The sequence below is a fragment of the Oceanobacillus sp. B139/18 genome, assembly GCF_055524595.1.
The window spans coordinates 173,014-288,356 of record NZ_JBVFXI010000005.1; the positions used below are offsets into that span (position 1 = coordinate 173,014).

The window sequence follows — 115,343 nt, forward strand, 5'->3', positions numbered from 1 at the left end:
CGAGCCCTTCCCATAAATGATACGCACAGAGAACAGAGGACTTATTAAACTGGAATTCGCGGACAATTTCGCTGATTTCCTTATCCCCTTCAAACAAGAAATCAAAGGACCAGTCTTGCGTTTCTGCCCATTTCCGGAATGCCTGCATCTCTTCTTCCGAGCGGAATAAAATGAGACTGTGCCCTTCATTCTCCTGAAGCTGGGTGGCAATCCCGAGGTATTTTTCTGCTTCCTCCGAATACCCATGTTCTTTTATGGTACGAACTTCCTCATAATCAAATGGGGATTCAACAGAAAAGAAGTCATATGCATCCACCCCCAGACTCTTCGCAATATATGAAAAATCTCCATTTTGAGAGAGTGTTGCTGAGGAGAAAATAAATGGAATGTTTTTCTGAAATACTTCTTCCCGAAGCACCTCCTCTACCAGTCTCGGCATGATAACCAGACTGCTTTGGTCGCCGTCCTCTTCCAACCAGTAAACTCCCTCATCATCCTTTAAGAAAATTGATAAACCATACGTGAAAAATTCCAAGTACTCTTCAATAATTTTTGTATGGTATGCATCCATGGTGAACAATTCCGCATCAAAAACTAGCTGTTCTAACAGCTCTTGAACCATCTTCTCTAATTGAACTGCCATTTCACGCATTTTCGTATCTGTTGGAATTTCAAGTCGATTGGAGCCTTCTACACGCACAGCTATTTCTGAAATATAATCAAACCAGTCATCATGCAGCGCCATGATATCTTCGGCTAATTGCAGTGATTCTTCCCGCACATCCTGCCCTTGATAGCCAGTTAAGACATTGGTGATATTCTGATAGTTGAAGCGGTAGGTCAATCCTTTTTGGGCTGAAAACTCTAATAAATGCCCTTCATCAAAAACAACCGCACTGGCTTCCGGAAGCAATGGCAGCTGCCCTTCCCTGATTCTTGATTCTTTCGTCCAGACATGCTCCATATAAAAATCATGCGAGCAGATAATCAAATCTTTTGCATGGCGGTAATAATCACGATGCAATGTCTGCGCACTGCGATGTCTAAAATCACAAGTCGCACACTGCTTCAACGGGTCCCAGCCAATCTGTTCCCATTGCTTATCCGAAAGCCATGGATAATCTTTCCTGTCTCCATAAGGATAAAAAGACTGCATCGAGACACCTTGATCGAACACAAAGTCCGGAACAGAGTCATGTACATCAAGAATTTCTTCATCCTCTGTATATTCGGACAACGGATCCAGCTTCTTCATGCACAAATAGTTTTCGCGTGCTTTTGCCAAACGGACGTCTACCTCTAAGCCCAGCGCTTTTTCCAGCTTATCAATATCTCCGCCCTCTTTGACCAGCTGCTCAATCAATGTTTCATCCGCACAGGAAATAATCACAGGCTTTCTCTGATAGCGGGCATAACAAATGGCATATAAGAGATACACGATTGTCTTCCCCGTACCAACTCCTGCTTCTGCAAAAATGGTCTTTTTATGCTTAAAAGCCTGTTCCAGCTGAAACGCCATATAAATCTGTTCATCACGCAGCTCAAAGCCTTGTTCTGGTAAAATATCATAAAAAACATCGCCGATATAATCTCCCAGGCGATCAAAAAAATGCTCATTTTTTGCTACAGTAAATGGGATTGAATTCATTCCTGCCATAGGCAACTCCTTTTCTTTTCTATATCTATGAAAACGAAACTTCATTCAACGGGAGTTATATTTCCCTCCCATAGAATGATTGGTTAAACTTATTGAATAAAAAGCACTCTTAATCGTACCATTATTTCTAAAACTCTAGCAAGCTATTCATTCCGGGCGAAATAATTTAATTTTTTTGAATAAATTATCCTTTTCTCAATTGCAAACTGCTGCCTCAATCTTAATGACATCGCCTTCATAATTTGTTACGCTAGTAAACGAAAGAGAGATTGTTTCAAAATGTCGAAAGTGGAGAACATTTGGAGCTGAACGCGGTTATTTTTAAATGAAAATGCATTCATATTTTACTACCGTTTATCTGGCAGTATAACTTCGATTGCTTTAGGAGTTTTTAGGGAAGCGGCTGCTCGGTCATATCCCCGGGTGCATACCCTTGTGTTACTATCTGCGTTTTGTTGGAGTGATTTATCGCATCATTTTGATGGGGGCGCGTCATCACCGTACCATTCTGTCGGAACATTTCATTTCCTGCAGAGAATCACCCGTAAAAACTCCCGCCGAATGACGTTTCGTTTTATATTTCTTCACAATTTAAATAAGGGGTGTACACAATGAAAAGAGTTGTTCTTGTTGGAGGTGGATACGGCGGTATCAAGACGCTGCTCGGCCTTCTCAGCCAAACATTAGCCGATGATATACATATCACTGTTATCGACCGTAATCCATTTCGCTCGCTAAAAACAGAGTTCTATGCGATTGCTGCAGGAACTTCAGCCGATCATGATGTTCGTGTTGATTTTCCAGCTGATTCCCGGGTGAACTATATTTTTCGGGAAATCATAAAAATCGATACGGAAAATAAACAAATTATTATTCAAGATGAAGATTCCATTGTTCCTTATGATTATTTAATTATCGGCTTAGGCTGTGAAGACAATTACCATGGAATCCCGGGGGCAGCAGAATTCACAGAAAGCGTTCAAACCTTTGCAAAAGCCAGAAAAGCAGGAGTGGCAATAGGAAATTTGAAAGCTTATGGAAAAGTATCTGTTATCGGTGCAGGATTAAGCGGGATTGAGGTGGCTTCAGAAATCCGGGAAAGCCGGCCAGACTTAAACATCCGTCTGCTTGACCGCGGTAATACGGTATTAAAACCACTGGACAGCAAAATTCAATCCTATGTACAAAAATGGCTGACAGAAAACAATGTCGATGTGATACATAATTCAACGGTAGAATATGTAGAACAAGACGGCGTTTGCAATAATGGCGTTTGTTATTTAAATGATGTGACCATCTGGACAGCAGGTGTACAGCCGAATTGGCTTGTACGTGAACTTCCATACAGCAAGGATAATCACGGAAAAGTCGTTGTCAATGATTTTTATCAGGTTCCTGAGGATCCATCTGTGTATGTGCTGGGAGATTGCGCATCCAGTGAACACTCGCCAAGTGCACAGCTGGCCGGCCTGCAGGGAGAACAAATTGCAGAAATTCTGCTTGCTATTTTAAATGAAAAACAGCCGAAAAAACCAAAACCTATTAAACTTAAAGGAACCTTGGGCTCCTTAGGCAAGTCAGATGGTTTTGGAAATATGGCCAAGAAGCCAATGACAGGCTTATTGCCAAGACTCGCAAAATCAGGCGTATTATGGTTAAGTAAACGCCATTAAATAAAAAAATGCCGGGCAAGGTAAAACAGCCCGGCATTTTTCTATTTATTAAACTCCGCCAGCATCTCTTCAATGGCTTTGGCAACACCATCCTGCTCATTTGTCACCGTCTCGTATTGGCATAACTGCTTAATTTTATCTGCAGCATTACCCATCGCGACTCCGCGGCCAGCCATTTCTAACATGCTTGCATCATTCCAATTATCTCCGATTGACATCACATCCTGCATAGACCAGCCGCTGTCTTCTATATACTTTTGAATGGCTAATCCTTTTTGGGCTTTAGGATGATTAAATTCCAGATTCGTCTCTCCGGAAGATGTAATTACAGCCCCTGTCTCATCACGAAGCTTTCTTTTTGCGCCCTCCAGCTGACTCTCCTCAAAAGCAAAAGAAAGGATTTTATAAACTTCCGTATCCTCATCCTTCACTGCTAACTGCAGATTTTCAATAAAAGAAACCTCTTCTAATTGAAACCGCTGCTCTACCATTTCACGCATTTCCCTCTCAGATATATTCGGATGAGTTGTGTGCAGGATATCCATGAGGATATCTAAAAAGTGTTCCCGGCTTTCAGAAAGGACGCCTTTATCTGTAAATAATTCTACATACATCCCCAGTTTGCTGCATTCATCGACAATACGTGCAGCTGCCTGTTTATCCATTGGAATACTATTGATTACTTTTCCATTTTCCTGATAGGTTACTGCGCCATTCAAGCTGATAATGGGACAATTAATCCCGGCAGCTTGAAGCGGCGTATTCGCTGCCTGATAGGACCTGCCTGTTGCAGCAATAAATTCCACGCCTTTATCCATTGCTTTTTTTACTGCTTGTGCATTCGCTTCACTGATTACGCCATTTTCATTAAGCAAGGTTCCATCCATATCTGATGCAATTAATTTCATAATACATTACCGCCTTTACGACATTAGAAAAACTTGAATCTATTGTATTTTTTTTGCGTAAAATAAAGGAACCCATCTGCTGACTCTATGGGCTCCAATCATTTTACTTCTCGTATATACTATACCTTATTTACATCAGATGATTCCAATAATTGCTCTGCCTTTTCAATTTGGTCTAATACACTGTTTTTGGCTGTTCCGCCTGCAGCAGCTCTTGCATTAACCACTGTCTCCGGCTTCAGCGCTTCAAATATATCTTCTTCCACCACATCGGAATATTGTTTGAATTCCGCTAAGCTCAAATCCAGCAGATACTTGCTGGCTTGAATACAGTTTAAAACCACCTGGCCAACAACCGCATGCGATTCACGGAAGGTGAGTCCCTTATTCACCAAATAATCAGCCAGATCCGTCGCGTTGGAATAATCATTCGAAACCGCCTTATACATGCTTTCTTTATTTACTTCCATGGATGCAATCATTCCGGCAAAGAGCTGTAAAGCGCCCTTCAGCGTTTCATGGGAATCAAACATCCCCTCTTTGTCCTCCTGCATGTCTTTATTATATGCGAGAGGCAAGCCTTTTAACGTCGTCAGCATTCCAATCAGATTGCCGTAAAGACGACCTGTCTTGCCGCGGACAAGCTCTGCCACATCTGGATTTTTCTTTTGCGGCATCATGCTGCTTCCCGTTGTATACGAATCATCCAGCTCGACAAAATTAAATTCGGCACTGGACCACTGCACGAGTTCTTCACAAAGACGTGATAAATGCGTACCGATCAACGAGCCATTGGACAGGAATTCGACCACAAAATCACGATCACTGACAGCATCCAGGCTATTTTCACAAATTCCGTCAAAATCAAGCTGCTCTGCTACAAAAGCACGATCAATCGGAAAAGTTGTGCCTGCCAGTGCCCCTGCACCTAATGGCGATTTATTCACACGCTTCAAGCTGTCCTCCAGACGCTCCACATCACGCTGAAACATAAATACGTATGCCATCATATGATGGGCAAATAAAACCGGCTGCGCACGCTGCAGGTGCGTATATCCCGGCATAATGACATCAATGTTTGCCTTCGCCTGCCCGATAAGCGCCTGCTGAACTGATTTCACGAGCACAATCAGCTCAGATACCGCTTCTCTTGCATACAGCCGCATATCCAACGCTACCTGATCGTTTCTGCTGCGCCCAGTATGAAGCTTTCCTCCTACTGGACCAATTTCTTCAATCAGCAGTCTCTCGACATTCATATGGATATCTTCATCTGCTTCTGATAATTCAGCTTCTCCAGCCTCAATTTTGGACAGAACCTTTTTCAATCCTTCGGTAATCTGCTCTGCGTCCTCTGCCGGTATAATATCGCATTTCTTCAGCATTGCAACGTGAGCCAGACTGCCTTTCACATCATATTTCGCTAACTTCTGGTCAAAACGAATCGACGAGGTATACTCGTCGACTAGTTCATTCGTTGGTTTTGTAAATCTTCCACCCCATAATTTCACGGATTAACAGCTTCCTTTACCTCTAGTTTTACTTTCTCAATCGATTTATTTCCTTGAGGGCCGTTGACAGAGGCATGTACCTGCGTCGGCAGTCCCCATAGCTTAATAAATCCTAGTGCTGCATCATGGTCAAAAGCATCAGCTTTGTTATAGGTTGCTAAGTCAAAGTCATATAAGGAATTTGCAGATTCTCTTCCGACAACTTGTGCATGCCCTTTGTACAGCTTCACTTTTACTGTACCAGAAACATGCTCCTGTGTCTTCTCAATAAAGGCCTGCAAGGCTTCTGTCAACGGGGAATACCATAAGCCGTAATAAACTGCCTGTGACAGCTTCTGCTCTACTACCGGTTTAAATTCCGCTACTTCACGAGGTAAAGTTAATGCTTCCAATTCCTGATGTGCATTAATCAACGTCATTGCTGCCGGAGCTTCATAAATTTCTCTTGATTTGATACCTACTAAACGATTCTCCACATGGTCGATTCTGCCAACACCATGTTTACCGGCAATTTCATTTAGTGTTAGAATCAATTCATCTAAATCCAGTTTTTGACCGTCTAATGAGACCGGCTTCCCTTGTTCAAACGTAATCTGCACCGTTTGCGCTTCATCTGGTGCATCCTCTGGTTCTTGGGTTAAATCATATGCATCCTTTGGCGCTTCTGCCCATGGATCCTCTAAAATGCCGCATTCATTACTTCTTCCCCATAGATTCTGGTCAATACTGTATGGACTGTCCTTTTTAATTGGAACCGGAATATTATGCTCTAATGCATATTCAATTTCTTCCTCTCTCGACATTGCCCATTCACGAACTGGCGCAACAATCTTTAATTCAGGGTTTAGCGCTGTAAAGGCAACGTCAAAACGAACCTGGTCATTTCCTTTTCCAGTACAGCCATGCGCTACAGCCACTGCACCTTCTTCTTCAGCGATATCCACCAATATTTTTGCGATCAATGGGCGCGATAATGCCGAAATTAATGGATATTTCCCTTCATAAAGCAAGTTGGCCTTCAATGCCGGCAATACATATTCCTCTGAATAAAGCTTTTTCGCATCAATCACATATGATTTGATAGCACCTACGTCCAATGCTTTTTGCTTCACGAAGTCCAAGTCTTTTCCTTCCCCAACATCCAACGCTACTGCAATCACATCATAATTATATTTATCCTGTAACCATTTCACCGCTACAGATGTATCTAATCCTCCAGAATAAGCTAAAACGATCTTGTCTTTTGCCACTTAAAAAATCCCCTCTCGTAAATGTGCTGTTATCGAATTATTATGCATCATTATGTATAATAATGCAAGAGGTATTTTAAAATTTTTTTATTTTTTTGAGGAATTCCGCTTTTATCCAGTCAAGACACGTAATTTCTAGGTTTTTTATTCGTTTCTGGTAACATAAATAATGGGATAAATGAGCGTTTGTATAGAAAAAGTATCCTTTTGTGTGGAAATGATTATGTATATTTTTTTCACACAAAAAAGACGCTCTTTCTAGAAAAGAACGCCTTTTTTCCACGCTGTTACGGAAAACCATCCGGGAAATTCCCGAAAGCTACAGCTTTATTCTATATTTTCCCTACCGCATCATGAATAGAGTCTACTCCAGTAATTAAATCAAAGCCTTTTTGATACGTATTTTCAGCTTCAAGTGCTTCCACAATGACGGCTGCTACATCTTCACGCGGAATGCTGCCCCGCTCCAAATTTTCTCCTGCCAGAACTTTTCCTGTACCTGGTTCATTCTGTAATCCGCCTGGACGGACGATGGTATAATCAAGTCCGCTTTGTACCAATGTTTCATCCGCAAAATGTTTTGCCACCATATATGGCTTAATTGGACTGTCTGCCCAGCTGTCCCGGTTATTCGCCTGGAATGCACTCACCATCACAAATCGGTTCACATTGGCTTTTTTCGCAGCTTCAATCGATTTTACTGCACCGTCTAAATCAATGAGCAATGTTTTATCCGGGCCGGTCTTTCCGCCGGAGCCAGCTGTAAATACCACTGCATCTACATCTTTGATAGCACTTTCTAAATCTGAAATACTACCTTCTAAATCCGCTAGAACAGCAGGAATACCTCTATCTTCTAATTCTTTTTTCTGTCCTTCTTTGCGAACCATGGCTGTCACCTCATGCTGTTCATTTGCATGCAGCTGGTTCACCAGATGCTTTCCAATCTGTCCGTTCGCTCCAATGACAAATACCTTCATTTCTCACAACTCCTTTTAATCATTCTTTATATTATCATGTTCCCTTGTATAAAATATCCAAACACGGATTTGTACTTTGAATTTTATTAAGGTTAGGAAGTTATTATGGCTATCATAATTACTATAAAGAGAAGAATGGCTAACATTATTTCGATTGCTCCGTATCGCTTTTTATTTTGATTTATTTTCATGATTCCTTCTATCAATCCTAGAATAGCTAAACCTATGAATACGATTAGGGGCACAATAAGAGATGTTTCTCCATCAGAGTTAAAATTAATCATTAAACTGGAGAATGCAAGAACAATAAAAACGATCCAAGTAATGTACATTCCTCTTGTAATAGAATCCATTTTTATAAAAACCCCCTTTAGCTCATGATTACTCATCGTCTAAAAAGGCTTTTCTATGCTACTATTCTTTACCTTTTTGAGCGGAGAAATAAACATCTACAGATTATAGGCGGTGCTTACAAAACCAAAGAATCAGGTTTTCTCTTTTGTATGAAGGGAAGAATGGTTATATATGAAATTAACTCTAGCAACAGGGGATGGTAACGGTGTCTTCCGCTAAAAAAATTTTTATTGCAAGCGCATTTATTTACTTTTTCATATCTATTTTACATGTGTTCTACTCAACCATTTGGATATATTCCATCAATCTATTGGCTTTAACTGTTTTTATCATTTTATTGTTATTCACCTATACCAGTTTCACGAACAGAAGGTATGTCCATCTGTTTGTAGCCTTGGTTATTCTTGTACCGCCCGCATTTAAAATCATTTATCAATTTATTTCTTAATTCAAGTCTGGCGATAAAAATCCGATATGCTTCTATCATAAAAAAACACTGTCACTTAACACTAAACTCAAATTCTAAAATAAAAAGAATGACCCGGAAAGCCATTCTCTAACGATGTCTTATTCACTTATCCAAATCGTCCAGAAATATAGTCCCCTGTACGCTGATCTGTCGGGTTATTGAAAATGTGGTCAGTTTTATCATATTCAATGATTTCCCCATTTAAGAAAAATGCCGTCTTATCAGAAATACGGGCTGCCTGCTGCATGTTATGCGTCACGATAACAATCGCGTAATCCTTCTTCAATTCCTGTACAAGCTCTTCGATGCGTAAGGTTGATTTTGGATCCAGCGCCGAGGTCGGCTCATCCATTAAAATCACGTTGGGTTCCACTGCCAAACAGCGGGCAATACATAAACGCTGCTGCTGTCCGCCTGATAACCCGTATGCATTATCACCCAGACGGTCCTTTAACTCATCCCAGATAAATGCGCCGCGCAGACTGTTCTCCACAATTTCATCAAGGACCTTCTTATTTTTAATGCCGTGGATTTTAGGTCCATAAGCAATATTTTCATAGATTGATTTCGGAAACGGATTTGCTTTTTGAAAAACCATTCCGACCTGTGTACGCAAATCCTCTACACGAAAGGATTTATCTAAAATATTTTTCCCTTTATACGTTATCTGACCGGATGTTTTCACAATGGGAACCAGTTCCACCATCCGGTTCAATGTTTTCAAATACGTCGATTTCCCACAGCCAGAGGGGCCGATAATCGCTGTCACTTCTTTTTCTTTGATATCCATATTTATATTTTTTAAAGCATGTGTTTCCCCGTACCATAGGTTTAACCCTTTTGTATCATAAACGACCTCTTTTGGCACTTCCGGTTCATATCTTTCATTGGGGTTTCTTACAAGCTTTAAATTAATTTGTTTCTCCATTACCGTACTCATAGAATAATCTCCTCTCTTTATTTAACCAATTTAATTCCGTAATCTCCCATTAGTAGCGCTGCTGAAACTTATTCCGAATCAAAATAGCGATAGAGTTTAGTAAGAACAGTAAAATCAATAACACGATAATCGTTGCTGCTGCCAGATTTGCATATTCTGCTACAAGGGAGGAATCAATCGTCCAATAATAAACTTGCATCGGCAATGCCGTAAATGTATCAAAAACACCGGACGGAAACGGGATTAACAATGCAGGTATACCAAGAACAGTTAACGGAGCTGTTTCTCCAATTGCGCGTGATAATGCTAAAATTGCTCCCGTTAAAATACCAGGTAATGCCGCTGGTAAAATAATACGGCGCACTGTCTGCCATTTTGTTGCTCCCATGCCGTAGGATGCTTCACTAAGCTGTCCCGGCACTGCCCGCAGTGCTTCCTGTGCTGCCACAATAACAATCGGAAGTACAAGCAATGCTAAGGTTAATCCGCCTGCTAAGATAACATTGCCAAATTCGAGAGTACGGACAAATAACGTCAGACCTAACAATCCATACACAATCGACGGGACGCCTGCTAAGTTAGAAATATTTGTTGCAATAAAGGACTGAAGCTTGCCCTTCTTTGCATAAAGCTCCAGATAAATGGCTGTTCCTACCCCGATAATCATAGTTACCGGAATAACTACCACCATCAGCCACGCTGTTCCTAAAATAGCTCCCATAATCCCTGCTCTGCTTGCGTCTGTGGATAGGTGATTCATCAGAAAATCGATATTGATATATTCGATTCCCTGCGTAAAAATACGAACGAGCAATACAGCCAGCACAATCAGACCGAATAATGTGGAGGCAAAGAACAGACCTTTAAAGCCAGTATTTTTTCGTACACGGGATGACATACATTTCTCAACAAGCACTGCATCCATATATCTCGTAGCCATCTTAGTACTCCTCTCTAAACTTACGTGAAATATATTTTGCTAATAGATTCATCATTAACGTAAAAACAAATAAGGTTAATGCAACGGCATAAAGACTATAATAAATAGTCGTTCCTGCTGCCGCTTCCCCGCCTGCTACCTCTACAATATAAGCAGTCATCGTCTGCATCGACCCAGTAATATCAAACGAGAAATTCTTGGAGCTTCCACTGGCAATAGCTACAATCATCGTTTCCCCTATTGCCCGGGAAATACCAAGAACAAAGGAAGCAATAATCCCTGACAGTGCTGCTGGAATAACTACTTTAAATGTTGTCTCAAGTTTTGTTGAGCCAAGTGCTAGCGCTCCTTCTCTCATCGAGTTTGGAACAGAAGACATGGCATCTTCTGATAACGAAGCAATCATCGGAATAATCATGACGCCCATAATGATTCCCGGGCTAAGAATATTGGTTGCTTCAATAGATGGAAAAATCATTCTTAGTAAAGGCGTTACAAATGTAAAGGCGAAAAATCCGTAAACAATTGTCGGTACGCCGGCTAAAATCTCTAATAACGGCTTCAGCACTCTCCGAACATGATCAGGCGCGTATTCACTTAAATAGATTGCCGACATCATCCCGATTGGCCCCGCTACCAGCATTGCTATCACTGTTGAGATAATGGTTCCGTTTAACAACGGCAGTAATCCAAATTCAGGATTTTGGCTTAACGGTTTTAACACAGTCCCTGTAAGAAAATCAAGAATTGGGACATTCCGAAAAAACGCAACCGATTCAGCAAACAGCGTATAAATTATCCCAACTGTGGTAAGAACCGATATCGAAGCAATAATTAATAATAGAGTTGGTATGAACCGTTCTAATTGATTAAAAAATTTGCGCTTCTGTTTTTGTTGTTCAATCATTTTACTAACCGACATGCGGTTCTTATTATTTGCAGCCATGATGCTAGAGCCACCTTCCATTTCTTAAAATAAGAGGAAGATGAGAGGTGTTTTTACACACCGCTCATCCGTCTTCTTGTCTTATTCGATTCCTTCTAACTCTTCCAGCTGTGACTGGATTTCTTCATCTGGAATCGGTGCAAAGCCTGTCTCGCCAGCTACATTATTTGTATTTTCTAAAACGTATTTTGCATAGTCAAGCACTTCCGGTTTTTCCTGTGCTTGATTTACATTCAGGTACGTAAATACTGGACGTGTATAGTCTGCATAAGGTCCGTCCTCTGCAATCGTATCTAGAGATGGTTCAACCGCTCCGTCACCAAAGTCAATAGATACAGCGTTGATCGCATCTTGATTACTTTGATAATATCCAAATCCAAAGAATCCAATAGCGTTCTTATCTTCTGAAACCAATGTCACTAATGTCGAGTAATCTTGTTGAAGATCAATTCCACCTACTAAATCTTGTTCTTCTAAAATCTCTTCGTAAAAGAATTCATATGTTCCATGATTTTCATTTGGACCGTACGTTTGAATGTCTTCATTTGGCCAAGAGTCATCAATATCTGACCACTTCGTATATTCACCAAGGAAAATTCCTTGTACCTGCTCTGGTGTTAACTCTGTCGCCCAATCATTATCTGGATGCGTCACAATCGTTAAACCGTCTAATGCAACCTTCAATTCTTGCACTTCCATGCCTAATTCATCTGCTTTTGCCTGTTCTTCCTCTTTTATTTCCCGGGAAGCATCATTGAAGTCCGTTCCATTTTCCACTAAGAATTTTTCAAAACCTGCGCTTGTCCCGGCACGGCTAACCTCTACTGAAACGCCCTGCTGCTCATTTATCATATAATCTTCAGCTAATCTCGCCATTAATGGGTACACCGTACCTGAACCATCAATTGCTACATTACCTGATAATTCTTCACTGCTGCCAGATTCAGAATCACTTGCACTATCTGCATCGCCTGAACCGCATGCTGCCAAGAAAATTAAAATAGAAACAAAAAAGAATAAAGTAAACCGTCTAAAGCTCATTAAAGTGCCCCCTTAAATTTATCTGCATAATAGTTACTGGACATTTCTCCTCTGTCCTCACTTTGAAGTATAGAGAAGAATTATTAATATAGTTTGCTGTTAATGTAAAGAGTATGTAAATTTAAGTTTTTTACTTTAAGAGGGCTATGATTGCGGTACTTTGGAAAAACAAGATAATCCGCCGAGTGGTTTCCCCTTCTCAAGCTTGTCCTATTTCATTAAGAAAAGAATCATTTCCTTCTCTATCTTATTCTATGCACAGATGATCTATTTAGCATTCAAATTTGAAAACTGCCGAAATAGATGATTCCTTTAACAAGCCAGACCTGTTATTTCGACTTTTATCATTTTTCTAAAAATACTTGCTTTTTATATTTCGATTATTTATAATGACATTAATTCGCATAGGTTATTTATGAAAAGCGTGGAAGAGGAAAAGTAAGATTCAACTATTTTTTCACAGAGAACTTCGGCAGCTGAAAAGAAGTAAAAATACGAATCTGAACAATGGCCTCTGAGCTTCGTGCTGAAAATATCGATCGATATGAGTAGGTTCCGACGAGATTTGGTACTCGTTATCAATACCACAGTATCAAAGCTTCTTGCTTTCGTACTTGATGAGGCTGTATGTGTGAGCATACAGTAAAATAAGGTGGTACCACGTATATTCCAACCACGTCCTTATCGTTTATTCGATATGGGCGTGGTTTTTTAATTCCTTAAAAACCAACTGCTCATCGACGAAAATGCAAGCAACACAAAGAGGAGTTTCAAAAGTCCAGCAAAAATGACACAGCGAATTTTTATCGAATTTTTGAGCACATATTATTAAGGAGGAATTTAAAATGGGAAGAAATTTAGTCATTCAAACAGATTTTGGTCTTAGCGACGGAGCAGTCAGTGCCATGTATGGGGTAGCACTTTCTGTAGATTCCAAGCTCCGGGTATTCGACCTGACACACGATATCCCGCAATATAATATTTGGGAAGGCTCCTATCGCCTCTATCAAACGTTACCATATTGGCCAGAGGAAACAGTTTTTATCTCTGTAGTTGATCCAGGAGTTGGTACTGCAAGGCTGAGCGTCGTCGTTAAAACGGTGAATAACCAATATATTGTGACGCCGGATAATGGAACACTTACCCATATTAAAAAGGACATCGGCATTAAGGAAGCCAGAATCATCGATGAGAAAACAAACCGTTTACCTCGCTCAGGGGAATCCTATACGTTTCATGGACGTGACGTTTATGCCTATACAGGAGCAAGATTAGCATCAAATACCATTACCTTTGAAGAAGTCGGAGCCCCTGTTGATGTAAACGATATTGTTGAATTAACAAAACCGGAAGCTTATATAGAAGAAGATATCGTCTACGGTAATATTGATATATTAGATATTCGCTTCGGCAATCTATGGACCAACATCAGCAGAGAGTTGTTTCAAGAAATTAATGTGGCTCACGGAGATGCTTTCGAAGTCACTATCGCCAATAACCGCCAGCAGGTATATAAAAATATCATGACATACCGGCATTCCTTTGCCGAAATTCGCCTCGGAGAGCCTTTGCTGTATGTGAATTCGTTGGATAATTTAGGCGTTGCGATTAACCAGGGCTCCTTTGCCAATGCGTATCACGTAGAAACTGGGCCCCATTGGCAAATTATTATTCGCAAAGCACCGAAAATAAGCTGATTGGTATTTAATAAAATAAGAACATATCATTTAAAGGGGGAATTGGGAATTGAAGAGAAATGGGTTATCTATTAAAACAATTGTAGCAATTGGAATTGGTTCAGCAGTATTTGTTATTTTAGGGCGCTTTGCAGCCATTCCAACCGGGATACCAAATACAACCATTGAAACCGCATATGCCTTTTTAGCTTTAATGAGCGTCGTTTTTGGCCCTATTGCCGGAGGACTGATTGGTTTAATCGGTCACGCCTTAAAGGATGCCGTATTTTATGGTTCTATTTGGTGGAGCTGGGTGTTTGTATCGGTATTTATCGGCTTTTTTATCGGCTTATTCACTAGAAAAATCGATATAGAGTCAGGAATATTTGCCTCCAGACAAATCATTCAGTTCAATGTGGTACAAGCAGGTGTACAAGCGATAGGCTGGTTCTTGATTGCTCCAGCTTTAGACATATTGATTTATGCAGAGCCTGCAAATAAAGTATTTGTACAAGGCGCTTTCGCCGGTATTGCCAATATTATAACCACCGGCATTCTTGGTACGATTCTAATCGCATCTTATGCAAAAACCAAAAGTCAAAGCGGGAGTCTTACCAAAGAATAGTATCTGTTGCCGTTATCTGATTTCTGAGAACAGCAGATACTTTAAGGGAGATAAACATGAAACAGCCTATTATCCAGTTTGAAAATGTTACATTTAAATATCGAAGCCAACAGGAACCTACGTTAAAAAATATTGATTTAACCATTCATCAAGGAGAAAAAATATTAATTGCAGGCCCTTCTGGTTCTGGAAAAAGCACACTAGCTCATTGCCTCAATGGGCTGGTGCCTTTCTCGTATAAAGGGGAGATGACAGGAAGCTTGAAAATCCAAGGACAGGAAACAAAAGAGCTCGATATCTTTTCGTTATCCAAAATGGTTGGCACGGTATTGCAGGATCCTGACGGACAATTTATCGGCTTATCTGTCGGCGAGGATATTGCTTTCTCTTTAGAAAATAATGTTACTCCGCATGACACCATGATGAAAAGGGTAGCCGATGTCTCACGCCTTGTAGATATGGATGAATACTTAGATGCTTCTATCCATGCTCTTTCCGGCGGACAAAAGCAGCGGGTCTCTCTCGCTGGAGTCATGGTGGATGACGTAGATATTCTCCTTTTTGATGAACCATTGGCCAATTTGGACCCTGCTACAGGGAGACATGCCATAGATTTAATTGATCAGATTCAAAAGGAGACAAATACGACGGTCGTTATCATTGAGCATCGTTTAGAGGATGTATTATACCGGAATGTGGACAGAATTATCGTTGTTAATGACGGAGAGATTGTAAATGATTCCTCTCCCAATGTATTGCTTGCCTCCGATGCGTTACAGAGAAATAACATTCGAGAGCCCTTATACATCAAAGCATTAAAATACGCGGGTTGTCTCCTCACTCCGCAGCATGGCTTAGCACACTTGAATACATTGCAAACAGAGGCATTCAAAGACAAGCTTTTACATTGGTTTGAGCAATCTCCGCCCGCAAAAAAGAGAACGCTGACACATCCTGTTTTGCAGCTGGAGGACGTCTCCTTCACATATAGTGGCAAGGAAAATAACATTAAAAAGGTATCCTTTTCCATTGATAAGGGAGAAATGGTAAGCATTGTCGGTAAAAATGGTGCAGGTAAATCAACTTTATCCAAATTAATTTGCGGATTTGAAAAAAATAACCAAGGAAAAATCATCTATCACGAAAAGGATATTACCGGAGACACTATCTATCAGCGTGCTGAACGGATCGGCATGGTGATGCAAAATCCAAATCAAATGATCTCAAAGCATATGATTTATGACGAAGTAGCCTTAGGCCTTGTTATGAAGGGAACTTATTCCGAAGAAGAAATAAGAGAGAGGGTAGAAAACACATTAAAAATATGCGGTCTGTATCCTTTTCGAAATTGGCCGATCTCCGCGTTAAGCTTTGGGCAGAAAAAGAGGGTAACCATCGCTTCTATTTTAGTGCTGAAGCCAGAAATAATTATTCTGGACGAGCCTACTGCCGGGCAGGATTTCTATCACTATACGGAGATGATGGAATTCCTGGCAGATTTAAACGCCCAAGGTATTACCATTATGATGATTACACATGACATGCATTTAATGCTGGAATATACGCAAAGGGCGATTGTCATAGCAGATGGCAAAGTAACTGCAGATGATTCACCTATAAATATCTTAACCAATGAAGCGATTGTGGCGGAAGCTAATTTAAAAGAAACGTCCTTATTTGATTTAGCAGTTCTTACCGGTATTGAGGAACCGGTCGAGTTTGTATCCAGGTTTATTGCCTTCGACAGGGAGGTACGCAAAGCATGGCCGTAGAAATGTTATCTTATATCGAAAAGGAATCCCCTGTCCATCGATTATCAGGGGTCACTAAATTGATTATTTTTATCATGTGGTCCTCCGCTGCAATGCTCACTTATGATACAAGGATTCTATTATTTTTATTCATTATAAGCATGACCATATTCATTGTTTCAAAGGTTCATATCCGGGACATCGCCTTTGTATTAATCTTTATTTTAATCTTTTTACTGTTGAATAATATCGCTATTTACCTGTTTTCACCTCAGGAAGGTGTCCGGATCTATGGTACCAATCATGTACTTTTTGAAATAGCCGGGCGTTATAATATGACACTGGAGCAAATCTTTTATCAATTTAATATTACATTAAAATATTTTGTCGTTATTCCGGCTGCGTTACTATTTATCGTCACTACCCATCCGAGTGAATTCGCTGCTTCTCTCCACCGGATTGGAATCAATTATAAAATCGCTTATTCTGTCTCCTTGGCACTCCGGTATATTCCAGATATCCAACGGGACTTCCGTACTATTGCCCAAGCTCAGCAGGCCCGCGGGATTGATTTATCAAAAAATGAAAAATTAGCTAAGCGGATCAAAAATGCAGGAGCTATTATTCTTCCTTTAATCCTATCCAGTTTGGACAGAATTGAAGTAATCAGTAACGCTATGGAGTTAAGAGGATTTGGGAAAAATAAAAAAAGAACCTGGTACAGCATCAAGCCTTTTAAACGGGCAGATTATATCACGATAGCTGTTGGAGCAGTCATTTTGACCGTATCGTTGATAATCACCTTTCATGATGGCAGCAGGTTTTATAATCCATTTTTGTAACAGAATGAAAAAGGATGCGATGTTCCAGTGAATGGAAATCACATCCTTTTTGTCATACCGTATAACGTTCTTTTTCCTGTAATTCCATGTTCCCATCTGTCATTTGATAGACTTTATCACAATCCTCAATCAGTCGGGTATCATGTGTTACAACGATTGTTGCTGTTTGCTTTTCTTCTGTAATTTCTTTTAACATACGCATCACTTCAAATGCACGGTCAGAGTCAAGTGACGCCGTCGGTTCATCTGCTAAAATAAGACTTGGGTTGGTATAGAGTGCTTTAGCAATCGCTACCCGCTGCCTCTCTCCGCCAGATAAGTCTTTTGGGAAGCTGCGAAGCAAATGATCAATGCCTAACGACTGATAGAGCGCTTCGGATTCTGCTTTAGACATATTCCCTTTCTTTACCTTATCCAGCAGCTGCATCTGCTGTCCAACGTTTAAATAAGGAACCAGATTCGATGCCTGCAAAACAAAGCCGACTTCTTTCAGCCTTAACGCTGCACGCTTTTTTTCCTTTAAATCAGTCAAAGCTGTGCCGTTCATCCTGACTTCTCCCGCTGTGGGTGTCTGCAGCCCTCCGGCGATACTTAAAAACGTACTTTTTCCGGAACCAGAGGGGCCAATAACTGCAACTAATTCGCCTTGTTGCGCCTCAAAATTCGTTTCTTTCATTGCTTCTACTTTTGTTCTGCCAGATCCAAAGGTTTTCTGCACCTTTTTCAATTCTAAAATAGCCATATTCCCTTAACCTCCTATCGCCCGTAATGGGTCAATTCGCACAATGGTCTGTACAGAAATAAATGCTCCAATGACGGATACGGCAATCAGAATCATTCCATAGACCAGCATTTCAATGTAATTAAAGGCTACCGGTACAGCTGCCGGCAGGAATAATCCTGTAACTACAGCAAGAACCAGCCCAATCATCACCCCAGCTAAAGAAAGTAAAAATGTCTGCGCTACAACAGAGCCGGCCAAGTATTGGGAGGATATTCCCTGAGCCTTCATCACCCCGAAAATACTTATCTTCTGAATAGTAAGCACGTAGAGAAAAATCGCCAGGACCACAGCTGAAATAACAAACAGGAAGTATATCATTAATGTCAGCGTCAAGTTCTGCTCTGTATAACCAGGCAGATTCTCTATAAACGTTTCTGTATCAACCACCTGCAATGCTTCATCTGCTTCCACACTGTCTAAGTTATCTGTACGAATAACAAAGGCATTCACTGCATCGTTATCCCCTTCAGCCATTTCCCCATATTGCAATGTTTCCAGCGTATTTAAGTCTGTGAACAGCACTGGCGCTGCATTAAATCTGGCTTTATCCGTAAAGCCAGTGATTTCCAACGTCTCCTCTGTGGAAGATAAGGAAATCTCATCACCAATTTCAAAGCCGTCTTCTTTTAATGTATCATCCGCTATTACTTCTCCCTCATCCGCGAATGCGTTTCCTTCTGTCACATTTGGCATGATAAAGGACGCTTCATCTACAGCAAAGATAAATACATTTTCTTTTTTATCCCCATGACTCGCTATTGCGCTGAGCTGAGATAATTCGGTATATTCATCCACTCCGGCCCCGTCAAAATCATCCGCAGACACGATGGATTGCTGCAGACGTAAATCGGATTCCTCTGTTAGAATAACACCGTCTGCTTCCCATTTATCAACAGCCTCCCGATTAAGCTGCTCCAGTCCATTGGCCAGACCGGATAAAAAGAATACAAGATAAGAAATAAGTACCAGCACACCTATAACTAAGGTGAAACGCAGCTTGTTGTTCTTTATTTCATTCCAAGCTAAAAACATTCCTTCACTTCCCTTGATTTTATTACAAACACCTTTTCTTATTCCCCTTTTAGAGAATGTTTAACCCGGCATCTCAAGCGGTCAATTTGTATCATCTGTTAATTCCCTCAAATAACCGATAATTTCCTCCTTTTCTTGCGCATCCGGTTCTTCATATAATAACTGCTCAGCAAACTCCCAAATATCCTCCAGCCTTCTTCTTAACTGGTAAAAAGCAAGAGCATCTTGATTGATATGATAACTTTCATGATGCTGAAGGTAGACTTCCATAAACTGCTTCCAATAAGGCTTTTCTGTCAGAAACATCATATCTGCTTCAGGAGGAGCCAGTTTCAGTCCTTCCCAATCTATTAATAATAGCTTCTCCCCCTGCATCAAATTCCAATGATGCAAATCTGTATGACATAAGACCATATCGAAGGAAGCAGATTTCAGCTTTTCTGAAAGTTCTTTTATGCTGCTGATCCATGCAGCTATTTTTTCCCGATTTTCACGAAAAAGGGCATGTAGCTCCCCCGGGATATGTTTTTCATTGAAATGAATGACCTCTTCCAATTCTTCTAAAAAAGGCACGTCAAAGTCCTCCTTCAGAGCTTTCGTTGGAAAAGGGATTTCCTTCCCAAATGAGTGGAGTGCGGCTATTATATGTGCAAATTCTGATACCTGCTGCTTGGTTAAGCCTTGTTCACCAATGGTTTCCCCATCAATAAAAGGATACAGCAAATAACTATTTTCTGTGTCTTCACATTGATACTTCCCTTCCTTTGTCTGTAGCGGAACAGGAATTTTTCCTTTTAAATCACTGTTATATGCTAACCACTCCACAATGGGAGCATACTGGTCAATCCACGCGGTCAACTTTGGCGTAGAAGCACGTCTCTTTTCATATACCTTCAAAAAATAAGCAGCATCCTCCGCCTTTATTTCAAAGGCAAGGGACGCCCATCCTCCCTGTTTGGATTGTACGTGAACAGGATGGACTCCATACGCTTCCTGTAATATTGCAGTAAACGGATTCACTGCGATTCCCCCTTCCCTAAAAAGCTTGAATCCTACTGTAAATTCAAAAATGGCCGTTCTTTATTAATCCGGTCAAAAAACATGATGCCATTCAGGTGATCCATTTCATGCTGTACTAAGATAGAGCTATATCCCTTAAAGGTATATGTATGCTCCTCTCCCTCTGTATCAAAGGCCTGCACCTTTATTCTCTCATAACGCGGCACGTGTCCAGATACTTCCCTGTTTACAGACAGGCATCCTTCCCCTTCCGGAAGATAGATTATATTTGCAGCATGGCTGATCAATTTGGGGTTAATCAGCTTTAATTCCATTGTTTCCTCCTTTTCTGTCTGATATCGTATGACAAACATGCTTTTATTGATGCCAACTTGATTTGCTGAAAGCCCTGCTCCCGGCCTCAGCTGATATTTCTTTGCTATCTCAGGATCCTGACTGTTTTTCAAATACGTCATCATGCATTCCAGCTCTGTTTTCGTTTCCTCCGAAACAGGGAGAGATACAGGGTCTAACTGTTTTCTCAAAATAGAATCCCCCTCTTTTTTAATATCTTTCATCGTTACACGGTAGTCTTTATGAAATTTTGTCATACATAAACACCTCTTCTACATTTTTATCAAGCGCTCTGGATATTTTAAATGCCAGTTCTAACGTCGGATCGTATTTATCATTTTCCACACAGTTAATGGTTTGCCTGGAAACACCGCAAAGCTTAGACAGTTTTTCTTGTGTCATATTCGATTGCTTCCGTAATGTTTTAATCTTATTCTTCACCAACTAAGCTCCTTTTTGTCAAAAGTATTTGACAAAATTGTAGCATGGAATTCCTATAAATGTCCAAAAAGTTGGACAGGTTGAAATACGCACTCCCTTTTGGTACATACTAAAATAAGAAGGTTATGGGTGACTTTTTGTTTTATTGCAATGTAACTGATTGGGACTGGGACTGCGATTACCAATGTTGTCAGGTTAATGAATTTTCTTAAATACTCAACTTTCGCACCTAAGAATAAGCAAATATTTCTTGCTATTCCAAGATGAACATGTTCTTCATTACCATGCTTGCATTTTGGTGAAATATCCGGCCTTTTTGGAATTGATGATGGTGCATAGCTCCGCTCCGGCCAACCACTTCGCTTTCCATGGGGACGGCTTCAGCTAACTTGAAAAGAAAACCGCTTTTCAAGTGGATCTTCAGCTCGCCCTGTTCCCATAGGAGTCTGCGTGGTTGGCCTGCGCTCTGATAGGATTCTACAGCGAATGAAAGAAATAAGATTTTAATGAGCTGAAGGAAATAGCAACTTTCGTCTGAACAACCCAATCATGACAGCATGAATATGAAATACAGGGAATAGCATTTATGCTCAGAAAGTAATCTTGACGGAACATTTTACCATACAGCATGAAAAAGATGTTCTATCTGATTAAACATCTATTTGGTGAGTTGTTTTTTCACGTATAGAATATCCTACTAGCGGAGGCGGACCGTTTTGACTCCTGAGGGATCAGCACCATCTGAAGATCCACTTTTGCCAAGTGCTCTTCTTGGCAAAAGTTAGCTGAAGAGCGTGCCCCTAGGCAGACTAAGGCCGCAACGTCCTGTTGCAACGTCTGCACTAGTACGTCCTGTACGTCGGAAAGCAAAACGGTCCGCCGCAGCGGTCGCATTAACCTGACATCATTGCTGCGATTACTCGCCCCATCGAAGGTCTTTTGTATGATGCCCGCTTCAAGCATAGAGAGAAACTGAAAATTCTAAGCAGGAGAACCAACAGCCAATAACGGCCCGGTTGGTTTAATTAACATTTCGCAGGGAATGAAAAGGCCCCCGCGGAATGAAGCTTCCCTTTATTCCCCGAAATTTTGTGATGTTGTATGTATCTCCTTCTTATTAAAAGTGTTATCATAGTATATGTTTTCGGAAATACGAATAGGACAATCCTATTTTTGGAGTGATTATATTGAAGGCATGGTTAAAAAATCGGACCAGGACCGAATATATTACCGTCTGTCTATTACTAATCGGTTTTATCGCATCGATGATATTTATCAATAACAATTATGATTTATATGATAGAACGATTGTTCACATTACCGATGTTCAAGAAATAAATAGAGAAGATCAGCCAGATGAGCATGGCAATCAAGATGAAAAAGTCACCCAGCATATCGTTGGAGAAGTAAAAAATGGTTCAGATAAAGGAGAAATAACTGAATTTGATAATGAATATGTCCAGTCCCTGGCATTGGACTATGAGTTATCTGCAGGCGATGAAATCTTTCTTGCTCAAGACGGAGAAGCAACAGGGGATATTAAACGGGACAAATATTTCGTGTTTGTCGCATGGATATTCCTGATTATTTTATTAGCAGTCGGAAAATCCAGAGGTGCTCTATCCGCACTGAGTTTGTTTGTCAATGCAGCTATTTTGTCATTTGCATTAGATATTTATATACAGAATCCAAGCATCAGTCTTTCTGTTATTACTGCAATCAGTATTATTATTTTCACCATTCTCTCCTTATTGATGGCGACAGGATTTAACGAAAAAACCTATACAGCTATTTTAGCTACATTAATAGGGACCGTAATTTCATTGGTGATTGCTTATGCAGCACTGCATTTCACTGGCGAACAAGGACTGCGCTATGAAGAAATGGCCTTTTTAACCAGGAACCCGGAAACCATCTTTATGGCAGGGTTACTAATCGGTTCCTTAGGAGCTGTAATGGATGTAGCCATTACATTATCAGCTTCCATGTTTGAAATGTATGAGAAAAATAACCGGATTGATTTAAAAACATTAAAAAAAGCAGGTTACGAAGTCGGGAAAGATATCATGGGCACCATGACCAATATTTTATTTTTTGCCTATGTCAGCGGGTCCCTTCCCATGCTGTTAATCTATTTTAAAAATGCAGCACCGTTCGGCTTTACCATATCAATGAACCTTTCCCTTGAATTAACACGTGCTTTAGTCGGCGGAATTGGGATTGTATTGACCATTCCGATTGCCATCTATATTTCCATTTTCTTTATCCGGAGAAAGCAGGCGAAATTATGAATGTACTTGTATTACTGGCAATCATATTATTTGCATTAATGGCTTGGGTCGGCGGTATGAAGGGCGTACGCTCTTTTATTGCCCTCTTTATCAATTTTATCATTGTGCTTATGGCTGTATTCGTCATGAATGACCCGTCCGGGAATCCAATTATTATTACGCTTATTGCATGTGGTTTCATCAGTGCTGTCAGCTTGTTCTTCATCAACCGGGTAAATAATAAAACGATGCTTGCTTTCTTATCTACGATTGCAACAATGGTTATTTTAATCTTTTTCATTATTATTTTAACCGAACAATCCATGATTTATGGACTTGGGGAAGAAGAATCTGGAGAAATCACAGCTTTCAATGTGCATATTGGATTAAATTTCATTCAAATTGCTACAGCTGTGATTATTATGAGCACGATTGGGGCGATTGTAGATACTGCCATTTCAATCACCTCTCCGATGCGTGAAATCCACGACCAGAATCCGGAAATTTCCAGAAAGAATCTATTCTTCGCCGGCATTCGTATTGGCCGTGATATTCTAGGTACAAGCACAAACACGCTATTCTTCGCCTTTTTCGGAGGGTATATGGGGCTGCTAATCTGGTTTAAGGATTTAGATTACTCTCTTGGCCAAATTATAAATGCCAAAGTGTTCAATGATGAAATGCTTGGAATCCTTATTTCGGGCCTTGGCATCGCTCTGGTTATTCCGATTGCTTCTCTGATGAGTGCATATTATTTGAAGAAGCAGAAAAAGGACATCGCGTTGGATGAGCAGAAATAGGTAAAAGCAGCCTTACGCTGTTTATGTTTAGAAATAAGCCCGAATGATTCCGCTTGGAATACATTCGGGTTTTTATCTACAATATAAAAACGTCCATTACATCATTAAACTTAATGATTGTAAAATCCTTTTGACCCAGCTTATCAACTATAGCTATGTGCTCGTCTTGATAGTTAATGCTGTCTATATATCCTTTTATATGATGAACATGACAATCCTGATAGCATTTCACTTCAATAAGCAAATTATCTTTATGTGCGATAATTAATTGAAAGCAATTCTGCTTCCGTTGCCGCTCATTTAACATTGTTTTTTCTTTCGTATTCCTTTCTTCCTGTACACCAATATTCAAGCCCCGACGCTCCTTTTTACACACCCTATGGATAAAATATTTTCTATCTTAAAGCTGCGCACCTGTTTTTTATAGTAACAATAAGCAAGAATCCTTTTATCATCTATACCTACGACGCGAATAACACGCTGCGTTACATTGTTATGGCGGTCGATATAATAGATCATGATTTTTTCCTTTTTATCCAGAGAATGATGAAGTAATCCAATCATATTTATTCCTCCAAATAAGAACTTTTGTTCTGAACATTTGTTCTTATTATATCAAAAAATAAGAAAGAGTAAACATGAAATAAATGGATGAATGTGTTTTAAAAGAAACGAGCGATAATCCGTTCAAGTATTTGGATTTTGGGACCAAAAATGGTGCTGATTAACATAATTAGCCCGCCAGCTCCCTTGCATCAAGCTATATTTGACTTTTCTCATATTTCATATTAAAATGTATCCACAGTTACATAAGAACTCTTATTGAGAGTGGCGGAGGGACTGGCCCGATGAAGCCCGGCAACCTTTCTAGAACTCGTTCTAAAAAAGGTGCTAAATCCTGCAAAGTGCATAATGTGCTTTGGAAAATAAGAGAGGACGTTTCGTAAATGAACTTATTCAACCTCTCTAGAACAAAATAGAGAGGTTTTTTATGTAGCATTTAAACACATGTAAAAGGGGTTATCTTACCATGCAAACAGTTACTGTAAAGGGATCGCCCAGCCATTATCAAATCGGTGAAGGTTCTCTGGAATACCTGATAGAAAATCTGAATGACTTGCGGGTGAAGCGGATTGCTGTAGTTGCCGGGCGTACTGCTTGGGAAAAAGCAAAACCATATCTTCCTTCTGCATTGCTGGATCAAATAGAGGAAAAAGATATACATACTGCAGATGGGCATTGCACCGTGGAACGAACTGACAGACTGGCCTCGATTTATGAAGAACAGCAAATAGATGCTGTCATCGGCATCGGCGGGGGAACAGCTCTGGATATTGCCAAAGCAGCGGCTGCCAATGCGCAAATAAAAAGTATCTTAATCCCAACGATTGCCGCCACCTGCGCAGCTTGGACGCCATTAAGCGTCTTTTATCAGGAAGATGGTGCTCATTCTCATTACACTGAGTTTCCTGAATCTAATACACTCGTAGTGGTAGAACCAGCAATTATTGCAGAAGCTCCTGTAAAATACTTAAAAGCAGGCATTGGCGATACGTTAGCCAAATTCTATGAAGCTCGCTCTCTAGTTGAAGCCTTCTACCCTGAAGGCACGCTTCCAGTCTGGCTGCAAATATCTCAATTCGCCGCTCGTGCCTGCAAGGATATTTTGCTGGATGACAGTGAAGCAGCAATCCAAGCTTGTGAGAGTAACCAAGTCACTGATGCTCTTATTCGTGTTATCGAAGCAATTATCGCAACAGGCGGTATGGTTGGCGGCTTCGGCGGAAAAGCTGGACGAATTGCAGGTGCGCATTCCATTCATAATGGGTTAACTGCTGCCCCGCAGATTGCCGATTCACTTCACGGGGAAATTGTATCCTACGGCATTTTAGCTCAGCTTGCTATCGAACAGGATAAAAACGAGCTTACGAAGCTATTAGCTTACTATGATACATGGGGCTTCCCGACAAAATTAGCAGACTTCTCCATACATACGGATGATCAGGAGCTGCTGGAAACCATTGCGAAAAAAGTGACACGGGAAGAAGAATCCATTCATTTGATGAAAGAAGAAATTAATGCAAATACCGTTATCGACGCATTTTTACAACTTGAGAGTGTTACTAAATAAAAAAAGAAAGTAGGAAAATCATCATGAAAAAGAAATATTTACTTCTTATTACAGCTTTATTATTCGTTTTCCTCGCTGCTTGCGGAGGAGATGAGGAAGAGAGCGGTTCAGATTTACTTGAAGACGGCGTATTGACAGTAGGTGTAACAGCCGGTCCACATGAAGAAATTGTTGAAAAAATAGCTGAAATTGCAGCAGAAGACGATTTAGAAATTAAAACAGTTGTTTTTAGTGATTATGTGATGCCAAACGTTTCACTGGATGAAGGTGAAATTGACATCAGCAGCTTCCAGACAGAGCCTTTTATGGACAGCATGGTGGAAGAAAGAGGCTTGGATATTGTGAAGGTAGCAGATACCGTTACTTTCCCGATGGGAGTTTATTCCGAATCGGTTGATTCTCTGGAGGACCTTCCTGATGGCGCAACATTAGGGCTCCCTGGCGACCCTACAAACAGCGGACGTGCTTTATTATTATTTGAACAAGCTGGTCTTATCACATTAGAAGAAGGCTTGGGTGTAAATGCAACCGTAAATGATGTAATTGACAATCCGAAAGACCTTGAATTACTGGAATTAGACTCTGCACAAATTCCAAGACAGCTTGGCGAAGTTGATGCAGCAGCAATCAATTCAAACTTTGCAATTGAAGCAGGGCTTTCACCCAATGATGATTCGCTCTTTATCGAGCAGGATTCTACATTCGTTAACTTGATTGCAGCTCGTACAGAAAACCAAGATGATGAAGTCGTTCAGCAATTTATTGATATTTACCATACAGACGAAGTGAAAGAATTTATTGAAGAAAACTTTGATGGCTCTGTTGTTCCAGGCTGGTAAATCTTTATTTTCAGGTAATATACTCAGACTACGATACTTAAAGGAGAAAACAGCATCATGAGAATACAGAAAAAGATATATGTACTTGCATTTATTGCTCTGTTCAGCCTGGTACTTGCCGCCTGTGCCAGTGAACCAGATGACAATGCATCCTCTGACAGCAATACGACAGAGGGAGGATCGCAGGGCGGCGATTTAATTATTACCACACCAGCCGATGCTGTATCGCTTGACCCGGCAGCATCCAATGATACTCCGTCCAGTGATGTACAAAGAAATATCTTTGAAACGCTTGTTACCCAGGACGAGAATATGGAAAATCAGCCTTTGCTGGCAGAGGAGTGGGAACAAATTGATGATACGACATGGGAATTCAAGCTTCGTCAAGATGTGACCTTCCATGACGGCTCTGATTTTAATGCGGACGTTGTAAAGGCAAATATTGACCGTACGCTTGACCCAGAGGTTGGTTCTCCACGGGCAATCATGTACAATATGATTTCCGAGGTAGAAGTTATTGACGATTATACGGTTCATTTTAAAACAGAATATCCTTTTGCAGCGTTACCGGCACACCTTGCTCATCCCGGCGGTGTGATGATTTCAAAAGACCAGATTGAAGAAGACTATGCCGCAATGGAAGATGGCGAAGAGGCAGGTACTGTCATCAGTGCAAACCCGCAAGGCACCGGCCCTTTCAAATACGAAGAATGGAAGCCAGGGCAGCAGGTACGCTTAGTTAACAATGAAGAGTATTGGGGCGAACCGGCACTGCTCGATTCCGTAACTTTCAAAGTAGTTACAGAAGATCTGACCCGTGTCGCAGAATTAGAGACTGGTGCTTCTCAAATCGCTAATTCCCTTAGTCCGTCAGATGTAGCTCAAATTGAAAATTCCGATCATTTATCAGTGCAGTCTCAGGACAGCCTGGCATTATCGTATTTAGGTTTTAACATGGACAAGGAACCGTTTGATGATGAACGTGTCCGTCAGGCAATTGCAAAAGCCATTAATAAAGAGGAAATTCTTTCCGGAATCTATGACGATGTCGGGATCCCCGCACACACACCGATTGCGCCAAGTGTATTCGGATACAGTGAAGATATAGAGGATCACGAATATAATCTGGAAGAGGCCAAAGAGTTACTTGCTGAAGCAGGCTATGAAAATGGGTTTTCTACCACGATTTGGACAAATGATGACCGTCAGCGCATCGATACAGCAACAACAATCCAAGCACAGCTGAAGGAAATTGGTATCAATGCGGAAGTAAGAACGGTGGAATGGGGAACAATGCTGGAACAGACTGCCAACGGGGAACATGATATGTTTGTCTTTGGCTGGACCACTGTTACCGGTGATGCGGACAACGGGCTATATCCTTTATTCCATTCAGATAATTTAGGCGAACCAGGAAATCGCACCTTCACAGAAGATGAAGAACTCGACGATTTATTAGATCAAGCCCGCCAGGAAAGTGATCCAGATGAACGATTAGAGCTTTACCGCCAAACCCAGGAATTACTTGCGGAAATCACGCCAATGGTTTATATCCATCACCAGCAATATTTGTTAGGTGTCGATGACAGCGTAAAAGGGCTGACACAGTCTCCGACACAGCTGTTAAATTTAAAAGATGTTTCTATTGAAGAATAAAGAATCTCCCCTTGTCTATGATGGACAAGGGGAGTTTTTTATTGAATGCTGTTAACAAAGGATTACAGCAGTATTCAGCTTTGTATGTACAAACAATACATAACAGCCTCCCTATCTTCAACGGAAGCCTCTATCTCTTCCGATGTTAAAAATAGGTTTGAAAAAAGGTTTTCTGTTTATATATCTAGAATTTGTTATCTAAGCATTTTTTTACTATGATGGAACTAAACATGTCTGAAGATTTTTATTTTAACAAGCGAAGGGAATGTACCCATTTTGATACTTTATCGTTTACCCATATTAATTCTGACGACTGGAATTGTTTATATATTTATTTCACCATCTGAGCCATTAGCATTTAGTATTTTCTTCAAGGTGATTCCAATGGTGCTGATTCTGATTTATGCTTTTGAAAAATCGCTGCCAAAACGAAAGTCCACGCATTATTGGATTATTGGCGGTATCAGCTTGTGCTTGATTGGGGATGCGACGCTGCAGTGGTTTTTCATCGGCTTGACCGCGTTTTTTATCGGACATGTACTATATATCGTTGGATTTTTAAAAGAATGGCGTTTTTCTTTGCCAAGAAGTCTTTCTGCGGTTCCGCTTATTCTTTTTGCTGCTTGGATTGGCTATCAGCTTGTGAGTAATCTTCAAACTAACGGGGAGACAGGTTTCATCTTTCCTGTCATTGCCTATATCGGAATTATCACGCTTATGGCGTTCACAGCAATCATGACAGGAAATCGCTGGGCTATTCTCGGCAGCCTTCTATTTATTATTTCTGACAGTGTTCTTGCGTGGAATATGTTTATCACCGGCTTTACAGGAGCTCATGAAGTCATTATGCTTACGTATTATGGTGCTCAATTTCTTATCGCCCAAAGCTTGTTTACCATTGATTCGAAGCAAAAAGGAATGGCTTGGTAATCGCTAAGTCTTCTTTTCACCCTCTGGGCATAAGTGCGACTTTAGCTCTGTCTACGCCTGTCGGCTTGCCAATCGCTAAGTCTTCTTTAAAGGAGATGAGCTCGAGGGCGACGGAAAACGGAGTATATTTCTAGGGCCTAAGATTACTCACCCCATGAAACCCGTTGGAGTGACTAGCTCCAACTATTTCTTATTTCTTAAATAAAGAAAAGCCCTCTTAAGAAAACAATTTTTCAGTAAGAGGGCTTTTCTTATATAAGCGACGTTAGCTCTGGGTGCTTCTGCATGAGATCTACATAATGAATCAAATCATCTGACAGCTTATTTAAGCGGTCAATGACGTTTTGATTCGAGATTACATAGTTTGTATAATCTTTTTCTTCAACAAATACATACTTCGGAATCACCCATGCGTGCATATAGTGAAGAATCGGCTTCAAATGCTGCTCGGGTACTAAATAATGCTTTGTTGTTCCTGCTGTTGCAATAATAGCAACCACTTTATTCCGAAATGCATCCATTGGCAGAAGGTCGAACAGATTTTTTAATGTTCCTGGAATAGATGCTTGGAAAACAGGCATTCCAAGCAAAATGCCATCAGCCTGCATGATTTTTTCTAATAAGATTTTCGTGTCGCCTGTATAATCTTTATAAGAACGTCCGTCACTAAAAACCATGTCATAATCCTTCAAATCTAACATCTCTGCTTCTACCCCGGTATGTTCTTTTTCAATATATTTCAATGCATGGTCCACAGCGACTCTTGTTTTTGAGCCAATCGTGGAGCCGGAAATTCCAACTATCTTCACGGAGCATCCTCCTATATGGTGGTCTTATTCTGTATTCAGAAGTTTCGATTTTTAGATTCTCTCGTCCGTCTATTCATATATATGAATATGTATTTACGCTGTTTCCTGCTCTGCAAAGACTCGCCTCAAAAGAAGCACGTTTCTGCATTTGGAGAACCTGTAAATATAGGAATGAGAATGTTTCTCAAAACAGTTATTACCTGTATTATACCTAGTTAACTAACAGAAATACAATAAGATGCTTACCCATAGAGGCCTTCCTGAATTGCAGCGCTTCATTCGAGATGCCATTGATATTTTTTTAAATCAACATATCCGATGGAACTCACCAGGACACCTTCTGCTTCCAGACGTGTGCGCTGCTCCCAATTTCCCTCTTCATTCGGAATAGCTAATTGCCCCTTTGCATTGATCACACGATGCCAGGGCAATTGATGCTTTTTGCTCATGGAATGGAGCACGCGGACAACCTGTCTTGCGGCTCTCGAATTGCCAGCTTCTCTTGCTATTTGACCGTAAGTCATTACTTTTCCAGACGGGATCTCCCGTATTATTTTAATAACTTCTTCCGTAAAAGGTGTCATCCTTTATCATTCCTGTTCCACATTATTATTTCACGTATTTTCTCGGTACCCGTTTGCCAATTAAACAAACCGTTTCATAATGAATGGTCTGCATTTGCTCTGCGACAATACCTAAAGAAATATAGCCCTCACTCGGCTCGCCAAAAATGGTAACAATATCATTCTCATGAACGCCATCTACATCGGACACATCCACCATGGTCTGATCCATACAAATGCGTCCGACAATCAGGCATTCCTTCCCGCGAACGGTCACATGTCCTTGATTGGATAAAAGACGTGAAAAGCCATCGGCATAACCAATCGGCAGGGTTGCAACCTTTGTTTTTTTCGTTGTTGTATAGGTTCTGCCATAGCTGATAGATTGTCCAGCCCGAACATTTTTAATGTAAACCGGCTTTGTTTTTAAGCTCATCACCTGTTTTAATGGCAGGATTTCTTTGAGGTGCGGTTCAGGATAAAGCCCATACAAGCTGACTCCGACGCGTACCATATCCAGATGCATTTCTGGATAGGCAATGGTCCCCGCACTATTACAGCAATGTTTGATTGGAATCTGACAGCCTTTTGCTTCTACTGCCTGATAAATTTTCTGGAAGCTTTCAAATTGCTGATACGTATAAGCACTGGATTCTCCATTGTCGGCTTCCGCAAAATGCGTAAAGATTCCTTCCAGTTCTATTTCTTCCCGGTCTAATGCGCGGCATAAATCCAAAGCTTCTTCTGCGGTACGGACACCGATACGAGTCATTCCGGTATCCACTTTGATATGGACTTTTGCTGTTTTCTGTAAGGTATCTGCAGCCTGACAGATGGCTTCGATTGTCTCTTCTGAATAGACAGTCAGCGTGACATCTTGTTCTACTGCTTTATGAACGGCATGAGCTGGCGTATAGCCCAATAATAATATCGGTGCAGTAATTCCTGCTTCTCTCAAAGACAGCGCTTCATCTAAGATTGCTACTCCAAGACAGTCCGCCCCATTTGCCAGCGCCTCTTCTGCAATCGGCACAGCTCCATGCCCGTATCCATCTGCCTTCACCACTGCCATAAACCGCGCTCCTTCACGGATATGCTGTTTAAATTGTTGTACATTAAACGCTAATGCTTGTAAGGATACTTCTGCCCAAGTATCACGAAAACTGGTTGTTATCATGTGTTTCCCACCTTGTCTAACATCATCATTTTTATTTTTTCGGTCTATTTTTCAGATTAATATAATACATCATATCCATTTTAGCACTTCCATTCTGTGTTGGATAGTTATACTCAGCCTGCTTGACAGACATAGTGAAAGCACGTTTATCTAAAAAGTGCGAGAAGGCAGCATTGAAATATCTTTCCCAATTGCCTTTATTTCTTTACACTAAATATAAATATACGTATGATTCCTATTGTCAGGGAAAACTATTTTATCGATGGAGGTTGAGAACATGAAACAAATCTTTCTGGCGCTGATTGGAACCATTTTATGTGCTCTGGCAACGACCATATTCGCCATGCCAAACCAAATTGCAGATGGAGGCATTCTAGGTATTGCACTTTTACTCTTTTATTCTCTCGGATGGTCGCCCGGGATTGTTACGATGGTTGCTTTTGTCCTATTACAACTCGTCAGTTTTAAATTTCTTCCTAAAAGCATCGTGATAAAAACAATGGTTAATGTCCCTCTTCTATCCTTGTTTATCTTTTTAACGGAAAATATCGTAACACAGCCTCTGGGTGATTCTCTGGTAGCCGCTATTTTTGCAGGCCTCACAATGGGAATCGGGTTTGGTTTGATTATCCAAGCGGGCAGCTCCATTGGAGGTACTTCGACAATAGCTCGTCTGCTCGCACAGCGCTATGAATGGAATGTCGTACTAACCACCTTCATCATGGACGCCGTTATCGTATTAGCCGGGGTTTTCATTATTGGCCCGCTTTACACACTATATACCATTATTGCTTTATCCATAGGGAAGGTCGCCAGCGACTATGTGATTGGCGGTTTTGATTCTAAGAAAGCAGTCACGATTATTTCACCGGAATTTAAAAAAATAGCTCATCAGATTAATACAGTCATGGCGTCTAGTGCAACTTTTATCAATGGCTCTGGATCCTATACAGATCGCCAGCATTATATCCTTTATATTATCGTACCCAGTTACCGCCTCTTAACACTTAAACGAATTATCAGGGAAATCGATTCCAGTTCATTTATCGTTGTCCATAACGTGAAGGATGTATCTGGCGGCACTTTCTTTGCTCCGACGACAGAAGATGAAGCAGCCTTTACCGGATTTGAGGAAGAAGCAATTATTCCTGAACCGGAGGAGGTTTCATCGGATAATACTGCCGATAAAACAGATGTTTGATGATGTACCAATAAAGAAGTGAGCTGCTTCTTAGAAAACAGCTCACTTCTTTATTGTTTCTTTAGAGGACTCTGAGTCCGTGCGGCGGACAACATTCCACTTGCTCCCAAATAATTGAATACTTTTTTCTACCTTTTTTATCACTTCATCTGCTCTTTCATAAATAATGCCCCGCAAATCATGGACCTGCCGTATTAATTTTTCAAGCCATGCTTCCTGCTTATCGAGCCTTTCATGAAGAACAGCCAGTTCCTCTTTTCTTTGATTATCCATTTCATCCAACTTATTTCCTTGTTCTTCCACTTTTTTCTTCACTGCTTCACTTACTTCATCTATTTTTTCAAGCTTAACCTGAATCAATGCCTGGTTGGCTTTGAAGCCATCTTCCTCTTCTTTTGCACTTTCTTGAGCAGCAATAATTTGATTGAGCTGCTTGTTTTCCTTCTTTATATTTTTATCAAGTACATCTAATCGGTTGAATACCTTCTCCTGCATCTGCTGCTGATCTTTTTCATTTTTGTCCATTTCCTTCAAACGTTTCGCAATACGCTCCAATTGCTGATTTTTAGCAAAGGTATCACGCTGCAGCTGCTGCAATACTTCCACAGATTCCCTCTGCATTTCCAACTGTTTTTGTTCTCTTTCACTTGCATATTCATAAACAAACGTTTCTTGATTAGACGAAGCTCCTTTTATATCTTCTGCATAAATATGCTTCTCCTGGTTCAGATATACCATTCACATCACCTCTAGAATCAGCTTATGCACAAAGTAAAAAATAGGACGAATTTTGGTTATCTGCCTAATTGGATAGATGAAAAAAACCTAAGCGGTTTAGTCACTCAGGTTTTATTCTTTATTGCTATTTATATTTTGGTAAAGATACCTCACTCCGGGGAATTCGAGCTGAGGCTTTGTGAGCAGGAGAAGCAACCCGAAGAAAGTGTCTCGCAAAGCTTCGAGCTGTTTCGTTAATTTCTCTAATTTCGATGGGTGGTACTATGTGTTCGAGCTTTAAACGCATCGATAAATTGTTCAGGTGAAGATTTTATAATGTAGGCGTAAACTCCTTTAAGCGTGTGTAAATAAAGCATTCCCTTTGTTTGGTTTCCAGTAAGGCGATACGAAATATCCATTACATTCTCAATTGGAAATTCCCTGTATCTTGTAACGATTTTATCTGCATAAAGATACATATAACGCTGCTCTTCTGTATCCTTTTGTTCTAATGCACTTACTTGACGGACTACTTTTACATACGGTTGTTTGGCAATAAATTGCATTGTCTCCTCCGTTAGTTCAGCTTAAACTTTATATCCCTAAGGGCGGTAAAAAGCGCTTTTGAACATTTTTTTATGGATTAGTTTTCTGCAACGCGCAAATGATTCTTTCTCCATTGCAGCCATTGGCTTTCTCTCGTTTTACGCGGTAAGAACTGACGGATATCCTCTTCATGATATCCTACCTGCAAACGTTTGGCATCGACCATAATCGGGCTTCGTAAAAGACGCGGGTATTCCTGAATAATTTCCAACAGCTCTTGCAGTGGCAATGCTTCAATATCAAGGTCTAAATCTTTATAAATCTTAGAGCGTGTGGAAATGATTTCATCTGTACCTTCCACCGTCATCCGAAGAATATTTTGTAATTCATTTACGGTCAGAGGTTCTCTGATTACATTGCGTTCTGTATATTCAATTCCGTTTTTCATAAACCATTGTTTTGCTTTTCTTGTTGATGAACATGCTGCACCATAAATTGTAACTGTCATTAATCATACCCCATTTATATATAGTTTCTTTCTTCTTACCATCAGAAAAGTTCTATACTTACCTGTCAGCACTTGATAAACCTTTGCTTAACAGATCCATTTCAATACGAAAATTCTCTAGAGCTTCTTCACGAGAAAGATTCCTGGATAGCTGATCCACAATATTTCGAAATGTAACAGACGTTAAAATCTGCATAACATGGAAAAACTCTTGTTTACTATCAATATTCAGTTTATTAAAATCAACTAAATCTTTTACTTGATTCATTGCATCTACTTCATTATGCTTTCCTAGGAATAACTCTGTAAATGAATCCTCCACTTCATGTGTCACATTCAATACGGCATTCTTTAAAAACTGCAAATGCTTCTCTTCTGACAGCTCTATCAGTGTTACCCGAAAAACCTTATCCATGGAAGCCATCAAATCTCCATCTGTTTCACGCAGCAGGCTTAAAAAATAAGCACGGCGTTTATCTGTATGAAGCTTTAATAAATAATAAAAAGCATCTTCTTTGCCGTCAAAATATTGATAAAAACTTCCTCTTGAAACACCTGCAAGCTTTACAATATTCGCAATGGAGGCCTGCGATAACGGTGCTCTTGCAAATTCTTTTTCAACCGCTTGCAATAATTTTGCCCGTTTGGAATCGTTTAAATTAAAAAATGTTGATGTAGGCATATTCTTGCTCCTCCATAACCTATTGTGACACAATGTCATGTCCTATAATTCTATATTAAGTGACACGATGTCATAAGTCAATTATTTTTATGACATCGTGTCACTTTTTTTATGAAATGTGACGATTCTATGGCAGGCAAACGATTGCTTTTTCATTAGTGTACACTTTTCCTCCCTCTGCTAAACACCTTTAGTTAAAAATGCTTCTTTCCCAGCTTCATTTAACTGCCGACCTAATCATTGTATTCCCTCACTATGCTATTTCATAACCTTAAAAATTAAACAAGATAGGAAAATTTCTAAAAGTTATCAGCTTAAAAAATAAGAATGTTTATAAAGATAGCTGAAAATAGCCGCTCCGGAAAAACACTACGCTAGATAGGTTTTATTGCTATCTGTATCAAAATTAATAAAATTCACTATCCTTTAAACAAAAGAACACCGCATAGAAGGCTATGCCTTCCACACGATGCTTTTTCATCAAACCATAATCTTACTCATATCATTCGTAAATGCCACTGGATCTTCAATCGGCAGCCCTTCAATCAATAACGCCTGATTGTAAAGCAGGTTGGTATATAACGCTAGTTTATCCTGATCATTCCCCTGCGCTGCTTCGAGTGCTTTAAAAATACTGTGGTCTACATTGATTTCCAGCACTTTATCTGCCTGAATCTGCTGATTATCCGGCATCGCATTAATAATTTTCTCCATTTCCAGAGAAATATCACCATCTGCAGAAAGCACGACCGGATGGGATTTCAGACGCTTGGAAGCCCGAACATCCTTCACTTTATCACCAAGCACCTCTTTCATTGCTGTAAACAGCTCATTATGACTTTCTGTTTCTTCCTTCTCTTCCTCTTTTTCATCGGCTTCAATTCCTAAATCACCGCTGGAAACGGAACGGAATTCCTTATCCTGATATTGCATCAGCATTTTAATCGCAAATTCATCCACTTCATCTGTGAAATAAAGAATTTCATAGCCTTTATCTGCAACAATTTCCGTTTGCGGAAGCTTTTCAATACGCTCATTGGAATCTCCAGAAGCATAATAGATATATTTTTGGTCTTCCGGCATACGTGATACATATTCCTCTAACGTTACCAGCTTTTTCTCTGTAGAAGAATAGAATAGAAGCAAGTCTTGCAGTTCTTCTTTATGCTGGCCGAAATCACTGTACACGCCAAATTTGATTTGCTGACCGAATGCTTTAAAGAATGTTTCATATTTTTCACGTTCATCGCGAAGCAGGCTTAACAGCTGCTGTTTTATTTTCTTATGAATATTTTTCGCAATGATTTTCAGCTGACGATCATGCTGTAGCATTTCCCTGGAAATATTTAAGGATAAATCTTCTGAGTCGACCATTCCTTTTACAAAGCTGAAGTAATCAGGCAGTAAATCTGCACATTTTTCCATAATCAAAACACCATTTGAATAAAGCTCTAAGCCTTTTTCGTACTCCCTGGAGTAATAATTAAACGGCGTTTGCTCTGGAATAAATAGAATTGCATTATAACGGACTGCTCCATCTACATTGATATGAATATGGCGCAACGGCTGATCAAATCCGTACCGTTTCTCCTGATAGAAATTGGTATAATCTTCGTCTGTTAATTCGCTCTTATTTTTCTTCCAAATAGGAACCATTGTGTTCAGCGTCTGCTCTTCAATTACATCCTCATACTCATCTTCTGTTCCTTCTTTTAACTTGCTTTCCGTAACATCCATTTTAATTGGATAGCGGATAAAGTCAGAGTATTTCTTGACGATTTGTTTTAAAGTAGCTTCTTCTAAAAACGTATCATAATTGTCTTCTTCTTCGTTTTCTTTTATTTCAAGGATAATCTCTGTGCCAACTTCTTCGCGGTCAATCGGCGTAATCGTATAGCCGTCTGATCCCTGTGAAACCCATTGATATCCTTCTTCACTGTCAATCGATTTTGTTAATACGGTCACTTTATCCGCAACCATAAACGCTGCATAAAAGCCGACACCAAATTGACCAATAATATCATGGCCGTCTTTAATTTCATTTTCTGATTTAAACGTATGTGAACCACTCTTAGCAATCACACCGAGGTTATCTTCCAGCTCTTCCTTTGTCATTCCAATTCCCGTATCTACTACAGTCAACGTACGTTTTTCTTTATTAGGAATCAGTTTGATATAGTAATTGCTTTGATCGAATGTTAAAGCATCATCCGTTAATGCTTTATAATAAATCTTGTCAATAGCATCACTTGCGTTAGAGATTAATTCACGCAAGAAAATCTCCCGTTGTGAATAAATGGAGTGGATGACCATATCTAATAATTTCTGTGATTCTGCTTTAAACTCGTGCTTTGCCATAATGCGCTCTCTCCTTTTTCTGTTTTTAGCACTCTCTCTCACAGAGTGCTAAACCTCTATTACATGAATACCATATTCTATTTTAACTGTCAATATTAGTCGCATATAGCCTAAACAACATGTATAATAGAAAATATATAGAAGAGGAGGGGTCTCGATGCTTCATGAATGGTTAAAAGATTCCAAACATACCGTCGTTTTCACTGGCGCAGGAATGTCTACAGAGAGTGGGCTGCCTGACTTTCGTTCCACAAACCGGGGACTTTGGAGAAAGAAAGACCCAAGCAAAATCGCAAGTGTAGATGCTTTAAATCATCACGTAGAGGATTTTATCGAATTTTATCGGGAGCGCGTCCTGGGCGTCAAAGAAGTTGGTCCGCATAAAGGACATCACATTCTTGCCGATTGGGAAAATAATGGACTGATCCAATCGATTATTACCCAAAATGTGGACGGTTTTCATCAGGCTGCAGGCAGCAGACACGTTCATGAGCTTCATGGAACCCTGCAAGAGCTGCATTGCCAAAGCTGCGGGAAAATCTACGACAGTTCTGCTTATTTAAATGAAGACTATCACTGTTCCTGCGGCGGAATACTCAGACCTTCTATTGTATTATTTGGGGAAATGCTCCCTGAGGATGCCTTTTCTGCTGCGTTTGAGCATGCAAAGAAAGCCGATTTATTTATCGTGCTAGGTTCCTCTCTATCGGTTACGCCAGCCAACCAATTCCCGGAAATCGCAAAACAAAGCGGCGCCAAACTTGTCATTGTCAACCAGGAGAAAACACCATTAGATGAGTTTGCAGATGAAGTTGTTTTTGACCGGAAGATTGGGGCTTATTTAGAAGAAACGGATCAATTATTATAAAACAGATAAAAGGCAAGGAAGCGCTGCACGCTTCCTTGCCTTTCTTGATGGATTAAAATAAATATGGCGGCAAATGTTTTAAGCGGGGCGAGTAACCGCAGCCCCAAATTTCGGTCTTAGGCCATCCATTTAGGCGGTGTATTCTTATTCCAATAAATATCCCCGATATGATAATGCTTTTGGAATCCATCCTCACTTAAATGGTAATGAAAATTAAAATAATACCCTTCCAATGGCCGGTTTTCCCGGCGGACATGAAACTTTGCCAATGTTTTGCTGGTGCTGTTATTGGAAACATTGAAAATCCGCTCTCCATAGCCGTCTGAAGGTTTTTCGGTAATCGCTATATCCTTATATATGTCAGAATGCTCGACAAGATCAGACAGCACCAATTCCATCTGCGGTAAAATCATAGCAGAAAATTCATCCTCAACCTTCCCCGCGATCCTCGTTCCAAATTTTTCGATACTCAATTTTTTCGCCTCTTCATGAAGGTGGCCAAGAAAAGCTTCCCTTGGATCTTCTACATTGTATGATTGGGTGGTTTCCTCGATAACAGATGTTGTTTCGAGATCCGATGAAGAAGACACACTGCTGTCATCTCGCTTATTGGCGTCGACTTCCAAAAGATTTGTTGGCGTATAGATACCCAATGTTAAAATTGTTATAAATACGACTGCTATTTTTCTCCACCAGAGCTTCATCTGCTTCACCCATTTTCCGTATCCGTTTTCTTTATTTTACCATGAATCCATTTCTTGTCTATCCAACCATTCTACTTTTTTGAATATTGGAAGAAAATAATTTGTTATACGGAACATTCTGTTTATACATTTTTTTACAACTCAAGAAATCATATAGGGTGATTTTACCTTATACCGGCCAGCCCTCACGCTTATATGCCATATCCCAAAACATATATTCATAGCGACTCGTATTCAGAAAAATAGCTTCTAAATGATCCAGTTCTGCTTCCGAACAGCCTTCCGCAAGCTCGTCTAATTTTTCAATCAGCCACTTGCCAATGGAGCCAAATTCATCCGAGCTGTACATTTTCACCCATTCCCCATACTGTTCATGCTCCAGCGCACCCGGCTTTTTTGCCAGCTCCAGACCAATTTCATAATAACTCCAGGCACACGGCAGAATCGCTGCAATCAATGCTGCTAAAGAACCTTTCTGTGCCTCTGCAATCATATTACTGCTGTAGGCCAGCGTTACAGGCCCTGGAACCGTAGATTCTAGTTCCTCCCTGGAAATACCGAGACGCTCGGCATACTGACGATGAAGCTCCATTTCGAAATTCAGGGTTTCATCCAGCGATTTAGCAAAGCCGGACATGGTATCTAAATCTTTTGCAAGCACCGTTCCCATCGCAATTACTTTTGAGTACTCTATCAAATACTTGTAATCCTGACACATGTAGAATTTAAATGACTCCATATCGAGTGTTCCATTACCAATCCCCTGTACAAATGGATGCTGGTGGCTTTTCTCCCAAATCGAATCTGCTGTCTTGCGAATACGTTCTGTAAATTTCATGTATATGCGCTCCCTTTTCCATCATTTTTATAAATGCCTTATTTCTGTTTTTCTGTTTGACACCATTTCAAAATAAATTGCAGCAGGGACACTGTATAATCTACTAACTCGTCGATGTTTACCTGCTCATCCACGGCATGGGCGTGCTTCAATTCACCAGGTCCATAGCAGACCGTCGGAATCCCGTATGCTGCAAGCCAGCCGCCATCAGTTACTGTTTCAGACATTCGGACTTTCGCTTCCTCGCCAAAAGCTTTGCTATGACTCTCCTGTAACATCGCAAAAGCAGCATGTTCTTTATCTACGGAGAAAGACGGGAAAATTTCACCGCGGTCCACAATCATCGATTCGCCTCCCCATTCAAAGGCGGGTGGATTATCCCGCATCCAGACATCCGCTTCAGCCGTCTTGCGTAAATGGGACTCAATTTCTGCAGCAACCTGCTCAGAAGTCTCATCGGGATAATAATGAACGGTAATCCATAGGCGGCATTCATCAGCAATAAAAGCAGCATGTCTGCCTCCTTCAATCACTGCCGGGTTGATGGTATTGGTTCCTGGGGGAAAGCCTGGATAGGATTTGGTCACTGCCCAATGTCGCTCCAGCTCCTGCAACGCAATAAGGAGCTTATTCATCTTTTCAATGGCGCTGGCTCCTTTCATCCCGCCGCCTGCATGAATGAGCTGGCGACGTGTACCATCATGGTGCGTGATTGGACTTTTCACTGTGATCCAGCCGGTAATAACGCCTCCTTGCCCATGTATTTCACAATGACTTGTATCTGCAACGATGGCATAATCCGCTGTATACCCGCGTTCTCCACATTGCTTCGTCCCTGCTTCCCCAACCTCTTCCCCAATGACGGACTGCAGAATAACATCCCCGCCAAGGCGAATCTGGTGGTCATGCAATATGCGCATCGCAAATAAACACGCTGCCAGACCGCCTTTCATATCTGCTGCACCCCGCCCAAATAATGTACGTCCTTCCACTGCTGGCTGAAATGGCGCATGCTTCCAGTTTTCACCTTCCTCTATAGAAGCGACATCCACATGCCCATTAAGAATCAAGCTGTTGTATGTATCGGAAGCAGTTCCACGTAAACAGCCGACGACATTCGGGTCACCGGGATAAACCTCCCATTGTTCTGTTTCAAAATTCATTTCCTTCAAGTAGTTCGCAATGTAAGCTTGGATAGCCTCTGTATTTCTTGCAGGCGGGGCTGGTGTTTCAAAACGAATCAAATCACTGACAAGCGCTATTAATTCGTCTTCTCGATTTCGAATCTCCTGAATTACCCTATCCATTCAAAAACCTCCTTTTCAGCACGCAAAAAAAACCGCCTCCTGATTTAGAGAGCGGCAGAAAAGTTTGGTTCATTTGCCTAAAGGCATATCCGCCCACTTCCCTCCGCTAGTACGAACTAGATCAGGTTGGTAAGGGTCAAGACAATATGCCTCTCTCAGCTTAATAAGCACCCCTAGTGGATCCATTGCGTATGTATTTATCCCTTTTAGGTTACCATACGAATTTGTAAGCGTAAAGCAGAATTTAAGAAAGGATGATTCTATACCCGCTTGTCTACATACATATTGCTGTTTTTTTGCGCAATATCAATACAGATGAAATCCAGAATACGTTGTAACCTTCTTACAAAGGAGGTTACAGCTAGTGTACATAACTATCATAAAAAAAAATAAACGTGTCCGAAACTATCTGCTTGCTACTGCCAGTTCCAATTTGGGGAATGTGATGACTGGCATGGCTCTTTTATTTCTTGCTTATGATTTAACTGCTTCTAATGCGTATACCACAGGGATTGCTATCGCTCAAGTTGCTCCTTATCTGCTGTTCGGATTGATTGGAGGAGTTATTGCTGACTGGATTTCTAAAATGAAATGGTTAATTCGTATCGATTTATTTCGTTCTCCACTTCTCATCGGGTTAGTTTTGTTAGACTTCTCCAATCAGCTTGCTTACTGGCATCTAATTATTGTAAGCATCTTGATTCATTTATGCGGATGCTTATATAATCCGGCGCATCGGGCAATCATCCCGCTTATCACGAGTGAAAGGGAGAGGCCCGCAGTAAATAGTTTAACGGACACTGTTACAAGGGGAATGACTGTTTTAGGACCTGTTTTCAGCATTATCTTCATGAATACCATTGGTGTAATCCACTTTTTCACGCTGGATGCACTCAGCTATCTATTGAGCGCGCTTTTTCTATCATTCATTCCCTTAAAGGAAGAGCAGACAGATAAAAAGCATTTTAATATATTCACAGCCATCCGGGAATTTGCTATATGGCCCCGTTCTCATAAAACCATCCGTTCCTTATTTGAGATGACAGCTTTTATTGTTTTCTTTAACACCTGGGTTTGGCAGGTTGGGCTGTTATTACTGTTACAAGAAACGATGGCGAATGCAGAAGTATGGTACAGCGTTGTAACAGGATGGTTTGGAATTATTGTTATTATTGTGAATCTGATTATTCCCTATATCTTTAAACAATTTACGCTAAAAACCTACCTTCTCAGCTCCCTTATCTGGGGGACAGGCATTTTATTCTTAGGAGGTTTACCAGCTGTCCCCCTGCTTTTTTTGGGAATTATCTGGGTAGCAGTCGGATTGCCGCTGTCTGGATTATCCAGGGTCTATTTACTGCAAAAGTATATTCCGCCAGACATGCTGGGAAGAGGTTTCAGTTTCAATGCCGTCCTGCTTTATTTTTCTAATTTTATTTCTTTAGGTTTCTTCGGACTTGTATCTTATTGGGTCTCCATACACCTGATTTTTATCATCTGCGGGGCATGTATGATGATTCTGGCTGGAGTTTATGTATTGCTTAACCTGCGAAAATAGCTTGGCCTCATACCATACAGTTTCTTGAATAGACGATTATAGACAGAAACAGAAGAAAATCCCGAATCCATCGCAACCTGCAATATCGTCGTATCGGTAAATTGCAGTTTATCCAAACTGCGTTGAATACGATAGATTTGCAGCCATGAAAATGGCGAAACACCCACCTTCTCTTTAAATACATGTGAGAGCCGGTACTTATCTAACTGGGCAATTGCAGCCATATCATCTAATGTCCAGTTAGATGTATAACTTTCCTTCATTGCCTCCAGCACTTTATAAATTGGGAAACCTGCAGCAGTGTATGCTTCCGGCTGAACATCCTGATAATAACTGTTTACACTTCCTTTCATCAGAAGGATTGCTAACTGCGTAAAGCTGTTATCAAGGAATACCTTCATACTCGCATCCATTACCCCATTACTTACATCAATATAATCCAGAATAAATGCCACCCACTTCTTTATTTGCAGCGATTGCTGCGGCATTTGTGCAAATTGAATATCTGCTGAATGATGATTCATCAAATTTTTGGCAGCTTGATTTATCAATCCTGGATTTAATTCGATTAAAAATTTATGATGCGCTACCTCTAATTGCCGATGGGGGTCATAAGGATTCAAAAGCAGCATTTGATCCGCATGAAAAGTCAAATCCTGATGAGGCAGCTGATATGTCATGTCTCCGCCAAGCGAGTAAATGAATTTATAACAATTATCTGACCGCCGGATACTTTCCTGTTCAAATTCCGTTTTAAATAAGAATAGGCCTTGATCCGTTGAAAGTATTTTATTCATCGATTTCCCTTCCTTATTTTGCTTATTTCTGTAATAAATCATTAATATTCTTAAGGATATTTAAATTCTATCATATGAACAGCCTTCATGATTTTAAAATGCTGTTCAAATTCCCCTAAGCATTGTATAAATTGAAATAGTAAAATTTTCACACAGGAAAAATAATCCTGCAGCAAATACTTTTTAATCTTAAAATGCTACAATGCATTTTGGAACCCCGCAAGATAAGGATGGGACACATGGAACGATAAAAAAAATAGGTGCGTATGCAATTGGGATTTTTATTTTCTGCGTCTTAGTTACAGGCATAGTCGATGAATCAAAGAATCTGTATCAGCTGTTACAAGATAAAGGCGGACACGAAAAGGAGGTTACTGTTGTTGGTAAAACGGTATCCAGTGATTTAATCGGTAAATTGAAATACTATGTTAGAAGAGGAAGCATTATCGCAATTAACTCAGAAGATGTCTACTCAAGAAACTTCCTTAATAAGTAAAAAGGAATTTGAACAGCTTAATGCCGGGGATACAATTAGGAAGAACGATTCTTATATGACAGATAAGGATTAAAAATCACAGATTATCGAGCATCTTATTGTCATCGTCGTCTTTAGTATCTACCCATTCGGTTTCATTGCTTATAATCTCGAACATATACCACTGCTAAAAAAATTAGACGATAAAGCAGCTTCACTGTTTCTCTTTTCTCTATTGGGAATCATTTGCTTGGTATTTTTAATGGCATATGTCTTTATGGGAAAATCTATCGTTAGTATTGTGCAGTCCCATAGCGGAGACCAAATAGAAACCGAAGCCTATATTTCGGATAGGGAATATGACTATAATGCCGGACGCTATAGCACAAGTTCATACTATTTGCATTTATCTTTCTACGCAGAAGACATAAACAAGGAGGTTATGTCTTCCAAAGAAGTATCTTCTCGTATATTTTCTCAGGCTAACCATGTCATTGATGTTCAATATCCTGAAGGACAGCCTTATAAAGCACACATAGCAGGGACTAAATTTAGAGATTTTTTTGGATCCAACTTGATTATTTATAGTTGCGTTCTCATCGTTACGGCTTTATTAATATATTCAGCTGTTTTAATGCGAAGAAAGAAGAAAACAGGCTCTTTTTATAGGAAACAGAAAAAGGATTTCTCCAATAAATAACGAATACATAAGATATACCATTTTCAGAGAGGAGTATTTCTTATGCTTATGCAGCCGGCAAAATTATCTCCAGGAGATAAGGCAGCGACTGTCAGCCTCTCCTGGGGCGGAGCAGGCGAGCCCTCCTTAAGCTGGCGCTACCAGCAGGGTGTGGAACGCTTAGAGAGCGTGTTTGGGCTTGAAGTCGTTCCAATGCCTAACAGCTTAAAAGGACAAACTTATATAGATGAACATCCCGAGGCACGGGCCGAAGATTTAATGACTGCATTCAAAGACCCTGAAATAAAAGCGATTATCTCTAATATTGGCGGTGATGACAGTATTCGTCTGCTTCCCTATATCGATTTTGAGATTATCCGTCAAAATCCAAAGATTTTCATGGGATTTTCTGATACGACGATTGCTCATTTATTCTGCTTCCATGCTGGTTTATCCTCCTTCTACGGACCAGCAATCATGACAGATTTTGCAGAAAATGTGGCGATGGATGATTATACGGTGCAAGCCATTCAAAGCATGCTTTTTGAAGCAGAAGCGGTCGGCGGCATCCCTGCACCGGAAAAGTGGACAAGTGAATTTTTAGAGTGGGATATTTCCAATAAGTCTATTGCCAGAACAATGCACCCTAATCAGGGTTACGAACTGCTGCAAGGAAACGGTATCGCAAAAGGGAACCTCATCGGCGGCTGTATCGAAGTACTTGAATTTGCTAAAGGAACAGCCATTTGGCCGCAGCAGGAAGCATGGCAAAACAGCATTCTCTTTTTTGAAACATCAGAGGAAAAAACGGATCCAGAATTAATTAAAAGATGGCTTCGAAATTATGCCGCTCAGGGGATTCTACACCAAGCGAATGGAATGATTGTTGCCAAGCCTTATGGGGAAGTACATTACGAGGCGTACAAGGAAGTTATTCTATCTGTTTTAGCAGAAAACAGGCTGAATGACCTCCCAGTGTTATATGGTGTTTCTTTTGGACATACCGAACCAAAAACGCCCATTCCATATGGAAGATTAGCACGAATTGATTGTAATCAGGTATCCTTTTCAATTTTGGAAGCAGCTGTGACAGATTAAATCCGGCTGCTTTTCTTTGCCAAAAATAAAAGGAGACATATTGCGTCTCCCTTCCGTTTCAATCTTTCTGTTTCACATCAAAGATATTCTTTAAGAATTTCTTTTCCTTTTTGACTTACATATAATCCGCCTGGCAGCTGTATATTATCATCATTGACTTCTCCTGTGATAAAACAAGTCTTTTCAGCTTCGTATTTCCGTATGATAATTCGGTCTTCCTCTACGAATATTTCCATCGGATCCCGCTCTTGTATGTTCAAACTTCTTCGCAATTCCTTAGGTATAACAATCCGGCCCAGTTCGTCCACTTTTCTAACGATACCAGTGCTTTTCATTCTGCACGCTCCTTTTTTATATTTCTTAAGATAACTGTCTATATCATCCCCTCTACCCTTTTTTGGAAATGTATAAACAACAAAGGAACTTATTAACAGTGTGAAAAAGCGGCAGCAGTAATCGATATCACTATCCATAAATACGGTGAGAAACGGTGATTGGTTAAAATATACTGCGTTTTATATAAGCTGTAGCAGATTTGAAGTCGCTCTTATTATTAAATCAATTGAGACAGTGATATACTATCCATATAATCCTTTTTAGAAACGTTTGTTACACAAAGTAAAAAGTAAGCTCTTTCACCCGCATTTTTCTTTTTCCAAAAAGATTTACAACTTACCTGGACGGAAAAAGAAACGGTCGAAAAGAAGCCAGGGAAAGTTTATGCCCCTATAACTACTTCTTACTTCATGCAAATAGGGAGTTTGTAGTAGAATAGAGTAAGCATCATTACTGGAAGCTGAAAATAAGCTCCCAACCATATGCAGGAGGAATTTGAGGTATGCAAAAACTTATTATTCCTGAAGAGGATATTGTGCTTGCTATATGTATGTACATTGCTGAAGAACAGAAAATGAGTGCAGATGACGTCCAAGTAGAGTTATTTTATGATGATTACACTGGATTTTCAGCAGAAGTCGTGACATCATCTGGAAAACAGGAATGGATGACCAAGCAAATTATTGCTGCATTAAGAAAATGGATCAAAGAAAATCTCCACGCCGATCCGTATGCAGGCTTAAAATTGGATTTAGACAGACGAAACGGCATTTATGCACGTCTTCGATACAATAGTTAATAGTTCACAAAGCTTTCATCCTATTTTTCATTTTTAAGTTTCTTTACATATTTTTGAAGATACAGGAGCAGCAGCCTCCGCTTCTATGAATAGCGTATTTATTTTCATTATTTTATTTTTAACTGGATGAACACTTCTTTTAAGATGGTTTAAAAAGCTTAAGAAACGTTTCTAAACATGTATGTACATAATAGCCAAAAAATCCTTATTTTCTTTATGAATGAAGAAAATAAGGATTTTTGAGTTTGATAATGAATCCTCTGTAAAAGAGAATTATTGTTCTATTTGTTTTCTGCTCCATTTTTCCTCCCGCCTGTTCTGATTTCTCGTACAAGCTCATATACTTAACCAATGACTTGATGAGGAAAGGAGAGATATGTTGGAGTTTATACAGACCATCGGACAGATTCTCCTGATTAATATTTTACTGAGTGGAGATAACGCGATTGTCATTGCAATGGCGAGCCGGAATCTTCCGGAACATCTTCAGGCACGCGCTATTCGCTGGGGAACGTTCGGCGCAATCGCACTTCGGATTCTCTTTGTATTTATTATGATTTACCTGCTGCAGCTTCCTTTTATCCAATTAATTGGCGGATGTCTCCTATTGTATGTAGCATATAAATTACTGGTGGATAAGCAGGACCACAGCCAGATGAAAAGCGGGAATTCCCTGCGGGAAGCCATTACGATTATTATCTTTGCTGATGTGATTATGAGCTTGGATAATGTACTAGCCATCGCCGCCATTGCTGATAGTGATTTACTTCTGATTATTGCCGGGATTATTTTAAGCATCCCGATTATCTTAACAGCCAGTGAATTGATTTTGAAGCTCATTGAGAAATTTCCGATTATCATTTACATTGGTGCCGGCCTGCTTGCCTGGACAGCCGGAAAAATGCTGTTAGAAGAAGCATTTGTACAGCACCTTTTTGCTTCCCTGAAATATGGACAGCTTATCTTCCTTAACATTCTTACCCTTGCCGTTCTTTTTATTGGGAAATGGCGCAGAAATCAATTAGAAATGACTGTATAAAAAAACCTCTTATGGGCCTTAACGTCACATAAGAGGTTTTTAACTCTGCAGATTTAAATGCTTTTGTAGGTTTTTGCTTTTGTAAATAACACTGCTGTAATAATCAAGCCAAGCATTCCAAAACCAAGCAGAATAGCTTGAATTGGGATATTAGCAGCTGATAACCCGGAAACAAGGGCGTAAGAAATCGGATCGAATCCATTCATAGCCAGGAAAATAATACTCATGACCCTTCCCATAATATAATCTTCCGCCTGTTCCTGAGCAGCAGTAAAGAATGGGATGAATACAAATGACATGGAAAACCCGATAAAGAACACAACTATTGTCAGCATCGTTAAATTAGGAACAAGTGCAAAAATGACATATGCGATTAATGCTCCCAATAATCCAAATAAGGAGGTCCTCCCTTTCTTCTTGACTAAGACAGAGCTGAGTATCCCTGTGCCAGCCACCAGACCAATCCCCAGACTGGCTTCCATATAACTTAGATTAAGCGGGGTTCCGCCATAGCTTTCCACCAGGAAAGGAATCGCAATATGCAATGTTCCAAACACAAAGAAGTTAAGTGTAATAAGTACAACTAACCCCGTCATAAGAAAGCTTGAATTGCGAATATACGCCAGACCTTCCTTGATTTCTTTGATCGGCTTCTGCTTTTCCTGCAACGAAACCGGCCCTTCATTAATGAAGCGCGGATAAATAATGACCGCAGAAAGCAAAGCCAAAATCATTGCTACAAAATAACTGCCGCCGACACCGATAGATTCCATTAATACACCGGCAACAATCGGACCTGCTACAAATGAAATCTGATCGACACCCTGGAATAAAGCATTGGCACGCTGCAGCTGGCTTTTCTCAACAATCTTAGGAATCATCGATGAACTTGCCGGCCCGAAAAAGGCATCCAGCATCCCAAATCCCGCAGCAATCAATAGAAGCAAAGTAAGTGATAATGCATCATTTTTTATCAGTATATATAACACAAGCAAAAGAATAGCCTGCACAAAATTCGCTAAAAACATAATCGTCGTCTTCTTGTAACGGTCCGCTACCACTCCTCCGAAAATCATCATCGAAATTCTCGGGACGGTTGCAGCAATTAATACAAGTCCTAACGAGCTGGCTGATCCGCTATCACTGATAACAAACCATGTCGTTGTTGTCAAAAACATACTGAAGCTGACAACACCAAAGATCCCAGCAACAAACAACAACACAAACGTACGATTTTTAAATAAAGGCTGTGCTTCCATACTATCTTTCCTCCGGCTTTTTTATTGATGAAACAAAGCGTTTTGTTTATTTTCACATGACAGGCAGGGATATATGCTTTATAATAAGAAATAACATAACCTACCGACCGTTCGTTTCTAGAGAAATTTTACCTCACCATCATTACTTTGTCAAAGGAGAATCATCATGCATACAAAAGAAAAAATTTTACTCGAAGGAATGGAGCTTTTTGCAACGCTTGGCTATAATGGGACCTCCATGACAAAAATCGCCGATCGAGTTGGCCTGCAGAAATCTTCTCTCTACGCACATTACAACAGTAAAGAAGAATTATTTTTCGATGTAACCACAAAAATCGCTGCGGATTACGTGGATTTTGTGAAGTCCGCCTTTAAAAATGAGGGGAAAACAGCGCAGGAAAAATTGTATCTTTCTTTCCAGGCACATGTGAAGGACATGGCAAATCACGACAGCAGTATTGAATTTTATAATCGTTTTTCCTCTTATCCTCCTAAAGGTTTAAAGGACAAAGTTTTAGAAATATTGCGTGACAGCGAGGAGCAGGCACGGGCGTCCTTTAAAGAAGAGATAAAAAAAGCACAGGCAAATGGTGCTGTTACAGAAGAAGTTTCTCCAGAAGAAGCTGCTCGCGCTTTTTATGGTTTATTGGACGGTCTATCGTATGAAACAAACTATTATGAAATGGATGTTATTGAAAGTCATGGGGAGTCGATGTGGAAGGTATTTTGGCGCGGGGTTCAGGCATAGTTGTTCCCCCCTTTCATGTATGATATGTTTAACAAAATCATATAAGGAGATGCTGATAAAATGATGAAAAAATTACTTTGTCTTTGTATCGTTCTTATTTTAACCGCTTGCAATTCCTCTGATTCTGAGGAAAATCCATCGCCTGCCGATATAGAATCGCCAGACGATGCTTCCAAAGAAACCGTACAGGCAGGATTAAACCAGCTTGGGTTTGAAGCACTCTCCGGATTAGACAAGAACGAGGATGGTAATGTATTTATTTCGCCTATCAGTATTTGGACAGCACTGAACATGACCTATCACGGCGCAGATGGGAAAACAAAAGCAGAAATGGAAGAAGTGCTTGGCCTGGAAAACATCGACTCGGATGCCTTGCTTTCTGCCGACCACGATTTGTTAATGGAGCAAGCAGCAGATAATCAGGAGGTAGAACTGTATCTCGCCAATGCTGTATGGTTCAGGGAGGACATGGAAATAAATGCTGCGTATCGAGAAGCACTGGAAACATATTATCAGGCAAAAATAGACCCTTTAACAACTGCTGATGCCATCAATGATTGGGTTGCTGAACAGACCAATGACCGGATTGATCATATGGCAGATGATATTTCTCCTGATTTAATTTTATTCTTGCTTAATGCCGTTTACTTTCAAGGAGATTGGACGTATCCCTTCGATGAAACCTTAACAGAAGAACAGGAATTTTCTTTAGAAGATGGCTCCACTATAGAAACACCGATGATGACTTTGTATAAGAAAGACTTACATTATTGGGAAGATGAGAATGTCCAGGTTGTTTCCTTGCCTTATGAAGAGGAAGAAACCATACAAATGCAGATTTTCCTGCCAAGTGAGGACACGAGCTTTTCTAATTTCCGAGAAGACTTTTCTTTGGAAAAATGGCAAGAAAGCATGGATGCGTTAGAGCAGCAAACAGGAACGGTATTACTTCCATCCTTCACGCTGGAATATGAATCGGAGCTCAATGACTTTTTCATTCATCTTGGCATGGAACAGGCCTTTGACCCGAATCAGGCTGATTTATCCAACATGTTTGAGGGAACGGATGCTTCAGACGCTTATATCAGCAGAATTTTTCATAAAACATTTATCGACGTCGATGAAGAAGGAACAGAAGCTGCCGGCGCTACTTCAGTGGAGGTAGAAGAAACTTCTGCTGTATTGGAAGATACGTTTACCATGAATATCAACCGTCCATTTCTATTCACCATCACCAATACAGAAGAGGATATTATTTTATTTATGGGAAGTATCGAACAGCCGGTACAAGAATAAAATAAATCTTTATTCAGTGGAATCCGCACAGCCAGTTTACTGCGAAAAAAAGAACTTTCCACGCATCTTTGAACAAACCGTTGCAAAGGCCCTTTCAAGATAGATGGACAGTTCTTTTTTGATTTTAAACTTAGCGCTTCACGAAATTTTCGTCCCGTTTGTTACTTGCTCATCCGGACGAAGCAAAACGACATCTCCCTCTTCTTCTACGCCGCCAACGACAAGCACCTCTGATTTAAAGCCGGCAATTCGACGCGGCGGAAAATTAACGACCGCAACAACCTGACGTCCTATCAAATCCTCTGGTGTATAGCTCTTTGTAATTTGTGCCGATGATTGCTTTTCACCAAGCTCCTCGCCAAAATCAATCCGTAATTTAATCGCCGGAACACGCGCCTTTTCGAGCGGTTCTGCATGCAATACCGTACCTACACGTAAATCGATCTTCATAAACTCTTCAAACGTTGCCATTCTATCTTCCTCCTGCGAACAAATTTTCAAATTATTTCTATTATATCTATCTTAATGGAAAGGCATACTTGAAAGCAAACAGATAAAATGAATATAGCTTTGGAAAGCCGCTGTTTCTTATTAAAACGAAACCTTTTTCCTGATTTACCGTATTTCTATTATAGAATAATTCATTTACTTAAATAGAAACACACTCTATAACTCAGGGAGGAGATTCTGTGCTGCAGGTACATATCGATTCAGCAGGTTATCAGCAAAAGGAACCTTATCTGCAAAACATTCATTTCACCATCTGTCCCGGTGAAATTGTCGGTTTAATCGGAGCAAATGGCGCCGGGAAAAGTACAACAATCAAATCAATCATCGGCACCATGGAGCATGTACATGGAAATATTGAATTAGAAAAAGACAAACAGCTGGCCTACATCCCCGAAGAGCCGATTCTCTATGATCGCCTTACGCTCTGGGAGCATTTACGGCTTGCTGCGACGTCTTATGAAATGCCCCAAACTATTTGGGAGCCCCGCGCAAAGGATCTTCTCAAGAAATTTTCGCTTACGGGTAAAGAACATGAACTGCCTATTCATTTTTCCAAAGGAATGCGGCAAAAAACATTGATTTGTCTAAGCTTTATGACAGAAGCGGACATTTATATCATTGATGAACCTTTTATTGGATTAGATCCAATCGCAACAAAGCATTTGATTAACCTGCTGTATCAGGAAAAAGAACGCGGAGCCGCTTTGTTGATGTCTACACATGTCCTGGATTCCGCAGAGAAACTCTGTGACCGGTTCATTCTTTTAAACGAAGGAAACACGATTTTCCAAGGAGATTTACTGGAGTTACAAAAAGAAACAAATCAGTCCGCTGGCACTTCTCTTTTAGATTGTTTTTATGAATTATTAGAGGAGGGCGTATCATGAATGGAACTGCACGCACGCTGTTCCTCAAACGGCTCCAGTCCGATTATAAAAATCTATGGGAAGCCAGCAAGCTGATACTGGATTGGACCTTATTTATCTATATCTTGATTCCCGGGATTGCTATTGGTGCTTTTTTCTACATGGAATGGCTGCAGGATATCCCCTTTCTATTAAATTTCATTGGCTGGTATGGCTGGATGATGATATTGGTAATAAGCTTTTTCTTCCATCATATCAAATTATTTACTTATCTGGCGGACCAGCTTTTCTTAAGCAGAAATATTCCCTTGCTGCGGCGCATCTCTCAATATGCAATCGTCTATTCAACTAGTATGATGCTACTTACCGCAACGTTGTTTTTTATCATTGCTGCACCTTTTCTAAGCAAACTATTCTCTTTATCTCTGCTTTCTTTGGGATATTTATGGCTTTACTATCTCTCAGGCGTATGTTTGCTAACCCTATGGAAAAAATATGCACAGATTCATATCTCCTCTTTTATTATTCGTTCGATATCCATTATTCTAATCCTTATACTGTGGATAAGTTTATCACAGGGTATCTTATTACATTTACCTCTGTGGATAATGTGGATAACCTTAAGTGTTATCGCTATTACTTTTGTATCTGACAAGCTTGCTTATCATGGAACCCATTTTTTAAAAATTGCTGAAATGGATGAACAAACAAGAGGAAAATGGGTTAATCTTTTATTTACCAATGTCCGGCAGCAAGGGTACAAACCTCCTTCTGCAAAACCAATCAGGCTCTGGAAGGAATCACAGGTTATGTTTCAAAAGCAAAGCAGTGAAATGATATTCACCGATGCCTATTTTAAATCCTTCTTCCGCAATTTACCGGTGCTGATGCCGCTTGTTCAGCTTACAGGACTCCTAATTGCGGTGTTGATTGTATCTGCACCGCATTGGACTGGCTATCTATTTTGGCTGGCTTCGATCTATATCATTGTGGATATTACTAAAACAGGCTGGCTTGGCTTTCGATTTAACTCCTTTATTGAGCTTTTCTCATGGAGAGAATCCATGCTGCGAGGATCTCTGGAGACAAGCGTACGACGGCTGAGTTCGCCTATCCTATTCGTTATCGGACTCCTTTTCGGATATTTAAAATTTGGTCTTTTCGGGATGCTGATTTTCTCTATTATCAGTGTGTTGTCGGGAATAGGGCTGGTGTATTGGCATATTCGTTATGTTCCGGTTAATCACGTAAGCATCGAAGAATAATTTGGCAGCTTGCTATCATTTGCTGTAAGCTTAAACTAAGTATGAACTAGTATGAATGGAGACTACCCATATGCAAAGAATCTTAATTGTTGATGATGATACCCGCATTTTACAGCTTGTCCGGATCCAGCTTGAAAAAGAAGGTTTTCTCGTTGCAGAAGCCAAGGATGGTGCAAATGCTTTATCTCTCTTAAATAAAACCAGCTGTGATTTAGCCGTCGTCGATGTAATGATGCCATTTATGGACGGTTTTCAGCTGACAAAAGAAATTCGTAAGCAATACGATATTCCGATTATTTTACTCACAGCCAAAGGGCAAATTGAGGATAAGGAAGAAGGCTTTCTGGCGGGAACAGATGATTATCTAGTAAAACCATTTGAACCGCGTGAACTCAGCTTCCGTATTCATGCTTTGCTGCGCCGCTACCATCAGGAGAACGATACGCATATCATACGATTGGGAGATACCGAAATTAATCTGGATAGTTATGAGGTAAAGATTGGGGATAAAACCCTGTTACTTCCCTTAAAGGAATTTGAATTATTAGCATTATTGGCAACTTATCCACAAAATGTGTTTACCCGCTCACAACTGATTGAAAAAGTGTGGGGAATCGATTATGAAGGTGATGACCGTACCGTAGATGTTCATGTCAAACGACTGCGGGAGCGTTTTTCTTCCTTGACTTCTGCTTTTTCCATTAAAACTGTCCGAGGTGTTGGCTATTGTCTGGAGTCAGCAGAATAATGCGGTCACTATATGTTAAATTTGCTGCTGTCACTATTGGTATCATGCTGCTTAGTGGTGTGATTGCCTTTTTCATATCGAATACCTATTACCAGCATTCTCTGAAGCCCCAAAACGATGCAAAAAATACAGAAATCGCCTTAGATATGGCTGCGTTTATTGAAAATAATCCAGAAATCGATATCAGCGACTATTTATCAAATATAGCAGATGTCGGTTATCAACTATACCTTGTGGATAACTCAAGTCAAGAACAGTTCTTCGGAGCAGCCTTCCGGGAAAATAATCTGGAATCAGCTGTCGTGGAAAATGTGCTGAACGGGGAAGTTTACCATGGCATGCTCCATTTCCCTCAGGAAACCTTTGTAACAGGTTTTTTTGCCAATGAGCTGAAGAATTCCATTGGGGTGCCGCTTACGTATCAGGGAGAGAGCTTCGCACTATTTATCCGACCAGACATCAAGCTGCTCTTCAACGAAATGCATTTATTATTTGGAGTGCTCTTTGCTTTAACAATTATCCTTAGTATTTTGTTTGTTCTTTTTAGCACAAATTACCTTATCAAACCCATTTCCCGGCTTAGTGATGCTACTAAACAGCTGGCTAAAGGAGATTTCCAGGTGAATGCCTTGAGCACGAAACGAAAGGATGAGCTTGGAGAGTTATCCTCAAGTTTCTCACAGATGGCGAAACAAATTGTGGAAAACGAACAAGTACGCAAAGAATTTGTTTCTAATATCTCGCACGATATTCAATCTCCATTATCTAATATCAAAGGGTATACGAACTTGCTGGAGGATAACGAATTAACAGAAAAAGACAGGCAGCAGTATATCTCAATTATTAATGAAGAAACCGGACGTTTATCCACCATGACGGACCAATTGCTGCTGCTTGCTTCGCTTGATCATGAAAAGCACATTGTAAAAAAGAAGCATTTTAACGTCAGCAGTCAATTAAAAAACCTATTAAAAAGTTATCAATGGCTGATTCATGAAAAAGAAATCATGCTGAGCTACACACTCCCTGACTTGGAAATTTACGGCGACCCTTCACTGTTAAATACGGTTTGGGATAATTTGCTTTCCAACGCATTAAAATATAATCAATCAGGCGGCAGTATTGATATTCAATTCACATATACAAATGAGCAATGCTCTATTTCTTTTACAGACACGGGAATTGGTATTTCTGAAGAGGAAGCAGAACGTATTTTTGACCGTTTTTATCGGGCGGATGCTTCCCGTACAAGGAGTGTAAAAGGCACAGGATTGGGCTTATCCATTGTGGCTACAATCATAGATTTACACGGCGGTACTGTCATAGCCAGACCTGGTGAAACTGCCGGAACTATCTTTATTGTTACTTTGCCGATTTCTAACTAAGTTTTTCTCCTTATTCACAATGCGTTCATATTCATTCGTTACGATGAAGCAAAAGAAATAAGGAGGACATTATGATTAAAAATCCAAGTCGTTTGTTATTAATCTTATCAGGAGTTTTCGGTCTCATCGGTGCCATTCTGGGCGCACATATGGCAGGTTCAGGATCATATGCATTCCGCCCTGTTCATGCCCACAGTCTGGTAGTCGGCTGGCTGTCCCTATTTTGCTGGGCAATATTCTATAAAGTTTTTCAGCCAAAATCACCTTTCTTAACAGCCCTCCATGTATGGAGTGCAGCAGCAGGATCCATTGGTTTAACGCTTGGAATGTGGTTGTATATGGTACAGCCATTTGAGCTGCCGCAGCTGCTTACACTTATTCTTTATATTGGAGGCGGAGTCACACTTCTAATCAGCTTTGCCTGCTTTTTTATTCTTACCCTGTTCACAGAAACAAACTAAAATAAAGAGTTAATCCAACGTGAAAAAGAGAAGGATGACAAAATGTCCCTTCTCTTTTTCAGATTATTAATATACTGTCTGAAACCAATCTTCCTCTTGTAGGGAGATAGACTGTTTATCTATTTAAATGCAGTAAATTATTGCCTTCCGTAACTGCTTTCTGATTTACAGGAAATACTTCCGCATAATCACCCGTATTGGTGATAATGATCATTACCGTTGGATCATAACCGGCATTTTTTATTCCATCGATGTTGAATGCTCCTAAAATATCGCCTTTTTTCACTTGCTGTTCTTGGCTTACTTTGCAATCAAAGCCTTCTCCATTCAGATTTACAGTATCAATACCGATATGGATTAAGATTTCTGCTCCTTGATCCGTACGAATTCCAAAAGCGTGCCCAGAATCATAAGTGACGGTAATCGTCCCATCTGCCGGAGCTACAATCAGCTGTTTTTCCGGATAAATAGCTATCCCTTTCCCCATCATCTCTGATGAAAACACCTGATCATTCACTTCCTGTAACGGAATAAGCTTTCCAGTAAGCGGGGAGCTGATTGTTACTTCGCCTGCTTGAACAGAAGTAGCTTCCGTATTCGTTTCATTTGCCGGTTCTTCCGGGCTTTTATCATTTTCTGGCGCAGCTAATTTTCGCTTTCCATAGATAAAGGTTAACGTAAAAGCAACTACCATACTAATGACAATACCAATCAGAAACATTGGAATCGAATTAGGTGCAATGGAAATGAAACCAATCACACTCGCCGGTCCCATTGCTACTGCAAGCACATGGAAAAAGCCGATAAATGCAGAAGCAATGCCTGCCCCAATCATTCCACAAATGAATGGAAATTTCAGTTTTAAGTTCACCCCGAAAATCGCCGGTTCTGTAATACCCAGCATCGCAGATACACTTGCAGAAGACGCCAGACCTTTTTGCTTTTTATTCTTTGTAACAAAGAAGATTGCCAGACATGCCGCACCCTGGGCTACGTTTGCCATGGAAGCAACCGGGAAAATAAAGGAACCGCCAGTGTTTGCTACATCCGCAAGCAGCATCGTTTCAATCGTCGGGAAGCTTTGGTGCAGCCCCGTGATAACAATTGCAGAATAGAACGTTCCGAAGATCCCTAAGCCAAATCCTCCTGTGGTCTGGTATAACCACACAAGACCGTCTGTTAATCCGTCAGACAAGGAACGCATCAGTGGTCCGACAAAAATAAACGTTAAAAATCCAGTAATAATTACCGCAAACATTGGTGTAAAGGTAAAATCAAATGCATTCGCCAGCCGTTTATGGAAGAACTTCTCAATGTTAGCCAAAATCCATGACACTGCCAAGACTGGCAATACAGACCCTTGATACCCAGCTTGTGCTACGTCCAGACCAAAAATGTTCCAGTAGCTCATTGTTCCGTCCTCAATCGCATTTGCTACCGCATAGCCATTGACTAAATCCGGCATAACCATGGCCATCGCCATTGCAGCACCTAAGTACGGATTACCGCCAAATCGCTTCGTGGCGGAGTAACCAATCAGAATTGGTAAAAAGGCAAATGGCGCAGAAGAAAGCAGATTAATAATACTGGCTACATCTTCAATGGCAGGAAACATTTCTACAACCGACTGCGGGCCGAATAAATCCGGAGATGTCAGCACATTATTTAAAGCCATCAATAAACCGCCCGCTACTAAGGCCGGAATAATCGGCACGAAGATGTCAGACAGTAATTTAATAAATGACATGATTGGATTCGGTTTTTTCTCTTCCTCCGATATTGCTTTCAAATCGTCTTTGGATACTTCTTGAATGCCTGTTGCATCTGTTAATTCTTTATACACTTTATTTACATCACCAGGACCGATAATAATCTGGAACTGACCATTTTGTTTAAACGTTCCTTTAATATCTGGATGATTATCTAATCCTTGCTGGTCAATATTTTCATCATCTTTTAAGACTAAACGTAAACGAGTTGCACAATGAGCGGCAGCTTGTATATTATCTTCGCCAAGCATTTTCAGGATATCTTCTGCAACCTGCTTATGATTCATGATTTCTTCCTCCCTGTAACCGTTTTTTTTATCATACAAACAAAAAACCAATATGTCAATCGTTTATCATATATTTCACTAATCATTTATATAAATGCTTTTAATTTAGATAATATTATGTTATACGTTTGACATATTAATGATTATTGCATATGTTCTATATAAGAAGTTTAATAGATATAAGGAGTTGAAAAAGTATGGAATTAATAACAGAATGGACGACACCTTTGCGTTATAAACCTTATCACCAATGGTCTAAAAGCTATCAGGATATGCTTGCGGCAGAGTTAGAGCAGTCCGGATGGAAGCTGGCATTTCATATTCAACCGAAAACCGGCCTCTTAAATGATCCGAACGGTTTCTCATTCTACAATGAGAAGTGGCATTTATTTTATCAGGCTTATCCATTTGGACCTGTGCACGGCGTGAAGTCCTGGTATCATATGGTATCGGATAATTTAGTTGATTGGGAGCAGCATGATTACGTTTTATTACCCGATTCTCCTTATGATAGTCATGGGGTTTATTCAGGCTCAGCGATGACAGTAGAAGACAAGCTATTTTTAATGTATACAGGAAATGTGCGTAACGAGGAGTGGGAGCGTCATTCTTATCAGCTGGGTGCTTGGATGAACACGGAAATGGAAGTAGAAAAAATAACGGAACCCTTAATCGATAGTCCGCCGGCAGGCTATACACATGAATTTCGGGACCCGCAGGTATTTCGTTATCAGAATCATTACCTGATGATGATTGGTGCCCAAACAAAAAATGAAAAAGGTGCGGTATTAGCTTACCAAAGCAGCAATCTGACAGATTGGGAATTGCTTGGTGAATTAGATTATACAACAGAAGAAATGGGCTTTATGGTGGAATGCCCTAATTTCGTTTTGGTAGACGGTCAGCCTGTGCTGCTGTTCTGCCCACAGGGTTTAGACAAAGACATTTCCTCTTATCAAAATATCTATCCAAATATGTATGTCATCGGTTCCTCATTTAATAAAGAGACGGTATCGATCGAAAACACGTCTGATTTAATCAACCTTGATGAAGGCTTTGATATCTATGCAACACAAGCATTCCAGGCACCGGATGGCCGTGTATTGAGCGTTGGCTGGATTGGGCTGCCGGAAATTGATTATCCTACCTTTGAAGAAGGATGGGCGCATTGCCTCAGTATCGTGAAAGAATTGTCCATCAAGGAAAATCATCTGTACCAAAAACCAGTTGCAGAAATGCAGGAATTACGGCAGAATCATCAGGAATTGCAGGGTTCTGCACAAGCATCCGATACGTTATTAAGCTCACCTGACAGCAATGTTTATGAATTAAAGCTCGAATTAAATGCAGGTACATCCGGCTCTTTATATTTATTTGCAGATAAGCAGAATAAAGAAGGTCTGAAGATTTCTTTCGATGCAAAACATGATACAATAAGCATGGACCGCAGTAAGGCAGGTATCCCTTTTGGAGAGTCCTATGGTTCCACTAGAACTGCTGCACTCAAAAGACAGGATAAGCTGACATTGCATATTTTTGCAGATCGTTCTGTCTGCGAGGTTTTTGTTAATGATGGCTATCGCGTCATCACGAGCCGTGTTTTTGTGAAAGACCCGCAGCAGACGCATATCTTCCTTCAAGGGTTTGAAGGGGATTATACGGGAGATTTCTGGACCTTACGCGAAATGAATGAGTAATAAGTAAAGGGTGAGAGCATCATGGGAGTTAAATTGACAGATGTAGCGAAAAGGGCAGGCGTTTCAGCAACAACCGTTTCACGGGTAATTAATCATTATGGCTACCTAAGCCAGAAAACCATCGATAAGGTACACAAAGCGATGGAAGAATTAAATTACCAGCCGAACTCGATGGCCCGCTCGCTGCAGGGAAAAGATACACAATTGATTGGTCTGATCTTCCCTACTGTATCTCACCCTTTTTTTGGCGAATTAGCATCCAAAATGGAGACAAAGCTATTTGAAAAAGGATATAAAACGATTCTTTGTGACAGCGCCAATAACAAGGAGAAAGAACGGGACTACTTAAAAATGCTCGCTGCTAACAAAGTAGATGGTATTATTGCAGGAGCGCATAATCTGGGAATTCCGGAATATGAAAATGTGGGGCTGCCTATTATTTCATTTGACCGTCATCTGGCAGAAGGTATTCCTATTGTCTCCAGCGACAGCTATCAAGGCGGCCGTCTGGCAACGGAGCAGCTCTATCAAAGAGGCGGCAGAAAAATTGCCATCCTCACAGGGACGAATGAATCCGATTCACCGACAAACAAGCGTCTGGAAGGCTATTTATCTGTATTAAAGGAGCATCAGTTAGAACCAATGGTTTACCACTTCCCCTTGGAGCATTCTCCATTTTTAAAAGCTACGGAAATTCGCCAGATATTATCCAAAGAGGATATAGACAGTATTTTTTGTACGGATGATTTAACAGCCATTTTGGTTCTTAACAAAGCGCAGGAATTAGGGATTAATATCCCGGGAGATTTAAAAGTAATTGGTTATGACGGGACGGAATTTATCCAAAACTATTTTCCGCAGCTGTCGACCATCTTACAGCCGATTGATCAATTTGTCGATCTCTTGATTGATTTACTGATGAAACGGATAAATAATGCAGATGTGGAGCTGGATAGTCTTTATCAATTACCTGTTAGATTTATGCAAGGCCAGACCAGCTGATTGTTTATGTAAATCGTTTCGCAGCTAATTAATTCCATAGATTATGAAACATAGTCGATATTCTTTCATTTATTTTGAATCTTTCCATTCAAACTTAAGTGACAGAAATCGGCTTTTTTATTTCCCTCCTATAATACTTGCAACACCTCTGTTGACATTTCCTGTTCATATTGCGTTCATATTCGCCCTATATACTTCTGGATATACGAAACATTCAGGAGGTTAGAGCAAGATGAAAATGGCATGGAAAGAAATGAAGAAAAATAAATTACGTTATACCATCCTGGGCTCGATTGTTTTTTTAATCAGCTTATTAACTTTTATTATATCCGGCCTGGCAAATGGGCTCTCGCAGGACAATGCTTCACTGATTAAAAATTTGCCGGGCGGGACGTTTTATATGGAGGAAGAAGCAGACGAAACCTACAGCTTCTCCAGTCTGTCAGAAGAGCAGCAGCAAGAAATAACAGAAGAACAGCCTGAGACCACGTTTTTCTCAATCCAGATGGGGAATTTTATCGACACTGCAGATAAACAGCGCAGCGTTGCTTATGTAGCAGCAACGGACAGCACCTATTTTCCAGAGGTCAACGCTGGCGATGTTATTTTAGATGCATCACTGGAAGAAGAAGGAATCGCGGTAGGAGATGAAATAACAAATGAACAGTGGGAACAGACATTGACGGTAGCAGGATTTGTAGAACATGAAAAATACAGTCACTCACCGGCGGCATTTATCAACCCGGATGATTTTCAAACGTTCTTCCATACCGACTCGATGCAGCTCGCATTTATCACGGGGGATGCACCAGCCTTCGAAAATCTGCAGGCTTTTTCAAATAGTGAATTTTTAAATACGATCCCGAGCTACAGTGCCGAACAGATGTCACTGAATATGATTGTCATCTTCCTGCTGGTTATCAGCGGGATGTTGTTTGCCATCTTTTTCTATATGATCAACGTTCAAAAGCTGGGTATTTACGGCATATTAAAGGCATTAGGTGTTAAGACAGGAAAGCTGTTTCAAATGATGTGGGCGCAGATGCTTATCATCTCTGTGATCTCGCTGATTTTATCTATTGTCATTAGCCAGACTTTCCAAGTACTGGCGCCAAGCGGAATGCCTTTTCATTTAACATGGCAGGCAACAGGACTGCTCTCTCTCGTTTTTATCATCATTGGATTTATCGGAGCCACGTTGTCCGGGATTCAAATTAAGCGAGTCGAGCCAATGCAGGCTATACAGCAAGGAGAGATGTAAAATGAGTTTATTTACGATAAAAAACGTGCAAAAAACATTTACTCACGGAGAGGTGAAAGAAGAGATATTAAAAGGGATTGATGTTACCCTGCCAGAAGGAAAAATTACTGCCTTAACCGGTGCTTCCGGTTCAGGCAAGAGTACCCTGCTGACCATTGCAGCAGGATTGCAGACAGCATCTGATGGGCAGATTTCCTTCGAGCAGCAACAGCTGACATCGATGCGAAGGGAAGAGCTCCGTCAAATTCGGGCGAAACAGTTTGGGTTTATTTTTCAATTTGCGCATCTGGTTCCCTTTTTAACCGTCCAGGAACAACTGTCTCTGATGCTGGAGACTGCGGAAACCCCTCTTTCCAAGCAAACGCAGAAAAAGGAAATCAGAGAGATTTTAGAACTGGTCGATATGTGGAAACGAAAAGATGCTTATCCGGCCTCTTTATCTGGAGGAGAAAAGCAGCGCATCGCTGTAGCAAGAGCGATTATTCACAGCCCTAAAATGCTTTTTGCCGATGAGCCTACTGCCAGCCTTGATTCCAAACGCTCTAAAGAAGTAATGACACTTATCCAAAGGCTCGCAAAGGAACGAAATATTACGGTTTTAATGGTTACACATGATATGGACATGTTGACCTTTGCCGATCATATCATTGAAATGCAAGATGGAAAAATCGTCCAAGATAAAACAATTTGAAGATAATGGCAGCAAGCTATTTTATATTAAAATAGCTTGCTGCCTATTCTTTTGCACTATATTCTCTTACCGTCTTCATCATCTCTTCCTCTGTCCAGATAGGTTCTACTTGATTGTGCACATCATGAAAGTTTCTCTCAAAAGCCAGGTCCACTAAATTCTTTTCCTTTTTATCAATGGCTTCCACGATAAGCTCATGGTTATAAAGAACACGTTCAAAATCTTTTTCATCCGTTATCATCCGGTAGCGCATCGATAAAATAATCAGGCATTCCAAAACAGGTCTTAAATTCGTCCACAGCATCATAATATGATGATGGTCAATGTATTTAATAACCGTTTCGTGAAATTCCAGATCTAGAAAAGAAAATTGATCTACATCTTTGTATTTGATTGCAATTTCCATCATCTCTAACGTTTTCCTTAATTCTTGAACCAGTGCATCTGTCTGCATTTTCAATAGACGTTCAAACGTAAAGGATTCCACCATTAAGCGGACATCATAAATTTCTTCAATATTTTTTTCAGAGATACCGACAACAACTGCACCCATCCGCTCGGATCGCACAAGATTTTCACTGGCCAGCACACGCAGTGCTTCTCGCACCGGAGAGCGGCTGACATCAAATAAAGCCCCCAGTTGATTTTCTGATAGTACCGTTCCTGCCTTGACTTCGCGGGAAATAATCCTCATTCTTAATTCTGCAAGCACTTGCTCACCCTTAGATTCCTTACTCAGCTGTTTCTTCGGATAAAATGTCTTCATGCGGCATATCTCCTTTATCAATCGATGAATACTTGTATACTAATATAGTGACATAACCTTTATATTTTGTAAACGTTTCCTGATGTAATCCTTCTTTTGACAGTGTGAAATCTCTATACTTTTTAAATTTGAAAAATATTTCAAAAAATAGATTGCCAGAAAGGGATTTCAAGGCTATAATTTTCTCATTGAGCTAGTTATTTTAATCGAAAAGAGGAGAAGAAATGAGGAAATCGACACAAATTTTTGCATTATTCTTATTTTTGTTTGTCGTTTTACCTGGGACTGCAGATGCGCAATCAAACAGCTTTCAAAAAGATTTGGAGAATTATTTAACGGAAATTAGTGAAGTACGCGGCTTTACAGTTACCAAAGAGGATATCACATTTTCGTTGTCGCTTTATGATTTCTATCTAGAGGACTTTGATACCGTCACCGATTTAAAAGACTTCTTAGGAGAGATCATCCATCAAGATGGTAACAATTTAAAACAGATTTATAGTGATTATAATATTGACCAGAGTACCCTCCGGGCAACCCTGGCTGAGTTTGGCGAAACCTTAGAGGATTATATTTTTTTAGATGATCTTTATATGAACACGGACTATTACTTATACAATTTAACACCCAGAGAGCCTGATTTTGACCAAAAACTTGCAGATTATCTGGCCGAAGCAACAGCAATCCGGGGCTTTCAAGTTACTTCTGACCATGTTGAAAATGCATTAGCTCTTTACGGATCTGAGTTAAATGATTTTAAGACGGTCGACGAGCTGTCCGACTTTTTAGGAGAAATCATCCATAAAGATTTGAGCAATGTCGGTCCTTATTTTGAAATGGCCACAGAAGATGTTCTGCAGCTTATCTCTGATAACGGGCTAGACATCCATAGCTATGTTTTCTTAGATGATTTATTCAACGATTTAGACGGCGAAATTATTTGGGAGGAGGATTTCTTTGATTTAAGCTTTTTTATGGAGGAGTTCGATTTAACAGAGGATGAACTGCTTCGTTTGGAAGAGCATATTCGGAGTATTCCAGACATCACCAGTGATGAAACAATTGCTAGAATGCTCAATTTAGCAGAACGCATGATGGCTTTTTCCGATTTTGAGAAAGCGACAGAATTAACGCCTGGACAAGTTACGGAGCTATTATCTATTTTCCATGAATTGATTGATATCTTTCAGTTCCATGTAGAATTTGTTCTTGTTACAGACGAAGGAGAAGAGCCGATCACCCTGCAGATACTATTCAGCTTAACAAAGCTCGAAAATACGGACTTGAAGGCGAATATTTATAACCTGCAAGGAGACTTTCTTGCTGACTTGATTATTTCCGGGGAAATAGTTGACGCTGATACGATTATAGATACTGGAAATGCGATTCAAAAGGAAGCAGACAAGAAAACAGAGCCTTCCGTCATCACAAGCCCGGACAAAGAACCTCCGGCAACAGAGGAGACTTCTTATGTGAAGGAATCTCCAAAAACAGCGGAAGCTGACGTGGACATGGAAGCAGCCTCAACAGTTGAAAGCGATAGGGATAAAAAGGAAAAGCTCCCTGATACTGCTTCTAATTATGCAGAAAAAGGAATCTGGGGACTGGCATTTATTGCAGCAGGCGGGTTCCTGCTGTTTTTAGCAAGAAGGCGCAAGCAAACCGTATAAATATTAATCAACATTTGCACATTGAAAAAGTAAGATATATTTGCTTATTCTTAAGTGCGGTTGAGATATAATTATTCCAGCCTGAACCAATCCATAGAAACCAAATCGCATAAATGATAAACTTAAAGAGAAATCAACTGGTTGGAAAGGCGGAATAATCAATGTCTATCAAACTGCAACGTATCTATGAAAAATCTAACGACTCTGGATATCGTGTATTAGTGGACTTAGTCTGGCCGCGGGGAATTTCCAAAAAAGACGCAGAGCTCGATGATTGGGCCAAAGAAGTAACACCTACGCCAGAATTACGAAAATGGTTTAACCATGACCCTGAAAAATTTGCAGATTTTAAATCAGCATATAAAAAAGAACTGCTAAATGATGATGAAAAATTAAAGAAATTAGCTGAACTCCAGAAACTGCAAAAGCAGCAGACACTTATTTTATTGTATGCTGCCAAAGATAAAGAACACAATCATGCCCTTGTATTAAAGGAAGTACTGGAAAGCAAACTCCCAAAATAATGCTATAAGCACAGCAAAAGCGTACCTTACTTCAGGTACGCTTTTCGCTATACATTAAAATTAACAATATACTTATGGATATCTGTCCGGTAATAAGCAACCGAATATTCTACCAGCCTGTCACGCTCGTCATAAGAAAAACGTTCCCGCTGCAGTAACGGCTGCAGCTCCATTTCCAGCATCTCTGCAACAGCCGGCTCCGGGATAGCCACGCTGAATTCATCCTTGAACCGAAAGAAGCGGATTCCCTCCTGATAGAGCATATCGTATAATGAATTGACAAAGACATTGGGATCATTTGGCAGGGAAATCGATGATGGAATATAATGCCTGAAATGAATGTAGGGCTTATCGTCTAATGTATAGAGACGTTCTACACAATAAGCGCCTTCCCCAGCTAAATCATGGATAGCAGGCAGGATAGCGTCTACTTTTTCCACCTCGATCAGCTTTTTACCTAATTGATGACCTTCCCCAATCAGATATTCAGAAAAACGCTGTCCTTTGGAAAGCTTCGAAACAGCCTGGTTCGCCAGTACTGTCGTCCCAATGCCGCTTTTTTTCTCCACATATCCTTCCTGAGCTAATTGTTCCACCGCCCGGCGAATCGTAATTTTACTCACTTCGAATTCTTTTTCTAATTCCGGTTCAGAAGGAATTAAGCTGTTTTTGGGATATTGTCCGTTAATTATTCGTTCCTTCAATATCTCCTTCACCTGTAAGTATAAGGATCCCTGTCTTAAATTTAGCTTCATTGTCATCTCTACCTTTCTATATCCAAATCCACTGTATGCGTGCCCGTCATTCCCCTTACTTTCACACTGTATCTCCTGATGAACGCATGCCCATGCTTGTTATATCTTTTTCTACTTTCTTATTATACCAAGAATCCTGCTCATACTAAAATTTGTAGTCAACCGGAAAGGGGTCCCTTCCCCCTGCTATTCATAGGAATAATGCTTTTCCAATTCAATATATTCATTACCGAGATAAACAGCCTGCGGTTTAATCACCTGGTTTGTGATGATTTCATTTCCCATCGAGTCAACCAGCGTTTTTTGTTGATGCTCGACAGTAAAAAAAGTAAATTCTGCATAAGAACCGCGGTGAAAATTACCTAGCTTCGGCTGCTTTAAAACCTGTGCCGGGATTTCTGTTACCGCACGGATAACCGCTTCCAATGAATAACCCAATGCCAGGAATTTCGTCAATGTTGCTGCTATGCTGTACACGGGGCCATTTATTTGATTTTCCTCATAAATATCCGTACTGATTGTATCAAAAGATATTCCTGATTCCATTGCTTTTTTGGCTACAGAAAAGGAAAAGCTTGATTTCCCATGCCCTACATCAAGATAGATACCTCTTTGGACGGCTTCCGCTAAAGCCGAGGCAACTTCTCCTCCAGGCTTTAGAATATGATTGGCGTGTTTCCCATGATAACAGTGTGTGAGAATATCCCCTTTCTTTAACAAAGGCAGTATCTCCTCCAGCATGGGCGGGGCGCTGCCTACATGGACCATGAGCGGCTTCCTGAGCGCTTTGCTGTACTTTACTGCCAGTTGCAGCGGTTTTAACCCATTATCCCCCACCACGCTGGCACTCATCCTCGCTTTTAACCCAATAATGAAAAAAGGATAATCAGCTGCCGTATTTTGTATTGCGTTCCAGGAAATATTATTTATATCTGCTAATTCATCCATTTGTTTTAAACCAATCCTTGAGATATTCAGAAAAGCATGCACTCTGGTTTTTGCCGCTTTTGCAATCTGGTGGAATTCCTCTATCGTATCTGCTCCGCTGCTTCCCGCATCGACTACAGTGGTTACTCCTGTTTGATAACCAATTTTATCAGGGACAGCGCAATAAGGCTTATATTTTGGAAAAGCATGTGTATGTAGATCAATCCACCCAGGCGAAACATACATCCCTTCTGCATCTGCCAGAACTGGATAAAAGCTGCCTGCATCTGCGACAACATCCTTGATTCGCCCATTTTCAATTAAAATATCTGCCTTTTGCCCATTCGTAAGTAATGCATTTTTAATCACCTGTACCATCGCCCGTCCCCCTCTGTCCATGCTTTTCTTTTATCACGGAAAACCGCCTGTAAAACTCCCGCTTCATGACGCTTCGTTTTATCTATTTTATTATTTCTAGACTGCCGCTTCATACTTTGCAAATGTTTTAGACACCCCCCACGTAATCAAGTAAGCGGAAAGGCTGCCTCCGAAAAAGAAAAGCACTGCCGGAAATGCTTGAAATATTAAATAACCGCCTGCACCAATACAAACCAGTAAAAATACCGTGAGTATCGGATGAACAATCGCAATAATTAGCGGCCATTTTAAGTACTGTATGGTACGCAGCTTAAAATGGACATAGACCGGAAATAAATAAACCAAGAATACAGCCAGCAGCGCAAAGGCGATCACAACGGAAAATTGGGCCATTTGATAGACTAAGGCGCTTTGTGCACCAAGTATTTGAAATTGTACCGAAAACAAGTAGCCAAGCGCGAACAATATAATACCAAGACCGTTCGCTTTCCAAAATTCCTGCCGGTAGATTTCCCAGAATACTGCAAACATCCGAACTTCCTCCTCGCCCCGCTGCCACTTGCGGACAACAGCGAACATCGCGACCGTTGCAGGCATAACTCCAAAGAAAAGAAGACCTGCCATCGTAAATAGAATCCATAATATATTCAGATAAGCAAAACGTGTTATCCAAATCGCAACGCTATAATATCCGCGAGCTACTTCTGCCATCATTACCTCTCCTTTCCTTTGTGTATGTGTACTGTTATTCCTTCACAGACCCTATCAATACTCCTTTTACAAAGAAACGCTGCAGGAACGGGTAAACAATCAGCAGCGGCAGTGCAGATACGATAATCACCGCATATTTCACAAGGGAAGCTGTCTTTATTTGATCTGCAAAGGACTGCGCGCTTCCGGCAGCACTGGACGCACTGTCTGCACTCACTTCATTCAGGATGAGAATTTGCCGTAAGATAAGTTGGAGCGGAAATTTATCTTCACTCCGCAAATAAATCAGCGCATTGAAATATTGATTCCATAACGCAACGCCGTGAAATAATGCCATAACAGCAATGATTGGCATCGATAACGGCAAGACGACTTTAAAAAATAAATAAATATCACTGGCTCCATCGATTTTAGCTGCTTCCACCAGCTGATCGGGAATCGTCTGCTGAAAAAAGGTCCGCGCTACGAGAATCGACCAGGCACCGACTACTCCGGGAATCACAATCGCCCACATCGTATCCAGCATCTGCAGATTGCGGACGACCAAATACGTAGGAATTAATCCGCCATTGAATAGCATCGTAAATAAGATAAACCAAAGCCAGGCTTTTTTGCCCATTAATTCTTTCCGCGATAACGCATACGATGCCGGCAGGAGGACAAACAAGTGAATAATGACGCCGACTGCTGTATATAGAATGGTGTTTTTGTATCCTGTCCAAATCGCATCATTCTGAAATACACGCTGGAAACCCTCAAACGTCAAATCTACCGGCCATAGCCACATCTTCCCTGTGTTTACAGCATGAGGATCACTGATGGACGCACTAATCACAAATATCAGCGGATAAATAATGATTAACGTCACAAGCAAAACAAATATTAAATTAAGCCGGTCAAAGGCTTTATCCGACAAACTGAACCTGGACATCACGCATCTCCCTCCTTACCATAGGCTGTTCTCGCTAACTTTCCGTGCAATTTGGTTCACAGTAATCAAAAGCACGATATTAATAGCTGACTCAAATAACCCGACAGCGGCAGCAAAGCTGTATTGTCCTTCCAATATCCCTGTCTCATATACAAAGGTTTGAATAACGTCCGACGTCTCTGAATTCAGCGTATTCTGCATTAAGAGTACCTTTTCAAACCCGATTTGCATGAAATTACCGATATTCAAAATAAACAAGATAACGATTGTCGGCATAATACTTGGAATATTAATCCTTGTAATCCGCTGCATCCGTGTCGCACCATCTACTTTAGCCGCCTCATGTAATTCCGGGTTCACGCCTGCCAGTGCAGCAAGGTAAATAATCGTGCTCCATCCCAGCGTCTGCCATTGACCGGACCATACAAAGATATGGCGGAACCAGTCTGGACTGGTCAAAAACGGAATCGTATCCATTCCAAGCGCACGTAATAAGTGATTTATCAAGCCTGTATTCGGGTCCAGAAAAGCTACCAGCATCCCGACAACAACGACAACCGATATAAAATGCGGTGCATAGGTCAGCGTCTGTGTCCATTTTTTAAATGCACCATTTCGGAGCTCATTAAATGCTAACGCTAAAATAATCGGCAATGGGAACAAGACCAGCATATACAGGTTTAAAATAATGGTGTTTTTGAGCAGTCTCCAAAAATAATAGGAGCTGAAGAAACGTTCAAAATGCTCAAACCCGACCCATTCGCTTCCCCAAATGCCAAGTGTTGCAAAATAATCCTTAAAGGCAATCTGCACACCGTACATTGGTATATAATGAAATATAAAAAAGTACAAAAAGACTGGCATCATGAAAAGGTATAACTGCCAGTTGCGCAGAAAATTCTTTTTGATAACGGCTCCTCTACCCTTTTGTATGGATTGATTTTTTGCCATCTTTCCGTTATCCCCCTTTTTTCTATGGAATTTCCCTGCTAAATGAAACACAGCAGCAGCGAAAATCCATTCTTGTTTCTTATGTAATCCATCTCATGATGTACCCACTTGTAAAAAAAGAGAGGGCATGAGATCTACTGCCCTCTCGATGTGAATGAACCTTTTTAAACCTCTGCTTTAATTAGATTGATAGCGGTCATATGCAGCCTGGTAAACCTCCTGCAATTCTTCCATTCCCATTTGCTCGATCGTTTGGATATAGCTATCCCAGTTATCTAAATCTTCATCACCTGTAATAAACTTGTCGCGCATTTCTTCTACATACTTATTAATGTCCTCACCTGTTGATTGCAGAATACGGTTTTCCTCTTCTGTGAAAGTAAACCTCGGCCATACCTCATCAATGACTTGCGGCTCAATTTTTTCAGCTGCTTCCATTGATTGCGGTGCGGTTTCTCCTCCTTGGAAGTAATCTGCTTTAATAATTCCGCTGATGGAACCAAGCCAGGTTAAATCCTGGGCAATCGCCTGTTCAAATGTCATATCACCCTCCGGATTCAAAATATGATCACTATAAACGGCTTCTCCATCTTCTATTTCAAATGTTTCTCCTTCTACACCCATATAGTAAAGCTCTGCACCTTCATCTCCATAGAAATGATCCATCCAGCGGACCGTTGCAGCCGGGTTCGGGTTTTCACTGGTAATCACCAGGTTATCTGGAGTCCATACAGAGGATGAAAGTTTATTATAAGACTGATGCCCGTCTGGACCTTCTAAAGCTGCTAAACTATTATATTGCGAGCCAATCTCTTCCCCGAATAATTCAATTGGATCATAGAAAATCATACTTCCATATAGATTATCCGATGCATTGGCAAGGAACTGGCCCCATTCAATGGTAAAAATGCTTTGATCAATTAATCCTTCTTCGTACAGCATATGGATGTATTCCAGCATCTCTCTATATTCATCAGCGGTTGCATAGTAGCGCACCTTCGAGTCATCATTCGGATCTAAATCCAAGTTTGTGTTGGAGGCACCATGGTTCATTACGCCGAACGATCCAGACAGCCATTGAACAAGCTCCGCAATGTCTGTACCTCCATAAGGAATCGTATCCCCATTTCCTACTGGATCAAGTTCTTTTACTGCCTTTAAATATTCATAAAAATCTCCTGTCGTTTCCGGAATATCCATATCCAGCTCATTCAGCCAATCCTCATTCACCCAAGGTCTTGCACTGAGCCGTAAAGAGAGAAAATCATCTTCAATGAGCGATGGCATGGAGTAGATATTACCATCAGGGAAAGTAATTGCTTTTTCAATTGTTGGGTCATTCTCCATTAAAGCTTTTAAATTTGGTGCATATTCATCAATCAAATCATTTAATGGCAGGAACGCCCCTTGGGAACCGTATCGTAATAAATCCGTATTTGACAGCTCTGCAAGGAAGAATGCATCTGGCAGGTCACCACTGCCCAATGCCAGGTTTCTATTCTCCTCCAGAGCATCCGGGCTTACGGAATTCCAATTCACATTAATGTTTGTTAAATCTCTGTACGTATTCCAGATTAAAATATCATTCCAGTCATTGCCTTCATTTTGTGCGGGCTTGTTCGCAAAGATAGTGAGCTCTAATTCCTCTTCTACGATTGGAAACCCTGTCGCATTGACATTATCGCCGCCCGCTGCTTCGCCTTCCTTACTATCACCGTCATCTCCGCTGCTGCACGCATATAAAGCGCTTACAAAAACAAGTGTTGCGATGAAGAAAAACCATTTCTTTAACATAATGAACCCCCTTTTAAGTAGGTAAAAATGTAAAACAAACTTTTTCTAACAAACAACTGCCATCTTCATTTTTTAATTTAGTTCCTTCCCCCTTTAATCAAATAATGTCTAAGATGTCATACGGATTATTTTGCTTATTCAAAATAGTACCACTATTATCCTGAAACGTCAACATAACATTATAATGATTAATATAAATATTTTGTCTTTATTTGTCGGATGGCTTATTTTCTCACCAATTTGTTCTTTTAGAATGGATTCAAAATGCTATAAAGCAACAATACAAACTGGAGACTGTATAGAAAATGTATTATCTATCATGGAATAGGTACCATTCATTTGTTTGAAAACAGCCAGGTTGTTACTGTGCTGGTGACAAACAAATAATTGATTATCTACCCATTGGTTACTACAAAAATGTCTTGGCCATTCGCCGCCTGCAGAAATAGAGCCTTCCTTTTCCAATGACCCATTTTCAGTTACTTTAAAAAGACTCAATGTATCTGATCCCCGATTAGAGGTAATCACCTTGCCATCCAAAAATTGAATTTCTGCTCCATAATTTCTTATTTCACGAACTGTTTCCACCGTTTGAATGCACTGTAAAGAGTCCGACGGAACCGCATATTGATAGACAGATACGGTGGATTTGTATTCATTGACCACATATACGATTGGCTTCTCCGGGTGAAAAGCTACATGCCTCGGTCCTGCTTTTTCCGGGACTGTCAAGCTTTGAAAGGGAAGTAAACTCCTCCGCTCTTCATCCCATTGATACAGATAGATGTTGCTTTTACCAATATCCGTCAGCAGGAAAAGGGACGTTTCTGGAATTTGCCGAACGGTATGGATACGGGAAGCCTGCCTGTTTTCAGAGACAAAAGCAATATGCTCTGCTTCTTCCTGCAGATCTCCGTTATCATCCAGTGCAAAAACAACAACACCTGCATTCGAATAATTACTGATAAATAAATACTTTCCGCAGGCACTCACCTCCGCGTAGCACGGACCGCCATGTGTCGGCAAACGCCTTCTTTCCTTCAGACGATGGGCTTCATAGTCCAGTTCATAGCAAACTACCTCTCCATCCGCTGCTTCACTGATGGCATACACACGGTTTTTCACCGGATGCTTCACTAAAAAGGATGGATTAGCAATTCCGGCTTGTTCCCCCAGAGGTGTCACTTCACCTGATTCAGCATGTATATTCAACCAATGAATACATGCCAAATCTACTTCTCCATAGCAGCCGACAAGTACTTCTGTATTCCGTTTATCCATGAGGCATCCTCCTTAATAAATTGGCAATACATGAAAAAATACGTTAGGGGAAGCCATCCGATAATAGTAGCTGCACCAGCCCAAACCGCTGGACTCCTCCACATTCGGAGAGAAATATAACCGCTCCTGCTCCAGTTCATCGATTGCCTCTAAATCTCCTCTTACATACTCCTCGATTCTTAAGCGGGCAGTATCTAAACGCTGTAATAATCCTCCATAACGAATATCTATTACTTCCCACCCAAAAGGTTTATTCAACGACAGCCACTGCTTCCGATGCGCAGCATGCAATTCCTTCACACGCCCTGTCACTTCCGGGATAACCTGTCGGGCAATTTCCTGCAGCTTTTCCTGATTCCCTGCATCATAAGCTGCTTTCAGTTCGACACCGATATCCCCTTTTTTAGCTAAGACCCAACACAGCTTCTCCGGCACATCAAAAAAGCGCTCTGACGCCTGCTGGTTATACTGCTGGATTTCCTCCGCCAGCTTCTTATAGAAATTTCCGACAGGATTTTTTTCGACATGTTTATCAAATAATCCCAGCAGCACATCCTGCCATAGCAGGAATTTAGAAGGGTTCGTCTGTAAGGTGTTCCCTTCGTCTACCCCTGGCGGCTGATCCATTTTATTCAAGGCCAAAAGCGCTTCTGGATCCATACCTGTACAAAATAACGTACGTTCCTTCACACGGGTTATATCGATTTCGGTATGATACGCATGCTCAGCATAGAATTGCAGTCCATAAAGTGCATGGTACACATTGCTCTCATAGCCATCGTCTCCCCAAAGCGTTACAAATACATCGCCTACACCTTCCTCCTTGCAGACAGCAAGTGCCGGCTCACTTGCAGTCAGAGAGATTTGATAATTCGGGGCAAAGGTATTCCACACCCACATTCCCCCTGCAAATGCCGGTGTACTGCCAAACCGTTTTAATTGCTGCAGCATCCGCTGATAATGCTCCCTATCTGCTTGAGCATACTGCCAATACATATACTGCACGTTATCTGGCAGCTGATTCACGATATACTCTGGTAAATCTGTGGTTTTGTCATAGCTGTCCCCCGTTTCGGAAGCCAGCTTTAAAAACATATCGCTCCACATCACCACACGCAGCTGATACTTATCCGTTATTTCCACGATTTTATCCAGATGTGCTTTCATCAGTTCAAAACGATCCTTGAAACCATGGATATTTAAATATCTGCCTCGTCCCACCTCTTCCGCTTCGTCCATACCAATATGAATGCGATTGCTACGGAAGGGCCTGGTTGCAGAAGCAATCATCCGGTCCAGCAAATCATACGTAGCATTACTCTCTAATAACAGCGCACCCCGCGTATCCTTATAGGTATAAGCCGCATCCCATTTCAGAAATTCCTCTAAATGCGCCAACGTCTGGATACAAGGAATCAGCTCGATACCAAATAGATTTGCATAATTATCCAGTTCCCGCAGCTCTTGTTCACTATAACGCCCGCGCATATAACCAAAATAAGGCTCTCCGTCTACTTCATACGTGTCCTCCATGTACAGCATTGCCGTATTATGTCCCATCACCGCTAATTTCCGGATGAAGTCCTTTAGCGTAGACAGCTTCATCGTCATATTACGCGATAAATCAAACATAGGCCCTACACTGGAGAATTGCATCGTCTCTTGAATATGGATTTGTTTATTTCCCTTATTCCACTGTTCTAAAATCAAGCCAAGCGCTCTGAAAAAATGGCATGGCTCATGGTAGGTAACCGTGCCGCCCCCTTCATCAAAAGTTATTATTAACCCGTTGATACGCTCATCCTGCCTCCCGGTCAGTACAATGCCGCCCTGTTCTGCAAGACGGAATGCATAGACCTCCTGCAATTCTACAATTCCTGCGTGTAAGCTCACTGCATCCCCTTTAATTGAAATTTCCATTTATCATCACCCCTTCATATCTATGCTGTTCCCCTTTAAATCATAACGTTATAATGTATTATTTGATAACAAATCTCTTTTAAAGAGAACAGCAGCATTCTAATTTATTGTTTTGAAAACCCTTTCAAGTAGTTAATTTCGACTTTTTTTTGGAAACTCCTTCTTTTTCAACAACATTTTTCTTATCTATTTTTTACAGCATCAGAAAAAGCAATGAACTATATGTATTTCAACACAGCTCATTGCTCTTTATTTATTCCTTTGCCATCGCAAATTCATGCTCATCTAATTTTTGTTCTTTATCATTGTTATTCAATGCAAAAATCGAGAAGATAACAAATAATACTACAATGGAGCCTAATATATAGAAGGTCGTTTCGTAGTTAGTCAAATCATAAATCCAGCCGACTAATGCAGAGAAAATGATAACCCCAATTTCACTGGAGACCTTAAAGCCGATGAGATAAACCGTTGCAGATAACCGCACATCGAAGTTTGCAGCAATATATTTAAATACCGCAATCAATAAAATCGGTAATTCCACTGCGTGAAGCATTTTCATGAATGAAATACCAAATCCGCCTGTTACCATGGCAGAACCAATGATACGAAAAGCCATGATACTTCCTGCCAATACAAGCGAGCGCTTAATTCCGACTTTGTTCACAATAAATGGTGCCAGGAATAAGAAAATCGCTTCGACAAATACTTGTATAGAGTTCAGAATTCCGTAAACGGTGTTCCCATCCGTACCTGCCCCGGAGAATAGGCTTACAAAGTAAACTGGGAAAAGCTGCTGATCATATACCGTATAAATACATACGGTTCCAAACAGATAAATAATTAAAAACCAAAATACTTTATTTGAAACTAAAAAGCGAATATCTTTCATTGATATATTGGAGACACTTTTTTCTTCTGTTTTCGTAACCTCCACTTTAAAAAACACATTAATCAAAAGAAAGATAATTCCTGTTCCCGATGCAATCCAGAAATTAATATGTGGATTAATACTCATTAATGCCCCTGCGCCAATAGCAGAAACAGCGTAGCCTAATGAACCCCACATCCGTGCTTTACCAAATTCAAAATCGTATTTACGGCTGAGTTTTTCTGTAAAGGATTCCAAAAATCCTGCGCCTGCTATAAACCCTGCGCCTAAATAAATAGCACCCAAAGCTGCTCCTAAGTAAAAATTATTCAAAAGTAATGGCTCATAGACATAAATAACAAATGGTGCAATAAGAACAAGTACCACACTCTGTATCCAGACAAGATTTTTCTTCGTCCCCAATTTATCCTGCATATATCCATAAAGAATCATGAAGAATAAAGAAAAGAATGAGTTAAACGAGTAGATTGTTCCGACTTGTGCTCCTGTTAGTCCAAGACTGTTATTCAACCAAATCGCATAGAAAGACCACCAGATAGACCATGTGATAAAGAAGAAAAATAGATAGCCAGATGAGATCCAATATTTACTATTTTTTAAAAAATCCATATTTATTAAATCCTTTCTTTGTAAAGCAAGGAGGAGCTTTTCTTACTCCTCCATTCAGTTATGTTTATTTCCAAATAGAATGCAGCTTTGTCCATGTGACAGTGTCTAATTGCAGCGTTTCATTTACTGTAGAAATTTCCAGCTTTGTTACTGTTCCTTCTGGATAAATCAAGTTTGTTGATACAGTTAAACCATCATTTAAAAAGATTTCTGCAGATGATCTGTCAATAATTACTTTCAGATTCTGAACATCCATTCCATGTAAACTGCCTTTTATTTCTTTCGGAAAATCTGCTGAAAAGTCAACCAGCCCATCCGTACGATAGAATGTATAAGCATCTTCTTTATAGTCTAATTCTAATCGGAACGCTTCATCTTGATCTGTAACTAATTGCACGCTCCACTTCGTACTAGCTGATGCTGTTGAAACCTGCAAATCTACTTGAGCAGTATCACTAATTTCGTAGCTTTCCGGCTTACCAGGATGAACAGTTTCATCTTTATAAGAAACCTCTTCCCTGCTATTATCTGCGGTGATGGCCTCTTGCTTTAATAAGAGACTTCCATCTTTTTCAAATAAGGAAAGCTTCCGCGCCAGACTCATTGCGCTGCGCCATGGCGAGACCGGGACAACTCCCGCATACTGCCAGTTATTCATCCAGCCGACCCAGTAAGTATCCTCTGTATTGTCCCAGCTGACAGCTGCATAAAAATCTTTTCCTGCATCTGCCCATTTCAGTTCATCTTGCGGTGTTTCATTCGGGTGAAATTCTTTCCCATCAAAACTTCCAGTAAAATAATACACTGCGGAACCGCCGTTAGGCCCGTCTGCATTGATGCTTACAATAAGTATCCATTCTTTTTTAGAACTGTTCTCTACTGGTAAATAAAGCAGGTCCGGACACTCCCAGACACCGATATAGGAAGGATATTCTTTTCCAAATGAAGATAGATAGGTCCAATCAATTAGATTTGGCGAGCCATAAAACTGGATATGGTCCCCACAAGCCAATACCATGACCCATTGCTTGCTTTCTTCATGCCAGGAAACCTTTGGATCACGAAAATCTTTTATTTCTGTGTTTGGAATAACTGGGTTCCCTTCATACTTTATCCACGTTCTTCCCTTGTCCTCACTGTAAGCGATACTTTGCTGCTGACTTGCACCATCATGTGTGAAGATGGCGACTAATCCGCCGGCATCGCTTTCAAACAAACCACTCGTATTATTTTTATCTACGACTGCAGAGCCTGAGAAAATCGTTCCCAATTCATCTGGTGCTAACGCAACCCCATGCTCTTCCCAATGATACAGGTCTGTACTTGTTGCATGTCCCCAGTTCATATTTGCGTGGTCATTGCCATGTGGATTGTACTGGTAAAATAAATGATACTCTTCTTCGTAATAAACGAGGCCATTTGGGTCATTCATCCAATTTTCCTTTGGTGTGAAATGTAATTGCGGACGATGTTTTTCTTGATATAGCATGTAAATCTCCCTCTCTTTAGAAATGTTATTCTTATGAAACTGTGAAATAATATTTGTTGTTCTATGTAGTATTAACTTATACTTTGAATATAATGTCAACCGGTTGACATTATATTCATAAATATCTTTGATTTAAAACTTATAATGTAAAATATCTCTAAAAAAGAACAATTTAACTGGCATAACTATGTGAAATCCAGTTATAAAAGCTGGATTTCACATAGTTTGAATGAATTCATTAGCAAACGTTTATTCCAGTTATTTCTATTATTTAATTCCTGTTCCAGACCCGCCAAGACCCTGCAGAATATATTTTTGCGCCAGAATATATACAATGATTAACGGAATCGTAGATATCGTTAAAATCGACATAACCTGATTCGTAAAAACCGGTTCGGTTGTATTAATATTTGTTATTGCTACTTGTAACGGGAATTTCGACGTATCTGTCAAGACCATCAATGGCCATAAATAGTCATTCCAGCTGGCGATAAAAGAAAGTGTACCAACTGTTGCAATGGCTGGTTTGGACATAGGCAGCACAATTCTCCAAAAAATGGTCCAGTTGTTTCCCCCATCAATCTTAACAGATTCAATAACCTCTTCAGGCACCGCTTTAAAGAAATTCCTAAATAAGTAGATAAAGAATATATTTGCAATTAACGGCAGGATTACTGCTAACCGTGTATTTAAAATTCCTAAACTATGAGCTACGGTAAACTGTGTAATAATAATCGTTTCCACTGGTACAATCAACAGTGCAAGCATTAATGCAAAAAGAATTTTCTTTCCCCGGAAATGGAACCGGGCAAAAGCATATCCAGCCATAGCATTGACAACAATGGATCCGCCTGTAATCACTACTGCATAAATAACACTGTTAAAAATATATTGTACAATATCGAATCGGTTAAATAGTTCTTTATAAGACTGCAGCCAATCAGATGGATTAAGCGACGGGAGCAATGCTTTAATTCCGTTCATATCTGTATAGATACTGGCTTCAGGCTTCAATGAGGAGACAATCATCCAAATTAAAGGAAATACAAAGATACATGCGATTAATATAAGTACTGTATATTCGATAATTCTTCTAATTGGTTTTTTCATTAGTTATCGTCCTCCCTTGAAACTCTGCTTTGGATAAGAGTAACAATTCCGATTACAATCCCAAAGATAACAGTCATCGCACTGGCGTAACCTATCATCCGATCAGAGAAACCAGATTGATAGATATAGTAAACAGGCGTCATGGTTGCATTCATTGGTCCGCCTTGTGTCATGACCATCGGCTGTATAATCAGCTTAAAGGCAGATATTAATGTCGTAATCATAATCAATATAGATGTAGGCTTTAATAAAGGCAATGTAATGTAGTAGAATTTCTGCCATTTATTCACTCCATCTATTTTTCCTGCTTCATATACCTCTCCAGGAATATTCTGAAGCCCCGCTAAAAAAATAAGCATTTGATAACCAGCCCCCTGCCAAGCAGATACGAATACAATAGTAACCATAGCTTGGGTCGGACTGCTTAAAAATGGTTGCGGATCTATTCCTACATTAAGAAGTATATTATTAATCAAACCTTCTGAAGGATTTAATAAATATAACCAAAGGACAGAAATAACAACGAGCGACAAAACAACTGGCGAGAAGAAAGCAACTTTAAAGAAGATATTTCCTTTACGCTGTTTGTTAATCAATAAAGCCAGGCCAAGTGCTGCCCCAACTTGAATTGGAATAACAAGTACTACAAATAAGGCAATGTTCTTTAAACTTTGTATGAAAACAGGATCTTTAAAGATTGCTATAAAATTTTCAAGCCAAACAAAATTAATATCATTTGGTGTTAATAAATAGTAATCTGTAAATGAATAATAGATTGCTAATAACGATGGATAAACTAGAAATAGCCCTAGTAATATTAATGCTGGCGCTAAAAAAATATAAGCTGCTAAATTCTCCTTCTTTTTAATATTCATTTCCTAAACCCCTTTTAAATATTTCAGCTTAGTAAAATACTAAGCTGAAATATTCTTAATATAATTCGGTCTAACGTTCTTCCTGTAATTTTCTAGATTAATCTAATGCACTCTGAATTTGTGCTGCCTTGTCATCAAGCAACGCTTGAATGTCACTATTTTCTTCATAATAAGTTGTGTCGCTTATTGTATCCTGAAAAATACGGCTTACTTGCGGGTAATTAGGCAGAAGCGGACGAGCTTGTGCAGACGCTGCGTTCTGTTCAATTAAAACATTCATTTCATCACTTACTTCATCTGTAATTTCATCAATTGCCGAGTAAGATGCCGGCAGAACACTATTTGCTAATGACATCTCTGATAATGATTCCGTAGATACCATAAAATCAATTAATGCTCCTGCTGCTTCCTGTTTTTCAGAAGAAGCAGACATTGCATATTGCCAGCTTCCTGATGGTGATACAAGTTCACCTGTATCTGGAGACGTTGGATATGGCATCACACCGTATTCAATATCTGGATATTCTTCAAGCTCTGCAATTGTCCATGAGCCGCCAAGCTTCATTGCGTATTCTCCAGTATGGAACCCTTTTTCCACCGGTGTAATCGTACTGTAACCATTTTTCACCATATCCTGGATAAATGTGAACGCTTTGACGCCATTCTCGTCGTTTAAAACGCCTTCAGCTGTTGTGCCGTCTTCAGAAACGACATCTCCACCTTGCGACCATAAGAAAGGAGTAAATGCGTACATTAACCATTCGCTCTTATCGTCGAATCCCATATCAATAACTGGCTTGTCAAATTCATTATGCAATGTTTCATTCAGTTCTATGAATTGATCCCAATCCCACGGCTCGTCCACTGTCGGCAACGTTTCCAAGTCTATTCCCGCTTGTTCAAACATTTGCTTATTATAGAAAATACCTACTCCAGATTCTGAAAAGCCGACTCCATACATCTGGTCATCGTACGTACCTTGTTCAATAATGCTCGGCAGTAAATCATCTTTGTTGGTGAGATATTCATCGACTGGAGCAATAATTCCAGATTCTGCATATGCTGCTGTATTCGGACCATCTAATGTTAAGACATCGGGTAAAGTATCTGTTGTTAATGCTGCATTAATTTTATCTTCATATCCTCCACCACTTCCGCTGCGGGGAACAAATTCTGCTGTTGCTGTATATTCTCCTTCATATTCTTCATTGAAACGGTCAATTGTATTTTGCATTGCTTCTCCTTCAGGCGTTTCTAATGAAGTATGGAACCAAACAACTATCTCATTATCATTTGCTTCAGAGCTTCCTCCATTGCCACAAGCTGCTAAGAACAAAACTGCACACACGACACCGACAAGTACAGATAACTTTTTCATCACTAATCCCCTTTTCATTTTCAGTTTATTGTAACTGCTTACAAAAGATTATATGACAACCGGTTTCATATGTCAACCGGTTGTCATATACTTTTTAAAATTTTTACAAGCTTATGGCATATTGTTAATGTCTTATTACAGGCAAGTCTCTTACGTTTAAATTTATCTATAATAGCAAAAAGAGATGAACCCAGGCTGGCTAATCACCACCTCCGATTCATCTCTTTTTTTCATCTATTTTTTCATCGCTAATGCAATACAGCCTTTTACCCCTTGATCGTCATCTAATCCCGGGGCTACAATCAACTCATCTACATTCTCTACTTCTATATAGCCGTTCAACAATTCCATAAATTTTTCACGAATCATTGGATAGAGCTTTTTCTGCTTCATTACTCCGCCGCCAAGAATAATTTTTTCTGGAGAAAGAATAACAAAATAATCCAATATAGCCTGTGCAAGGTAATATGCTTCTATTTCCCAAACATGATCCTCATCAGCTAATTCCGCTCCCTTGCGTCCATAACGCGCTTCGATTGCCGGTCCTGCAGCTAATCCTTCTAAGCAGGCTCCATGGCTTGGGCATGCTCCTTCAAAATCATCTTCCGGATGTTTTTTTAATATAACATGGCCCATTTCCGAATGGTTTCTTCCTTGAAACGGTTTGCCATCTTGAACAAGCCCAGCCCCAATACCTGTACCTACTGTTATGTAAAGACAGCTGGAGGCATCTTTTCCAATACCGTATTCATACTCTCCCATACTCGATGCAATAACATCTGTATTAATAGCTACCGGTATATTAAAACGTTTTTCTAATTCTTCCAAAAGAGGATAATAACGCCAAGGAACTTTCGGGGTGTTTTCAATCGCGCCATAGTTTTCACTGTCTGCCCGTAAATTGATTGGTCCAAAAGCTCCTACTCCCATTTTTTCAATCGAATACTTAGAAAAAAATTCTTCCACCCGTGCTAATGTTTCTTCAGGTGTTGTTGTCGGAAAAGCAGTTCGATCTAAAATGGTTCCGTCCGGATTACCTACTGCACATACAAACTTTGTTCCACCTGCTTCAATTGCTCCTATCATTTTGAAAACACTCCTTATCTATCACTCTTATTGTTTGATTATTATAGCAGATTTTTCTCATTGGGATATTATTTCATCCTTTTTTCTCCGTCTAAATAGGAATAAACATATTGTTCTTCATGTTACATGACCTGTTGTTTTCCCTTTCCACAGGGAAACCGGGAATGTTTTTTCTTTCAAATCATGGGGCTTCCCATCAATCTCCTGAATCAATGTTTCCACAGCATTTTCTGCAATTTGATATGTAGGCTGAATAATCGTCGATAAATCAGGATAAATCGAACGAATCAGACCTGTTCCATCATAACCAATAATTTTTAAATCCTCAGGTATTTTATAACCCAAACTTTCAGCATACTGTAAAGTACGAATAGCTAATAAATCATCACTGGCAAATATACCATCCACATCTGGATTTTCCTTAAAAAGCTGTTTTATAATATCAATATTGCTTTCTAAATAAGCAACATTCGGTACATGATACGTTAAAGGTATTCTTCCTGCATCATGCATCACTTTTTCATAAGCGTATTGTCTTTCATTTGCTGGTGTTTCCAAATTCACATCTCCATTAATATGAATGATATTTTCACATCCGGCTTCTATCAACTCTTTCGTTGCCATTTCTCCGCCTTGAAAGTTATCTGAGCTGACAACATGAATATTTTCCGATAGATAATGATCAATCACAACTGCAGGAAATTGCTGCTCCTTATCAACTAAGCCGCGATTATACGTGACAACAATTACCCCATCTACTTGATTACGCTGCAGCATGTCCCAATATTTTTTTTCTTTTTCTGCCTCTTGCAAACTGTTGCATAACAAAACTTTATATCCTTTGTCATTACATATTCTCTCAATATTATCCACTAGCTCACCAAAAAAAGGATGGTTAGTAGAAGGTACGATAACACCAATCAAGTAGGTACGCTTATTATACAGTGAACGTGCAAGGTCATTCGGTATATAATTGATTTCCTTCATCGCTGCAAACACCTTTTCTTTCGTTTTGCTGCTGATGTATCCTCTATCGTTCAGTACACGAGAAACTGTTGTTGGAGATACTCCAGCAACTTTCGCGACATCCTGAATCTTAGGTTTCATAAAAATCTTCTCCTTTTGGCCCGCTTTCATTTATCTATTCTTAATCATATAGTCTTTCTGTCTCAACGTAAAGAATGGGTGTTAAACTGCACAAAAACAGCCTGATAAGATATAAATGTTTTATACCTTACCAGGCTGTTAGCTGCTAAACTACAACGCTTCCTTCACCTCATCCGGCAATTCCGCTTCACTTACTTCATCATACGAAGAAACTTCATTATCCTTATTCACGTAGAGCATCAGATATGCTCCCTGACGCAATTCCTTCTGGGCGGAAAATTCAACCTGAATTTCTTCCCCATCCTCTGTATAAGCCGGCTGCTCATACCAATACGTCTTCATTACTTCACCATTATCCAGCTTATCTTCTTCCGTATATGCTGATTCGTCGATTTGAACGTAAGCATTATCCTTCCCTGTCCGATTAAAGTCTACCGTCATCAACACTACAACCGCAGCAACAAATAAAACTACAACACCAATTACTAAAGCCATTATTTTCTTCATTTTACCCCTCCTGTGCGGCGGTCTGGGTGATTGTTTTATTAAATCCCCGAACCGTAACCACGTAATATAAAATATAAATCAATGTATAGGCAGCCATCCAAATAATAACCGGCTCCCATAAATTCATATCTAATAAATTAGAAAACGCCATCAAAGCAACAGCTCCATGCATCAGACCTAATACCAGCGGTGCTAAGAAAATAAGACCGACTTGATAACGGACGGTTTTTTTCATTTCTTTTTTAGACACGCCGATCTTATATAGAACGGTATATTTATCCTTATCTTCTTCCGCTTCCGTCATCATTTTAAAGAAGATAATGCTGCCTGTAGCCACTAAAAATACCAGCCCCAAAAAGCTGCCGACAAATAACATCGCCCCCGATGATTCGATGGAATCCTGATAACTTTGGACAGCACTGGAGAAATGCTCTGTTTTTGCTTCCAGCTCTTTGGAAAGCTCTAAATGTTCCTTATAATCAGCGGTTTGTACAGCCTGATAAGTGCCTTCCCCGCCGTCCAGCTCTTGAAATGACGCATCATCCATCACTAAAGTTATTCCTGGCAGAGTTTGAATATTGAACAGCGGTTGTTCAAAAAACTGATCCACCGCTTTCACGTCATTACCTACTTCTACCGTTTCTGCTTTCTCTTCCAACCGTTCATCATAAAAGGGATCAGCCATGATGACTTCATCGTTTGCTAAATCAACATTTTCTACATCCCAGCCGAGCGCTTCTGTCAGCCTCATAAACGTTTCTTCGTCAATGACATAATAGGACTGATCATATACTTCTCCTTCTACGGTAATGTCCTTCGCCTCAAAGCTGACCGCATCTTCTACTATACCTGAATCGATGTCCTGTTCCTCTCCCTCCCACATAAAGGAGAAGGGTGTAAATTGTTCTACATTTTTTTCGGTATTATAATACGTCCCGAATATTGCTCCGCCTGCCGTAATCGTTGTCGCACTCAACGTTGCAATAATCGTTAATGTTTTCGCATTCCCTCGAATCCGGTAAAGAAGCTGGGAGGAGGTCATCAGATTAAGTCCTTTCCAAGCCCACTTCTTACTCTTTTTCAATAGATTTAAAACATAAACAAGCACACTGTTAAATAAAAGATAAGACCCTAAAATCGTTAAACCGATGATTATCAGCGGCATCGCTAAGCCGAAAATCCGCCAGGCGGAAGAGGTCATTAAATCCTGAAGCGCCAGCCAATAGGCTCCAGCTAGAGCGAGTACACCAATCAGCGCAGAAAGGATGCGTGCTTTTGGCTGTGCTTCCCCTTTTTTCTCCGCATGGAATAAATCAATGAGCTTAAATTTATAAATCACCCGATAACCGAGCAGAGAAGTAACTAAAAAGATCAGGAAGAAGACCACTACTGTCTCAATCACTGCCTGCATGGAGAACGCAAAACCGACAGATAATGATAAGCCCATTAATTTTAATAATAGAGCTAGTAAGGCTTGCGACAATAAGAAGCCTAACCCCACCCCGATAACTAATGCAATCAGTCCAATCACGATATTTTCAAAGAATAGTAAAAAACCAATCGATCGTTTACGTACGCCTAATAAGGAATAAAGCGCAACTTCTTTTTTCCTTTTTTTCATAAAAAAGGAATTGGAATACAGAATAAATATAGCCACAAAAATCATCAGTACAAATGCGGAAGCGCTCATCACCGCCTGCATTTGTTTCGAAGTCTCTGCCAATCCGCTGATATCGTCACTATGCTTCAGCATGGCAAAGGTAAAATAAATAATAATCGAGAAAATCGTGGAACCAATATATAATCCATAGCTCTTCATGTTTCTGCGAATATTTTTTAATGCTAAATCAAACAAGGTCATTCCCGTCACCGCCTGCTCCTGCCAATTCATCTAAAATCATCTGGAAGAATTCCTTTCGTGTATGCGTGCCGCGAATAAGCTCCTGCGACAGACCTCCATCTCTTATAAACAGAATACGTCTGCAAAAGCTTGCTGCATAAGCATCATGTGTTACCATCATCACCGTTGTTTCATGCGCTTCATTCAAATTGCTTAAGCTCTCCAGCAAATCGGTAGCTGACTTGGAATCAAGCGCTCCTGTCGGTTCATCCGCAAAAATAAGCTTCGGGTTCGACACGAGTGCACGACAGGAAGCAGTACGCTGCTTTTGTCCCCCGGAAATTTGGTACGGATATTTATCCAATAAATCCTCGATGCCAAACGAACGGGAAATAGCATTTACCTTCTCTTCAATTTCCTTCGCCGGCTGTTTCGCAATCGCTAACGGCAGCAGAATATTTTCCTTTACCGTTAAGGAATCTAATAAATTATAATCCTGAAAAATAAAACCTAAATGATCGCGGCGAAAATCTGCCAGTTTATCCTCTTTCATCTTGGCAATATTGTCTGCCTCTACATAAATATCCCCTTTTGTCGGTGTATCGATCGTTGCGAGTACATTAAGAAGCGTTGATTTTCCTGCTCCTGACGGTCCCATCACTCCGACAAATTCACCATGATCAATGGTAAAGGATATGTCTTTCAGCGCTTGAAATGTATTAGCGCCTTTTCCATATATTTTTTCAACACCATCTACTTTTAATAAATGCTCCATTATTTTTGCACCTCTTTTATATATTCCCTGTGAACGTTCTATATTTTTACTATAGACCTTCATCCTTAAACAGCCATCAATCTAACCTTACAAAATGTTTAAATCTCACTCATAGTTGACGAATTCCTGTTAAGATAGTAATAATTCAACTTTTTAGTAAATGATAAAAGAAAACCTCACTTTATATATAAATAAGAAAGGCGGGAACACAGCATGGAAAAGCCAAAAATTTTAATCGTGGATGACGAACAGGACTTATGTCAGTTAATGAAAACAGCTCTGCAAAAAGAGGGGATGACCGAAATTGCAACAGCCGGCTCTATCCGGGAAGGATGGCAGCAATTTGTTAAATTTGAGCCCGATTTGGCGATATTGGATGTGATGCTTCCGGACGGCGAAGGCTATGATTTATGCCGGAAAATCCGTGAAATATCACGTATTCCGATTCTATTTTTGTCCGCGAAATCAGATGAAATCGATAAAATACTCGGACTTGCTATTGGCGGAGATGATTATATTACGAAGCCTTTCAGTCCTAAAGAAATGGCTTACCGTGTGAAAGCGCAGCTGCGCCGGGCAGGTATCTATTCCATGGAAGCTTCCAGCTCGCACGCCCCAGCGCAAGCAGATAAAAATATTGGCGAATTTACGATTAATGGGGATGAAACAGAAATAAGCAAGGATGGCAGGGTGTTAGAGCTGACGGCGAAGGAAGTCGGCTTAATGGCGTGCTTTATGCGCAACCCGAAGCATATTTTAAGTAAGGAAACCTTATTCGAAACCGTATGGGGCGAAGACTTTTACGGAGCAGATAATACATTGATGGTGCATATCCGCAGACTGCGGGAGAAAATTGAAGAAAATCCTTCAGAACCCGCCTACATTGTTACGGTAAAAGGACTCGGCTATCGCTTTAACCCATAAACTGCTTCTATGTTTACATGATGAAGAGATTTTTATTTGATAAAGGAGAAAGTGCACCATGAAATGGAAACTCACCATTCGCTACCTTATTTCCATTCTCAGTATTGTTTTTATCGTCAGCATTGTGAATACCGTTATTCTGCTTGCGTTGATATTGTCTCAGCACAATGAGGATCCAGAAGATATCATTCATGATACAGGAGAAAACTTTACCCGTTCCTTCTTTTACTATTTGTCTATGGAAGACGGCGAACCTGTTGTATCCGAAGAAGGAAAGGATGCACTGACCCGATTTGGAGCCTGGCTGCAAATATTAGACGAAAATGGAAATGTGTTATCCGATGAATTCGCACCAGATAATGCGGCTACACACTATACACCGATTGATTTAGTTCATAAATATAAATATATGGATGATGATTTGAATACCTACTTTATCGGAGAATATGAGGGCTTCAGCTATATCATTGGTGTTCCGGATTCCAAGCAGCAACGGACCATTATTATGGCTGACCCGCAACAGTTTCTGACATACGCTTCCCAATTCCTAGGTGCGATTATTATAGTCGATTTAATTATCGCCTTTATTGTCGGATTTCTATTCAGTACCGTGCTGACCAAACCAGTCTCGCGCATCATAGAACGAATCAGCGAGCTGAAGGAAAGAAAATTTGAACCGAAGAAAATGAAGCGTCCAGGGGTATTTAAACGCGTTTTCTCCAACTTAAACGATGTATCTGAAACCTTGCAGGCTCATGAAAACGAACGGCAAAAACTGGAACAGATGCGTAATGAATGGATCAGCAACGTTTCACATGATATTAAAACACCGCTCGCATCCATCCGAGGTTATGCGGAGCTGCTAAGCAATGAGGATATCTCTGCAGAAGAACGCTTAGAATATGCCGAAGTCATTGAACGGCAATCACTCTATATGAAAGAGCTGCTGGATGATTTTAATTTAACGATGCGGCTAAGAAACCAGGAAATGACATTGAATCTTCAGGAAATCCGGGTAGAAGGCTTTGTCCGAAAAATGATTATTGATTTACTAAATGACCCGCAATTCCAAACACGTGACATTGACTTTAGCAGCTACGCACCCGAGTTAATTTGGAATATCGATCAGCATTTAATGAAAAGAGCTATACTGAACTTTATTTTCAATGCCTTGATTCATAATGATGAGAACGTCAAAGTAACCGTAGAAGTACAAGAAGACGGTATTATCATCCGCGATGATGGGAAAGGGATCAAGAAAGAAGAACAGGCACAAATTTTTGATCGTTATTACCGCGGCACGAATACGACTTCACGCGGAACCGGTCTGGGTCTGGCTATTTCAAGAGATATCATTCAGGCGCACGGCGGCATGGTGGAAATGGAGAGTGAAGTTGGGAAAGGGACGATGTTTAAGATTCGGATGCAATAATGTTTTGATTAGTGAATAACTGCTGTAGTCTTATTTTGTTTTAAAAAATATGATTCTTCCCCAAGAAATAAAAAGAAAAACATAAATAAATGTACAACAGGAATAGTATAACAGAGCCTTTGTTTTAACCAGACGATAGAGGGTACCACCCTATTGACAGAGAATCTGCGTTGAATTGTTGAATTAAAATAACGGTATAAACAAATATGCGTGTCGTATTCCCTGCTCATAGGAGAGTGCAAAAAAGAGCTGACTGACTATCAGTTCTTTTTTTATGTAAAAAAACCGCCATATGAAATCACATGACGGAAGAAAATTAGGAAAACCATTCTTTAATAACTGCTATAATTTCTTTTTATTTAAAATGACAATGGATAAGCAGATAAATAACAAAGACAAGAAAAGAGAAATAAGCATGGCAGGCATGTAATTTCCTAAGCTGGAAGCACCCTGCAAAAAGTTCATGTTTTCAGCAATAAGTGTAATCGGATTATAACGCTCGAACCTGTCAAAGATACTCACGACAAATAACAGAACTACAAATCCTCCAGTAAGCAATAAGCCTTCATAGCTGTTTCTGGAGATGGTTGAGGTTAAGTGTATTGTTGTTACTAACAAAATTCCAAAGATCCATAATGGAAAAACAGCCAGAAAAATATGCGGGCTATGATCATCTGTGAAATAATAAAGCGTGTAGCCCCAGGTCACAAAAAATGCTAATAACATACTACAAGTCCATTGGAAAATTAAATGAATGCTTTTACTGATTACAATCGTAGAACGCTTTAATCCTTTTGTAACAAGGTTAATCAACGTTCCTTTGCTCACTTCTCCGCTTATTGTTCCACTGAACAGCAGCGCAATCACGATCAATCCCATCTGTGTCATATTGTTGTAAAACTGTCCCCAAGAATCGAGAGAGGTGGGTTCCGGAATATCTATTGGCAATGTATCCCCAAAGCTCATCTGGAGAATATCCGGTGTTATAATCGCTATCAACGGGTTCATGATGCCCAAAATAAGAAAAATAGCTATTAATATAAACAATTTAGAGGTACGCCAGCTTTCCAAAAATTCTTTTTTGGAAAAGTAATAAATATTTCTCATTGAATCACCTCCAAAAAGATAGACTCCAGAGAAGGATTCATTTTTCTTAAAGAGACAGGCATCATTTTGTTAGCTGTAAAACTTTCTAAAAGCAATCCAGCTGTCTCTGCATAACCTTTATTATAAGTAATAATAACCTGGTTCCGTCCGTTTACGTTCTCAACCTCTGTGATGATTTCTTGTTTTTTTAAAGCATGAAACTCTGCAGCAAATGCAGTAAAATCAGCCTCCTCATCAAAAGCCAATTCTATTTGCGGTTTTGCATAGGTTTGCTTCAATTCTTCTATCGACGAATTTACCTTCAGCTTTCCTTCATGTAAAATTCCTACATAATCGCAAATACGCTCGACATCGCCTAAAATATGTGTGGAAAATAAAATCGTCATTTTCTCTTTTAACGAGGCTAAAAGTTCCAAGAATTCATTTCTTCCTTCCGGGTCTAATGCAGAAGTCGGCTCGTCACAAATAAGTAATTCCGGATCATTTAACATCGCCTGCGCAATCCCCAGCCGCTGTTTCATTCCTCTGGAAAAACCTTTGATTTTCTTTTTATTTCTTTCCAGACCTACCAGTCTCAACGTTTCCTGTATCTTTTGCTTTCGTTTTTCTTTTTTCAATCCAGTAATTTCACCGCAAAACGATAAATATTCTTCTGCAGACATGTAATGGTAAAACTCAGGAACATCTGATAAATAGCCTGTGATTCGATTCGTTTTTGTATTTCCAAAAGTAACCTTTTCTCCCCCGACAAATATATCACCTTTTGAAGTTTCTTCAAGTCCTAAAATCAGCTTCATCGTTGTTGTTTTACCTGTTCCATTTCCCCCTACAAAGCCGAAAATGGATCCTGTGGGGACACTTAAATCCAGTCCATCCAGAACCTGTTTAGAACCAAAACGTTTAGAAACATTTTTCACCTCTAAGATATTCATTCATGTTCTCCTTTCCCAAATACGAAATAAAACACGGGACCAATGATTTGGAGAAGTACAACGATAATAATCCACATGCCTTTATTGCCAAAACGGTAATCTGGATGTTTTATCACATGAACCAGTGCTGTAACCATCAATATAAGCTGCAGCATGATCAACGGTATGAGTAACGCTAAATGATCCATTAAAAATGAAATATCATTCATTTTTCTTCCTCCCCTTCCAAGAGACATTTCAACTGCCTATTTATCTGCTGAAATCTTTCTCCTTCCTCTAAATTTAAAAATAAGGGATTATCTACAACCGCATTTATAAAATTCTCTTTTACCAGCATAGAATCTCTTGGCATCTGATTACCGATATCCAGATTATTCAACCAATCATCCACTTGATCAAAATAATCATCCCCGTGCAGGACTAGTGGGAAATCCGTTACTTTTATTACCTTTGTAAATTCTTCTAGTATAGAAAGCGATGCGTCCTCCTCCTTCATTTGTGCATATCCGTAAGCGGCCGATAATTGAAAATTCATCAACGACACTGGATGCAACGATTCAAGGTCAAACGTTTCTGCTATTGCTTTCCCTCTTTGGACCGTCTCTTTAAATTTATCAGGAGCATGGATTAATACCTGCAAATAATTTGTAAATGCACTCATCACGATAATAATATATTGAAATAATGCACTTTGAAGCGTTCCTATGGCTCGATCCGTGTCTCCTTTCATTTGAAAAGCTCCGGAAATCAGACTCTCCACCGGAAGAATCCCAGGAGGATATTCTCCAAGAATTTCTAAGACCTGATCTGCTTCTTTTAAAGTAAATAACGAATATGCTTCCATCTTAAAAGCTTTTGTAATCAACTCCGGATCTTTTGCATGTGTACGTACATGGACAAACAAATCCTTCGCTTCATTCATATAATTTTGGTTTTTTTCCTCCAGATTTTCTCCTGGCAGCCGGTCAATATGATTTATGATAAGCAATCCCATTTGCAAAATAAATGGATAACAAGAATAATATCTGCGGATAAAGCTTCGGATAGACACCAAAACATCCTCTGCCAGCTTTGTTTCAAACGAACCCTTTAAGGAAGCATAAATACGTTGGATTTCTTTTTGATTAAGCTGTGATTCATATCCCAGCAAGGAATCAATGCTTACATTAAAGTACGCAGCAAGCAACGGAAGAGAGGTAATATCCGGATAGGTTTGCCCTGTCTCCCATTTGGAAACAGATGCCTTGGAAACACCGAGGAAATCTGCCAGTTCTTGCTGCGTAATCTTTTTTTGTTTTCTTTTTTCGGTAATGATAGGGCCAATGTTCATTCTCATAGGAACGCTCCTTTCCCTTTTATTGTATGCTTTATTATAAGGCTATTCAATGGAGTTATTGTTAACTATCAAAGCGATAAATCAACTTATGAGTTACTTTTTTTAAACACACCAAAAATGCCTGCAGAAAAATTTCTGCAGGCATTTTTAATACACTCTTTAGTGGCTTACACCGCTGCGCTTATATCCCGTATTTGCTTTCACTTTCACTTCTGCATAACGCTTCATATCCGTCTCCTTCGATAGAATCGTACCTAGATAACCACCCAGGAAGCCGAGCGGAACCGAAACAAGTGCCGGATTCGTCAGCGGGAAGATAGGCTCTCCTACAAATAAGGCCGCCCCTTCTACCGGTGAAAATACGCTGGGACTGATGGACACAAGGATTAATGCAGAGAATAACCCCGTCAGCATGGCCGTCACTGCTCCTGCCGTATTGAATCGTTTCCAATAGATGGTGTACAAAATAACCGGTAGATTGGCACTGGCCGCAATACAAAAGGCAAGCGAGACAAGAAAAGCCACATTTAAATATTGAGCAAATAGAGCTAAAACAATGGACAGAACAGATACAGCCAAGGATGCGTAACGGGCGGCTCTCACCTGCTCTCTTTCTGTTGCCTTTCCCTTTTTAATAATCTGTCCGTATAAATCATGTGCAAATGCGGAAGCTCCTGAAAGAACAAGTCCAGCTACTACCGCTAAAATCGTTGCGAATGCAACTGCTGAGATAAAGGCAAACAGGATGTCCCCTCCAATCACTTGAGCAAGCAATGGGGCAGCCATATTTCCTCCCGGATTTGCAGCTAATATGTTTTCATATCCAACGAATGCTGCTGCTCCGAAGCCTAAGAATAATGTCAACACATAGAAGATGCCGATAACCCATGTTGCGATAACAACAGAGCTTCTAGCCGTCGGCGCATCCCGCACAGTAAAAAACCGCATTAAAATATGAGGCAGCCCCGCAGTTCCAAGTACTAACGCCAGCATAAGCGATATCGTACTGAGCGGTTCTGTATATTGCAATCCCGGCATTAAGTATGCTTCTCCATGCGCTGTTACAGACTTCACATCCGTAAACATTTGCCCGATATTAAAATTAAATTTTAACAGGACAAGAAACGTCATAACGACCATCCCGGCCATCAGCAGAACTGCTTTGACAATTTGTACCCAGCTTGTAGCAATCATCCCGCCGAATAAAACGTAAATCGTCATCATCACACCAACAATCAGTACTGCCGCCCAATATGGAATACCAAATAATAGCTGAATCAAAGCTCCAGCTCCTACAAGCTGGGCTATCATATAAAAGGTGCTGATTGTTATCGTATTCAGCGCCGCTGCTCCCCGAACCTTACTGGCGTCAAAACGGGAATTAATCATATCAGCCAGTGTAAACTTGCCGAGGTTACGCAGCGGTTCGGCTACAAGGAAGAGAACCACTAAATATGCAATCAAAAACCCGATGCTGTAGAAAAATCCATCAAATCCATATAAAGCAATAGCACCTGCAATCCCTAAAAAAGAGGCTGCAGATAAATAATCACCGGCAATCGCCAGTCCATTCTGCATTCCTGTAAGTCCTCCGCCGGCAGTATAAAAATCTCCTGCTGTCTGCGTCTTTCTTGCAGCAAAGAACGTGATCACAAGTGTTAATATAACAATTGCCAAGAAGAGGATAACAACCGTCGCACTCATCGTCCTTCCCCTCCTTCTTCCATTTCTTTTATAATTTCATCTGCCTGTTTATCAAAAACAGCTGCTTTTTTTACATAAACCGTACATAATACCCATGTCATGATAAATTGGGCTAATGCAAACAGCCACACCCAAGAAATATCGCCAATCGCCGGCGTATTTAAAAATGTGGTATACGAAGTCAAAACCGGAAGTAAGAAATAAAATACCAGGAAAAAGATTGTTAATGGCACAATAAATTTTTTTCGATCGTGCATCAGCTTTTTAAAAGACTTGCTTTCTGTTACTTGCACGTAGTCAATCTCTTTTGCAGGGTTCTGCTTATATTCTTTTTCTGCACCCATCTGCATCCTCCTCGAAAATCGGAAAAAAAGGTTTTCTGACCGCTGCCCCTCTGTTAAAGAAAACTTAGTTGCACTTATGCAGGAAGTATACACTTTCTTAACTGCCAAAAAACCTTTTATCACCTTTAAGTCGTTAACCAGCTTCTTTCTATCTGAATCAATTACCGCTTCTCTGCCTTTTTCTTCATATCCCTTCAGCAGCTGCAATTGTCTCCTTGGACTGGCATTCCTCCTTCAATCCTTTTTAATCCCTTTTTGTAAACGCTTTCTAAATTATAAAGGAAGATGCTTATGTGCGTATGTATATTTGCTTCAACGGTTTAAATAAATGATTGAATGGTTGGAATCTTGTGATGAATGGTTCATTTCAAAAAAACCTTTGCTACACTTATACAGCCAGGAAAGTCTTTCCTTTCCTAGCTGCCAAATAACTCAAACAGATGCTTTCTTGCAGTCCGGCTGACGGGAATCGTTGTCTGCTTTTTATCACGTAATGTGATATTGCTAGCGCCATTAAACCATGGTGTAATTTCCTGAATATGATTTAAATTAACCAGATAACTGCGGTGCGTTCTAAAAAAAGCATGACCTTGCAGTTTCTTTTCCAGCTCCTGCAATGACATTCTGCTGTAAATTACCTTGTCCTCTGTATGAATTTCCAACACCCGATTATGCGGCATAGCATAATAAATCGCATCCGGAGACAGAACAATCGTCCGGTCATCATTGTCGATCAAAAGCTTTGCTGAGGAAGTCATCCCTTGGTTGGACGGTCCCTCCTCTTTGCTTTTCAATTGCTGCATGCGTTTGCGGAGCCGGTTCATCGCCATTTGAAACCTTTCTGTATCATATGGCTTCAGCATATAATCTACTGCCTCTATTTCAAATGCTTCCACAGCATAATCCTCGTATGCCGTAGTAAAAATAAATAACGGCGCTCTGATGTAGGCAAGCTCCATTATTTTCTTGGCTGCAGCTACACCGCGCATGCCTGGCATATGCACATCCAGAAAAATAACATCCGGTTCATACTCCTTATACAATTCAACCAGCTGTTTTCCTGTCTCGGCACTCGGCAGAAGCTTGACGTCTTTTTCCTTTTCCAATAAATAAATCAATTCTTCCCGTGCCAATTGCTCATCTTCCGCAATCATCGTATGAATTTTCATCATAAATCATCTTCCTTTCTAGTGTTCACGGCTGGAATGGTAAAATGGACCTCACTCCCGCCACCAGGTAAATTCCGCACATGCAGCCTCGATTCTTCCCCAAGCAGATTGATTAAACGCTGATTCACATTATACAAACCCGTTCCGCCATGCGGCTTCCCTGTCAGCACTTTCTCTCCTGCCTGCAGTAAAATTGAATCTGGAAACCCTTGACCATTATCCTGGACACTTATTTTTATCCATTTGCCGACCTGCTCCATCTTCACATCCACTCTTCCCCCCTCGGAAACATGTTCTAATCCATGTCTGACACTATTTTCAACAAGCGGCTGAATCGATGACGGCGGAATCAGCAGATGTGACATTTCCTCCGGCTGTATAAAATGGATTTGCATCCTCCCTGTAAAACGGGTCTGGATAATCTCGATATACGCTTTTACATGCTCTGTTTCCTTTTCCAATGGGACAAGCTGTGTTGATACAAGCTTTAAGTTAAAGCGCATAAAATGTGCCAATTGCACTGTAATATGCCGTGCTTTTTCAGGTTCCTTGCGAAATAAGGCAGCTATCATATGCAGGGTATTAAATAGAAAATGCGGATTGATTTGTGCTTGCAAATTGCTTAATTCTGCATCACGTGTATGCAGTTCAAGACGTTCTGCTTTGATTGTTTTTAATTGATTAGCAATCAATTGACCGAGACCCTCCGCCAGCATTAGCTCAACCGGACGGATATGCTGGGGTTTGCGAAAATATAATTTGATCAGCCCAATCGTTTGCTGTGCTTCCCAGATTGGAATAATAATCACAGCCTCTAATGGGCATTTTTTATGCGTACATTGAATTTCTGCTTGGGAATAAGCGACCAATATCTCTTTGGATTCTAAGGCTTGATGTGAAATTTGAGTGATTAACGGATTTCCAATTCGATGATGATCGCCTCCGAGCCCTTTATGCGCCATTACTTCTTTATCATTTGTTACGGTAACAGCAGCTAATTTCAAACGCGCATAAAATAAATCAGCAATCCCTTCTGCCTTCTTCTGAAAGGATTCTTCTTTTAAAAAAGGCAACGCCTCCTCCGCAATCGTTAATGCCTGCCTCGTTGCAAAGGCAGCTTCATTTTCCTGCTCTCTGAGGACAATTGCAATCATTGCTGTAAAAATAGCAATGGCTATACTGTTGGATAAAACCACCGGTAAACCAATCGTGTTGATCAGCTCTACCATGGTTCGATCCTGTGAATCAAAAATAAGCAATAAATGCATCAATAAAATTGGAGGAAATATTCCAATGAACAAAGCTTTTATCGGTGATATAACACGCTCCTGCGAGAAAAACCGTGCGGTAAATCCAGCAAGCAGACCGGTCAGCGGATTTACAAGACTATTAGCCATAAAACCAATCCCGCCCAGGAAAAACAAATGCGTACCAGCAATAATTCCTGCTCCCAGACCAACCGCCGGGCCTCCTAGCAGCCCCGCCATGACAATGGCAACTAAGCTGGAGCTTACCACCATCTGGTCTGCTTCCACTTCCCAGACAAAAGCATGCGTTACCGTAAAGTCACTGCCGATAACGACACCTGTTAATGTTCCGGCAATTCCAAAAATACCAAACACACACGCATGAATTCCTGCCATTTTAAAACTGAATTCGCGGTAAAGCAGCGACCGGAAGCCCGGAATGCGTGTAAGAACAAAGGCAATGACCAACAATAGACCTAAACGTTCGAATAAAACCATTGTCAAATCCATCATGAACGATTTCTCCTTCCTTCTATCCCGGTTTGGGCCTGCAGGTAGAAGGATGCAAATGGAACGGTATTTTCCTTATTCCGTGATAAAACAGCTCCCAAATACGCCCCTAAAAATCCGGCAGGAATCGCAATAATCCCTGGATTATAAAGAGGGACAACAGCCTCAGCAGCTATCCATCCGCCATCCGGATTCATCACATGCGGACCTAAGAATAAGAGTATCAGAGACACAGTCAGCCCTGAGAGCATCCCCGAGATTGCTCCTGTTTGATTGAAGCGCCGCCAGTAAATCGTGAATAAAAGGACGGGCAGATTGCTGGAAGCTGCCACGATAAATGTTAACGAAACCAAAAACGTTACATTCATATTCCGCAATCCAAGTGCAAGCAGTGTAGACAGCAGACCGATAAAAAATGCGGTCCAGCGCGCAGCACGTAGACGTTTCTTTTCCGAAGTGTTTCCTCTTTTTAAGATATGGAAATAAATATCATGAGAGAACGCAGTCGTCGCAGAGATAACCAAACCAGCTACCACAGCAACAATTGTAGTAAACGCAATGGCTGCGATAAACGCCATTAAAAAATCTCCGCCTAAGCTCTCCGCTAATAATGGCGCAGCTAAATTTCCAAATGGATCGAGTAGCACCAATTCTTCAAACCCTACCAAAGCAACAGCGCCAAGACCTAAAACGAGTGCAATTAAATAAAATGCACCAATAATCCAGCTTGCCGTTAAAAGAGATTTCCGCACTTCTACGGTATTTCTGACAGTAAATAAGCGGATTAAAATATGCGGAAGCCCGGCAGTGCCCAGTATTAACGCAAGATGTAAGGAAAGCGTTTCCAATGGATTGTTAAATAAATGCCCCGGCAATGAAAATTGATCTCCTAAGGGCGATCCAAGTGTAACCTGCTCTAAAAGATTCCGGATACTCCAGTTAAATCGCGAAAATACAATCAGTGCCAACAAAAATGTACCGGACAAAAGCAGCACTGTTTTAACAATTTGTACCCAGGAAGTAGCGAACATTCCACCGAAAACAACATAAATCGTCATTAATATTCCGATGATCAGAACGGAAGCGGAATAATTAATATCTAACAATAATCGAATCAACAGCCCGGCGGCCACTAATTGCGGAATCATATAAAAGATGGAGATAATTAAAGCTCCGACAGCCATAATCCCCCGCATTTTATAGCTTGGAAAACGTGCGCAAATAACATCTCCTAATGAATACTTTCCCAAACGATGTACCGGCTCCGCAATAAAAAATAAAACAATTAAATAGGAAACTAAAAAACCAATCGCATACAAAAAGCCATCAAAGCCGTTAATCGCAATCGTTCCGACAATACCCAAAAAGGAAGCAGCACTGATATAATCTCCTGCAATCGCCATCCCGTTTTGCGTCCCTGTTAAACTGCCGGCAGCAATATAGAACTGATTGGTCGTTTTGCTTTGCCTCGCCGCCCAATAGGTAATAATCAGGGTGCAAATAACAATGCAGAGAAAGAAGAGCAGATAGGTAATGTTCATAGATTCACCTTCCATTTTCAAGGTAGCTATTTCACAGAATGACTCTATTGCTAACCTGATTGGTAACGTTTCAAAATATGTAAAAATTGTTTAAATTTCATCTTTTCATTTACTATAAATTGTATATTATGCGAGAAGAGAAGTAAAGGTGTGCTTATCGGCTGATAACGTGTATTTTATTCAAATAAAAACCCAATAATATCCGCTTATTTCAAGCTTTATTATCGGGCTTTCACTCTATATTTTTTGTTCAAATAACTATACTTCCTTCATCTTGACTCCAGCCGAATGGTCATAAGGAAATTGACTGCCATCCTTTCCTTCAAACTTTTCCCGATTCTTCCAATATCCGAATGTGCCCACCGTATCACGATACGCCATCCGTTTGATAATCTGACTTCCAGTTAAATCCCCGCCGTCTGTACGCTCCAGCTTTACCCCGGCTGCCCTGTGGCCCAGCGTCTGCCCGCCGCATTTTAACTGTGCGTATTCCAATGACCACATAATCAGCGTCGGGTTGACTAAATTAAAGAATACCGGGCTCTTGATTTTCTTTTCCAATAGACTCTCTGTTGCCAAAGTAACTGTTGTGGATACGGTTAAATCAATTAGATAAGCTTTCAACCTTTTTTTCGTGATAGCCTGCATCTTAACCACCTCTTTTCTTTTTATCCTATTAAAAGACTTGGAAGGTGTCTATTTTTAACTCCATTGCTGGCCTTCAAGAAAAAATATATGTTATTTTTGATAGCGTAAAGCTCCTTCTTATGCCTTTCCTTTCACGCAAAATACTATAATCTATCATTAATTAGTGCTACAATAGAAGTTGAGAGTTACTTCAGACTATTTTTTAATAGCCGATTATTGGCTCAACTAAAAAAGGAGTGAAAGTGATGCAGCAAAATCAATTAGAAAGAATGAAAAATGACAAAGGATTTATAGCAGCACTGGATCAAAGTGGAGGAAGTACACCAAAGGCTTTGGCTGCCTATGGAATCCCGGAAAACGCCTATCAGGGCGAAGATGAAATGTTTGACCTGGTTCACGAAATGCGGACAAGAATTATTACATCACCTTCCTTTAATGCCGATCAAATTATTGGCGCGATTCTTTTTGAACAAACGATGGACCGTAAAATCGAAGGAAAGTACACCGGCGATTATCTCGCTGAGGAAAAAGGAATTGTCCCATTCTTAAAAGTCGACAAAGGCCTTGCAGAAGAAGCAGACGGCGTTCAGCTGATGAAGCCAATCGATAATTTACAAGAAACATTAGAGCGTGCCAACGATCGTCATATTTTTGGTACAAAAATGCGCTCTGTGATTAAAGAGGATAACCGGGAAGGTATTAAAAAAGTGGTCGACCAGCAATTTGAAATTGGAAAACAAATCATTGCTGCCGGACTGGTACCGATTATTGAACCGGAAGTAGACATTCACAGTCCTTCTAAAGAAGACAGCGAAGAAATTTTAAAAGCAGAGATTTTAGAGCATTTAAACCAGCTTGATTCGGATCAGTTGGTTATGCTTAAGTTATCCATTCCAACACAGAATAATTTATATAGAGAATTAATTGATCACCCGAATGTTGTCCGGGTTGTTGCATTATCTGGCGGTTATTCTACAGATGATGCAAATGCGAAGCTAAAAGACAATAAAGGACTTATTGCCAGCTTCTCCAGAGCATTAAGTCAGGATCTAAACGCAAATCAATCTCAAGAAGAATTTGATGCAGCATTGAAAAAAGCGGTTGATTCTATCTATGAAGCTTCTATTTCTTAAGAATTAAAAAAAGGTTATGAGCAGACATTTTAGTTAACTGCTCATAACCTTTTTTATTAACTCGTCCAAATAAACATATGCACGATGGTAAGAATAATCCCGCCGGCAAGATAGGATAGGAGGACCCATGGAATAATCCAGCGGAACCAAGTAGTCCATGGAATTTTAGCAATTGCCAAGGAAGCCATCAATACTCCCGATGTAGGCGTAATCGAGTTGGATATCCCATCCCCCAATTGGAAGGCCATTACCGCAGTCTGTCTGCTTACCCCGGTAAGGTCGGATAATGGTGTCATAATCGGCATGGTTAAAGCAGCCTGTCCGCTCCCTGATGGCACTAAGAAGTTTAGAATACTCTGGAATACATACATCCCTATCGCAGAAAAAGCCGTAGGAAGCTGGCTTACCAGATTGGATGCCGCAAATAGAATCGTATCAATCGTATTACTTTCCTCTAAAACAACTAAAATCCCGTAAGCAAAACCGACAACTAACGCTCCGACAATCAGCTCTTTACAGCCGTTGATAAAGGATTCGGCGATTTGATTCACACGCAGCTTGCCGACAAAACCGGCAATCACTCCCATAATTAAGAACAGCGAAGCAATCTCCAGAATAAACCAGTCAAAATAAATTACTCCGATAGCCAAAATAATAATCGTTGCTACTAATAATCCAATAATAACAGCTTGTCTGCCTGTCAGTTTTTTATATTGTCCATCTAAAGAATCATCCAAATTTCTTTGTTTATCAATCTTGTACATTAAGCTTTTCTCTGGATTTTTCTTTACTTTTTTCGCATAAATCATAACAAAAGCTATACTAAATGCAACAAAAATAATCCACATAGCAAAGCGTATCCCCATGCCAGAGAATGTCGGCAGCTCGGCAATCCCTTGTGCTACCCCGACTGTAAATGGATTCATAAAGGATGCTGTAAAACCTGCGCCAGAGCCGATAATAACCATAGCCGCTCCAGTTAAAGAATCAAAGCCTAATTTCATTGCTAACGGAACTAAAATCATAATAAATGGAATCGTTTCTTCTGACATCCCAAACGTCCCGCCGCCCAAAGCAAATAGCGTCATGATAACAGGAATCAGATATATTTCTTTATCCGCCATCTTCATTGATAGATTGGCGAGCCCTGTTTCGATTGCTTTCGTTGCATTTAAAATACCAAAAGCACCGCCCACAATAAAAATAAAGAAAATAATGTCTGCGCTTTGCGTCATTCCTTTATGTACCGTTTGAAAGACTTCAAAGAATCCAGTCGGGCTTCCTTCTGCTTCATGATATGTGTCATTAATAACAACCGTTCTTTCAGTCCCATTGACGACAGTTGTTTCCCGTTCGTATTCTCCAGCTGGAATAAAGTATGTCATTACCGCTGTAATAATAATCAGCCCAAACATGAGAGCAAAAACATGCGGAAATTCCCATTTTTTCTTCTGCTTCTGAGAGTTCTCCTCCGCCGTATTTACATTTCCGCTCATAGTAACCTCTCCTTTTGCCTGTTTTTAAAATAAAAAACAGGCAGTTTACTACTTTGTTAAAGAAATAAACTACCTGTTACAATGAGACCTTACCTCATTCTACCCTTACCGATTTTCAAATTCTTGTTTAATCGCATGTAGTAAATCTTTGTTGACTATAATATCATACCCAGTATGTGCCAAAGCCAGTACTGCATCATGAATTGCTGCTTCCCCATCTGGCGTGATTGTTTTTTCTGCAAACTCCTTCGTATGAAAAACAAGACCCGGCTCATTTAAACCGGCAAACGGATGGATCGATGGAACAACCTGACTGACATTCCCCATATCTGCTGACCCTGTCGCCGGAACAGCCGGATATACAGGATTCACACTATACGACTTCATATGCTTCGTAAATGTGTCTGACAGCGCTTGGTTTGTAATCATATTATCGTAGCTTAGCTCATAGTTGGAAATCTCTACCGAAGCGCCTGTCATCAAGCAAGCTCCTTCCGCAATATTTCTTACCTTCTCTCCAAGCTCATCCACCAGCTTCCGTTCATTGGCACGGATATAAAATTGTGCTGTAGCTTCTGCAGGTACGATGCCTGCTGCTTCTCCGCCTTTCGTGATAATGCCATGGATTCGCACATCATCCGGCACATGCTCCCGAAGCGCGTTTATCCCATTAAATAATTGAATCACAGCATCAAGAGCATTGATTCCCTGCTCCGGGGATGCCGCTGCATGGGCTGCTTTTCCTGTAAAATCAAACTGAAGGGCATCCATGGCCAGCATCGGACCGCTTTCAGAGGATACATCGGCGCCATGCACCATCATCGCGACATCAATATCTTCAAACGTCCCCTGCTCGCTCATCGGCACTTTTGCACCGCTTGTTTCCTCTGCAGGCGTGCCTAAGACAACGACCTTCCCGCCAATTTCTTCTATATGCTGACGTAGTATGACACCAGCTCCTACAGCAAACGCAGCAATTAAATTATGCCCGCAGCCATGTCCGATGCCAGGCAGCGCATCATACTCTGCCAAGTAAGCAACGGTCGGCCCCGGCTTACTGCTTGTATACTCTGCGCGAAAAGCAGTCGGGCGATCAACAATGCCTGTCTCTACTTCAAAATCATACGTCTTTAAATAATTAACCAGTAACTTCATCGATTCAAATTCTTGATCTCCCAGCTCTGGATTCTCATATAATTGATTGCTGATTTGATTCAGCTCTTCTTGGATAGCTTCATAGTTTTTCTCTAATGACATTTGCTGATAAACCTCCTCATACTGAAAAAATAATTATATCACAAATGTATTTTCATGCAAAAATATGCGTTGTTATGCATTATAACATAGTTCAAAAAGGAATGGTCGAAAAACAGAGAAATAGGCTGTTTATTTTTTATTATTTTTAAAGAGAAGCCGTGCTCTGATTATGTTTATTCAAGAAACAGTCCATAGAGGAACCTTTCCAAAATATGCAATAAAAGCCTGTATTTTTTGATTTTAATTATGTATAATAAGTTTTATTCTCACTCATTTTTAAAGGAGCTATTCATCCATGCCTATTTTGCCTTTTCTTACATTTGTTTTTGTCAGCAGCTTTACCCCTGGTCCAAATAATTTTATGGCCATCTCTTTCGCAAACCGCTACGGATTTAGAAATACCATATCCTTTTGTATAGGGGTAGGAGCAGGCTTCTTTCTTATCGCTTTACTTTGCAGCTTTTTCAATCGGGCACTTATTGAAGTCCTGCCAGTTATTGAAACACCGTTAAAATTCGCGGGTGTATTCTATATGCTCTATTTAGCTTATAAAACATTTACCAGTTCAGGAAGCAAGCAGGAATCTTCAGCCAAAGCAGATAAAAATCTGTTTATCATTGGTACACTGATGCAATTTATAAATCCCAAAGCGATTCTCTATGGCATTGCCGTTGTGTCTACATTTCTGCTGCCCTATTACCAATCCTATTTCAGCTATATCCTATTCTGTCTTTTCTTAGGGATTGTCGGTATTTGCAGCTCAATTACCTGGAGCCTGTTTGGTTCTGTTCTTCACAATTTCTTAGACCGTTATCAGAAGGTCTTTAACATAGTTATGGGCTTATTGCTTGTATATAGTGCTTTTGCTATTTTGATAGGGTGACTATTTTCTTCAAAAAGATTAATTAAAACTTAAGAAGGAACCTTGTGCCCTCCTTATTAATTCTGTTTATTTTTTATAATATCTTTTTCAAATTTCTCCTCTGCAACATGGAAGGAAATTTTAAAAATTAAAAAAGCTAAGTAACATTTAGATTTAACGTTACTTAGCTTTTCATCTATTTACTATTAAAAGATGGAACTCATTTCTTTCCCTTTTTTCCTGTCTTCGTCCGATAAAGGTTTTTTCAAGAAACCTAAAATAAAACAGGTAATAATTGAACCTAACAGAATACATCCAATATATAATAGAGGTTTATTACTGGCTATCGGGATTACAAAAATCCCTCCATGCGGTGCTCTTAAAGAGATATCCAATGCCATACAAAGCCCCCCACCTATAGCAGCTCCAATGATATTTGCTGGTATAACTCTTAGAGGGTCTGCTGCAGCAAACGGTATTGCTCCTTCAGTTATAAAACTGGCTCCAAGTACATAACTAGCTTTTCCAGCCTCTATCTCTTGACCAGTAAATCTATTCTTAAAAATTGAAGTTGCCAGGGCAATTCCAATTGGAGGAACCATTCCACCAACCATTAATGCAGCTGAAGGCTCAAAAATATTTGCTGCAAACATTGCTAAACCAAATGCTGATGCTGTTTTATTGATAGGCCCTCCCATGTCGGAAGCCATCATTCCTGCTAATAAAGCTCCTAAAATTGCAGCATTAACTCCAGTCAATCCTCTTAACCAACCCTCTAAAAATTCATTTAATGCTGACATCGGTGTATTTAAAACGAAAAACATAAAAGCTCCGACAATTAATGTACTTAATAAAGGCACAACTAATATAGATATTAACCCTTGAAATGACTTTGGTATTTTCCTCATAGACTTAGCAATTAATTTTGCAGCGAAACCTCCTACAAAACCGGCAATCATTCCTCCAAGGAATCCTGCCTCCCCTATATTTGCCATCATTCCACCAATCATTGCAGGTGCTAATCCCAGCTTACCAGCAATACTATAGCCTATAAATCCCGCTAAAATTGGAACCATTAATGCAAAGGCTGCTTCTCCTCCAACTTGGCTAAAGAAATGTGCAATAACATTATACTGTTCACTATCCGGATCTGCGGCATAAATTCCAAACATAAAGGATATAGCTATAAATATTCCGCCAACAACAACGAATGGAATCATGTAGGAAACGCCGCTCATAATATGCTTATAAAATTGTAATCCACCCTTATCACCAGAATCTTCTGCCTTTTCTTGTACAACTTCTGCATCATTTTCACGCATTTCTTTTATATTATATGACAGCGCTTGATCAATTAACTCATCTGCATGGTTAATAGCTTTTTTTACAGTCGCATCTACATACTTCTTTTCTTTAAATATAGAAGTATCCACATTCACATCATGCGCCAATACAATAGCATCTGCATCTTGAACATCCTTCAAAGTTAATCTATTTTCAGGTCCATTGGCACCATTCGTCTGTATTTTCGCTTTCATTCCTCTTTTTCGGGCTGCTTCTTTTAACGCTTCTGCTGCCATATACGTATGTGCAATGCCCGTCATACATCCCGTAATCCCGATTAAATATTTATCGCTATCATTTTTATCTATATTTTCGCTCTTTTTTTGTTGTTCATATTCTGTTATAACTTGAATGATTTCCTCTGTAGATATTGCAACCAGCAACTTCGCCCGAAAGGTTTCATCCATCAAGAAAGTGGATAGCCTTGATAACAATTCAAGATGATCATCAGAAGCATTTTCAGGTGCAGCAATCATAAATATAAGATTCGTATGCTGACCTCCGTAATCTATCCCTTCTAGTGTTCTACCAAATATAATAGCAGGCTTTGAAATTGTTTTGCTTTTAGCATGAGGAATTGCGACACTGTATCCAACAGCTGTAGATATTTCTCCTTCTCTTTTATAGATTGCCTGTTTAAATTCTTCTGGATTACTAGTAAGGTTATTGTCAGCCAATCTTCCTACCAATTCATCAATTACTTCATTTTGATTTTTCCCATTTATATTTAAAATGATATTATCTTTCGTGAGAATATCAATAAATTTCATTACTCTCCCTCGCTCTACTATTTATTTATAATAAAGGTTCGCATGATTTGTAGAATTAAATAAATCCATTTTTTTCTTTACAACTTCTTTTGCTGCACTACGAGCGCCCGGCATAATCACATCTGGTTCATAAGCACCTTGATTACTAGTTAAGAAGTTGCGCATTTCTTGGAAAAAAGCATTTTTCATATCTGTTGAAAGATTGATTTTTGAAACACCATGTAAATACGTCTGAGAGATTTCTTCATCTTTATTGTCACTTCCCCCATGAAGAACCAAAGGAATTGCTACTTGCTGATAAATTTCTTTTAGCAATTCTAATTTTAATTCTGGTTTTCCAGCATGTTTATATTGCCCATGAGAAGTTCCAATAGCCACAGCTAACGTGTCAACTCCTGTTTCCTCGACAAATGTTTTTGCATCCTGAGGATCGGTATACAAGATTTCATCTGCTCCACCCTCTGAACTATTATCATTGGATCCAATTGTTCCTAATTCAGCCTCCACGGATACATCCACAGCATGTGCCAACTGCACCACTTCTTTTGTAATCGCTATATTATCCTCAAAAGAAGCATGAGAAGCGTCTATCATCACAGAGGTAAAGCCATTTCTAATAGCTCGCATCACATCTTGAACGGAAGCGCCGTGATCTAAATGAATAGCTATCGGTATAGAGGTGCGCTGACAAACCTCCCTAACATAAGCAGTAAATTCATCTCCTAGCAATTCTATTTCGTTAGGATGAATTTGTATGATAGCAGGTGCCTTTTTTTCCTCAGCTGCTTCTATCACTACTCTTACAAACTCACTATTAGCTACATTATAAGATCCTACTGCAAATTGATTTTCATAAGCTGTTTTTAATAAATTTTTCATATTTAATAACATTTTCATCACTCCAAGTTTTTTAAATTTGATTCCAACAATTTACGAATTCCTCTTTTGTCTTCATTTGAACAAGCTTCTTAACATCAGTTATGTTTTTCGTTTTCTGAAAGAACTCCGTAAATATATATTCATTTCTTTCTACATCATTAGAAGGTAAATAAATAATAATTAACTGAACAAATTCGTTTCCCCATTCAATTGCTTTCTGATTTATACCAATGATTACCTCCTCTTTATATTCCTGTATCTCAAAATAAGGATGCGGAATAGCTACTAAATTACCCATAGATGTATAAGACATTTTTTCTCTTTTCATAACAGCTTCAATAAAATCTTCTCGCTGATTGCTTTTAAGCAGTTTTTGAATCACTTGATCTAGATTATTTTCGTCTATCCAATATATATTGGCACGTTCTATAATAGAATTTTGAGATTCAAGAAAAAATCGAATCTTTTTTATCTCTCCATTTTGAAGCCCGTTTTGAACCATAATAACTTCCTTTTCAGTTTTTGGAGTAAATGCTAAATCGATGCCGATATACAAACAGTTCTCATTAAAAGCATAGTCTTGAGTACATTTCTCTATTTTATAGATTTCCAATTCGTTAAAATAAGTTGCTATTTTTGATGAAAGAAGTTTTGTACGCTCGTAATTTCTGTTGTATAAAATAATTGTCTTTATTCTTTTCTTATCTTGAGATTCGAAAATATTTTGAATATGATAAGCTAAATAGGCTATTTCACTATCATGAATTTCAACATTGAATTCTTTTTCAATCTCCAATGCAATATTCGAAGCGATGCTAAATGAGAAAAAATACTCTGATTTTGTTTCCTTCACAAACGGATTATAGATAAGCAGGTTATGTGATACCGGATAAATAATTCGGTAAATATGATTTAAAATATTAGTTTTAAACTTCTTTTGAGAATAGGTTGGTACTTGGTAAACCTGCTCTATATTGAATAATATCTTTTCAATCTTTTTTACAGTATGCAGGTCTTTGTTCTCTATCCTAGGCTCTTCCAAGTCTAAGTGTAGCGACATTAAATAATTTGTTAAATAAATGCATTCATTTTCTGAAGCGATGGCATATTTGAGAATACCGTTACAAAAAGCTCTTGCCACTTCAAATTCTTTGAATTCTTTAAACTCTGTTTCCTCACTTAATTCAATAGCAGCATGGTTGCCGCGTTCTATTCGTGAAATCATAATAATCAATTGAACGGAGATCTTTTTATACATCAAAAACTCTAAGTTTAAATCAAATTTTATATTAATTTCTTCTACTAAGTTTAAAACACGTTCTATAACATCTTCATGAATCCAATCACAGAAGTTCTGTGTTAAAAAGTCTTTGTAGACCTCCTTCTTTACAGAAATAGAAGTGAAAAGTTTTTCCAATAAAACACGTTTTTGTATTTCTGTGCCGACCAACACAATACCTTTAAATACTTTTGTATCTATTGCAACATCAATTCCCAGCTTATCCATATCTATTGTTAATTTCTGAATTCTGCTTCGAATTGTTTGGGGTGAATAGAAGAATTTATCCGCAATTTCATCATAAGTAGTATAATCATCTCTATTCATTAGAAATTGGATAATTTCAAAATCCAGCAACGTCTCTTCCAAATCAGTTTCATTAACTGTCAACATGTTTATATCATCCGTTTGAAGCTTATAGCCTTCCGGGGAAGAAACAATAGAAATTTGATTAAATTTTTCATTTATCTCCTTGATATAATTTCGAATCGTTCGATCTGTTACTCCAATAGCTTCAGCGATTTTCACAGCTGGTATATACTCTTGTTCCTGAGTTGATAGAAAGTTAATTAATTGATTGTGCTTCTTACTCACCTTAATCCCAACCTTCCTATACATCTAATTTATAATATAATTTTAGTAGTCGCTATATTAGGTAAATTTCCTATAAGGGAGGAAATTTATACTGTAGGCGTTTTCATTAAAATGGATTTTGTTTGTTTTTCTCAAAATAATTTTTGCAGAAATAAGAGGATTTATCACAGGAAGAATGAAAACTTTTACAGACGGATCTTTGGTTGCTATCTAATAATTAAAAATCCTGATCCAAACCATTACCAGCCTTGCATCATCTTCTCTCTTTAGTACAATGTATAGTAAGAACATACATCAGAGCGAGGAGAATGATTATGAAAAGAGCTATCCGGCTTATTTTGGGCTTCTCACTGGGAGTACTGATCTATTTTTTAATTTTTAATTAACCGCCCTTGTACATCGTTTTTACTGTAATGAAAAAGCCACGTCTCTCTCCTGAAAGACATGGCTTTTTCATTACTTATCTACTTAATCGTCCCTAAAACATTTAACAAATTCTTCTTAAATCGTTCACGATCCACTGCTTCACAAACACGGACATTGGGCGTTTTCTCCAGACGGTTATTGATATCCACCAGACTGTAACCTCTGGTAAGCTCGCCCTTTGTTTCGACATCTACATAATAATCATGCGCTTCCGTCATAATACTCTCATCTGCCGCAATCGCCACTAACAATGTATCCGGATGCGTTGTCCCATTCAGCCGGTGTACAGATTTATTAAACTGCATCACCACTTGATTAATATCTATAAAAAATTGGGAACCAGCTGTTTCCAGACCGGCAATTTCCGCATGGTCCTCGTCATCCATGATGGAATAATCGATACACATATCCCAGCCAACCATTGTAATCGGAATGCCTGAATGCAGGACAAGTCTTGCCGCTTCCGGATCCACATAGAAATTATACTCCGCTGCCGGTGTGATATTCCCTAATGTATTATTCGTACCACCCATGATATAAATATGCGGAATATCCTTGATAATCGAAGGGTCCTTCTTGATGGCCATTGCAATATTCGTTAGCGGCGCAATCGCTAATAAACTCACTTCTCGCGGATATTCTTTTACTTTCTCAATGATAAAATCAACCGCATGTCCTTCCTCCGGACGCTGTGCTGCCTTTGGAAAATGCGCACCGCCCATGCCATCATCGCCATGAACGTCTTCTACAGTCCGGTGCTTTTCCTGCCCTGTTGCAAGCAGCGGCCGTTCCAGACCTTTATAGACAGGAACCTTCTCTTCCGGATTAGCGACCTGAATCGTATACAGCGCATTTTCCACCTCTTGATTAAACTCCACATTTCCGCCGGTTATCGTTACACCCTCCACTTTAAAATGATGCATTGCGGTCAAAAGGGCAATCGTGTCATCCCCGGCTGTATCAGTATCAATAATGATTTTTCTCATCTTATTTCTCCTGTCTGGCTAATGCTGTAATATAACCAAAGAACGCATCCCGGTCCACTTCATAAACAAACTGAACAGGGCGTCCAGCCTCTGAAATTTCTGTTTTTCCCTGACTGGCTCCGTTCGGGTGAACAATACTCTTCACTTCTTTTTTCTTCACCAGATCCGGTTTTCCAATCGTTGCAGTCGTCAGAACATCCCACAGGAAGTAAGTTGAATTTGTTTGAAAATGCACGAGCGGTGGTACCATTGCATAGCACTGTCCAAGGAAATCAATCCCGATATCCCGGCGTTCAGCAGCCCAATTATCTCTGACATCGGTCGTCAGCGGAACCATATTCGTGCTTTCCAAAGCAATTAAGTCAATCTCAATCGAGCTGTCCCATACCTTTTTCACAGCCTCTGGATCCCAGAAGGCATTCCATTCGGCAGTTCCATCATGCTCCGGCTCTTCCACATTTCCATTTTCTAAGAATGTTCCGCCCATCCAGACAAGCTTCTCAATTTTTTCTTCGATATCTGGAGCGATTTCCAAAGCTCTTGCTAAATCGGTCAATGGGCCGACAAACACAAGCGTTACTTTTTCATCACTTTTACGAAGCACATTCACCAAATGCTCGTGTGCCGCTTCTTCCGCAAGCTTTGCTTCTATCTTTCCAGACTCGTTTAATAGAGGCAGGGCATCTACAAAGAATGCATGCATGCGCCAGTCTTTAGGAAAGGGATTTTTGCCGCGGGAAGTGGATGCAGCCACTTCTACATTCTGTCCTTTTCCAAAACGGTCAATAATTTTACGGCTTGCATATACAGCAGGCTCTAAATAGCAGTCAGCCGGAATAACGCCAACGCCAGCCAGCTCCACATCTTCCATCTGTAATAATAGAAACAAGGAAATTAAATCATCTACTCCACCGTCATGGTTTAAATAAACTTTCTTTTTCATAGATAAACTCCTCTTCGACTAAAGTTTCAAGAGCAACCAACGTACCCAAGCTCTTTACCACCTAGCATACCATGACTGAACAAAAGATAATATTTTTTTGAAGAGCCGATTCGTACATTTTCTCCTTGGTGGTTAATCCTTTTGATGGGTGGAAGAATACCTTGCTTTCCGGACATTTTTCACCCAGGCGCGGTCCTCGTCCATCATTTTCTTTGCTGCAAAGACTGTCAGAATCTGAATAATAATAATCGGTATTCCCATCAGTCCCGAAAGCACTTCCAGCGGAGATAAGCCGCCTACACTCATCAGCGTCAAAGCAAGAACCGTAATCAGCACTGCTACTAAGATTCGTAATGATTTATACGGTGTAGACTTTGACATATCCTGATTAGACATATAGGTTGCTACGGTATAGGTTGTTGAATCTAATGTAGTAATCAGGAATATCGTCGCGATAACCGTAAAAAGAATCAGAACAATCGCTGAAATCGGCAGCGAACTTAAGACAGCCGGAATCGATGCCTCAATTCCTTGATTCTGCACAATATCCAGCACTGGCAAGGTAGCTGTCACTTGTCTGTGAACACTTAATCCGCCGAGAACTCCTGTTGCAAGCCAAGATAACAGCATAGGCGCCATCAGATATGTCAAAATCATTTCTTTTATCGTTCTGCCTTTCGACACAATCGCTGCAAATACACCGTGAAGCATAGCCCAGGTTGCATTATAAGCAAACCAGAAAACAGTATGACTCTCAATATGTGTCCCGCCTTCTAAATCCAGCGAATTCGTATATAGTGAAAAATTCATATAATTAGAGATTAAATAGCGTAAGGAATCTGAAAAGAAATTCATGATAAAGATTCCCGGTCCAATGACAATAATCAGGACAGCAAAAGCTCCTGCCAGATACATATTCCATGTGCTTAATCGTTTGATGCCTTTATCAATCCCGACATAAGCACTGATGGAGAAGCCCAAGACCCATACCAATGTAACAATAAGAGTAAAAGGAAAGGTGACGTCGATATTCAATAGTTCTGCCAGGTTATACGTAACAATCGGTGTACCAAGACCTAAGGTCACTGCACCTCCGGCCAAAATACTGACTAAGAAAAGAACGTCAAGGACAATACCGCCAATTCCGTCTGTAAATTTGTCACCGAATATCACGCGGCACGCTTCTGAAATACGCATTCTCGGTTTCTTCCGGACATACAGCAGATACCCCATTGCCGGGGCTACCATCACAAAGACGGCAAAGGTCTGGAAGGTCCATAAAAACATACTGTAGGAATTCCCGGCAAGAATCGCTTCCATCGATCCCGCATCCAGACCAAACGGCGGATCATTCGCAACCTCGCTCCATTGCGTCAAACCTGTCCGCATAACGGTTGAACCAAGACCCATGGCAATTAAAATAGATGCATATTCAAATAAGCTGTATCTCGGTTTCTGTGCCGGATCACCTAAAACTACTTTTCCATACTTAGAAAATGAAAATAACAATGCAGCTATCACAATGAGAAAGGCGTACCATAAATACCCCCACTTAAAGGTATCCACTAATGTATTAAAAATATTATCCAATAATTCCATGGACTCGCTCGTGTACATTGCAAATAAGGCACTGATAATCGCTATAATTACGATAGAAGGGATAACAATTTTCTTCTCAACGAAGCTTTTTTTCTTCTGCCGTTTCGGCACGTCCATTTTAATTTCTCCTCTCTGTTACTTTTTGATTAGAAATATATTTATTAAGATGGCGTTTGCGTTCACGTCTATGTAATTCCACAGAAGAAAAATTCCAAAACCTACGTATGGCAAAAAAATCACGTTACCATATTTTGGTTAATATATTGATTCATTTTATCCCCTCATCTCACTTGCCAGCAATAAACTGTATACTGCATCTAAACAGGGTGTATCCAAGCCGTACGTTTGACTTTTTTCATATAAATACCCTTGTATATAAGCTGTCTCCATTGTTTTTCCGGCTATAATATCATAATACATACTTGTCCCCATATACGGCGGGTATCCGGCATAGATGCGCATGATTTCCTCTGTAATTCCCTCTTGAAAATGGATCCCCTCT

108 protein-coding genes, 2 riboswitches and 1 other annotated feature (2 of these 111 only partly in view) are annotated in these 115,343 nt (G+C 40.1%); of the genes, 36 read left to right on the forward strand and 72 right to left on the reverse strand.

Going from position 1 to position 115,343, the window contains the following annotated elements; all coding sequences use genetic code 11:
* Both ACZSMY_RS15730 and ACZSMY_RS15735 read right to left on the reverse strand, forming a co-directional pair.
* Nucleotides 1–1,657, reverse strand: the 5' portion of a protein-coding gene (locus ACZSMY_RS15730; RefSeq protein ID WP_193064793.1) for an ATP-dependent DNA helicase. 212 nt of this gene lie to the left of the window's left edge; the window shows 1,657 of its 1,869 coding nt (coding positions 1–1,657); its start codon is at nt 1,655–1,657; its stop codon lies off the left edge, out of view.
* 391 nt (nt 1,658–2,048) lie between these two features.
* Complete coding sequence (locus tag ACZSMY_RS15735; RefSeq protein WP_264299303.1) at nt 2,049–2,177, reverse strand: hypothetical protein; 129 nt, start codon at nt 2,175–2,177, stop codon at nt 2,049–2,051.
* 91 nt (nt 2,178–2,268) lie between these two features.
* Here ACZSMY_RS15735 and ACZSMY_RS15740 point away from each other — a divergent pair, with 91 nt between their 5' ends.
* Complete coding sequence (locus tag ACZSMY_RS15740; protein WP_256705262.1) at nt 2,269–3,330, forward strand: NAD(P)/FAD-dependent oxidoreductase; 1,062 nt, start codon at nt 2,269–2,271, stop codon at nt 3,328–3,330.
* 41 nt (nt 3,331–3,371) lie between these two features.
* On the opposite strand, the gene ACZSMY_RS15745 is transcribed toward ACZSMY_RS15740, so the two are convergent.
* The 9 genes from ACZSMY_RS15745 to ACZSMY_RS15785 all read right to left on the reverse strand — a co-directional run bounded on the left by ACZSMY_RS15745 (nt 3,372) and on the right by ACZSMY_RS15785 (nt 12,669).
* Nucleotides 3,372–4,238 carry a Cof-type HAD-IIB family hydrolase gene (locus ACZSMY_RS15745; RefSeq protein ID WP_042529220.1) on the reverse strand — a complete coding sequence of 289 codons (867 nt, stop codon included), beginning with the start codon at nt 4,236–4,238 and terminating at the stop codon, nt 3,372–3,374.
* A 119-nt stretch (nt 4,239–4,357) separates the two neighbouring features.
* Nucleotides 4,358–5,749 carry an argininosuccinate lyase gene (gene argH / locus ACZSMY_RS15750; RefSeq protein ID WP_042529218.1) on the reverse strand — a complete coding sequence of 464 codons (1,392 nt, stop codon included), beginning with the start codon at nt 5,747–5,749 and terminating at the stop codon, nt 4,358–4,360.
* Nucleotides 5,746–6,999, reverse strand: coding sequence for an argininosuccinate synthase (locus tag ACZSMY_RS15755; protein ID WP_193064796.1), 1,254 nt, complete (start codon nt 6,997–6,999; stop codon nt 5,746–5,748). Before ACZSMY_RS15755 ends, argH begins: the two co-directional genes overlap by 4 nt.
* A 332-nt stretch (nt 7,000–7,331) precedes the next feature.
* The gene (locus ACZSMY_RS15760; protein WP_042529214.1) at nt 7,332–7,979 is read right to left on the reverse strand and encodes an SDR family oxidoreductase; all 648 of its coding nucleotides are present in this window, start codon (nt 7,977–7,979) and stop codon (nt 7,332–7,334) included.
* A 92-nt stretch (nt 7,980–8,071) separates the two neighbouring features.
* Nucleotides 8,072–8,332, reverse strand: a complete 261-nt coding sequence (locus ACZSMY_RS15765; RefSeq protein WP_042529212.1) for a hypothetical protein — start codon at nt 8,330–8,332, stop codon at nt 8,072–8,074.
* Between the two features lie 576 nt (nt 8,333–8,908).
* Nucleotides 8,909–9,742, reverse strand: coding sequence for a phosphate ABC transporter ATP-binding protein PstB (gene pstB, locus ACZSMY_RS15770; protein WP_042529210.1), 834 nt, complete (start codon nt 9,740–9,742; stop codon nt 8,909–8,911).
* 49 nt (nt 9,743–9,791) lie between these two features.
* A complete protein-coding gene (pstA, locus tag ACZSMY_RS15775; RefSeq protein WP_465147965.1) occupies nt 9,792–10,682 on the reverse strand; it encodes a phosphate ABC transporter permease PstA in 891 nt (296 codons plus the stop codon).
* A gap of 1 nt (nt 10,683) precedes the next feature.
* On the reverse strand, nt 10,684–11,628 hold the full coding sequence (gene pstC / locus ACZSMY_RS15780) for a phosphate ABC transporter permease subunit PstC (RefSeq protein ID WP_042529206.1): 945 nt from the start codon (nt 11,626–11,628) through the stop codon (nt 10,684–10,686).
* Between the two features lie 81 nt (nt 11,629–11,709).
* The gene (locus tag ACZSMY_RS15785; RefSeq protein WP_042529204.1) at nt 11,710–12,669 is read right to left on the reverse strand and encodes a PstS family phosphate ABC transporter substrate-binding protein; all 960 of its coding nucleotides are present in this window, start codon (nt 12,667–12,669) and stop codon (nt 11,710–11,712) included.
* 416 nt (nt 12,670–13,085) lie between these two features.
* Nucleotides 13,086–13,355 (forward strand) — a binding site (T-box leader).
* Between the two features lie 159 nt (nt 13,356–13,514).
* Here ACZSMY_RS15785 and ACZSMY_RS15790 point away from each other — a divergent pair.
* From ACZSMY_RS15790 to ACZSMY_RS15805, 4 genes are read left to right on the forward strand one after another with little or no spacing between them, the layout of a single operon-like run.
* On the forward strand, nt 13,515–14,366 hold the full coding sequence (locus ACZSMY_RS15790; RefSeq protein ID WP_042529202.1) for an SAM hydrolase/SAM-dependent halogenase family protein: 852 nt from the start codon (nt 13,515–13,517) through the stop codon (nt 14,364–14,366).
* Between the two features lie 49 nt (nt 14,367–14,415).
* Nucleotides 14,416–14,970: an ECF-type riboflavin transporter substrate-binding protein gene (locus ACZSMY_RS15795; RefSeq protein WP_368901245.1), complete on the forward strand. Its 555-nt coding sequence runs from the start codon at nt 14,416–14,418 to the stop codon at nt 14,968–14,970.
* Between the two features lie 56 nt (nt 14,971–15,026).
* Complete coding sequence (locus tag ACZSMY_RS15800; RefSeq protein ID WP_465147966.1) at nt 15,027–16,742, forward strand: ABC transporter ATP-binding protein; 1,716 nt, start codon at nt 15,027–15,029, stop codon at nt 16,740–16,742.
* Nucleotides 16,733–17,563, forward strand: a complete 831-nt coding sequence (locus tag ACZSMY_RS15805) for an energy-coupling factor transporter transmembrane component T family protein (RefSeq protein WP_193064800.1) — start codon at nt 16,733–16,735, stop codon at nt 17,561–17,563. Before ACZSMY_RS15800 ends, ACZSMY_RS15805 begins: the two co-directional genes overlap by 10 nt.
* A gap of 52 nt (nt 17,564–17,615) precedes the next feature.
* Here ACZSMY_RS15805 and ACZSMY_RS15810 read toward each other — a convergent pair whose 3' ends face one another.
* From ACZSMY_RS15810 to ACZSMY_RS15830, 5 genes are all read right to left on the reverse strand, one after another.
* Nucleotides 17,616–18,305, reverse strand: coding sequence for an ABC transporter ATP-binding protein (locus ACZSMY_RS15810; protein ID WP_193064801.1), 690 nt, complete (start codon nt 18,303–18,305; stop codon nt 17,616–17,618).
* 6 nt (nt 18,306–18,311) lie between these two features.
* On the reverse strand, nt 18,312–19,379 hold the full coding sequence (locus ACZSMY_RS15815; RefSeq protein ID WP_042529192.1) for an ABC transporter permease: 1,068 nt from the start codon (nt 19,377–19,379) through the stop codon (nt 18,312–18,314).
* An 81-nt stretch (nt 19,380–19,460) separates the two neighbouring features.
* Nucleotides 19,461–20,399 (reverse strand): aminoglycoside phosphotransferase family protein, encoded by a 939-nt coding sequence (locus ACZSMY_RS15820; RefSeq protein ID WP_042529190.1) that lies wholly within the window; start codon nt 20,397–20,399, stop codon nt 19,461–19,463.
* Nucleotides 20,400–20,431: 32 nt separating this feature from the next.
* Nucleotides 20,432–20,989 (reverse strand): peptide deformylase, encoded by a 558-nt coding sequence (gene def, locus ACZSMY_RS15825; RefSeq protein ID WP_042529186.1) that lies wholly within the window; start codon nt 20,987–20,989, stop codon nt 20,432–20,434.
* The gene (locus ACZSMY_RS15830; RefSeq protein ID WP_042529184.1) at nt 20,973–21,173 is read right to left on the reverse strand and encodes a helix-turn-helix transcriptional regulator; all 201 of its coding nucleotides are present in this window, start codon (nt 21,171–21,173) and stop codon (nt 20,973–20,975) included. Before ACZSMY_RS15830 ends, def begins: the two co-directional genes overlap by 17 nt.
* 1,178 nt (nt 21,174–22,351) lie before the next feature.
* Here ACZSMY_RS15830 and ACZSMY_RS15835 point away from each other — a divergent pair.
* Entirely contained in the window at nt 22,352–23,464 is a 1,113-nt protein-coding gene (locus ACZSMY_RS15835; RefSeq protein ID WP_413465464.1) for a YibE/F family protein, read from the forward strand.
* A complete protein-coding gene (locus ACZSMY_RS15840; protein ID WP_042529182.1) occupies nt 23,461–24,243 on the forward strand; it encodes a YibE/F family protein in 783 nt (260 codons plus the stop codon). The genes ACZSMY_RS15835 and ACZSMY_RS15840 overlap by 4 nt, the downstream gene beginning before the upstream one ends.
* 76 nt (nt 24,244–24,319) lie before the next feature.
* Here ACZSMY_RS15840 and ACZSMY_RS15845 read toward each other — a convergent pair whose 3' ends face one another.
* Complete coding sequence (locus tag ACZSMY_RS15845) at nt 24,320–24,595, reverse strand: YolD-like family protein (protein ID WP_042529180.1); 276 nt, start codon at nt 24,593–24,595, stop codon at nt 24,320–24,322.
* Nucleotides 24,592–24,807: a hypothetical protein gene (locus ACZSMY_RS15850; protein ID WP_042529178.1), complete on the reverse strand. Its 216-nt coding sequence runs from the start codon at nt 24,805–24,807 to the stop codon at nt 24,592–24,594. The genes ACZSMY_RS15845 and ACZSMY_RS15850 overlap by 4 nt, the downstream gene beginning before the upstream one ends.
* A 252-nt stretch (nt 24,808–25,059) precedes the next feature.
* Nucleotides 25,060–25,176: riboswitch (SAM riboswitch) on the forward strand.
* A gap of 97 nt (nt 25,177–25,273) precedes the next feature.
* Between ACZSMY_RS15850 and ACZSMY_RS15855 the strand changes: the two genes are divergently transcribed.
* From ACZSMY_RS15855 to ACZSMY_RS15870, 4 genes are all read left to right on the forward strand, one after another.
* Entirely contained in the window at nt 25,274–26,374 is a 1,101-nt protein-coding gene (locus ACZSMY_RS15855; protein WP_256705268.1) for an iron-containing alcohol dehydrogenase family protein, read from the forward strand.
* A 23-nt stretch (nt 26,375–26,397) separates the two neighbouring features.
* Entirely contained in the window at nt 26,398–27,213 is an 816-nt protein-coding gene (locus ACZSMY_RS15860; RefSeq protein ID WP_042529174.1) for a MetQ/NlpA family ABC transporter substrate-binding protein, read from the forward strand.
* 57 nt (nt 27,214–27,270) lie between these two features.
* Nucleotides 27,271–28,869, forward strand: a complete 1,599-nt coding sequence (locus ACZSMY_RS15865; protein ID WP_042529173.1) for a glutathione ABC transporter substrate-binding protein — start codon at nt 27,271–27,273, stop codon at nt 28,867–28,869.
* 276 nt (nt 28,870–29,145) lie between these two features.
* Entirely contained in the window at nt 29,146–29,799 is a 654-nt protein-coding gene (locus ACZSMY_RS15870) for a lysoplasmalogenase (protein WP_465147967.1), read from the forward strand.
* 251 nt (nt 29,800–30,050) lie between these two features.
* On the opposite strand, the gene ACZSMY_RS15875 is transcribed toward ACZSMY_RS15870, so the two are convergent.
* From ACZSMY_RS15875 to alr, 3 genes are all read right to left on the reverse strand, one after another.
* A complete protein-coding gene (locus ACZSMY_RS15875; RefSeq protein ID WP_042529169.1) occupies nt 30,051–30,608 on the reverse strand; it encodes an NADPH-dependent FMN reductase in 558 nt (185 codons plus the stop codon).
* Between the two features lie 275 nt (nt 30,609–30,883).
* Complete coding sequence (locus ACZSMY_RS15880) at nt 30,884–31,192, reverse strand: MGMT family protein (RefSeq protein WP_042529167.1); 309 nt, start codon at nt 31,190–31,192, stop codon at nt 30,884–30,886.
* A 25-nt stretch (nt 31,193–31,217) separates the two neighbouring features.
* Complete coding sequence (gene alr, locus ACZSMY_RS15885) at nt 31,218–32,348, reverse strand: alanine racemase (RefSeq protein ID WP_368900992.1); 1,131 nt, start codon at nt 32,346–32,348, stop codon at nt 31,218–31,220.
* Nucleotides 32,349–32,625: 277 nt separating this feature from the next.
* Between alr and ACZSMY_RS15890 the strand changes: the two genes are divergently transcribed.
* Nucleotides 32,626–33,549: a YitT family protein gene (locus ACZSMY_RS15890; RefSeq protein WP_052484869.1), complete on the forward strand. Its 924-nt coding sequence runs from the start codon at nt 32,626–32,628 to the stop codon at nt 33,547–33,549.
* Between the two features lie 42 nt (nt 33,550–33,591).
* Here ACZSMY_RS15890 and ACZSMY_RS15895 read toward each other — a convergent pair whose 3' ends face one another.
* The 5 genes from ACZSMY_RS15895 to htpG form a co-directional block, all read right to left on the reverse strand.
* On the reverse strand, nt 33,592–34,287 hold the full coding sequence (locus ACZSMY_RS15895; protein WP_042529164.1) for a hypothetical protein: 696 nt from the start codon (nt 34,285–34,287) through the stop codon (nt 33,592–33,594).
* Between the two features lie 242 nt (nt 34,288–34,529).
* Nucleotides 34,530–34,832, reverse strand: coding sequence for a hypothetical protein (locus ACZSMY_RS15900; RefSeq protein ID WP_042529162.1), 303 nt, complete (start codon nt 34,830–34,832; stop codon nt 34,530–34,532).
* Between the two features lie 77 nt (nt 34,833–34,909).
* Nucleotides 34,910–35,320, reverse strand: a complete 411-nt coding sequence (locus ACZSMY_RS15905; RefSeq protein ID WP_042529160.1) for a Spx/MgsR family RNA polymerase-binding regulatory protein — start codon at nt 35,318–35,320, stop codon at nt 34,910–34,912.
* 58 nt (nt 35,321–35,378) lie between these two features.
* Nucleotides 35,379–36,002 (reverse strand): TetR/AcrR family transcriptional regulator, encoded by a 624-nt coding sequence (locus ACZSMY_RS15910; protein ID WP_042529158.1) that lies wholly within the window; start codon nt 36,000–36,002, stop codon nt 35,379–35,381.
* Between the two features lie 480 nt (nt 36,003–36,482).
* A complete protein-coding gene (gene htpG, locus ACZSMY_RS15915; protein ID WP_368900993.1) occupies nt 36,483–38,360 on the reverse strand; it encodes a molecular chaperone HtpG in 1,878 nt (625 codons plus the stop codon).
* Between the two features lie 157 nt (nt 38,361–38,517).
* Here htpG and ACZSMY_RS15920 point away from each other — a divergent pair, with 157 nt between their 5' ends.
* Nucleotides 38,518–39,228 (forward strand): NAD-dependent protein deacylase, encoded by a 711-nt coding sequence (locus tag ACZSMY_RS15920; protein ID WP_289584470.1) that lies wholly within the window; start codon nt 38,518–38,520, stop codon nt 39,226–39,228.
* A 116-nt stretch (nt 39,229–39,344) separates the two neighbouring features.
* Here ACZSMY_RS15920 and ACZSMY_RS15925 read toward each other — a convergent pair whose 3' ends face one another.
* From ACZSMY_RS15925 to ACZSMY_RS15935, 3 genes are all read right to left on the reverse strand, one after another.
* On the reverse strand, nt 39,345–39,932 hold the full coding sequence (locus ACZSMY_RS15925) for a YpjP family protein (RefSeq protein ID WP_042529152.1): 588 nt from the start codon (nt 39,930–39,932) through the stop codon (nt 39,345–39,347).
* A gap of 169 nt (nt 39,933–40,101) precedes the next feature.
* Nucleotides 40,102–40,770: a thiaminase II gene (gene tenA / locus ACZSMY_RS15930; RefSeq protein ID WP_042529150.1), complete on the reverse strand. Its 669-nt coding sequence runs from the start codon at nt 40,768–40,770 to the stop codon at nt 40,102–40,104.
* Between the two features lie 38 nt (nt 40,771–40,808).
* Nucleotides 40,809–42,077, reverse strand: coding sequence for an acetylornithine deacetylase (locus tag ACZSMY_RS15935; protein ID WP_042529148.1), 1,269 nt, complete (start codon nt 42,075–42,077; stop codon nt 40,809–40,811).
* 81 nt (nt 42,078–42,158) lie between these two features.
* A riboswitch (TPP riboswitch) is annotated at nt 42,159–42,262 on the reverse strand.
* A 179-nt stretch (nt 42,263–42,441) separates the two neighbouring features.
* Here ACZSMY_RS15935 and ACZSMY_RS15940 point away from each other — a divergent pair.
* Nucleotides 42,442–43,635 (forward strand): MFS transporter, encoded by a 1,194-nt coding sequence (locus tag ACZSMY_RS15940; RefSeq protein ID WP_368900994.1) that lies wholly within the window; start codon nt 42,442–42,444, stop codon nt 43,633–43,635.
* Here the strand turns inward: ACZSMY_RS15940 and ACZSMY_RS15945 are convergent.
* Nucleotides 43,608–44,432 carry a helix-turn-helix transcriptional regulator gene (locus ACZSMY_RS15945; protein WP_289584474.1) on the reverse strand — a complete coding sequence of 275 codons (825 nt, stop codon included), beginning with the start codon at nt 44,430–44,432 and terminating at the stop codon, nt 43,608–43,610. The genes ACZSMY_RS15940 and ACZSMY_RS15945 overlap by 28 nt on opposite strands.
* Nucleotides 44,433–44,634: 202 nt before the next feature.
* Here ACZSMY_RS15945 and ACZSMY_RS15950 point away from each other — a divergent pair, with 202 nt between their 5' ends.
* The 3 genes from ACZSMY_RS15950 to ACZSMY_RS15960 all read left to right on the forward strand — a co-directional run bounded on the left by ACZSMY_RS15950 (nt 44,635) and on the right by ACZSMY_RS15960 (nt 46,684).
* Complete coding sequence (locus ACZSMY_RS15950; RefSeq protein WP_368900995.1) at nt 44,635–44,928, forward strand: hypothetical protein; 294 nt, start codon at nt 44,635–44,637, stop codon at nt 44,926–44,928.
* Between the two features lie 229 nt (nt 44,929–45,157).
* Nucleotides 45,158–45,607: a hypothetical protein gene (locus tag ACZSMY_RS15955; RefSeq protein WP_368900996.1), complete on the forward strand. Its 450-nt coding sequence runs from the start codon at nt 45,158–45,160 to the stop codon at nt 45,605–45,607.
* A gap of 42 nt (nt 45,608–45,649) precedes the next feature.
* Nucleotides 45,650–46,684, forward strand: coding sequence for a S66 family peptidase (locus ACZSMY_RS15960; protein ID WP_339180707.1), 1,035 nt, complete (start codon nt 45,650–45,652; stop codon nt 46,682–46,684).
* A 77-nt stretch (nt 46,685–46,761) separates the two neighbouring features.
* Here the strand turns inward: ACZSMY_RS15960 and ACZSMY_RS15965 are convergent, their stop codons facing one another.
* Nucleotides 46,762–47,019: an AbrB/MazE/SpoVT family DNA-binding domain-containing protein gene (locus ACZSMY_RS15965; protein WP_256705271.1), complete on the reverse strand. Its 258-nt coding sequence runs from the start codon at nt 47,017–47,019 to the stop codon at nt 46,762–46,764.
* Nucleotides 47,020–47,522: 503 nt separating this feature from the next.
* Here ACZSMY_RS15965 and ACZSMY_RS15970 point away from each other — a divergent pair.
* Both ACZSMY_RS15970 and ACZSMY_RS15975 read left to right on the forward strand, forming a co-directional pair.
* Nucleotides 47,523–47,819, forward strand: a complete 297-nt coding sequence (locus tag ACZSMY_RS15970) for a DUF2653 family protein (RefSeq protein ID WP_193064488.1) — start codon at nt 47,523–47,525, stop codon at nt 47,817–47,819.
* Nucleotides 47,820–48,195: 376 nt separating this feature from the next.
* On the forward strand, nt 48,196–48,858 hold the full coding sequence (locus ACZSMY_RS15975) for a TerC family protein (RefSeq protein ID WP_465147968.1): 663 nt from the start codon (nt 48,196–48,198) through the stop codon (nt 48,856–48,858).
* Nucleotides 48,859–48,911: 53 nt separating this feature from the next.
* On the opposite strand, the gene ACZSMY_RS15980 is transcribed toward ACZSMY_RS15975, so the two are convergent.
* Nucleotides 48,912–50,117, reverse strand: a complete 1,206-nt coding sequence (locus ACZSMY_RS15980; protein ID WP_042529136.1) for an MFS transporter — start codon at nt 50,115–50,117, stop codon at nt 48,912–48,914.
* Nucleotides 50,118–50,283: 166 nt separating this feature from the next.
* Between ACZSMY_RS15980 and ACZSMY_RS15985 the strand changes: the two genes are divergently transcribed.
* Together ACZSMY_RS15985 and ACZSMY_RS15990 are read left to right on the forward strand one after the other, a co-directional pair.
* Nucleotides 50,284–50,865 carry a TetR/AcrR family transcriptional regulator gene (locus tag ACZSMY_RS15985; RefSeq protein WP_212929245.1) on the forward strand — a complete coding sequence of 194 codons (582 nt, stop codon included), beginning with the start codon at nt 50,284–50,286 and terminating at the stop codon, nt 50,863–50,865.
* A gap of 60 nt (nt 50,866–50,925) precedes the next feature.
* Nucleotides 50,926–52,161: a serpin family protein gene (locus ACZSMY_RS15990; RefSeq protein WP_465147969.1), complete on the forward strand. Its 1,236-nt coding sequence runs from the start codon at nt 50,926–50,928 to the stop codon at nt 52,159–52,161.
* 138 nt (nt 52,162–52,299) lie between these two features.
* On the opposite strand, the gene csaA is transcribed toward ACZSMY_RS15990, so the two are convergent.
* Complete coding sequence (gene csaA, locus ACZSMY_RS15995; RefSeq protein WP_465147970.1) at nt 52,300–52,632, reverse strand: chaperone CsaA; 333 nt, start codon at nt 52,630–52,632, stop codon at nt 52,300–52,302.
* A 218-nt stretch (nt 52,633–52,850) separates the two neighbouring features.
* On the opposite strand from csaA, the gene ACZSMY_RS16000 reads away from it, so the two are divergent.
* From ACZSMY_RS16000 to ACZSMY_RS16020, 5 genes are all read left to right on the forward strand, one after another.
* On the forward strand, nt 52,851–53,558 hold the full coding sequence (locus ACZSMY_RS16000) for an ABC transporter ATP-binding protein (protein WP_042529131.1): 708 nt from the start codon (nt 52,851–52,853) through the stop codon (nt 53,556–53,558).
* A complete protein-coding gene (locus ACZSMY_RS16005) occupies nt 53,555–54,802 on the forward strand; it encodes an ABC transporter permease (protein WP_193064485.1) in 1,248 nt (415 codons plus the stop codon). The genes ACZSMY_RS16000 and ACZSMY_RS16005 overlap by 4 nt, the downstream gene beginning before the upstream one ends.
* A 70-nt stretch (nt 54,803–54,872) precedes the next feature.
* Nucleotides 54,873–55,550: a response regulator transcription factor gene (locus tag ACZSMY_RS16010; protein WP_193064484.1), complete on the forward strand. Its 678-nt coding sequence runs from the start codon at nt 54,873–54,875 to the stop codon at nt 55,548–55,550.
* Nucleotides 55,550–56,935: a sensor histidine kinase gene (locus tag ACZSMY_RS16015; RefSeq protein WP_042529127.1), complete on the forward strand. Its 1,386-nt coding sequence runs from the start codon at nt 55,550–55,552 to the stop codon at nt 56,933–56,935. Before ACZSMY_RS16010 ends, ACZSMY_RS16015 begins: the two co-directional genes overlap by 1 nt.
* Before the next feature lie 71 nt (nt 56,936–57,006).
* Complete coding sequence (locus ACZSMY_RS16020) at nt 57,007–57,396, forward strand: hypothetical protein (protein WP_193064483.1); 390 nt, start codon at nt 57,007–57,009, stop codon at nt 57,394–57,396.
* A 115-nt stretch (nt 57,397–57,511) separates the two neighbouring features.
* On the opposite strand, the gene ACZSMY_RS16025 is transcribed toward ACZSMY_RS16020, so the two are convergent.
* A complete protein-coding gene (locus ACZSMY_RS16025; RefSeq protein ID WP_465147971.1) occupies nt 57,512–59,452 on the reverse strand; it encodes a sucrose-specific PTS transporter subunit IIBC in 1,941 nt (646 codons plus the stop codon).
* 197 nt (nt 59,453–59,649) lie between these two features.
* Between ACZSMY_RS16025 and ACZSMY_RS16030 the strand changes: the two genes are divergently transcribed.
* From ACZSMY_RS16030 to ACZSMY_RS16045, 4 genes are all read left to right on the forward strand, one after another.
* Entirely contained in the window at nt 59,650–61,149 is a 1,500-nt protein-coding gene (locus tag ACZSMY_RS16030; RefSeq protein ID WP_289584483.1) for a sucrose-6-phosphate hydrolase, read from the forward strand.
* Between the two features lie 21 nt (nt 61,150–61,170).
* Nucleotides 61,171–62,151: a LacI family DNA-binding transcriptional regulator gene (locus ACZSMY_RS16035; protein WP_042529120.1), complete on the forward strand. Its 981-nt coding sequence runs from the start codon at nt 61,171–61,173 to the stop codon at nt 62,149–62,151.
* A 232-nt stretch (nt 62,152–62,383) separates the two neighbouring features.
* Nucleotides 62,384–63,412, forward strand: a complete 1,029-nt coding sequence (locus tag ACZSMY_RS16040) for an ABC transporter permease (protein WP_193064480.1) — start codon at nt 62,384–62,386, stop codon at nt 63,410–63,412.
* A 1-nt stretch (nt 63,413) separates the two neighbouring features.
* Nucleotides 63,414–64,103, forward strand: a complete 690-nt coding sequence (locus ACZSMY_RS16045; RefSeq protein ID WP_042529116.1) for an ABC transporter ATP-binding protein — start codon at nt 63,414–63,416, stop codon at nt 64,101–64,103.
* Nucleotides 64,104–64,146: 43 nt separating this feature from the next.
* On the opposite strand, the gene ACZSMY_RS16050 is transcribed toward ACZSMY_RS16045, so the two are convergent.
* Nucleotides 64,147–64,869 carry a GntR family transcriptional regulator gene (locus tag ACZSMY_RS16050; protein ID WP_042529115.1) on the reverse strand — a complete coding sequence of 241 codons (723 nt, stop codon included), beginning with the start codon at nt 64,867–64,869 and terminating at the stop codon, nt 64,147–64,149.
* 224 nt (nt 64,870–65,093) lie between these two features.
* Between ACZSMY_RS16050 and ACZSMY_RS16055 the strand changes: the two genes are divergently transcribed.
* A complete protein-coding gene (locus ACZSMY_RS16055) occupies nt 65,094–66,539 on the forward strand; it encodes a processed acidic surface protein (RefSeq protein WP_465147972.1) in 1,446 nt (481 codons plus the stop codon).
* 161 nt (nt 66,540–66,700) lie between these two features.
* Nucleotides 66,701–67,063, forward strand: a complete 363-nt coding sequence (locus ACZSMY_RS16060; RefSeq protein WP_042529107.1) for a DUF488 domain-containing protein — start codon at nt 66,701–66,703, stop codon at nt 67,061–67,063.
* A gap of 47 nt (nt 67,064–67,110) precedes the next feature.
* On the opposite strand, the gene ACZSMY_RS16065 is transcribed toward ACZSMY_RS16060, so the two are convergent.
* From ACZSMY_RS16065 to ACZSMY_RS16150, 18 genes are all read right to left on the reverse strand, one after another.
* Nucleotides 67,111–67,824: a GntR family transcriptional regulator gene (locus ACZSMY_RS16065; RefSeq protein ID WP_306432771.1), complete on the reverse strand. Its 714-nt coding sequence runs from the start codon at nt 67,822–67,824 to the stop codon at nt 67,111–67,113.
* Between the two features lie 180 nt (nt 67,825–68,004).
* On the reverse strand, nt 68,005–69,123 hold the full coding sequence (locus ACZSMY_RS16070; RefSeq protein WP_465147973.1) for an amidohydrolase/deacetylase family metallohydrolase: 1,119 nt from the start codon (nt 69,121–69,123) through the stop codon (nt 68,005–68,007).
* A gap of 96 nt (nt 69,124–69,219) precedes the next feature.
* A complete protein-coding gene (locus ACZSMY_RS16075; RefSeq protein ID WP_042529101.1) occupies nt 69,220–69,834 on the reverse strand; it encodes a YesL family protein in 615 nt (204 codons plus the stop codon).
* Nucleotides 69,835–69,868: 34 nt separating this feature from the next.
* Nucleotides 69,869–70,765, reverse strand: coding sequence for a carbohydrate ABC transporter permease (locus ACZSMY_RS16080; RefSeq protein ID WP_042529099.1), 897 nt, complete (start codon nt 70,763–70,765; stop codon nt 69,869–69,871).
* 15 nt (nt 70,766–70,780) lie between these two features.
* Nucleotides 70,781–71,716 carry an ABC transporter permease gene (locus ACZSMY_RS16085; RefSeq protein WP_040978049.1) on the reverse strand — a complete coding sequence of 312 codons (936 nt, stop codon included), beginning with the start codon at nt 71,714–71,716 and terminating at the stop codon, nt 70,781–70,783.
* A 177-nt stretch (nt 71,717–71,893) separates the two neighbouring features.
* Nucleotides 71,894–73,510: an extracellular solute-binding protein gene (locus tag ACZSMY_RS16090; RefSeq protein ID WP_193064477.1), complete on the reverse strand. Its 1,617-nt coding sequence runs from the start codon at nt 73,508–73,510 to the stop codon at nt 71,894–71,896.
* A 267-nt stretch (nt 73,511–73,777) separates the two neighbouring features.
* Nucleotides 73,778–74,791, reverse strand: a complete 1,014-nt coding sequence (locus ACZSMY_RS16095) for a lactonase family protein (RefSeq protein ID WP_042529095.1) — start codon at nt 74,789–74,791, stop codon at nt 73,778–73,780.
* 12 nt (nt 74,792–74,803) lie between these two features.
* On the reverse strand, nt 74,804–76,711 hold the full coding sequence (locus ACZSMY_RS16100) for a beta-N-acetylhexosaminidase (protein WP_042529093.1): 1,908 nt from the start codon (nt 76,709–76,711) through the stop codon (nt 74,804–74,806).
* A 253-nt stretch (nt 76,712–76,964) separates the two neighbouring features.
* Nucleotides 76,965–78,212: an oligosaccharide MFS transporter gene (locus ACZSMY_RS16105; RefSeq protein ID WP_465147974.1), complete on the reverse strand. Its 1,248-nt coding sequence runs from the start codon at nt 78,210–78,212 to the stop codon at nt 76,965–76,967.
* 64 nt (nt 78,213–78,276) lie between these two features.
* Entirely contained in the window at nt 78,277–79,701 is a 1,425-nt protein-coding gene (locus ACZSMY_RS16110; protein ID WP_193064475.1) for a glycoside hydrolase family 32 protein, read from the reverse strand.
* Nucleotides 79,702–79,968: 267 nt separating this feature from the next.
* Nucleotides 79,969–80,811 (reverse strand): carbohydrate ABC transporter permease, encoded by an 843-nt coding sequence (locus tag ACZSMY_RS16115; protein WP_042529088.1) that lies wholly within the window; start codon nt 80,809–80,811, stop codon nt 79,969–79,971.
* A complete protein-coding gene (locus tag ACZSMY_RS16120; RefSeq protein WP_193064474.1) occupies nt 80,811–81,686 on the reverse strand; it encodes a carbohydrate ABC transporter permease in 876 nt (291 codons plus the stop codon). Before ACZSMY_RS16120 ends, ACZSMY_RS16115 begins: the two co-directional genes overlap by 1 nt.
* 97 nt (nt 81,687–81,783) lie before the next feature.
* Nucleotides 81,784–83,064 (reverse strand): ABC transporter substrate-binding protein, encoded by a 1,281-nt coding sequence (locus tag ACZSMY_RS16125; RefSeq protein ID WP_465147975.1) that lies wholly within the window; start codon nt 83,062–83,064, stop codon nt 81,784–81,786.
* Between the two features lie 234 nt (nt 83,065–83,298).
* Nucleotides 83,299–84,150 carry an ROK family protein gene (locus ACZSMY_RS16130; protein ID WP_193064472.1) on the reverse strand — a complete coding sequence of 284 codons (852 nt, stop codon included), beginning with the start codon at nt 84,148–84,150 and terminating at the stop codon, nt 83,299–83,301.
* Nucleotides 84,151–84,267: 117 nt separating this feature from the next.
* Nucleotides 84,268–85,257 (reverse strand): LacI family DNA-binding transcriptional regulator, encoded by a 990-nt coding sequence (locus ACZSMY_RS16135; protein WP_042529080.1) that lies wholly within the window; start codon nt 85,255–85,257, stop codon nt 84,268–84,270.
* A gap of 150 nt (nt 85,258–85,407) precedes the next feature.
* Complete coding sequence (locus ACZSMY_RS16140; RefSeq protein WP_193064471.1) at nt 85,408–85,764, reverse strand: YxeA family protein; 357 nt, start codon at nt 85,762–85,764, stop codon at nt 85,408–85,410.
* 1 nt (nt 85,765) lies between these two features.
* Nucleotides 85,766–87,655, reverse strand: a complete 1,890-nt coding sequence (locus tag ACZSMY_RS16145) for an ABC transporter permease (RefSeq protein ID WP_332094077.1) — start codon at nt 87,653–87,655, stop codon at nt 85,766–85,768.
* On the reverse strand, nt 87,612–88,379 hold the full coding sequence (locus tag ACZSMY_RS16150) for an ABC transporter ATP-binding protein (RefSeq protein WP_256705287.1): 768 nt from the start codon (nt 88,377–88,379) through the stop codon (nt 87,612–87,614). The genes ACZSMY_RS16145 and ACZSMY_RS16150 overlap by 44 nt, the downstream gene beginning before the upstream one ends.
* A 213-nt stretch (nt 88,380–88,592) precedes the next feature.
* Here ACZSMY_RS16150 and ACZSMY_RS16155 point away from each other — a divergent pair, with 213 nt between their 5' ends.
* Both ACZSMY_RS16155 and ACZSMY_RS16160 read left to right on the forward strand, forming a co-directional pair.
* Entirely contained in the window at nt 88,593–89,303 is a 711-nt protein-coding gene (locus tag ACZSMY_RS16155; protein ID WP_042529071.1) for a response regulator transcription factor, read from the forward strand.
* Between the two features lie 58 nt (nt 89,304–89,361).
* Complete coding sequence (locus ACZSMY_RS16160) at nt 89,362–90,735, forward strand: sensor histidine kinase (RefSeq protein WP_256705288.1); 1,374 nt, start codon at nt 89,362–89,364, stop codon at nt 90,733–90,735.
* A gap of 342 nt (nt 90,736–91,077) precedes the next feature.
* Here the strand turns inward: ACZSMY_RS16160 and ACZSMY_RS16165 are convergent, their stop codons facing one another.
* The 10 genes from ACZSMY_RS16165 to ACZSMY_RS16210 form a co-directional block, all read right to left on the reverse strand.
* Entirely contained in the window at nt 91,078–91,842 is a 765-nt protein-coding gene (locus tag ACZSMY_RS16165) for an ABC transporter permease (RefSeq protein WP_256705289.1), read from the reverse strand.
* On the reverse strand, nt 91,839–92,774 hold the full coding sequence (locus ACZSMY_RS16170) for an ABC transporter ATP-binding protein (protein WP_465147976.1): 936 nt from the start codon (nt 92,772–92,774) through the stop codon (nt 91,839–91,841). Before ACZSMY_RS16170 ends, ACZSMY_RS16165 begins: the two co-directional genes overlap by 4 nt.
* Nucleotides 92,771–92,983, reverse strand: a complete 213-nt coding sequence (locus ACZSMY_RS16175; RefSeq protein WP_256705291.1) for a PLDc N-terminal domain-containing protein — start codon at nt 92,981–92,983, stop codon at nt 92,771–92,773. The genes ACZSMY_RS16170 and ACZSMY_RS16175 overlap by 4 nt, the downstream gene beginning before the upstream one ends.
* Entirely contained in the window at nt 92,980–94,110 is a 1,131-nt protein-coding gene (locus ACZSMY_RS16180; protein ID WP_465147977.1) for a helix-turn-helix domain-containing protein, read from the reverse strand. Before ACZSMY_RS16180 ends, ACZSMY_RS16175 begins: the two co-directional genes overlap by 4 nt.
* A gap of 159 nt (nt 94,111–94,269) precedes the next feature.
* The gene (locus ACZSMY_RS16185; RefSeq protein WP_193064468.1) at nt 94,270–95,814 is read right to left on the reverse strand and encodes a solute symporter family protein; all 1,545 of its coding nucleotides are present in this window, start codon (nt 95,812–95,814) and stop codon (nt 94,270–94,272) included.
* Nucleotides 95,811–96,158 (reverse strand): DUF485 domain-containing protein, encoded by a 348-nt coding sequence (locus ACZSMY_RS16190; RefSeq protein WP_042535655.1) that lies wholly within the window; start codon nt 96,156–96,158, stop codon nt 95,811–95,813. Before ACZSMY_RS16190 ends, ACZSMY_RS16185 begins: the two co-directional genes overlap by 4 nt.
* Before the next feature lie 416 nt (nt 96,159–96,574).
* Nucleotides 96,575–97,330 carry a LytR/AlgR family response regulator transcription factor gene (locus ACZSMY_RS16195; protein WP_332094075.1) on the reverse strand — a complete coding sequence of 252 codons (756 nt, stop codon included), beginning with the start codon at nt 97,328–97,330 and terminating at the stop codon, nt 96,575–96,577.
* Nucleotides 97,327–99,087 carry a LytS/YhcK type 5TM receptor domain-containing protein gene (locus ACZSMY_RS16200; RefSeq protein ID WP_193064467.1) on the reverse strand — a complete coding sequence of 587 codons (1,761 nt, stop codon included), beginning with the start codon at nt 99,085–99,087 and terminating at the stop codon, nt 97,327–97,329. The genes ACZSMY_RS16195 and ACZSMY_RS16200 overlap by 4 nt, the downstream gene beginning before the upstream one ends.
* Nucleotides 99,084–100,625, reverse strand: coding sequence for a solute symporter family protein (locus ACZSMY_RS16205; RefSeq protein WP_289584490.1), 1,542 nt, complete (start codon nt 100,623–100,625; stop codon nt 99,084–99,086). The genes ACZSMY_RS16200 and ACZSMY_RS16205 overlap by 4 nt, the downstream gene beginning before the upstream one ends.
* A 258-nt stretch (nt 100,626–100,883) precedes the next feature.
* Nucleotides 100,884–101,273: an RDD family protein gene (locus ACZSMY_RS16210; RefSeq protein WP_042529060.1), complete on the reverse strand. Its 390-nt coding sequence runs from the start codon at nt 101,271–101,273 to the stop codon at nt 100,884–100,886.
* Between the two features lie 245 nt (nt 101,274–101,518).
* Between ACZSMY_RS16210 and ACZSMY_RS16215 the strand changes: the two genes are divergently transcribed.
* Nucleotides 101,519–102,406, forward strand: coding sequence for a fructose bisphosphate aldolase (locus ACZSMY_RS16215; protein WP_042529058.1), 888 nt, complete (start codon nt 101,519–101,521; stop codon nt 102,404–102,406).
* Nucleotides 102,407–102,462: 56 nt separating this feature from the next.
* Here the strand turns inward: ACZSMY_RS16215 and ACZSMY_RS16220 are convergent, their stop codons facing one another.
* Nucleotides 102,463–103,902, reverse strand: a complete 1,440-nt coding sequence (locus ACZSMY_RS16220; protein WP_042529056.1) for a YfcC family protein — start codon at nt 103,900–103,902, stop codon at nt 102,463–102,465.
* 105 nt (nt 103,903–104,007) lie between these two features.
* The gene (locus ACZSMY_RS16225; protein ID WP_212929254.1) at nt 104,008–105,159 is read right to left on the reverse strand and encodes a M20 family metallopeptidase; all 1,152 of its coding nucleotides are present in this window, start codon (nt 105,157–105,159) and stop codon (nt 104,008–104,010) included.
* Between the two features lie 295 nt (nt 105,160–105,454).
* On the opposite strand from ACZSMY_RS16225, the gene ACZSMY_RS16230 reads away from it, so the two are divergent.
* Nucleotides 105,455–106,042, forward strand: coding sequence for a LysE family translocator (locus tag ACZSMY_RS16230; RefSeq protein WP_212929255.1), 588 nt, complete (start codon nt 105,455–105,457; stop codon nt 106,040–106,042).
* 185 nt (nt 106,043–106,227) lie between these two features.
* Here the strand turns inward: ACZSMY_RS16230 and ACZSMY_RS16235 are convergent, their stop codons facing one another.
* The 7 genes from ACZSMY_RS16235 to ACZSMY_RS16265 form a co-directional block, all read right to left on the reverse strand.
* The gene (locus ACZSMY_RS16235; RefSeq protein ID WP_289584491.1) at nt 106,228–108,135 is read right to left on the reverse strand and encodes a PTS fructose transporter subunit IIABC; all 1,908 of its coding nucleotides are present in this window, start codon (nt 108,133–108,135) and stop codon (nt 106,228–106,230) included.
* A gap of 21 nt (nt 108,136–108,156) precedes the next feature.
* Entirely contained in the window at nt 108,157–109,026 is an 870-nt protein-coding gene (locus tag ACZSMY_RS16240) for a ketose-bisphosphate aldolase (protein ID WP_212929257.1), read from the reverse strand.
* Nucleotides 109,027–109,045: 19 nt separating this feature from the next.
* Nucleotides 109,046–110,887 (reverse strand): BglG family transcription antiterminator, encoded by a 1,842-nt coding sequence (locus ACZSMY_RS16245; protein WP_256705298.1) that lies wholly within the window; start codon nt 110,885–110,887, stop codon nt 109,046–109,048.
* A 464-nt stretch (nt 110,888–111,351) separates the two neighbouring features.
* A complete protein-coding gene (locus tag ACZSMY_RS16250; protein ID WP_465147978.1) occupies nt 111,352–112,299 on the reverse strand; it encodes a nucleoside hydrolase in 948 nt (315 codons plus the stop codon).
* Between the two features lies 1 nt (nt 112,300).
* A complete protein-coding gene (locus ACZSMY_RS16255; protein ID WP_465147979.1) occupies nt 112,301–113,242 on the reverse strand; it encodes a nucleoside hydrolase in 942 nt (313 codons plus the stop codon).
* A gap of 132 nt (nt 113,243–113,374) precedes the next feature.
* Complete coding sequence (locus ACZSMY_RS16260) at nt 113,375–114,958, reverse strand: BCCT family transporter (RefSeq protein ID WP_465147980.1); 1,584 nt, start codon at nt 114,956–114,958, stop codon at nt 113,375–113,377.
* Between the two features lie 156 nt (nt 114,959–115,114).
* A protein-coding gene (locus ACZSMY_RS16265; protein WP_465147981.1) for an oxidoreductase crosses the window boundary here: on the reverse strand, nt 115,115–115,343 show its 3' end. It continues 632 nt past the right edge of the window; only the last 229 of its 861 coding nucleotides appear in the window; its start codon lies off the right edge, out of view; it ends in the stop codon at nt 115,115–115,117.

Excerpts from the sequence above, each read along its gene's own strand:
- ACZSMY_RS15735 (WP_264299303.1), bottom strand. The coding sequence starts at position 2,177 with ATGTTCCGACAGAATGGTACGGTGATGACGCGCCCCCATCAAAATGAT.
- ACZSMY_RS15740 (WP_256705262.1), top strand. The coding sequence starts at position 2,269 with ATGAAAAGAGTTGTTCTTGTTGGAGGTGGATACGGCGGTATCAAGACG.
- ACZSMY_RS15745 (WP_042529220.1), bottom strand. The coding sequence starts at position 4,238 with ATGAAATTAATTGCATCAGATATGGATGGAACCTTGCTTAATGAAAAT.
- ACZSMY_RS15760 (WP_042529214.1), bottom strand. The coding sequence starts at position 7,979 with ATGAAGGTATTTGTCATTGGAGCGAACGGACAGATTGGAAAGCATCTG.
- ACZSMY_RS15765 (WP_042529212.1), bottom strand. The coding sequence starts at position 8,332 with ATGGATTCTATTACAAGAGGAATGTACATTACTTGGATCGTTTTTATT.
- pstB (WP_042529210.1), bottom strand. The coding sequence starts at position 9,742 with ATGAGTACGGTAATGGAGAAACAAATTAATTTAAAGCTTGTAAGAAAC.
- pstA (WP_465147965.1), bottom strand. The coding sequence starts at position 10,682 with ATGGCTACGAGATATATGGATGCAGTGCTTGTTGAGAAATGTATGTCA.
- pstC (WP_042529206.1), bottom strand. The coding sequence starts at position 11,628 with ATGGCTGCAAATAATAAGAACCGCATGTCGGTTAGTAAAATGATTGAA.
- ACZSMY_RS15785 (WP_042529204.1), bottom strand. The coding sequence starts at position 12,669 with ATGAGCTTTAGACGGTTTACTTTATTCTTTTTTGTTTCTATTTTAATT.
- ACZSMY_RS15790 (WP_042529202.1), top strand. The coding sequence starts at position 13,515 with ATGGGAAGAAATTTAGTCATTCAAACAGATTTTGGTCTTAGCGACGGA.
- ACZSMY_RS15800 (WP_465147966.1), top strand. The coding sequence starts at position 15,027 with ATGAAACAGCCTATTATCCAGTTTGAAAATGTTACATTTAAATATCGA.
- ACZSMY_RS15805 (WP_193064800.1), top strand. The coding sequence starts at position 16,733 with ATGGCCGTAGAAATGTTATCTTATATCGAAAAGGAATCCCCTGTCCAT.
- ACZSMY_RS15810 (WP_193064801.1), bottom strand. The coding sequence starts at position 18,305 with ATGGCTATTTTAGAATTGAAAAAGGTGCAGAAAACCTTTGGATCTGGC.
- ACZSMY_RS15815 (WP_042529192.1), bottom strand. The coding sequence starts at position 19,379 with ATGTTTTTAGCTTGGAATGAAATAAAGAACAACAAGCTGCGTTTCACC.
- def (WP_042529186.1), bottom strand. The coding sequence starts at position 20,989 with ATGACAAAATTTCATAAAGACTACCGTGTAACGATGAAAGATATTAAA.
- ACZSMY_RS15840 (WP_042529182.1), top strand. The coding sequence starts at position 23,461 with ATGAATGTACTTGTATTACTGGCAATCATATTATTTGCATTAATGGCT.
- ACZSMY_RS15850 (WP_042529178.1), bottom strand. The coding sequence starts at position 24,807 with ATGATTGGATTACTTCATCATTCTCTGGATAAAAAGGAAAAAATCATG.
- ACZSMY_RS15855 (WP_256705268.1), top strand. The coding sequence starts at position 25,274 with ATGCAAACAGTTACTGTAAAGGGATCGCCCAGCCATTATCAAATCGGT.
- ACZSMY_RS15860 (WP_042529174.1), top strand. The coding sequence starts at position 26,398 with ATGAAAAAGAAATATTTACTTCTTATTACAGCTTTATTATTCGTTTTC.
- ACZSMY_RS15865 (WP_042529173.1), top strand. The coding sequence starts at position 27,271 with ATGAGAATACAGAAAAAGATATATGTACTTGCATTTATTGCTCTGTTC.
- ACZSMY_RS15880 (WP_042529167.1), bottom strand. The coding sequence starts at position 31,192 with ATGACACCTTTTACGGAAGAAGTTATTAAAATAATACGGGAGATCCCG.
- alr (WP_368900992.1), bottom strand. The coding sequence starts at position 32,348 with ATGATAACAACCAGTTTTCGTGATACTTGGGCAGAAGTATCCTTACAA.
- ACZSMY_RS15890 (WP_052484869.1), top strand. The coding sequence starts at position 32,626 with ATGAAACAAATCTTTCTGGCGCTGATTGGAACCATTTTATGTGCTCTG.
- ACZSMY_RS15895 (WP_042529164.1), bottom strand. The coding sequence starts at position 34,287 with ATGGTATATCTGAACCAGGAGAAGCATATTTATGCAGAAGATATAAAA.
- ACZSMY_RS15900 (WP_042529162.1), bottom strand. The coding sequence starts at position 34,832 with ATGCAATTTATTGCCAAACAACCGTATGTAAAAGTAGTCCGTCAAGTA.
- ACZSMY_RS15905 (WP_042529160.1), bottom strand. The coding sequence starts at position 35,320 with ATGACAGTTACAATTTATGGTGCAGCATGTTCATCAACAAGAAAAGCA.
- ACZSMY_RS15910 (WP_042529158.1), bottom strand. The coding sequence starts at position 36,002 with ATGCCTACATCAACATTTTTTAATTTAAACGATTCCAAACGGGCAAAA.
- htpG (WP_368900993.1), bottom strand. The coding sequence starts at position 38,360 with ATGGCAAAGCACGAGTTTAAAGCAGAATCACAGAAATTATTAGATATG.
- ACZSMY_RS15920 (WP_289584470.1), top strand. The coding sequence starts at position 38,518 with ATGCTTCATGAATGGTTAAAAGATTCCAAACATACCGTCGTTTTCACT.
- ACZSMY_RS15925 (WP_042529152.1), bottom strand. The coding sequence starts at position 39,932 with ATGAAGCTCTGGTGGAGAAAAATAGCAGTCGTATTTATAACAATTTTA.
- tenA (WP_042529150.1), bottom strand. The coding sequence starts at position 40,770 with ATGAAATTTACAGAACGTATTCGCAAGACAGCAGATTCGATTTGGGAG.
- ACZSMY_RS15935 (WP_042529148.1), bottom strand. The coding sequence starts at position 42,077 with ATGGATAGGGTAATTCAGGAGATTCGAAATCGAGAAGACGAATTAATA.
- ACZSMY_RS15945 (WP_289584474.1), bottom strand. The coding sequence starts at position 44,432 with ATGAATAAAATACTTTCAACGGATCAAGGCCTATTCTTATTTAAAACG.
- ACZSMY_RS15950 (WP_368900995.1), top strand. The coding sequence starts at position 44,635 with ATGCATTTTGGAACCCCGCAAGATAAGGATGGGACACATGGAACGATA.
- ACZSMY_RS15960 (WP_339180707.1), top strand. The coding sequence starts at position 45,650 with ATGCTTATGCAGCCGGCAAAATTATCTCCAGGAGATAAGGCAGCGACT.
- ACZSMY_RS15965 (WP_256705271.1), bottom strand. The coding sequence starts at position 47,019 with ATGAAAAGCACTGGTATCGTTAGAAAAGTGGACGAACTGGGCCGGATT.
- ACZSMY_RS15970 (WP_193064488.1), top strand. The coding sequence starts at position 47,523 with ATGCAAAAACTTATTATTCCTGAAGAGGATATTGTGCTTGCTATATGT.
- ACZSMY_RS15975 (WP_465147968.1), top strand. The coding sequence starts at position 48,196 with ATGTTGGAGTTTATACAGACCATCGGACAGATTCTCCTGATTAATATT.
- ACZSMY_RS15980 (WP_042529136.1), bottom strand. The coding sequence starts at position 50,117 with ATGGAAGCACAGCCTTTATTTAAAAATCGTACGTTTGTGTTGTTGTTT.
- ACZSMY_RS15985 (WP_212929245.1), top strand. The coding sequence starts at position 50,284 with ATGCATACAAAAGAAAAAATTTTACTCGAAGGAATGGAGCTTTTTGCA.
- ACZSMY_RS15990 (WP_465147969.1), top strand. The coding sequence starts at position 50,926 with ATGATGAAAAAATTACTTTGTCTTTGTATCGTTCTTATTTTAACCGCT.
- csaA (WP_465147970.1), bottom strand. The coding sequence starts at position 52,632 with ATGGCAACGTTTGAAGAGTTTATGAAGATCGATTTACGTGTAGGTACG.
- ACZSMY_RS16005 (WP_193064485.1), top strand. The coding sequence starts at position 53,555 with ATGAATGGAACTGCACGCACGCTGTTCCTCAAACGGCTCCAGTCCGAT.
- ACZSMY_RS16010 (WP_193064484.1), top strand. The coding sequence starts at position 54,873 with ATGCAAAGAATCTTAATTGTTGATGATGATACCCGCATTTTACAGCTT.
- ACZSMY_RS16015 (WP_042529127.1), top strand. The coding sequence starts at position 55,550 with ATGCGGTCACTATATGTTAAATTTGCTGCTGTCACTATTGGTATCATG.
- ACZSMY_RS16020 (WP_193064483.1), top strand. The coding sequence starts at position 57,007 with ATGATTAAAAATCCAAGTCGTTTGTTATTAATCTTATCAGGAGTTTTC.
- ACZSMY_RS16025 (WP_465147971.1), bottom strand. The coding sequence starts at position 59,452 with ATGAATCATAAGCAGGTTGCAGAAGATATCCTGAAAATGCTTGGCGAA.
- ACZSMY_RS16030 (WP_289584483.1), top strand. The coding sequence starts at position 59,650 with ATGGAATTAATAACAGAATGGACGACACCTTTGCGTTATAAACCTTAT.
- ACZSMY_RS16035 (WP_042529120.1), top strand. The coding sequence starts at position 61,171 with ATGGGAGTTAAATTGACAGATGTAGCGAAAAGGGCAGGCGTTTCAGCA.
- ACZSMY_RS16040 (WP_193064480.1), top strand. The coding sequence starts at position 62,384 with ATGAAAATGGCATGGAAAGAAATGAAGAAAAATAAATTACGTTATACC.
- ACZSMY_RS16045 (WP_042529116.1), top strand. The coding sequence starts at position 63,414 with ATGAGTTTATTTACGATAAAAAACGTGCAAAAAACATTTACTCACGGA.
- ACZSMY_RS16050 (WP_042529115.1), bottom strand. The coding sequence starts at position 64,869 with ATGAAGACATTTTATCCGAAGAAACAGCTGAGTAAGGAATCTAAGGGT.
- ACZSMY_RS16055 (WP_465147972.1), top strand. The coding sequence starts at position 65,094 with ATGAGGAAATCGACACAAATTTTTGCATTATTCTTATTTTTGTTTGTC.
- ACZSMY_RS16060 (WP_042529107.1), top strand. The coding sequence starts at position 66,701 with ATGTCTATCAAACTGCAACGTATCTATGAAAAATCTAACGACTCTGGA.
- ACZSMY_RS16065 (WP_306432771.1), bottom strand. The coding sequence starts at position 67,824 with ATGACAATGAAGCTAAATTTAAGACAGGGATCCTTATACTTACAGGTG.
- ACZSMY_RS16070 (WP_465147973.1), bottom strand. The coding sequence starts at position 69,123 with ATGGTACAGGTGATTAAAAATGCATTACTTACGAATGGGCAAAAGGCA.
- ACZSMY_RS16075 (WP_042529101.1), bottom strand. The coding sequence starts at position 69,834 with ATGGCAGAAGTAGCTCGCGGATATTATAGCGTTGCGATTTGGATAACA.
- ACZSMY_RS16080 (WP_042529099.1), bottom strand. The coding sequence starts at position 70,765 with ATGTCCAGGTTCAGTTTGTCGGATAAAGCCTTTGACCGGCTTAATTTA.
- ACZSMY_RS16085 (WP_040978049.1), bottom strand. The coding sequence starts at position 71,716 with ATGGCAAAAAATCAATCCATACAAAAGGGTAGAGGAGCCGTTATCAAA.
- ACZSMY_RS16090 (WP_193064477.1), bottom strand. The coding sequence starts at position 73,510 with ATGTTAAAGAAATGGTTTTTCTTCATCGCAACACTTGTTTTTGTAAGC.
- ACZSMY_RS16095 (WP_042529095.1), bottom strand. The coding sequence starts at position 74,791 with ATGGATAAACGGAATACAGAAGTACTTGTCGGCTGCTATGGAGAAGTA.
- ACZSMY_RS16100 (WP_042529093.1), bottom strand. The coding sequence starts at position 76,711 with ATGGAAATTTCAATTAAAGGGGATGCAGTGAGCTTACACGCAGGAATT.
- ACZSMY_RS16105 (WP_465147974.1), bottom strand. The coding sequence starts at position 78,212 with ATGGATTTTTTAAAAAATAGTAAATATTGGATCTCATCTGGCTATCTA.
- ACZSMY_RS16110 (WP_193064475.1), bottom strand. The coding sequence starts at position 79,701 with ATGCTATATCAAGAAAAACATCGTCCGCAATTACATTTCACACCAAAG.
- ACZSMY_RS16115 (WP_042529088.1), bottom strand. The coding sequence starts at position 80,811 with ATGAAAAAACCAATTAGAAGAATTATCGAATATACAGTACTTATATTA.
- ACZSMY_RS16120 (WP_193064474.1), bottom strand. The coding sequence starts at position 81,686 with ATGAATATTAAAAAGAAGGAGAATTTAGCAGCTTATATTTTTTTAGCG.
- ACZSMY_RS16125 (WP_465147975.1), bottom strand. The coding sequence starts at position 83,064 with ATGAAAAAGTTATCTGTACTTGTCGGTGTCGTGTGTGCAGTTTTGTTC.
- ACZSMY_RS16130 (WP_193064472.1), bottom strand. The coding sequence starts at position 84,150 with ATGATAGGAGCAATTGAAGCAGGTGGAACAAAGTTTGTATGTGCAGTA.
- ACZSMY_RS16135 (WP_042529080.1), bottom strand. The coding sequence starts at position 85,257 with ATGAAACCTAAGATTCAGGATGTCGCGAAAGTTGCTGGAGTATCTCCA.
- ACZSMY_RS16140 (WP_193064471.1), bottom strand. The coding sequence starts at position 85,764 with ATGAAGAAAATAATGGCTTTAGTAATTGGTGTTGTAGTTTTATTTGTT.
- ACZSMY_RS16145 (WP_332094077.1), bottom strand. The coding sequence starts at position 87,655 with ATGAATTGGCAGGAGCAGGCGGTGACGGGAATGACCTTGTTTGATTTA.
- ACZSMY_RS16150 (WP_256705287.1), bottom strand. The coding sequence starts at position 88,379 with ATGGAGCATTTATTAAAAGTAGATGGTGTTGAAAAAATATATGGAAAA.
- ACZSMY_RS16155 (WP_042529071.1), top strand. The coding sequence starts at position 88,593 with ATGGAAAAGCCAAAAATTTTAATCGTGGATGACGAACAGGACTTATGT.
- ACZSMY_RS16160 (WP_256705288.1), top strand. The coding sequence starts at position 89,362 with ATGAAATGGAAACTCACCATTCGCTACCTTATTTCCATTCTCAGTATT.
- ACZSMY_RS16165 (WP_256705289.1), bottom strand. The coding sequence starts at position 91,842 with ATGAGAAATATTTATTACTTTTCCAAAAAAGAATTTTTGGAAAGCTGG.
- ACZSMY_RS16170 (WP_465147976.1), bottom strand. The coding sequence starts at position 92,774 with ATGAATATCTTAGAGGTGAAAAATGTTTCTAAACGTTTTGGTTCTAAA.
- ACZSMY_RS16175 (WP_256705291.1), bottom strand. The coding sequence starts at position 92,983 with ATGAATGATATTTCATTTTTAATGGATCATTTAGCGTTACTCATACCG.
- ACZSMY_RS16180 (WP_465147977.1), bottom strand. The coding sequence starts at position 94,110 with ATGAGAATGAACATTGGCCCTATCATTACCGAAAAAAGAAAACAAAAA.
- ACZSMY_RS16185 (WP_193064468.1), bottom strand. The coding sequence starts at position 95,814 with ATGAGTGCGACGGTTGTTATCCTCTTCTTGGCAATTGTTATATTAACA.
- ACZSMY_RS16190 (WP_042535655.1), bottom strand. The coding sequence starts at position 96,158 with ATGGGTGCAGAAAAAGAATATAAGCAGAACCCTGCAAAAGAGATTGAC.
- ACZSMY_RS16195 (WP_332094075.1), bottom strand. The coding sequence starts at position 97,330 with ATGATGAAAATTCATACGATGATTGCGGAAGATGAGCAATTGGCACGG.
- ACZSMY_RS16200 (WP_193064467.1), bottom strand. The coding sequence starts at position 99,087 with ATGATGGATTTGACAATGGTTTTATTCGAACGTTTAGGTCTATTGTTG.
- ACZSMY_RS16205 (WP_289584490.1), bottom strand. The coding sequence starts at position 100,625 with ATGAACATTACCTATCTGCTCTTCTTTCTCTGCATTGTTATTTGCACC.
- ACZSMY_RS16210 (WP_042529060.1), bottom strand. The coding sequence starts at position 101,273 with ATGCAGGCTATCACGAAAAAAAGGTTGAAAGCTTATCTAATTGATTTA.
- ACZSMY_RS16215 (WP_042529058.1), top strand. The coding sequence starts at position 101,519 with ATGCAGCAAAATCAATTAGAAAGAATGAAAAATGACAAAGGATTTATA.
- ACZSMY_RS16220 (WP_042529056.1), bottom strand. The coding sequence starts at position 103,902 with ATGAGCGGAAATGTAAATACGGCGGAGGAGAACTCTCAGAAGCAGAAG.
- ACZSMY_RS16225 (WP_212929254.1), bottom strand. The coding sequence starts at position 105,159 with ATGTCATTAGAGAAAAACTATGAAGCTATCCAAGAAGAGCTGAATCAA.
- ACZSMY_RS16230 (WP_212929255.1), top strand. The coding sequence starts at position 105,455 with ATGCCTATTTTGCCTTTTCTTACATTTGTTTTTGTCAGCAGCTTTACC.
- ACZSMY_RS16235 (WP_289584491.1), bottom strand. The coding sequence starts at position 108,135 with ATGAAATTTATTGATATTCTCACGAAAGATAATATCATTTTAAATATA.
- ACZSMY_RS16240 (WP_212929257.1), bottom strand. The coding sequence starts at position 109,026 with ATGTTATTAAATATGAAAAATTTATTAAAAACAGCTTATGAAAATCAA.
- ACZSMY_RS16250 (WP_465147978.1), bottom strand. The coding sequence starts at position 112,299 with ATGAGAAAAATCATTATTGATACTGATACAGCCGGGGATGACACGATT.
- ACZSMY_RS16255 (WP_465147979.1), bottom strand. The coding sequence starts at position 113,242 with ATGAAAAAGAAAGTTTATTTAAACCATGACGGTGGAGTAGATGATTTA.
- ACZSMY_RS16260 (WP_465147980.1), bottom strand. The coding sequence starts at position 114,958 with ATGGACGTGCCGAAACGGCAGAAGAAAAAAAGCTTCGTTGAGAAGAAA.